103 protein-coding genes, 1 tRNA gene and 2 riboswitches (2 of these 106 cut by a window edge) are annotated in these 115,343 nt (G+C 68.5%); of the genes, 60 read left to right on the top strand and 44 right to left on the bottom strand.

The genetic code is table 11. From position 1 onward, the window contains the following. Positions 1-606: the 5' portion of a response regulator transcription factor gene (locus tag N4R40_RS10410; protein ID WP_261607309.1), read on the bottom strand. Its footprint begins 60 nt before the window's first position; only the first 606 of its 666 coding nucleotides appear in the window; the start codon lies at positions 604-606; its stop codon lies off the left edge, out of view. A gap of 31 nt (positions 607-637) precedes the next feature. Beyond that, positions 638-1,942: a class I SAM-dependent RNA methyltransferase gene (locus N4R40_RS10405; protein WP_261607308.1), complete on the bottom strand. Its 1,305-nt coding sequence runs from the start codon at positions 1,940-1,942 to the stop codon at positions 638-640. Positions 1,943-1,980: 38 nt separating this feature from the next. Between N4R40_RS10405 and N4R40_RS10400 the strand changes: the two genes are divergently transcribed. From N4R40_RS10400 to N4R40_RS10390, 3 genes are all read left to right on the top strand, one after another. Continuing rightward, positions 1,981-2,634, top strand: a complete 654-nt coding sequence (locus N4R40_RS10400) for a Maf family protein (RefSeq protein ID WP_261607307.1) — start codon at positions 1,981-1,983, stop codon at positions 2,632-2,634. An 81-nt stretch (positions 2,635-2,715) separates the two neighbouring features. Beyond that, entirely contained in the window at positions 2,716-4,512 is a 1,797-nt protein-coding gene (locus N4R40_RS10395) for an acetyl/propionyl/methylcrotonyl-CoA carboxylase subunit alpha (RefSeq protein ID WP_261607306.1), read from the top strand. A gap of 1 nt (position 4,513) precedes the next feature. Next, on the top strand, positions 4,514-4,951 hold the full coding sequence (locus N4R40_RS10390) for a hypothetical protein (protein ID WP_261607305.1): 438 nt from the start codon (positions 4,514-4,516) through the stop codon (positions 4,949-4,951). A gap of 74 nt (positions 4,952-5,025) precedes the next feature. On the opposite strand, the gene N4R40_RS10385 is transcribed toward N4R40_RS10390, so the two are convergent. Continuing rightward, positions 5,026-6,477, bottom strand: coding sequence for an NAD(P)H-quinone dehydrogenase (locus tag N4R40_RS10385; protein WP_261607304.1), 1,452 nt, complete (start codon positions 6,475-6,477; stop codon positions 5,026-5,028). A gap of 85 nt (positions 6,478-6,562) precedes the next feature. Between N4R40_RS10385 and N4R40_RS10380 the strand changes: the two genes are divergently transcribed. The 3 genes from N4R40_RS10380 to N4R40_RS10370 all read left to right on the top strand — a co-directional run bounded on the left by N4R40_RS10380 (position 6,563) and on the right by N4R40_RS10370 (position 9,964). Beyond that, entirely contained in the window at positions 6,563-7,396 is an 834-nt protein-coding gene (locus N4R40_RS10380) for a purine-nucleoside phosphorylase (RefSeq protein ID WP_261607303.1), read from the top strand. After that, on the top strand, positions 7,393-9,054 hold the full coding sequence (locus N4R40_RS10375) for a phospho-sugar mutase (protein ID WP_261607302.1): 1,662 nt from the start codon (positions 7,393-7,395) through the stop codon (positions 9,052-9,054). Before N4R40_RS10380 ends, N4R40_RS10375 begins: the two co-directional genes overlap by 4 nt. A 337-nt stretch (positions 9,055-9,391) precedes the next feature. Further along, positions 9,392-9,964, top strand: coding sequence for a GNAT family N-acetyltransferase (locus N4R40_RS10370; protein WP_261607301.1), 573 nt, complete (start codon positions 9,392-9,394; stop codon positions 9,962-9,964). A 196-nt stretch (positions 9,965-10,160) separates the two neighbouring features. Here the strand turns inward: N4R40_RS10370 and N4R40_RS10365 are convergent, their stop codons facing one another. After that, entirely contained in the window at positions 10,161-12,056 is a 1,896-nt protein-coding gene (locus N4R40_RS10365; RefSeq protein WP_261607435.1) for a BglG family transcription antiterminator, read from the bottom strand. Positions 12,057-12,189: 133 nt separating this feature from the next. Between N4R40_RS10365 and N4R40_RS10360 the strand changes: the two genes are divergently transcribed. From N4R40_RS10360 to N4R40_RS10325, 8 genes are all read left to right on the top strand, one after another. Next, a complete protein-coding gene (locus N4R40_RS10360) occupies positions 12,190-12,519 on the top strand; it encodes a PTS sugar transporter subunit IIB (protein ID WP_261607300.1) in 330 nt (109 codons plus the stop codon). Next, positions 12,516-12,791 (top strand): HPr family phosphocarrier protein, encoded by a 276-nt coding sequence (locus tag N4R40_RS10355; RefSeq protein WP_261607299.1) that lies wholly within the window; start codon positions 12,516-12,518, stop codon positions 12,789-12,791. The genes N4R40_RS10360 and N4R40_RS10355 overlap by 4 nt, the downstream gene beginning before the upstream one ends. Before the next feature lie 20 nt (positions 12,792-12,811). After that, positions 12,812-14,479 carry a phosphoenolpyruvate--protein phosphotransferase gene (gene ptsP, locus N4R40_RS10350; RefSeq protein ID WP_261607298.1) on the top strand — a complete coding sequence of 556 codons (1,668 nt, stop codon included), beginning with the start codon at positions 12,812-12,814 and terminating at the stop codon, positions 14,477-14,479. Positions 14,480-14,512: 33 nt separating this feature from the next. Further along, positions 14,513-16,186: a PTS mannitol transporter subunit IICB gene (locus N4R40_RS10345; RefSeq protein ID WP_261607297.1), complete on the top strand. Its 1,674-nt coding sequence runs from the start codon at positions 14,513-14,515 to the stop codon at positions 16,184-16,186. 99 nt (positions 16,187-16,285) lie between these two features. Beyond that, positions 16,286-16,726, top strand: a complete 441-nt coding sequence (locus tag N4R40_RS10340; RefSeq protein ID WP_261607296.1) for a PTS sugar transporter subunit IIA — start codon at positions 16,286-16,288, stop codon at positions 16,724-16,726. Beyond that, positions 16,723-17,877 (top strand): mannitol-1-phosphate 5-dehydrogenase, encoded by a 1,155-nt coding sequence (locus N4R40_RS10335; protein ID WP_261607295.1) that lies wholly within the window; start codon positions 16,723-16,725, stop codon positions 17,875-17,877. The genes N4R40_RS10340 and N4R40_RS10335 overlap by 4 nt, the downstream gene beginning before the upstream one ends. Before the next feature lie 34 nt (positions 17,878-17,911). Further along, positions 17,912-18,658, top strand: coding sequence for an alpha/beta hydrolase (locus tag N4R40_RS10330; RefSeq protein ID WP_261607294.1), 747 nt, complete (start codon positions 17,912-17,914; stop codon positions 18,656-18,658). 26 nt (positions 18,659-18,684) lie between these two features. Then, on the top strand, positions 18,685-20,022 hold the full coding sequence (locus N4R40_RS10325) for a flavin-containing monooxygenase (protein ID WP_261607293.1): 1,338 nt from the start codon (positions 18,685-18,687) through the stop codon (positions 20,020-20,022). A gap of 68 nt (positions 20,023-20,090) precedes the next feature. Here N4R40_RS10325 and N4R40_RS10320 read toward each other — a convergent pair whose 3' ends face one another. The 8 genes from N4R40_RS10320 to N4R40_RS10285 form a co-directional block, all read right to left on the bottom strand. Then, positions 20,091-21,206, bottom strand: coding sequence for an adenosine deaminase (locus N4R40_RS10320; protein WP_261607292.1), 1,116 nt, complete (start codon positions 21,204-21,206; stop codon positions 20,091-20,093). A gap of 31 nt (positions 21,207-21,237) precedes the next feature. Next, positions 21,238-22,530, bottom strand: coding sequence for a thymidine phosphorylase (locus N4R40_RS10315; RefSeq protein WP_261607291.1), 1,293 nt, complete (start codon positions 22,528-22,530; stop codon positions 21,238-21,240). Then, positions 22,527-22,925 (bottom strand): cytidine deaminase, encoded by a 399-nt coding sequence (locus N4R40_RS10310; RefSeq protein WP_261607290.1) that lies wholly within the window; start codon positions 22,923-22,925, stop codon positions 22,527-22,529. The genes N4R40_RS10315 and N4R40_RS10310 overlap by 4 nt, the downstream gene beginning before the upstream one ends. A 5-nt stretch (positions 22,926-22,930) precedes the next feature. Beyond that, a complete protein-coding gene (locus N4R40_RS10305; protein WP_261607289.1) occupies positions 22,931-24,214 on the bottom strand; it encodes an ABC transporter permease in 1,284 nt (427 codons plus the stop codon). Then, entirely contained in the window at positions 24,211-25,518 is a 1,308-nt protein-coding gene (locus tag N4R40_RS10300) for an ABC transporter permease (RefSeq protein WP_261607288.1), read from the bottom strand. The genes N4R40_RS10305 and N4R40_RS10300 overlap by 4 nt, the downstream gene beginning before the upstream one ends. After that, a complete protein-coding gene (locus N4R40_RS10295) occupies positions 25,515-27,029 on the bottom strand; it encodes an ABC transporter ATP-binding protein (RefSeq protein WP_261607287.1) in 1,515 nt (504 codons plus the stop codon). Before N4R40_RS10295 ends, N4R40_RS10300 begins: the two co-directional genes overlap by 4 nt. 89 nt (positions 27,030-27,118) lie before the next feature. Further along, positions 27,119-28,264 (bottom strand): BMP family lipoprotein, encoded by a 1,146-nt coding sequence (locus tag N4R40_RS10290; RefSeq protein ID WP_261607286.1) that lies wholly within the window; start codon positions 28,262-28,264, stop codon positions 27,119-27,121. A 174-nt stretch (positions 28,265-28,438) separates the two neighbouring features. Beyond that, complete coding sequence (locus N4R40_RS10285; protein ID WP_261607285.1) at positions 28,439-29,554, bottom strand: mannose-1-phosphate guanylyltransferase; 1,116 nt, start codon at positions 29,552-29,554, stop codon at positions 28,439-28,441. A 221-nt stretch (positions 29,555-29,775) separates the two neighbouring features. Between N4R40_RS10285 and sdhC the strand changes: the two genes are divergently transcribed. From sdhC to trpS, 7 genes are read left to right on the top strand one after another with little or no spacing between them, the layout of a single operon-like run. After that, positions 29,776-30,210, top strand: coding sequence for a succinate dehydrogenase, cytochrome b556 subunit (gene sdhC, locus N4R40_RS10280; RefSeq protein WP_261607284.1), 435 nt, complete (start codon positions 29,776-29,778; stop codon positions 30,208-30,210). Next, the gene (locus tag N4R40_RS10275; RefSeq protein ID WP_261607283.1) at positions 30,210-30,671 is read left to right on the top strand and encodes a succinate dehydrogenase hydrophobic membrane anchor subunit; all 462 of its coding nucleotides are present in this window, start codon (positions 30,210-30,212) and stop codon (positions 30,669-30,671) included. The genes sdhC and N4R40_RS10275 overlap by 1 nt, the downstream gene beginning before the upstream one ends. Before the next feature lie 47 nt (positions 30,672-30,718). Next, entirely contained in the window at positions 30,719-32,542 is a 1,824-nt protein-coding gene (gene sdhA, locus N4R40_RS10270; RefSeq protein ID WP_261607282.1) for a succinate dehydrogenase flavoprotein subunit, read from the top strand. Further along, positions 32,542-33,300 carry a succinate dehydrogenase iron-sulfur subunit gene (locus tag N4R40_RS10265; protein ID WP_261607281.1) on the top strand — a complete coding sequence of 253 codons (759 nt, stop codon included), beginning with the start codon at positions 32,542-32,544 and terminating at the stop codon, positions 33,298-33,300. Before sdhA ends, N4R40_RS10265 begins: the two co-directional genes overlap by 1 nt. A gap of 27 nt (positions 33,301-33,327) precedes the next feature. Beyond that, positions 33,328-34,515, top strand: a complete 1,188-nt coding sequence (locus N4R40_RS10260) for a YihY/virulence factor BrkB family protein (protein ID WP_261607280.1) — start codon at positions 33,328-33,330, stop codon at positions 34,513-34,515. 36 nt (positions 34,516-34,551) lie between these two features. Then, positions 34,552-35,385 (top strand): exodeoxyribonuclease III, encoded by an 834-nt coding sequence (locus N4R40_RS10255; protein ID WP_261607279.1) that lies wholly within the window; start codon positions 34,552-34,554, stop codon positions 35,383-35,385. Positions 35,386-35,432: 47 nt separating this feature from the next. Further along, positions 35,433-36,437 carry a tryptophan--tRNA ligase gene (gene trpS / locus N4R40_RS10250; RefSeq protein ID WP_261607278.1) on the top strand — a complete coding sequence of 335 codons (1,005 nt, stop codon included), beginning with the start codon at positions 35,433-35,435 and terminating at the stop codon, positions 36,435-36,437. 232 nt (positions 36,438-36,669) lie between these two features. Here trpS and N4R40_RS10245 read toward each other — a convergent pair whose 3' ends face one another. Next, the gene (locus tag N4R40_RS10245; protein WP_261607277.1) at positions 36,670-37,515 is read right to left on the bottom strand and encodes an endonuclease domain-containing protein; all 846 of its coding nucleotides are present in this window, start codon (positions 37,513-37,515) and stop codon (positions 36,670-36,672) included. A 334-nt stretch (positions 37,516-37,849) separates the two neighbouring features. Between N4R40_RS10245 and N4R40_RS10240 the strand changes: the two genes are divergently transcribed. Further along, complete coding sequence (locus N4R40_RS10240) at positions 37,850-38,713, top strand: Fpg/Nei family DNA glycosylase (RefSeq protein WP_261607276.1); 864 nt, start codon at positions 37,850-37,852, stop codon at positions 38,711-38,713. A gap of 115 nt (positions 38,714-38,828) precedes the next feature. Here N4R40_RS10240 and glpK read toward each other — a convergent pair whose 3' ends face one another. Beyond that, complete coding sequence (gene glpK, locus N4R40_RS10235) at positions 38,829-40,364, bottom strand: glycerol kinase GlpK (RefSeq protein ID WP_261607275.1); 1,536 nt, start codon at positions 40,362-40,364, stop codon at positions 38,829-38,831. A 33-nt stretch (positions 40,365-40,397) separates the two neighbouring features. Beyond that, a complete protein-coding gene (locus N4R40_RS10230; RefSeq protein ID WP_261607274.1) occupies positions 40,398-42,083 on the bottom strand; it encodes a glycerol-3-phosphate dehydrogenase/oxidase in 1,686 nt (561 codons plus the stop codon). A 74-nt stretch (positions 42,084-42,157) separates the two neighbouring features. Here N4R40_RS10230 and N4R40_RS10225 point away from each other — a divergent pair, with 74 nt between their 5' ends. From N4R40_RS10225 to N4R40_RS10200, 6 genes are all read left to right on the top strand, one after another. Continuing rightward, complete coding sequence (locus N4R40_RS10225) at positions 42,158-43,165, top strand: sugar-binding transcriptional regulator (RefSeq protein ID WP_261607273.1); 1,008 nt, start codon at positions 42,158-42,160, stop codon at positions 43,163-43,165. A gap of 36 nt (positions 43,166-43,201) precedes the next feature. Next, positions 43,202-43,379, top strand: a riboswitch (FMN riboswitch). 58 nt (positions 43,380-43,437) lie between these two features. Beyond that, positions 43,438-44,469, top strand: a complete 1,032-nt coding sequence (gene ribD, locus N4R40_RS10220) for a bifunctional diaminohydroxyphosphoribosylaminopyrimidine deaminase/5-amino-6-(5-phosphoribosylamino)uracil reductase RibD (RefSeq protein WP_261607272.1) — start codon at positions 43,438-43,440, stop codon at positions 44,467-44,469. After that, positions 44,470-45,102: a riboflavin synthase gene (locus N4R40_RS10215; RefSeq protein ID WP_261607271.1), complete on the top strand. Its 633-nt coding sequence runs from the start codon at positions 44,470-44,472 to the stop codon at positions 45,100-45,102. Continuing rightward, on the top strand, positions 45,099-46,364 hold the full coding sequence (gene ribA / locus N4R40_RS10210) for a GTP cyclohydrolase II (RefSeq protein WP_261607270.1): 1,266 nt from the start codon (positions 45,099-45,101) through the stop codon (positions 46,362-46,364). The genes N4R40_RS10215 and ribA overlap by 4 nt, the downstream gene beginning before the upstream one ends. Then, positions 46,361-46,834 carry a 6,7-dimethyl-8-ribityllumazine synthase gene (ribH, locus tag N4R40_RS10205; RefSeq protein ID WP_261607269.1) on the top strand — a complete coding sequence of 158 codons (474 nt, stop codon included), beginning with the start codon at positions 46,361-46,363 and terminating at the stop codon, positions 46,832-46,834. Before ribA ends, ribH begins: the two co-directional genes overlap by 4 nt. A gap of 171 nt (positions 46,835-47,005) precedes the next feature. Further along, a complete protein-coding gene (locus N4R40_RS10200; protein WP_261607268.1) occupies positions 47,006-47,356 on the top strand; it encodes a Fe-S protein in 351 nt (116 codons plus the stop codon). Positions 47,357-47,371: 15 nt separating this feature from the next. Here the strand turns inward: N4R40_RS10200 and N4R40_RS10195 are convergent, their stop codons facing one another. From N4R40_RS10195 to N4R40_RS10185, 3 genes are read right to left on the bottom strand one after another with little or no spacing between them, the layout of a single operon-like run. Then, complete coding sequence (locus N4R40_RS10195; RefSeq protein WP_261607267.1) at positions 47,372-48,193, bottom strand: ABC transporter permease; 822 nt, start codon at positions 48,191-48,193, stop codon at positions 47,372-47,374. Further along, complete coding sequence (locus N4R40_RS10190; protein ID WP_261607266.1) at positions 48,190-49,059, bottom strand: ABC transporter permease; 870 nt, start codon at positions 49,057-49,059, stop codon at positions 48,190-48,192. The genes N4R40_RS10195 and N4R40_RS10190 overlap by 4 nt, the downstream gene beginning before the upstream one ends. Further along, a complete protein-coding gene (locus N4R40_RS10185; RefSeq protein WP_261607265.1) occupies positions 49,056-49,997 on the bottom strand; it encodes an ABC transporter ATP-binding protein in 942 nt (313 codons plus the stop codon). Before N4R40_RS10185 ends, N4R40_RS10190 begins: the two co-directional genes overlap by 4 nt. 105 nt (positions 49,998-50,102) lie before the next feature. Between N4R40_RS10185 and N4R40_RS10180 the strand changes: the two genes are divergently transcribed. After that, a complete protein-coding gene (locus N4R40_RS10180; RefSeq protein WP_261607264.1) occupies positions 50,103-52,004 on the top strand; it encodes an ABC transporter ATP-binding protein in 1,902 nt (633 codons plus the stop codon). A 40-nt stretch (positions 52,005-52,044) separates the two neighbouring features. Here the strand turns inward: N4R40_RS10180 and N4R40_RS10175 are convergent, their stop codons facing one another. After that, the gene (locus tag N4R40_RS10175; protein ID WP_261607263.1) at positions 52,045-53,934 is read right to left on the bottom strand and encodes a phosphoenolpyruvate carboxykinase (GTP); all 1,890 of its coding nucleotides are present in this window, start codon (positions 53,932-53,934) and stop codon (positions 52,045-52,047) included. Positions 53,935-54,054: 120 nt separating this feature from the next. Here N4R40_RS10175 and N4R40_RS10170 point away from each other — a divergent pair, with 120 nt between their 5' ends. The 11 genes from N4R40_RS10170 to N4R40_RS10120 all read left to right on the top strand — a co-directional run bounded on the left by N4R40_RS10170 (position 54,055) and on the right by N4R40_RS10120 (position 64,619). Beyond that, a complete protein-coding gene (locus N4R40_RS10170) occupies positions 54,055-55,497 on the top strand; it encodes an XRE family transcriptional regulator (protein WP_261607262.1) in 1,443 nt (480 codons plus the stop codon). A 165-nt stretch (positions 55,498-55,662) separates the two neighbouring features. Then, entirely contained in the window at positions 55,663-57,411 is a 1,749-nt protein-coding gene (locus N4R40_RS10165) for a Na+/H+ antiporter (protein ID WP_261607261.1), read from the top strand. Between the two features lie 75 nt (positions 57,412-57,486). Beyond that, complete coding sequence (locus tag N4R40_RS10160; protein WP_261607260.1) at positions 57,487-58,284, top strand: transglutaminase-like domain-containing protein; 798 nt, start codon at positions 57,487-57,489, stop codon at positions 58,282-58,284. A 5-nt stretch (positions 58,285-58,289) separates the two neighbouring features. Next, positions 58,290-59,168 carry an ABC transporter ATP-binding protein gene (locus N4R40_RS10155; protein ID WP_261607259.1) on the top strand — a complete coding sequence of 293 codons (879 nt, stop codon included), beginning with the start codon at positions 58,290-58,292 and terminating at the stop codon, positions 59,166-59,168. Then, the gene (locus N4R40_RS10150) at positions 59,165-60,013 is read left to right on the top strand and encodes an ABC transporter permease (RefSeq protein ID WP_261607258.1); all 849 of its coding nucleotides are present in this window, start codon (positions 59,165-59,167) and stop codon (positions 60,011-60,013) included. Before N4R40_RS10155 ends, N4R40_RS10150 begins: the two co-directional genes overlap by 4 nt. Positions 60,014-60,058: 45 nt before the next feature. Then, positions 60,059-60,619, top strand: coding sequence for a hypothetical protein (locus N4R40_RS10145; RefSeq protein ID WP_261607257.1), 561 nt, complete (start codon positions 60,059-60,061; stop codon positions 60,617-60,619). Positions 60,620-60,767: 148 nt separating this feature from the next. After that, entirely contained in the window at positions 60,768-61,613 is an 846-nt protein-coding gene (locus tag N4R40_RS10140) for an ABC transporter substrate-binding protein (protein ID WP_261607256.1), read from the top strand. Positions 61,614-61,656: 43 nt separating this feature from the next. After that, on the top strand, positions 61,657-62,502 hold the full coding sequence (locus N4R40_RS10135; protein WP_261607255.1) for an amino acid ABC transporter permease: 846 nt from the start codon (positions 61,657-61,659) through the stop codon (positions 62,500-62,502). Further along, positions 62,499-63,233 (top strand): amino acid ABC transporter ATP-binding protein, encoded by a 735-nt coding sequence (locus tag N4R40_RS10130; RefSeq protein WP_261607254.1) that lies wholly within the window; start codon positions 62,499-62,501, stop codon positions 63,231-63,233. The genes N4R40_RS10135 and N4R40_RS10130 overlap by 4 nt, the downstream gene beginning before the upstream one ends. Positions 63,234-63,501: 268 nt before the next feature. Then, on the top strand, positions 63,502-63,972 hold the full coding sequence (locus N4R40_RS10125) for a MarR family winged helix-turn-helix transcriptional regulator (protein ID WP_261607253.1): 471 nt from the start codon (positions 63,502-63,504) through the stop codon (positions 63,970-63,972). Beyond that, positions 63,969-64,619: an NAD(P)H-dependent oxidoreductase gene (locus N4R40_RS10120; RefSeq protein WP_261607252.1), complete on the top strand. Its 651-nt coding sequence runs from the start codon at positions 63,969-63,971 to the stop codon at positions 64,617-64,619. The genes N4R40_RS10125 and N4R40_RS10120 overlap by 4 nt, the downstream gene beginning before the upstream one ends. A gap of 3 nt (positions 64,620-64,622) precedes the next feature. Here the strand turns inward: N4R40_RS10120 and N4R40_RS10115 are convergent, their stop codons facing one another. Together N4R40_RS10115 and glyA are read right to left on the bottom strand one after the other, a co-directional pair. Next, a complete protein-coding gene (locus tag N4R40_RS10115) occupies positions 64,623-65,504 on the bottom strand; it encodes a bifunctional methylenetetrahydrofolate dehydrogenase/methenyltetrahydrofolate cyclohydrolase (RefSeq protein WP_261607251.1) in 882 nt (293 codons plus the stop codon). Positions 65,505-65,651: 147 nt separating this feature from the next. Further along, the gene (gene glyA / locus N4R40_RS10110; RefSeq protein ID WP_261607250.1) at positions 65,652-66,926 is read right to left on the bottom strand and encodes a serine hydroxymethyltransferase; all 1,275 of its coding nucleotides are present in this window, start codon (positions 66,924-66,926) and stop codon (positions 65,652-65,654) included. A gap of 75 nt (positions 66,927-67,001) precedes the next feature. After that, a riboswitch (ZMP/ZTP riboswitch) is annotated at positions 67,002-67,086 on the bottom strand. 77 nt (positions 67,087-67,163) lie between these two features. Here glyA and N4R40_RS10105 point away from each other — a divergent pair. Genes N4R40_RS10105 through N4R40_RS10090 form a run of 4 tightly spaced genes read left to right on the top strand, consistent with a single transcriptional unit; the run spans position 67,164 to position 71,576 of the window. Next, positions 67,164-68,657 (top strand): beta-N-acetylhexosaminidase, encoded by a 1,494-nt coding sequence (locus N4R40_RS10105; RefSeq protein WP_261607249.1) that lies wholly within the window; start codon positions 67,164-67,166, stop codon positions 68,655-68,657. Beyond that, entirely contained in the window at positions 68,654-69,796 is a 1,143-nt protein-coding gene (nagA, locus tag N4R40_RS10100; RefSeq protein ID WP_261607248.1) for an N-acetylglucosamine-6-phosphate deacetylase, read from the top strand. Before N4R40_RS10105 ends, nagA begins: the two co-directional genes overlap by 4 nt. A 23-nt stretch (positions 69,797-69,819) precedes the next feature. Continuing rightward, positions 69,820-70,215 (top strand): YrdB family protein, encoded by a 396-nt coding sequence (locus N4R40_RS10095; RefSeq protein WP_261607247.1) that lies wholly within the window; start codon positions 69,820-69,822, stop codon positions 70,213-70,215. Further along, the gene (locus N4R40_RS10090; RefSeq protein WP_261607246.1) at positions 70,212-71,576 is read left to right on the top strand and encodes an FAD-binding oxidoreductase; all 1,365 of its coding nucleotides are present in this window, start codon (positions 70,212-70,214) and stop codon (positions 71,574-71,576) included. The genes N4R40_RS10095 and N4R40_RS10090 overlap by 4 nt, the downstream gene beginning before the upstream one ends. A gap of 236 nt (positions 71,577-71,812) precedes the next feature. On the opposite strand, the gene N4R40_RS10085 is transcribed toward N4R40_RS10090, so the two are convergent. The 3 genes from N4R40_RS10085 to N4R40_RS10075 all read right to left on the bottom strand — a co-directional run bounded on the left by N4R40_RS10085 (position 71,813) and on the right by N4R40_RS10075 (position 74,229). Further along, positions 71,813-72,592, bottom strand: a complete 780-nt coding sequence (locus N4R40_RS10085) for a glucosamine-6-phosphate deaminase (RefSeq protein WP_261607245.1) — start codon at positions 72,590-72,592, stop codon at positions 71,813-71,815. Continuing rightward, entirely contained in the window at positions 72,585-72,923 is a 339-nt protein-coding gene (locus N4R40_RS10080) for an ROK family protein (protein WP_407665883.1), read from the bottom strand. Before N4R40_RS10080 ends, N4R40_RS10085 begins: the two co-directional genes overlap by 8 nt. 130 nt (positions 72,924-73,053) lie before the next feature. Further along, positions 73,054-74,229, bottom strand: coding sequence for an ROK family transcriptional regulator (locus N4R40_RS10075; protein ID WP_261607243.1), 1,176 nt, complete (start codon positions 74,227-74,229; stop codon positions 73,054-73,056). Positions 74,230-74,423: 194 nt separating this feature from the next. Between N4R40_RS10075 and N4R40_RS10070 the strand changes: the two genes are divergently transcribed. Further along, a complete protein-coding gene (locus N4R40_RS10070; RefSeq protein WP_261607242.1) occupies positions 74,424-75,884 on the top strand; it encodes a L,D-transpeptidase in 1,461 nt (486 codons plus the stop codon). 173 nt (positions 75,885-76,057) lie between these two features. Here the strand turns inward: N4R40_RS10070 and N4R40_RS10065 are convergent, their stop codons facing one another. Then, the gene (locus N4R40_RS10065) at positions 76,058-78,274 is read right to left on the bottom strand and encodes an NADP-dependent isocitrate dehydrogenase (protein ID WP_261607241.1); all 2,217 of its coding nucleotides are present in this window, start codon (positions 78,272-78,274) and stop codon (positions 76,058-76,060) included. A gap of 183 nt (positions 78,275-78,457) precedes the next feature. Between N4R40_RS10065 and N4R40_RS10060 the strand changes: the two genes are divergently transcribed. Then, entirely contained in the window at positions 78,458-78,910 is a 453-nt protein-coding gene (locus tag N4R40_RS10060; RefSeq protein WP_261607240.1) for a GNAT family N-acetyltransferase, read from the top strand. A gap of 12 nt (positions 78,911-78,922) precedes the next feature. Here the strand turns inward: N4R40_RS10060 and N4R40_RS10055 are convergent, their stop codons facing one another. The 7 genes from N4R40_RS10055 to N4R40_RS10025 all read right to left on the bottom strand — a co-directional run bounded on the left by N4R40_RS10055 (position 78,923) and on the right by N4R40_RS10025 (position 88,655). Beyond that, positions 78,923-80,737 carry an ABC transporter ATP-binding protein gene (locus N4R40_RS10055; protein ID WP_261607239.1) on the bottom strand — a complete coding sequence of 605 codons (1,815 nt, stop codon included), beginning with the start codon at positions 80,735-80,737 and terminating at the stop codon, positions 78,923-78,925. After that, positions 80,734-82,584, bottom strand: a complete 1,851-nt coding sequence (locus N4R40_RS10050; RefSeq protein ID WP_261607238.1) for an ABC transporter ATP-binding protein — start codon at positions 82,582-82,584, stop codon at positions 80,734-80,736. The genes N4R40_RS10055 and N4R40_RS10050 overlap by 4 nt, the downstream gene beginning before the upstream one ends. A 296-nt stretch (positions 82,585-82,880) precedes the next feature. Beyond that, positions 82,881-83,381 (bottom strand): methylated-DNA--[protein]-cysteine S-methyltransferase, encoded by a 501-nt coding sequence (locus N4R40_RS10045; RefSeq protein ID WP_261607237.1) that lies wholly within the window; start codon positions 83,379-83,381, stop codon positions 82,881-82,883. Further along, positions 83,378-84,964, bottom strand: a complete 1,587-nt coding sequence (locus N4R40_RS10040) for a DNA-3-methyladenine glycosylase 2 family protein (RefSeq protein ID WP_261607434.1) — start codon at positions 84,962-84,964, stop codon at positions 83,378-83,380. The genes N4R40_RS10045 and N4R40_RS10040 overlap by 4 nt, the downstream gene beginning before the upstream one ends. Before the next feature lie 80 nt (positions 84,965-85,044). Further along, positions 85,045-86,652 carry a bifunctional phosphoribosylaminoimidazolecarboxamide formyltransferase/IMP cyclohydrolase gene (gene purH, locus N4R40_RS10035; protein ID WP_261607236.1) on the bottom strand — a complete coding sequence of 536 codons (1,608 nt, stop codon included), beginning with the start codon at positions 86,650-86,652 and terminating at the stop codon, positions 85,045-85,047. A 25-nt stretch (positions 86,653-86,677) separates the two neighbouring features. Beyond that, complete coding sequence (gene purN / locus N4R40_RS10030) at positions 86,678-87,268, bottom strand: phosphoribosylglycinamide formyltransferase (RefSeq protein WP_261607235.1); 591 nt, start codon at positions 87,266-87,268, stop codon at positions 86,678-86,680. 4 nt (positions 87,269-87,272) lie between these two features. Further along, the gene (locus N4R40_RS10025; protein WP_261607234.1) at positions 87,273-88,655 is read right to left on the bottom strand and encodes a cell division protein PerM; all 1,383 of its coding nucleotides are present in this window, start codon (positions 88,653-88,655) and stop codon (positions 87,273-87,275) included. Positions 88,656-88,755: 100 nt separating this feature from the next. Between N4R40_RS10025 and N4R40_RS10020 the strand changes: the two genes are divergently transcribed. From N4R40_RS10020 to N4R40_RS09995, 6 genes are all read left to right on the top strand, one after another. Continuing rightward, positions 88,756-90,222 (top strand): NCS2 family permease, encoded by a 1,467-nt coding sequence (locus N4R40_RS10020; protein WP_261607233.1) that lies wholly within the window; start codon positions 88,756-88,758, stop codon positions 90,220-90,222. A gap of 48 nt (positions 90,223-90,270) precedes the next feature. Beyond that, positions 90,271-91,203 carry a hypothetical protein gene (locus N4R40_RS10015; protein WP_261607232.1) on the top strand — a complete coding sequence of 311 codons (933 nt, stop codon included), beginning with the start codon at positions 90,271-90,273 and terminating at the stop codon, positions 91,201-91,203. Positions 91,204-91,283: 80 nt separating this feature from the next. Further along, positions 91,284-92,648: a hypothetical protein gene (locus tag N4R40_RS10010; protein WP_261607231.1), complete on the top strand. Its 1,365-nt coding sequence runs from the start codon at positions 91,284-91,286 to the stop codon at positions 92,646-92,648. After that, complete coding sequence (locus N4R40_RS10005; RefSeq protein WP_261607230.1) at positions 92,630-93,226, top strand: hypothetical protein; 597 nt, start codon at positions 92,630-92,632, stop codon at positions 93,224-93,226. The genes N4R40_RS10010 and N4R40_RS10005 overlap by 19 nt, the downstream gene beginning before the upstream one ends. Then, positions 93,223-93,807 (top strand): hypothetical protein, encoded by a 585-nt coding sequence (locus N4R40_RS10000; RefSeq protein ID WP_261607229.1) that lies wholly within the window; start codon positions 93,223-93,225, stop codon positions 93,805-93,807. The genes N4R40_RS10005 and N4R40_RS10000 overlap by 4 nt, the downstream gene beginning before the upstream one ends. Beyond that, complete coding sequence (locus N4R40_RS09995; protein WP_261607228.1) at positions 93,792-94,121, top strand: hypothetical protein; 330 nt, start codon at positions 93,792-93,794, stop codon at positions 94,119-94,121. Before N4R40_RS10000 ends, N4R40_RS09995 begins: the two co-directional genes overlap by 16 nt. Before the next feature lie 77 nt (positions 94,122-94,198). Here the strand turns inward: N4R40_RS09995 and sucD are convergent, their stop codons facing one another. Both sucD and sucC read right to left on the bottom strand, forming a co-directional pair. After that, positions 94,199-95,101: a succinate--CoA ligase subunit alpha gene (gene sucD, locus N4R40_RS09990; protein WP_261607227.1), complete on the bottom strand. Its 903-nt coding sequence runs from the start codon at positions 95,099-95,101 to the stop codon at positions 94,199-94,201. A 17-nt stretch (positions 95,102-95,118) separates the two neighbouring features. Next, complete coding sequence (gene sucC, locus N4R40_RS09985) at positions 95,119-96,285, bottom strand: ADP-forming succinate--CoA ligase subunit beta (RefSeq protein ID WP_261607226.1); 1,167 nt, start codon at positions 96,283-96,285, stop codon at positions 95,119-95,121. A 159-nt stretch (positions 96,286-96,444) separates the two neighbouring features. Between sucC and N4R40_RS09980 the strand changes: the two genes are divergently transcribed. Next, positions 96,445-97,122, top strand: a complete 678-nt coding sequence (locus tag N4R40_RS09980) for a TetR/AcrR family transcriptional regulator (RefSeq protein WP_261607225.1) — start codon at positions 96,445-96,447, stop codon at positions 97,120-97,122. Positions 97,123-97,193: 71 nt separating this feature from the next. Here the strand turns inward: N4R40_RS09980 and N4R40_RS09975 are convergent, their stop codons facing one another. Further along, positions 97,194-98,918, bottom strand: a complete 1,725-nt coding sequence (locus N4R40_RS09975; RefSeq protein WP_261607224.1) for an acyl-CoA dehydrogenase — start codon at positions 98,916-98,918, stop codon at positions 97,194-97,196. A 121-nt stretch (positions 98,919-99,039) separates the two neighbouring features. On the opposite strand from N4R40_RS09975, the gene N4R40_RS09970 reads away from it, so the two are divergent. The 3 genes from N4R40_RS09970 to N4R40_RS09960 all read left to right on the top strand — a co-directional run bounded on the left by N4R40_RS09970 (position 99,040) and on the right by N4R40_RS09960 (position 102,798). Then, on the top strand, positions 99,040-100,080 hold the full coding sequence (locus N4R40_RS09970; protein ID WP_261607223.1) for an ATP-dependent DNA ligase: 1,041 nt from the start codon (positions 99,040-99,042) through the stop codon (positions 100,078-100,080). A gap of 186 nt (positions 100,081-100,266) precedes the next feature. Then, positions 100,267-101,577 carry a threonine/serine exporter family protein gene (locus N4R40_RS09965; protein WP_261607222.1) on the top strand — a complete coding sequence of 437 codons (1,311 nt, stop codon included), beginning with the start codon at positions 100,267-100,269 and terminating at the stop codon, positions 101,575-101,577. Positions 101,578-101,631: 54 nt separating this feature from the next. Continuing rightward, the gene (locus N4R40_RS09960) at positions 101,632-102,798 is read left to right on the top strand and encodes an AI-2E family transporter (protein WP_261607221.1); all 1,167 of its coding nucleotides are present in this window, start codon (positions 101,632-101,634) and stop codon (positions 102,796-102,798) included. Here the strand turns inward: N4R40_RS09960 and ligD are convergent, their stop codons facing one another. The 3 genes from ligD to N4R40_RS09945 are packed head-to-tail and all read right to left on the bottom strand — an operon-like array spanning position 102,799 to position 107,348. Next, on the bottom strand, positions 102,799-103,809 hold the full coding sequence (ligD, locus tag N4R40_RS09955; RefSeq protein ID WP_261607220.1) for a non-homologous end-joining DNA ligase: 1,011 nt from the start codon (positions 103,807-103,809) through the stop codon (positions 102,799-102,801). 56 nt (positions 103,810-103,865) lie between these two features. Beyond that, positions 103,866-104,870, bottom strand: a complete 1,005-nt coding sequence (locus N4R40_RS09950) for an SseB family protein (RefSeq protein WP_261607219.1) — start codon at positions 104,868-104,870, stop codon at positions 103,866-103,868. 18 nt (positions 104,871-104,888) lie between these two features. Continuing rightward, positions 104,889-107,348, bottom strand: coding sequence for an ATP-dependent helicase (locus tag N4R40_RS09945; protein ID WP_261607218.1), 2,460 nt, complete (start codon positions 107,346-107,348; stop codon positions 104,889-104,891). A gap of 184 nt (positions 107,349-107,532) precedes the next feature. Between N4R40_RS09945 and N4R40_RS09940 the strand changes: the two genes are divergently transcribed. The 3 genes from N4R40_RS09940 (at position 107,533) to N4R40_RS09930 (ending at position 109,595) form a co-directional block, all read left to right on the top strand. Further along, positions 107,533-107,931 (top strand): YccF domain-containing protein, encoded by a 399-nt coding sequence (locus tag N4R40_RS09940; protein ID WP_261607217.1) that lies wholly within the window; start codon positions 107,533-107,535, stop codon positions 107,929-107,931. A gap of 28 nt (positions 107,932-107,959) precedes the next feature. Next, positions 107,960-109,333: a threonine/serine exporter family protein gene (locus N4R40_RS09935; RefSeq protein ID WP_261607216.1), complete on the top strand. Its 1,374-nt coding sequence runs from the start codon at positions 107,960-107,962 to the stop codon at positions 109,331-109,333. 76 nt (positions 109,334-109,409) lie between these two features. Then, positions 109,410-109,595, top strand: coding sequence for a multidrug transporter (locus tag N4R40_RS09930; protein ID WP_261607215.1), 186 nt, complete (start codon positions 109,410-109,412; stop codon positions 109,593-109,595). Here N4R40_RS09930 and N4R40_RS09925 read toward each other — a convergent pair whose 3' ends face one another. Both N4R40_RS09925 and N4R40_RS09920 read right to left on the bottom strand, forming a co-directional pair. After that, complete coding sequence (locus N4R40_RS09925) at positions 109,596-111,257, bottom strand: alpha-amylase family protein (protein WP_261607214.1); 1,662 nt, start codon at positions 111,255-111,257, stop codon at positions 109,596-109,598. Next, complete coding sequence (locus N4R40_RS09920) at positions 111,254-112,216, bottom strand: TIGR03885 family FMN-dependent LLM class oxidoreductase (RefSeq protein WP_261607213.1); 963 nt, start codon at positions 112,214-112,216, stop codon at positions 111,254-111,256. Before N4R40_RS09920 ends, N4R40_RS09925 begins: the two co-directional genes overlap by 4 nt. A gap of 189 nt (positions 112,217-112,405) precedes the next feature. On the opposite strand from N4R40_RS09920, the gene N4R40_RS09915 reads away from it, so the two are divergent. Next, positions 112,406-112,481, top strand: a tRNA-Met gene (locus N4R40_RS09915). A gap of 102 nt (positions 112,482-112,583) precedes the next feature. Here N4R40_RS09915 and N4R40_RS09910 read toward each other — a convergent pair. The 4 genes in view from N4R40_RS09910 to N4R40_RS09895 are tightly spaced (at most 54 nt apart) and all read right to left on the bottom strand, a layout consistent with a single transcriptional unit that may run on beyond the window. Continuing rightward, positions 112,584-112,916, bottom strand: coding sequence for a DUF6804 family protein (locus tag N4R40_RS09910; RefSeq protein WP_261607212.1), 333 nt, complete (start codon positions 112,914-112,916; stop codon positions 112,584-112,586). A gap of 1 nt (position 112,917) precedes the next feature. Further along, complete coding sequence (locus N4R40_RS09905; RefSeq protein ID WP_261607211.1) at positions 112,918-114,012, bottom strand: ABC transporter permease; 1,095 nt, start codon at positions 114,010-114,012, stop codon at positions 112,918-112,920. After that, positions 114,009-114,941: an ABC transporter ATP-binding protein gene (locus N4R40_RS09900; protein ID WP_261607210.1), complete on the bottom strand. Its 933-nt coding sequence runs from the start codon at positions 114,939-114,941 to the stop codon at positions 114,009-114,011. Before N4R40_RS09900 ends, N4R40_RS09905 begins: the two co-directional genes overlap by 4 nt. Positions 114,942-114,995: 54 nt before the next feature. Then, positions 114,996-115,343 carry the final stretch of a glycerophosphodiester phosphodiesterase family protein gene (locus N4R40_RS09895; RefSeq protein WP_261607209.1) on the bottom strand. Its footprint extends 672 nt past the window's final position, so only the last 348 of its 1,020 coding nucleotides appear in the window; its start codon lies beyond the right edge, outside the window — the gene reads right to left on this strand; it ends in the stop codon at positions 114,996-114,998.

Genomic DNA, 115,343 nt, shown 5'->3' with positions numbered 1-115,343 from the left:
GAGAAGATCCACCTTCGTCGGCGCCGGGCGGCCGACCTCGACGTACTTGACGCGGACGCGCGTGATGTTCTCTTTCGCGGTCGAATAGGCGATGCCGAGGCGGTCGGCAACGACTTTCAGCGGAAGACCTGCGGCGTACAGGCGCAGGACATCCCGCTCGCGAGCGGAGAGTTGCGCGTCGGCGAAGGCGCGATCGCCCTCGACGGCGCTCGCCCATTCGACGTTGTCGAGCGGCTCCCCCGCGGCGACGGTTGCGATCGCCGAAATCACATCGTCGATGCGCGAGGCCTTGCTGACGATCCCGGCCGCTCCCGCTGTGAGCGCTTCGCGGACAGCCGCGGGACGGTCGGCGACGCTGTGGATGATGACCTGAGAACCATCGCGGACGATACGCCCGACGTTCTCGGTGACCGTCGTGCCGTCGCCCAGCGTGAGATCCAGCACGACGACGTCGGCCGGCACCTCCCGGGAGAACGTGCGCCAGTCGAGATACCCCCGCACGGAGCTTCCGGAGTAGACCACGTGGTGGATGCCGGACCGCGCGCACGCGGCTTCGAGTCCCAGGCGCACCGACTCGTGATCGTCGATCAGTGCCACCCGTGTCATACGGCCAGCCTAACCAGGCTCGCCGGGGGCATTACCGCGAGAGGACGGCGACGGTCTCGATGTGGTGCGAGTTCGGGAACAGATCCAGCGCATCGATACGCTCGGGCCGGTAGCCGAATGACGCGAACGTCGCGATGTCGCGGGCAAGAGCGACCGGGTCACAAGCGACGTAGACGACGGATGCCGGGGCGATCCCTGCGATGTGCTCGACGACCTCGCGACCCGCCCCCGCCCGCGGGGGATCGAGCAGCACCACGCCGCGGCGCAGGCGACCGCGCTCGCGTGGGCTTGCGGCGGCGGCCTGCGCCGCGAGCCAGCGGTCCACCCGACCGGTCTCGGCGCGTGCGCCGACCCACTCGGCGAGGTTGTCGCCCGCGTGTTCGGTCGCCCGCGCGTCGGACTCCACCGAAGTGACTTGCGCGCTCGCTCCGGCCAACTCCGCCAGGGTCGCGGCGAACAGCCCGACCCCGCCGTACAGATCCCAGTGCTGCGCCTCGGGGTCGAGACGGTCATCTCCCGAGAACGCGTCGCGGACGATCGAGGTGAGCGCTTCCGCCGCCAGCCGATGCACCTGCCAGAAGCCACCGGCATCCACCCGGAAGGTGCGACCGCCGACGATCTCGCTCACGACCTCCTGAGCGGTCGGATCGACACGCGGGCGCGGCGGGCGGGGCGCCGAGCGCGCACCTCGGCCGCGCGCGGGGCGGGGCGCGCGAGGGACCTCGGGACGAAGGATCACCCGGACGCTGCCGTCCGTGGGCTGGACGAGGTCGATGCGTCCCGGTTCGAAGCCCTCGAGTCCGAGCGCGACTTCCTCGATCTCGCGGGTGGCCAGCGGCAGCTCGGCGACCTCGATCACGCGGTGGCTGCGCGCCGCGAACGGGCCGATGCGGCCGTCCTCGTCCACGTGCAGGCTCACCCGGGTCCGCCACCGTGTTCCGTCGGGAGTCTCATCGTCGAGGCCGCGCATCGTGACGGCGGGGACCTCGATCCCGCCGAACCGGCGGAGCGCGTCTTCGAGCACGCGCTGCTTGAGTTCTCGCTGGTGGCCCAGGGCGATGTGCCCGAAGTCGGCGCCGCCGGGGCGCTCATCGGGGGGCGCCCCGATGTCGGCGGCCTGCCAGACATGCGGCCGGCGATGCGGCGAGGCATCGAGCACCTCGATCGCCTCCGCACGCCAGAAGGAAGACTTCCCCACGTCGGTCAGGCGCACCCGCACGCGCTCTCCGGGAATCGCGTCGGGGACGAACACGACGCGGTTCTCGTGGCGGGCGACGAAGACGCCGCCATGGGCGACATCCGTGATGTCGAGGTCGAGGAGGTCTCCGGGCTGCATCCCTCCACGCTAGTGCGGCGACGCCTACGCTGGAGCCCATGCGCGTGTGCCTGGCCTCCACCTCCCCCGCCCGCCTCATGTTGCTCAGAGGCGCCGGCATCGACCCCCTCACGCGGGCCCCGCAGGTGGACGAAGAAGCGGTCATCGCCGCCGTGGAGGCCCACGAGGGGCGCATTCTTGCGCCGGACGCGCATGTCCTGCTCCTTGCCCGGCGGAAAGCTGCCGACGTCGCCGCGACGATCGCGGCGGAGGATCCGATGTTCGACGGGATCGTCATCGGCGGGGATTCGATGTTCGAGCTGGACGGCGAGATCCTCGGCAAGCCCCATCTGCCGGCTGTCGCCGCCGAGCGGTGGCGCGCCATGCGGGGGCGCACCGGCATCCTGCACTCCGGCCACAGCGTGTTCCGTCTGCGCCCGGGCGCGGAACCGAGCGAAGCGCACGCGGTCGCGGCGGCATCCGTCAGCTTCGTCGCCGACATCAGCGACACGGAGATCGACGCATACGTCGCCTCCGGCGAGCCCTTGCAGGTCGCGGGCGCGTTCACCGTCGACAGTCTCGGAGGCGCGTTCATCGACCGTGTCGAAGGCGATCCGTCGACCGTCGTCGGGATGTCGCTGTCGATCGTGCGGCGTCTCGCGGGCGAACTCGGCATCGTGTGGACCGATCTCTGGAACACCCCTGCGCGCTAGGAGGGTCTCGTACACGATTTCGCGGCGATCTTGTGCGAGTGATCCAAAGGGGAGCACCCCTCGCTGAGTAGGCTGGCACCCATGCCCCTCCCCTCCGATGCGTCCCGCGTGCGTACGCCGATCACCAAAGTGCTCATCGCGAACCGCGGAGAGATCGCCGTACGCGTGATCCGTGCGGCGCGCGATTCCGGCAAGGGATCGGTCGCCGTCTACGCCGACCAGGACCGCGATGCGATGCACACGGGCCTCGCCGATGAGGCCTACGCCCTCGACGGTTCCGCGAGCGCCGACACCTACCTCTCGATCGAGAAGATCCTCTCGGTCGCCCGGCGGTCGGGAGCGGATGCTGTCCACCCCGGCTACGGGTTCCTCGCGGAGAACGCCGACTTCGCCCGTGCCGTCATCGGTGCGGGCCTGGTCTGGATCGGCCCCTCGCCCGACGCGATCGACGCGCTCGGCGACAAGGTGACGGCGCGTCACGTCGCCGAGAAAGTCGGCGCGCCGCTGGCCCCCGGCACGCCCGGACCGGTGTCCGGCGCCGACGAGGTCATCGCCTTCGCCGAGGAACACGGACTGCCGATCGCGATCAAGGCCGCGTACGGCGGCGGCGGGCGCGGCCTCAAGGTCGCCCGCGAGTTCGACGAGATCGCGGAGCAGTTCGAATCCGCGACCCGTGAAGCCATCACGGCGTTCGGACGCGGCGAGTGCTTCGTCGAGAAGTACCTCGACAAGCCCCGCCACGTCGAAACCCAGTGTCTTGCGGATGCCGCGGGGAACGTCGTCGTGATCTCCACGCGCGATTGCTCGTTGCAGCGCCGCCACCAGAAGCTCGTCGAAGAGGCCCCGGCCCCGTTCCTGACCGACGAGCAGAACCGCACGCTGTACGAATCGTCCAAGGCGATCCTCCGCGAGGTCGGCTATGTCGGCGCGGGGACGTGCGAGTTCCTGATCGGCGCCGACGGCACGATCTCGTTCCTCGAGGTCAACACCCGCCTGCAGGTCGAGCACCCGGTATCCGAAGAAGTCACCGGCATCGATCTCGTCCGCGAGCAGTTCCGCCTCGCCGAGGGCGGGACCCTCGACTACGACGACCCCGAACCGGTCGGACACTCCATCGAGTTCCGCATCAACGGCGAAGACCCGGGACGGGGCTTCCTCCCGCAGCCCGGCCGCATCCACCAGTTCAAGACGTTCGGTGGTCCCGGCATCCGACTCGACTCGGGCGTCACCGCGGGCGACAGCGTGAGCGGCGCGTTCGACTCTCTCCTGGGCAAGATCATCGTGACCGGCCGCGACCGGGCCGAGGCTCTCGAACGCTCTCGCCGGGCGCTGGACGAGTTCGAGGTCGCCGGCATGCCGACCGTGCTCCCGTTCCACCGAAAGGTCGTCACCGACCCCGCCTTCACCGCGGAGGACGGGGAGTTCGGCGTCTTCACCCGTTGGATCGAAACGGAGTTCGTCAACGACATCCCGCCGTGGGACGGCGAACTCGAATCGCCGGAAGACCCGGAGCCGCGGCACACCGTCGTCGTGGAAGTATCCGGCAAGCGCCTGGAAGTGAGCCTGCCCGATCGCATCGTGCACGCGCCCCTCAAAGTCGGCCGACCCGCCGCCGTCCCCCCGTCGCGGCGATCGCACGCCGTCGCCGTCTCAGCCGGAGCCTCGGGTGATGCTGTCAAGGCTCCCATGCAGGCCACGATCGTCAAGCTCGCCGTCGAAGAGGGGCAGCAGGTCGTCAAGGGCGACCTCGTCGTCGTCCTCGAGGCGATGAAGATGGAGCAACCGCTGCAGGCACACAAGGACGGTGTCATCGGCGCGATCGATGCGGCACCCGGCACGACGGTGCCCGCCGGTCACCAACTACTCACGATCTCCTGACGTGAACCGCCGGCTCGCTGTCGCCGCGGGGGCCCTCCTCGCCCTCGGCCTCACGGCGTGCGCCGGGGGAGCGACCGAAGCCGACCGCTCGGCCTGGTCGGGATGGTTCACCGAAGTCAGCAGCGCGGGATCGGGCAACAGCGTCGGCGCGCAGTTGACCGATTCGAGCGCGGCGAGCGCCACCCGCATCGACTTCGCCGACCCAACGACATTCACGTCGGTCGAACTGCGGTGTATCGGCAGCGATCGCGCCGCTTTCACCCTGACCTATACCGGCGAGGACACGACGCTCACGCTGTCGCAGGACATCGTGTGCCACGGCGGGGACCTGCTCACCCCGATTGCGGTGCCCCCGCAGGTCGGTCCCCTGACGGCATTCGCCGCGGCGGCGTCGTCGGCGGAGGCCGAGGGGTACTGGGTCGCGACCCTTCAGCCCTGACTCGTTCCCCGCTGATCGAGTGCGCCGGCCAAGCCGGCGTGTATCGAGATCACTCAAGACACCCCGACAGGGCGTCAGGCGACGGTGTCTTCGTCCGTCGTGACCTGGTGCATCGCACGGGTCGCGTCGGTGATCGAACCGGTCAGCGACGGGTACACGGCGAAGACCCGCGAGATCTGATCGACCGTGAGGCGACGCTCGACGGCGATCGCGATGGGGTAGATCAACTCGGAGGCGCGGGGCGCGACGATCACGCCACCGATCACCGTGCCCGAGCCTTCCCGGGCGATGATCTTCACGAATCCGTCCTTGACGCCCATCATCTTCGCGCGCGGGTTGGCGGCCAGCGGCAGCTTGTGAACGTAGCCGTTGATCGCGCCGGACTCGAGGTCTCTCTCCTGGCGCCCGACGGTCGCGATCTCCGGAGCGGTGAAGATGTTGGCGGTGATCCGACGGCGTTCCAGCGGAATCACGGTGTCACCCAGCGCGTGGAAAACGGCTGTCCGGCCCTGCATCGAGGCAACGGATGCCAGGGGCACGAACGTCGTGCAGTCCCCCGCGGCGTAGATGTTCGGCACGGACGTGCGGGCGACCCGGTTGACCTGGATGTGCCCCGAGTCGGTGAGCTGGATGCCGGCCGCTTCCAGACCGATCCCGGCGGTGTTCGGAACCGAGCCGACCGCCATGAGGCAGTGGCTTCCCTCGACCGTGCGACCGTCGGAGAGGGTGACGACGACGCCCTCGCCCGAGCGCTCCACTCGATCGGCGCGCGAGCGCGAGAGCACGGTCATGCCGCCGCGTGTGAAGACCTTCTCGAGGACGGCCGCGGCATCCCGGTCTTCGCCCGGGAGAACCTGTTCACGGCTCGAGATGAGCGTGACCTTCGCTCCGAGATTCATGTACGCCGATGCGAACTCCGCGCCGGTCACGCCCGACCCGACGACGATGAGGTGCTCGGGAAGGGCCCGCATGTCGTACAACTGCGTCCACGTGAGGATCCGCTCCCCGTCCGGCCGTGCGCTCGGCAGCTCTCTCGGCGACGCGCCGACCGACACGATCAGGGTGTCCGCTTCGACGCGATCGAAGTCCGTTCCCCCGGGGCCCGTCGACACGACGATCGAGTTGCGATCCTCCAATCGACCGTGGCCGGAGATGATTCGGACGCCGGCCTCGACGAGCTGGGCGCGCATGTCGTCGGACTGCTGGCGGGCGAGCGAAAGCAGCCGCCGGTTGACGGCGGCGAGGTTGATCGCGATCTCGGGCTTCATCGGGCGGCCACTGTCGGACTTCGCGAACAGTTGCACCCCGAGATCCTCCGCCTCGGCGATCGCCACGGCAGCATCCGCCGTCGCGATGAGGCTCTTGGACGGGACGACGTCCGTCATGACGGCCGCGCCTCCCACCCCGGCACGCTCGACCAGGGTCACCTCGGCGCCGAGTTGTGCGGCAGCGAGTGCCGCTTCGTACCCGCCGGGGCCGCCGCCGAGGACGGCGACGCTCTGGTTACTCACGAAGCTGGGGGACATGCATCCATTCTCTCAGGCCGACCGCGCGCAAAATTGACGGGCGCCCGCCTGGCACGGGGAGCCTCCGGGTTCATAGAGTGGACCCATGTCCGACACGATCACCCATCCCCTCGACGACCCGGCCACCGATCCGTTCGCGGTCGCCGCCGATGCCGCAGCCGATATCGCTCGCCTGACCGGTGTGGAGCGGCACGATATCGCCCTCACCCTCGGGAGCGGATGGGGCAAAGCCGCCGACCTCCTGGGTGAGACCACCGCCACTCTCGCCGCGACCGACGTCACCGGTTTCAGCTCGCCCGCACTGGCCGGCCACGTAGGCTCGATCCGCAGCATCCTCACCCCCGCCGGCAAGCGGGTGCTCGTCATCGGTGCCCGAACGCACTATTACGAGGGCCATGGCGTGCGCCGCGTCGTCCACAGCGTGCGTACCGCCGCCGCGACCGGAGCGAAGACGATGGTGCTCACCAACGGCGCCGGTGGCATCAAGCCCGCCTGGACGCCGGGCCAGCCCGTGCTCATCAGCGACCACATCAACCTCACGGGAGATTCGCCGCTCGAGGGCGCGACCTTCGTCGACCTGACCGACCTCTACTCGGTGAGGCTTCGCGACCTCGCCCGCAGCATCGACCCGTCGCTCGACGAGGGCGTGTATTGCCAGTTCCGCGGGCCCCAGTACGAGACGCCGGCCGAAGTCCAGATGGCGAAGATCATCGGCGGTCACATCGTCGGCATGTCCACGGCGCTCGAGGCGATCGCCGCGCGACAGGCCGGCATGGAAATCCTCGGGTTCTCGCTCATCACGAACAAGGCCGCCGGCATCCAGACGACTCCCCTCAGTCATCACGAGGTCATCGAGGCGGGCCAGATGGCGGAGCCGGTGATCTCGGCGCTGCTCGCGCGCGTGATCGGCCAGCTGTGAGCACCGTCGCGGCCGCGCGTGCGTGGCTCGCGCAGGATCCCGACCCGGTGACCCGTGCGGAGCTCGCCGAGGTGATCGACCAGGCCGAGAGCGGAGATGCCGCCGCGATCGCCGATCTGGACGACCGCTTCGACGGGCGTCTGGCGTTCGGCACGGCGGGGCTGCGCGGACGCCTCGGAGCCGGCAGCAACCGGATGAACCGGGTGCTCGTCGGGCAGGCCGCGGCCGGATTCGCCGCGTACCTGCGAGAGAAGGCAGCCTCCGGTTCGGTGCCCACCGTCGTGATCGGCTACGACGGCAGACGCAACTCCGACGTGTTCGCGCGCGACAGCGCTGAGCTCTTCGCCGGCGCAGGCTTGCGCGCGGTGCTCCTGCCCCGACTTCTGCCGACGCCGGTGCTCGCGTTCGCGGTGCGCCACCTGGGCGCCGCGGCGGGCGTCATGGTCACGGCATCCCACAACCCCCCCGACGACAACGGATACAAGGTCTACCTCGGCGGTGCCGACGAAGGATCGCAGATCGTGTCTCCCGCCGACGGCGAGATCGCGGCGCATATCCAGCGGGTTGCGGATGCCGGCGACCTCGGCGCCCTTCCCCGCTCGGAGGCGTATGAGATCGCCGATGAATCGGTCATCGAGGCCTACATCGCCGCGACCGCGACCGTCGCTCCCGCCCCGGCCGGTGCCGCCGGGATGAACTGGGTCTATACCGCGATGCACGGCGTCGGCTACGAGACGCTCGTGCGGATCCTCGAGACAGCGGGCTACCCGCTGCCGGTCGTCGTGGAGGCCCAGATCGAGCCGGACGGCCGCTTCCCGACCGTCGCGTTCCCCAACCCGGAAGAGCCGGGCGCGATGGATCTCGCGTTCGAGACGGCGCGGGCGGCCGGAGCCGAATTCCTGCTCGCCAACGACCCGGATGCGGACCGTCTCGCCGTCGCCGTTCCCGATCCCGCAGCGGACGGGGGCTGGCGCCGACTCACCGGCAACGACGTGGGCCTGCTGCTCGGGTGGCGTGCCGCGGAGCGCGCGAGCGGCGGCTCGCTCGCGTGCTCGCTCGTGTCGTCGCCGGGACTGCAGACGGTCGCCGAGCATTACGGCCTCGACTTCCATGCCACACTCACCGGGTTCAAGTGGATTTCGCGGGCGCCCGGACTCGTCTACGGATTCGAGGAGGCGCTCGGATACCTCGTGAACCCGGGGACCGTGCGGGACAAGGACGGCATCTCGGCGGCGATCGCGATGCTGGGGATGATCGCCGAGGCGCGGGAACAGGGCGAGACCCTCGCGGATGTGATCGCGCGCTTCCACGACACCTTCGGTGCGTTCGCGAGCGGCCAGGTCTCGATCCGGCTGGACGATGTCGCTGTGATCGGGACGATCATGGCGACCCTGCGGGCGCAGGCTCCGGCATCCATCGGCGGCGTCGCTGTCGAGCGGATCGAGGATCTGCTGGACGGAGCCGACGGAACGCCGCCGAGCGATGTCCTGCGGCTGTGGCTGACGGATGGATCACGCGTGATCGTGCGACCGAGCGGCACCGAGCCCAAACTCAAGGTGTACCTGGACGTCCGCGGCGACACCCCGGCCGATGCCGCCGCACGCGTGGCGGCACTCGACGTCGGAGCCCGGGCACTGTTGGCCTCCGCCCAAGCCTGACCTGGGCAGGCCCCGCGGCTTCCCCGTTCCCGCCGTCCCCCGCTCCGTATTCAGTCCAGCCGGAGGGCGGTCTGTCTGGGAGCCGCGGGAACTCGGGACAGGCCCTCGCAGCCGCGCGTCTCCAGACTGAATACGGTCCGGGCCGAGCGGGTGCGGAGCAGGGCGGGGCGGGCGTGCGTCCCGCCCTGGCGCCGCGCGGGTGTACCGATTGCAGGACCACCGCGCGCCGGCACTTCCGCCGGCCGCGGTTTTCCGCGGGGGGCGATGCGGATGCCGCGGGTGAGTCCTGCACACGGTACGGCGGGCGGCTTCGCCGCGGCGGCATAGGCTCGGATGCGTGCTGCTGAACGAACCCGTCGCCCTCGAGAACACCCACGTGCGGCTCGAGCCGCTGAGTCACCGCCACGCGGCCGACCTGACCCATGCCCGCGAGGGGCTCGAATATGCGTGGTACACCTCGGTCCCCGCCGCCGTGCCGAATGAGATCGAGCACCGGTTGGCCGAACATGCCGCCGGACGGATGAATCCGTTCGCCGTCGTCCGCGACGGGCGCGCGGTCGGCATGACGACGTTCTGCGGCATCGACCAGGAGAGCCCGCACGTCGAGATCGGCTACACGTGGCTGTCGCCCACCGTGCAGCGCACGGCCGTCAACACCGCCGCGAAGCTCCTCCTCCTGACGCACGCGTTCGAGGACTGCGGTGTCATCGCCGTCGAACTGCGCACGCACTTCCACAACCTGCAGTCCCGCGCGGCGATCGCGCGGCTGGGTGCGCGGCAGGACGGCATCCTGCGCAATCACCGCCTCGGACCCGACGGAAGCCCGCGGGACACGGTGGTGTTCTCGATCCTCCCGCACGAGTGGCCCGGCGTCCGCCGCGGCCTGGAGGCTCGCCTGGCTCGCAGCTGAGCGGGCATCCCCCGCCGATGCACGACACCCGTAGCGCCGCGCATGAACGCCGCAGAATGTCGAGATCGCCGCATCTCCTGCGCCGGATCGGTGCGGAGATCGCGACATTCTGCGGAGATCGCGACGAACGACGGGGCCGGGGCGCTGCCGGAGGCAGACGCCAGACCCGAATGCGCGCCGATCGGCGGACGCCGACTCAGCCGTCGACGACAGCCACGAGCTCGTCGAGGAACGCCGTGAAGGTCGTTCCGCGGCGCAGGATGCGGTGGACGCTCTCGCGCTCGCTGAACACCTCCACGAGCTGTTCGAACACGGTCTGGAACGCCTCGCGGTCGGATTCGGAGAACGCGACCATCGCGACGACCTGCACGCGCCCTTCGCCCCACGGGATCGAGAATTCGGCCAGGGCGACCGCGATCGCGGTGCGCGTGGCGGTCATCCCGATGGCGTGCGGGACGGCGAGCGCATCGGTGAACGCGGTCGACGACAACCGCTCGCGCTCGAGCGTCCGGGCGACATAGTCGTCGTCGATGACGCCTTGGGCCACGAGCGCCGCCCCGAGGGTGCGGATGACCCCGTCGGCATCGGCATCGGCGGGCACGCCCGCGACGAAGGCGTCTTCGACGAAGTACCGCTCCAGCTCGGCACGCAGGCGGGTGAGCCGGCGCCCCCGGCGCACGCGACCTGCGGCGGCCTGCACCCGCTCGATGTCGTTCTCGGTCAGGAACGGTTGGATGCGGACGACCCGGTCGCCCGTGAGGGGCGCATCGATCGTGGTCAGCACGAGGTCGGTGTCCAAGGCATCCCAGTCGGGGTCCACGCGCGTCTCGACCCCGACGACATCGACCGCCTGGCCGAGTGAGCGGTCGATCGACGAGCGGAGAAGCTCGTGCAGTTCGTAGTATCCCGGGCAGACGATCGTCGCGGTCAGCACGGTGCTCGCGGCACGACGCCGCTCGAGCCGACCCCCGACGTGCATCGCGATGTAGGCGATCTCGTCCTCAGCCAGATCGATGCCGAGAAGTCCTCGGAGCCCATCCGCGATGAACACCGCGACCTCGAAGATCATCGGGTACGTCGATTTCAGCGAGCGGGTGAGCGGGTTCCGCGACCATGCCTGCTCCTGCGCGCGTTGGCGAAGGTTCTGCACGTGCAGGGCAAGGCGGAGCACGAAATCCTCGTCATCGATGTCGACGAGGAACTCGGCGGCGGCGCGCTGAACCACGTCGCGGACCGCTGCTTCGACGTCGGGTTCGATGCGGGACCGCATGACGGATGCCGTCTCTGCCGCACCGGGTGCGACAACGCGGCTGAGGATCAAGGCGGCGAGATGGCGACGGTCTCCCGCCCCGAGACGCACATCCAGGTGCTCCTGACACAGCCGGTCGAGCAGGTCACCCACATCCCGCGCGGCTTCCGGGCCGGTGAGCGATTCGGCGCCCAAGGCACGGTCGTGGGCGACACGATCCGCGGTGATCGCGATGTGCATCATGACGTCACCGATGCCGAACTCGTTGACGAAGTATCCGAGCGCGCCGAGCCCCGCCACGAGGTCATTCTTGAACGGACCGAACACCGCGGTCCCGATCGATCCCTCGCCGAGCGTCCGGCGGATCGCCGCCAGGTCGAACGCGCCATCCTCGGTCTCTTCGTGCGCGAGCCTGCTGAGGAGCCGCCGCTGGGCCATCTCGGTGCCACGGAGCTTCGCGAGGGATGCGGTGCGCTCGAGGGTCAGCTGTGTGCCGCCGAGCAGGGCGCGAACGCGCCCGAGGTCACCTTCGAGGGTCGCCGGGCTGACGTGGAACTGTTCCGCCGTCGCATAGACGTCGATGCCGGCTTCATCGGCCAGCAGCGCCCGTACGAGACGGTGCAGGCGTTCCCTCGGCGTGGTCGCATCGACCCCGGACCGCAGGGCCGCCATCGCATCCGTTCCCGCGCGATAGCCGAGCGGACTCGACTCCACGACGGTTCCACCGGGCACGCGCGCGTTGAGTGCCGTGACGTAACTGCGGATGCTGCGCGGAGTGACCCCGATCGCATCGGCGAGGGCGCCAGCCGTCATCCAGTCGCCGTCCCGGGTCAGCAGAGCCATGACACGGTCCTGCCGGGGTCTGCTCACCCACCCAGTCAACCACCTCGCCAGAAGAGTTTCCGGTCCCGCGGAAAGAGGCCTGGTTGTCTCCTCCCAGCCCTTTCACAAGAATGGCGGAGAAGGAGGCGGATCGATGAGGATCCTCGTGGTGTGCGGCGCGGGAGCGTCGAGCACATTTGTGGCGCAGCGCGTCCGGCATGCCGCTCAGGCGGCAGGGCGGGATATGAGCGCGATCGCCGGTACCGAGCAATCGTTGCCGATCGATCTGGATGCGGCCGATGTCGTGCTCGTCGGCCCCCATTTGGTGCAGGCGTTGCCGCGAATCGAAATGGATGCCGCTTTCCGCGGTGCGACGGTCGTCCTGCTGCCCGCGGACATCTTCACGGATCTTGATGGGACACGCACGCTCGCGCTCATCGACGACGCGCTCAACACGCCACAAAACCGAAGGGACCAGAAATGACCCAGGCCACCCGCACGATTCGGATCGGCTCTTCCAACGGGCTGCATGCGCGACCGGCGAAGCTGTTCGCCCAGGCGGTGAAGGATTCCGGCATCCCCGTGACGATCACGAAGGGATCGGGAAGCCCGGTCAATGCGGCGAGCATTCTGGGAGTCATTTCGCTCGGTGCGGAAAAGGGCGACTACGTCACCCTCGCTGCGGAAGGCCAGGGCGTGGAGGAACTCCTCGACACGCTTGCCGACCTGCTGTCCACCGACCACGACGAGAACTGAAACCGAGGAGAGAGACGAACATGAGCGAACTGCGCGGAGTCGGCATTGGACTGGGCGTCGCCCAGGGACCGGTGGCACGCATGGCCGAGCCCCTGCCCGCCCCCGAGGACACACCGAGCACCCGGAGCGCCGAGGAGGAGACGACCCGCGTCCGTGACGCCGTCGCCGCGGTGGCCCGCGAGCTCGAAGAGCGCGGATCTCATGCCGGTGGCCTGGCGCGCGACGTGCTGGAAGCCCAGGCCATGATGGCCGAAGACCCGAGCCTGGACGCCGAGATCGGCACGCGCATCGCGGCCGGCAAGACGGGTGAGTTCGCGGTGCACGATGCGTTCGCATCGTTCCGCGACACACTGTCCGCCATGGGCGGCTATCTCGGTGAGCGCGCCGCCGACCTCGACGACGTCGCCCAGCGTGTCATCGCGCGCCTGCGCGGCCTGCCCGCGCCCGGCGTGCCCGACCCGGGCCACCCGTTCATCCTGGTGGCGAAGGACCTCGCCCCGGCCGATACGGCCCTCCTCGACCTCGACAAGGTGCTCGCCCTCGTCACGACCGACGGCGGCCCGACGTCGCACACCGCGATCCTCGCCCGTGAGAAGTCGATCGTCGCGATCGTCGGCGCGGCCGCCGCGAAGGACCTCGTCGACGGCCAGACGGTCATCGTCGACGCGGCCAAGGGGGTCGTGACGATCGACCCGACCGACGACGAACTCGCTCAGGCGCAGCACCGTGCCGACGCGCGCGCGACAGCGACCTCCGCTCCTCTCACGCCGGGTGCCCTGGCCGACGGCACCAAGATCCCCCTGCTCGCCAACCTCGGCAAGCCCGCGGGCGCGGCGGAAGCCGTCGAGCTCGGCGCCGAGGGCGTGGGCCTGTTCCGCACCGAGTTCCTCTTCCTGAGCTCGACGAACGCCCCGACGGTCGACCAGCAGACGAAGGCCTACACCGAGCTGCTCGCAGCTTTCCCGGGGCAGAAGGTCGTGGTGCGGGCGCTGGATGCCGGCGCCGATAAGCCGCTGGCCTTCCTCAACGATGCGCACGAGGAGAACCCCGCACTGGGTCTCCGCGGCATCCGTTCCCTCCGTGCCAGCGAAGACATCTTGCGTGAGCAGCTCACAGCGCTCCAGCAAGCCGACAAGGCGACCGAGGCCGACCTGTGGGTCATGGCGCCGATGGTCGGCACGGTAGAGGAGACCGAGTACTTCACGACGCTGTGCCGCGAGTACGGCATCAAGACGGCCGGTGTCATGGTCGAGGTCCCCTCGGCGGCGCTCATGGCCGACAAAGTGCTCGCGATCGCCGACTTCGCCTCGATCGGGACGAACGACCTCACGCAGTACACGATGGCCGCTGACCGCCTGCTGGGCTCGGTCTCCAGCTTCCAGGACCCGTGGCACCCCGCCGTGTTGCAGCTCATCGGCATGACCGGTGCGGCCGGCAAGGCCCAGGGCAAGCCCGTCGGCATCTGCGGCGAGGCCGCCGCTGACCCGCTGCTCGCCGTCGTCCTGGTGGGCCTCGGCGCCACGAGCCTGTCCATGGCCCCCACGGCCCTGGCCGACGTCCGCGCAACTTTGCTGACGCACACGATCAAGGATGCCGAACGCATCGCCGCGGCCGCCCTGGCGGCCGACGACGCAGCCTCGGCCCGAGCAGCGGCCCAAGCAGCCGCAGACGACACCGCCGCGGCATAGGCCGCGGCCCACCCGAAGGAGAAACAGCAGACCATGACAACGGCGTCCACTACACCGGGGGGTGTCAACCGCGCACGCGTAGGCGTGCAGCGGTTCGGCACCTTCCTCTCGGGCATGATCATGCCCAACATCGCGGCGTTCATCGCCTGGGGCTTCATCACGATGCTCTTCATCACCGATGGATTCTTCGGTGCTCGAAGCCCCTTCGGCTGGCACTGGTACCCGGTGTCGGAAATCATCGGCGGTGGCGGCGACTCCGCCATCATCGGCTGGCAGGGCGCGATGACCGCGGTCGCCGAGGGCGACGGGGGCAACTTCTTCGCCTACGTGGGACTCGTCGGTCCGATGGTGACCTACCTGTTGCCGCTCCTCATCGCCAACACCGGTGGCCGCATGGTCTACGGCGAGCGCGGCGGGGTCGTCGCGACGATCGCGACCTTGGGCGTCATCGTCGGCACGAACATCCCGATGTTCCTCGGCGCGATGATCATGGGCCCGCTGGCCGCGTGGATCACGAAGCAGATGGACAAACTGTGGGACGGCAAGATCAAGCCGGGCTTCGAGATGTTGGTCAACAACTTCTCCGCCGGCATCCTCGGTATGTTCCTGGCGATCATCGGCTTCTTCGCGTTCGGTCCGGTCATGCTCGGCATCAGCGCGTTCCTCGGCGGAATCGTCGGCTGGCTCGTCGACTTCAACCTCCTGCCACTGCTGTCGATCATCGTCGAACCGGCGAAGGTGCTGTTCCTCAACAACGCGATCAACCACGGCGTCTTCACTCCGCTCGGTTTCGAGCAGGCGGCCGAGACCGGCAAGTCGATCCTGTTCCTCATCGAGGCCAACCCCGGTCCGGGTCTCGGTCTCCTCCTCGCCTTCACGTTCTTCGGTGTCGGCGCGGCGAAGGCTTCCGCTCCCGGCGCGATCATCATCCAGTTCTTCGGCGGCATCCACGAGATCTACTTCCCGTACGCGCTGAGCAAGCCGTTCACGATCCTCGCGCTCATCGCCGGTGGCGCCACGGGTGTCTCGACGAACATGCTCCTGAACGGCGGTCTGCAGTTCCCGGCCGCTCCCGGCAGCATCATCGCGGTCTCGGCCGCGGCGATCGGTGCCGGACCGCTGAACCTCGTCGTGGTGTACCTCTCGGTCATCCTGGCGGCGCTGGTGACGTTCCTGGTCACCGGTGTGATCCTCCGCGCATCGCGCAAGCGCGACCTCGAAGCCGATGCATCGGGCTCGTTCGAGGACGCGATCGCGAAGACCGAGGCGAACAAGGGCAAGAAGTCCGACACCCTGTCGAGCCTGCGCGCCGGCGCCACGGCGAACGCGGCGACGGGCGGCGACCACTCGTCGATCGGAGCTGACCTGGCCGCCGACGCGATCGCCACCGGCGCCGTCACGACCGACAAGCAGGTCCGCACAATCGTGTTCGCGTGCGACGCCGGGATGGGGTCCTCCGCGATGGGGGCGAGCGTGCTGCGCAACAAGATCAAGAAGGCGGGCGTCGAATCGGTCTCGGTCACCAACAAGGCGATCGCGAACCTGGACGGCAGCGAGGACCTGGTCATCACTCAGCAGCAGCTGACCGACCGGGCCCGCGCGAAGACCCCCGAGGCGTTGCACGTCTCGGTGGACAACTTCATGAACTCGCCCAAGTATGAAGAGGTCGTGGATCTGGTCAAGAACCAGAACGCCGACGGCGCCTGAGCGCCGGTGAACCGCCGCGGAGCCGGACGGCGCGATGCCCCGGCTCCGCGGCCCACATTTCTGTACAGACTTTCTGCACAGACACAAAGGAGACGCAACATGTCGAACGAAGTCCTGAATGTCGGACAGGTCCGCATCCATTCGGGATCGGTGACCCGCGAAGACGCCATGCGCGAGGCCGCCGACATTCTCGAATCCGCCGGAGCCGTGACGTCCGCCTACTTCGATGCCATGCAGCAGCGCGAGGTCACGGTATCCACGTACATGGGCAACGAGCTCGCGATCCCGCACGGCACCAACGAGACGAAGGACTCCATCCTCGACTCGGCGCTTTCCTTCGTGCGGTACGACGGCGGCGTCGACTGGGGCGGAGAGCCCGTGACGTTCGTCGTCGGGATCGCCGGAAAGGGCGACGAACACCTCGAGATCCTGTCGCAGATCGCTCTGATCTTCTCCGAAGACGACGAGGTCGCGCGTCTGAAGGAAGCCACCACCCCGGAGGAGCTGTTCGCACTCCTGTCGTCGGTGAACGACCGATGAAGGCCGTCCACTTCGGCGCCGGCAACATCGGACGCGGTTTCGTCGGGCTCCTCCTCCACGAAGGCGGCTACGAACTCGTGTTCTCCGACGTCGCCGCTCCCCTCGTGGATGCGGCGAACGCCGCGTCGAGCTACACCGTCCACGAGGTGGGCGAGGGCGGCACCGACAAAGTGGTCACTGGCTTCCGCGCGATCAACAGCCAAACCGACCCGCAGGCGGTCGTGGATGAGATCGCCGGCGCCAACGTCGTCACGACCGCGGTCGGCCCGACGATCCTGCGTTTCGTCGCGCCACACATTCTGGCCGGCATCGCCCTCCGCGACCCCTCCGCTCCCCCGCTGCAGGTCATGGCGTGCGAGAACGCGATCGGCGCGACCGACATCCTCCAGGACGAGATCAAGGCGCTCGCCGGGGATGCGTGGGACGGCCTGGCCTCCCGCGCCGTCTTCGCCAACACCGCCGTCGACCGGATCGTGCCGGCGCAGGCGCCGGGCGAGAGTGTCGACGTCACGGTCGAGCCGTTCTTCGAGTGGGCGATCGAGCGGCTGCCGTTCGGCGACCTTCTGCCGCACATTCCGGGCGCGCATTTCGTCGACGATCTCACCCCGTACATCGAGCGAAAGCTGTTCACGGTCAACACGGGTCACGCCACGACGGCGTACTTCGGCAGCCAGGCGGGCGTCGAGAAGATCTCGGATGCCCTCGCCGACCCCTCCATCGCCGCGAAGGTGAGAACCACCCTCGAGGAGACCTCCGCGCTTCTGGTGCAGAAGCACGGCCTCGATCCGGCGGACCTCGCCGCTTACCGCGCGACGATTCTCCGCCGCTTCGCCAATCCCGCCCTGCCCGACACGGTCGGCCGGGTCGGACGACAGCCTTTGCGCAAGCTCTCCCGTCACGAACGCTTCATCGGCCCCGCGGCCGAAGCTGCCGAGCGCGGATTGCCGGTGGGCGCACTCGTCGCGGCGATGGGTGCCGCGCTGGAGTTCGACGATTCCGCCGATGAGCAGTCGGTCGACCTCCAGCGCCGGTTGCGCGAAGAGGATGCCGCACAGTTCACCGCATCCGTCACAGGACTGGAGGCCGACCACCCCTTGTTCGCGCAGGTCGAGGACGTCGTGCGCGCACGCCAGGCGGACCTCAAGGTCTGACATGCGCGCGGGGCACGCGTCGTAGGCTGGATGTGTGCCCCCGAAACGCCGTCGCCGTGTTCTCCGCTGGATCTTCGGCATCCTGGGCGGGCTCGTCATCGCCGCGGTCGTCGGGATTCTGGTGTGGAGCCAGGTCGGTGTCATGGCGGCCGAGCCCGAACCGCTCGCGGCCGTCCGCACCGACGACCGGATCACGATCACGGATGACAGCGCGGGCATCGTGATGGCTCCGAGCGCCGGGGAGAGCGACGTGGGACTCGTCTTCATCCCGGGTGCGAAGGTCGATCCGTGGGGGTACGCCGCGACGCTCTCGGGCCTCGTCGCCGACGACGAGATGACCGTCGTGATCACGAAGCCCTGGCTGAATCTCGCGTTCTTCGACCTGCGTGGCCTGTCGAGCTTCACCGACCTCGCTCCGGGCGTCACCACGTGGATGGTCGGCGGTCACTCACTCGGCGGCGTGCGCTCGTGCCAGCTGGCTGCGGATGCCGATGCCCTCGTGCTCTTCGCCTCGTATTGTGCGACCGATGTGTCGAGCACCGATCTGCCGGTTCTCAGCCTCTCCGGGTCGGAAGACGGCCTGTCGACCCCCGAGAAAATCGCCGAGGCCCGGCATCTCCTCCCGGCAGATGCCGAGATGGTGGAGATTCCCGGCGCGAGCCACGCTTCGTTCGGCGCATACGGACCGCAGGCCGGCGACGGCACGCCGACCGCCACCGCGGCCGACGTGGATGCCATCATCACCGAGCAGATCGGTGATCTCGCCGCACAGCTCCGCTGATCCCGGCGCGTGGCAGGATCGGGACCATGCACGATCGTCGCCCCGCCATCATCGGCGCGGGACCGTCCGGATTGGCGGCCGCACGCGCGCTGCAGCGCGCCGGCATCCCGTTCACCGGCTTCGAGGCTTCGCGCGGTGTCGGCGGGCTGTGGGACATCGAGAATCCGCGCTCGACGATGTACGAGTCGGCACATCTCATCTCGTCACGCACGACGACGCAGTTCACCGAGTTCCCGATGCGGACGGATGCCGACTACCCGAGCCACCGTGTACTGATCGAGTACTTCCGGGACTTCGCCGACCATTTCGGACTCACCGCACAGTTCCGCTTCGACACCGCCGTCACCTCCGTCACCCCGGCGCCCGACGGTGACGGCTGGGACGTCACCGCGACGAACTCGGCGACCGGTGCGCAGGCGACGGAACGGTTCGGCTCGGTGATCTTTGCCAACGGCACGCTCGCGGAACCTGCGGTCCCCACATTCCGCGGCGAGTTCACCGGTGAGATCTTCCACACTTCTCAGTACACAAGCCCGCGCGAGCTCGATGACCGACGCGTGTTGATCATCGGGGCCGGCAACTCGGGCTGCGACATCGCCGTCGATGCCGTGCACCACGCCACATCGGTCGACATGAGCGTGCGCCGCGGGTACTACTTCGTGCCGCGCTACCTGTTCGGCAAGCCCTCCGACACGCTGAATCAGGGCACACCCCTGCCCGCGCGGATCAAACAATTCATCGACACGCGCGTGCTCCGCGCGTTCACCGGCGACCCTGTGCGGTTCGGCTTCCCGAAGCCTGACTACCGAATCTACGAGGCGCACCCCGTCGTCAACACCCTCGTGCTGAACCATCTCGGTCAGGGCGATCTGCGAATCCGAGCCGACGTGGATCGATTCGACGGTCGCACGGTCCACTTTCGCGACGGTTCGAGCTGTGACTACGACACCGTCCTGCTGGCGACGGGCTACACGCTCGACTATCCGTTCGTCGAACGCAGCGCACTGAACTGGACCGGGGCCGCACCGAAACTCTTCCTCAACATTTTCCCGCCGTCGTTCAACGGGCTGTATGTGATGGGCATGATCGAGGCCTCGGGCATCGGCTGGCAGGGCCGGGCCGAGCAGGCCGAACTGATCGCGGCGTACCTCGCGGCGGATTCGGACGCGCAGGCGCGATTCCGCGCGGGCGTCACGGATCGCCCCTGGCCGGATCTCACCGGCGGCTACCGCTATCTGGCGCTCGCGCGGATGGCCCACTACGTCAACAAGGATGCCTATCGTGCCGCCGTGCGCCGGGCGATCGCGTCGCTGCGCTCGGATGCCGGCATCCGCCCCGCGCGTCGCCGTCGGCGCACCCGCTGATTCGGGTCGCGTGTGGCCGCATCCGCGCACGGACAGCGACGACGCGCGACCCAAAACGGAGCAGCGGATCAGGCGCCGAAGCCCTCGCCGATCAGCTCGATGAGCTCCTCGCGCTCCTCGACCGAGAGGAAGGCTCCCGCCGCGGCGTTCAACTGGAACGCCTCGAGGTCCTCCAGGCGATAGTCGAACGTCTCCGCCAGCAACGCCAGTTCGCGCGTCAGCGACGTGCGGCTCATCGTGCGGTTGTCGACGTTCACCGTGACGGCGAAACCGAGCTGGTAGAGCAGGTCGAACGGGTGGTCTTCCAGGGACGTACCCCAGGCGGCGATCGCGCCGGTCTGCAGGTTCGACGACGGGGAGAGCTCCAGCGGAATCTCCCGGTCGCGCACCCAGCGGGCCAGGTCGCCGAACGTCACCAGCACCTCATCGCCCTTCTGCTGGATGACCTCGAGATCCTCGGCAATGCGCACGCCGTGGCCCAACCGCAGCGCACGCCCGTCGATGAGCGCGGAGCGGATCGAATCGAGTCCGGCCGCTTCCCCCGCATGCACGGTCGTCGGGAAGAACTGCGCGGCCAGGTAATCGAACGCCGCACGATGGTTCGCGGCCGGGAACCCGTCCTCGGGGCCGGCGATGTCGAACCCGACGGCGCCGCGGCCACGGAAAGCCACCGCAAGCTCCGCGATCTCGAGCGAGCGATCCGTGTGCCGCATCGCCGTGATCAGCTGGCCCACGCGGATGTCGCGATCGGTGCCCGAGACGGCATCCTCCCCCTCTTCGATGCCTTCCTGCACGGCTTCGACAGCTTCCTCGAGCGAGAGTCCGCCGGTCAGGTGCTGCTCGGGCGCCCAGCGCACCTCACCGTAGATCACACCGTCGGCGGCGAGGTCCTCGACGAATTCGCGCGCGACGCGGCGGAGGCCGTCGGCGCTCTGCATGACGGCGGTCGTGAGATCGAACGTCTTGAGGTACTCCACGAGCGAGCCCGAGTCGCTCTGGTCCTCGAACCAATCGGCGAGGTCGGCGGCATCCGTCTGCGGCACCTCGAGCCCGATGCCGTCGGCAAGCTCGATGATGGTCTGCGGACGAAGTGCCCCGTCCAGGTGATCGTGGAGCGACACCTTCGGCAGGGACCGGATCGAGACGCCGTCGAGCGTCGTGTCACCGTGCTGGTCGATGGCCATGTGAATCTCCTGGATGTTCGGGTTCGGGTAGTCAGGCGGTGATGCGCTCAAGGACGAGCGGGGTGGATGCCGGGGCCTCGGCCCCGATCTCCCAGGCGCCATCGAGGGCGTCCAAGGCCCGCGCGAAGCGGTTCTCATCATCGGCGAGCAGGGTGAACACCGGCTGTCCGGCGGCGATGCGATCGCCCGGCTTCACATGCAGATCGATCCCGGCAGCGTGGATCACGGGGTCCTCGGCACGGGCACGCCCGGCGCCGAGACGCCACGCGGCGATACCGAACGGAAGCGCGTCCATGCGCGAGACGACACCGTCCCGCGCGGCGACCACGGTGTGGGTCTCGCGGGGTGCGGGGAGGGCGGCATCCGGATCACCGTCTTGGGCACGGATCATTTCGCGCCAGGCATCCATCGCGCGGCCGTCCTGCAGGGCCTTTTCGACGTCGGCGTCCGGCTGGCCGGCGAGCGAGAGCATTTCGCGGGCGAGCGCGACGGTCAGCTCGATGATGTCGGCGGGGCCGCCACCGGCGAGCACCTCGACCGACTCGCGGACCTCGTTGGCGTTGCCGATCGCGAGGCCGAGCGGCGTGTTCATGTCGGTCAGCAGCGCCGTGGTCGCCACGCCCGAGTCGGTGCCGAGCGCGACCATCGTGCGCGCGAGCTCGCGTGCCTTGTCGACATCGCGCATGAACGCGCCCGAGCCGAACTTCACGTCGAGCACGAGCGCACCGGTGCCCTCGGCGATCTTCTTCGACATGATCGACGACGCGATCAGCGGAATGGCCTCGACCGTTCCGGTGACGTCGCGCAGCGCGTACAGCTTCTTGTCGGCGGGGGCGAGCCCCGAGCCGGCGGCGCAGATCACCGCGCCGACACCCTCGAGCTGCGCGAAGAGCTCCTCATTGCTGAGAGCCGCGCGCCAGCCCGGGATCGACTCGAGCTTGTCGAGCGTGCCGCCCGTGTGCCCGAGACCGCGCCCGGAGAGCTGCGGCACGGCGACGCCGAACGCCGCCACGAGGGGCGCGAGCGGCAAGGTGATCTTGTCGCCGACACCGCCCGTGGAGTGCTTGTCGACCGTGGGCTTGCCGAGTCGGGCGAAGCTCATCCGCTCACCGGAGGCGATCATCGCCTCCGTCAGCACGCGGATCTCGTCGCGCTCCATGCCGTTGAGCAGCACCGCCATCGCGAACGAGGCCATCTGCGCATCGGCGACGTAGCCCCGGGTGTAGGCGTCGACCATCCAGCGCAGCGCATCCTCGGGGACGGTGCCACCATCGCGCTTGGCGCGGATGACATCGACGGCGTCGAACGGCTCGACAGCGGTCATCGTGCAGCCTCCAGATCGCGCGGGCCGAACGCATCCGGCAGGACTTCGTCGATCGTCCGGATGCCGGAGACCGTCTCGAGCAGCATGCCCGGCAAAGCGAATTCGTAGAGCAGTTGACGGCAGCGTCCGCACGGCATGATCGTCTCGCCGTCGTTGTTGACGCAGACGAACGCGACCAGTTGGCCCCCGCCGGACATGTGCAGGTCGCCCACGAGCGCGCACTCAGCGCACAGCCCGACGCCGTACGAGGCGTTCTCGACGTTGCACCCCGAGACGATGCGGCCGTCGGCGACGAGGGCCGCAGCCCCCACCCGGTAGCGCGAGTAGGGCGCGTAGGCGCGTTCCATGGCCTGAACGGCGACGCTGCGCAATTCGTCCCAATCGATGTCGGTCACGGTGTCTATCCCTTGATGTACGGTTTTCCGGATGCCGCAGGCCCCCGGATCTGCCCCGCGAAGCCGGCGACCGCGAGGATCGTGACGACGTACGGAAGCATGAGCATGAATTCGCTGGGGATCGGGGTCTTCAGGATCGTCAGCAGGTTCTGCAGGTTCGTCGCGAAGCCGAACAGGAGCGCCGCGAGGGTGGCGCGGATCGGGTCCCACCGGCCGAAGATCACGGCGGCCAGAGCGATGAACCCGAGGCCGGCCGTCATTTCCTTGCCGAACTGCGGCACCGACACGAGCGTGAAGTAGGCGCCGCCGATACCGGCGATCGCGCCCGCGAGCATCACATTCCAGAACCGGGTGGCGTTCACCTTGATGCCCACGGTGTCCGCTGCCTGCGGGTGCTCGCCGACGGCGCGAAGCCGGAGTCCCCAGCGCGTGCGGTACAGCCCCCAGGCGACGATGGCGACCGTGACGAACATCAGGTACACGATGAAGGTCTGGTTGAACAGCACCGGCCCGATGATCGGGATGTCGCTCAGCACCGGGATCTCGATGCGGCCGAACCGCTCGGGACGGTTGAGGGTCGCCTCGTTGGGCACCAACAGCGCTCCATAGAGGAAGCCGGTGAGGCCGGTGACGAGCACGTTGAGCACGACACCGACGATGACCTGATCGACGAGGTACTTGATGGCGAACGCCGCGAGCACGAACGAGACGAGGACGCCGCCGATCATCGCGCCGATGAGGCCGATGAACGGGTTGCCGGTGATGCTCGACAGCAGTGCCGCGGAGAAGGCGCCCAGCAGGAGCTGTCCTTCGATGGCCACGTTCACGACGCCGGCCCGCTCGCCGATCACGCCACCGAGCGCGCCGAAGACCAGCGGCACCGACAGCGACACGGCGCCGAACAGCAGGTTCGACACCGGGACGAGGCCACCGGCGGCCGCCCAGACGAGGAACGCGAAGACGCCGAGGACGCTGAACGCGATCGTGAGCCACAGCGGGGTGCGACGGTAGGACCAGGCGACCCAGGTCGCCCAGAGGGCGAGGAGGGCGAGAATCGTCCAGACCGCCCAGCTCGTCGGTCCCGTCGGGACCTCCACGTCCGGCAGCGCGATCGCCGAGGTCGGGTCGCCCAGACGGAACGTGGAGATACCTCCGCGCGGCGCGAAGACGAACAGTGCGCCGAGGAGCACCAGGACGATGCCGAAGACGATCGGCACCTTGAAGTGACGCTCCTTGACGACGGTGAGCTGAATCGTGCCGTCATCGGCGACGAGCGTGGGAGTGGTCATGCCGCCACCGCCTTCTTCGCGGCCTTGGCCCGCGCCTTGGCCGCCTTCTCGAGGTCGGTCTTCGGGAGGAAGAACACCGCGCGCAGCAACGGCGGCGCGGCGATGAACAGCACGATGAGCGACTGGACCACGAGCACGATGTCGACGGGAATCCCCTGCGCCTGCATCGAGAACGATCCCGCTTTCAGAGCGCCGAACAGGATGCCGGCGGCGAACGTGCCCCACGCGCGGCTCCGGCCGAGGAGCGCCACGGTGATCGCGTCGAAGCCGATGCCCGCGTCGATCGTCGCACCGAACCCGGTGGTCACGTTGCCTTGAATCTGGTTCATGGCGGCCAGGCCCGCGAGACCCCCGGCGAACAGCATCGCGTAGAGGTACAGGCGCTCGACGTTGATGCCCGCCGCGCGTGCCGCGTGCGGGTTCTCCCCCACGGCGCGCAGGCGCAGTCCCAGGCTCGAGCGTTCGATGAGCCACCACACGAACAGGGTCGCCAGGACGACGACCACGAACCCCCAGTCGAGCGCGGGGAACAGTGGCCCGAGCAGATCGGGGAACTGCGCCGACGCGGGTGTGGGCTTCGTCTGCGGCTGGTTGCTCCCGGCCATCTGCAACAAGCCGGGGCTCCGCAGCATCCAGAGCAAGAGGTAGAACGCGACGTAGTTGAGCATGATCGTGAGGATCACCTCGTGCGCGCCCGTCTTCGCCTTCAGCAGGCCCACGATGCCGCCCCACAGCGCGCCGCCGAGGATGCCGGCCATCAGGGTGAGCGGAAGGTGGATCCACATCGGCAGATCGAGGTTGAACGCGAACAGCCCCGCGAACATCGCGCCGATGAGCATCTGTCCGCGTGCACCGATGTTGAACAGGCCCACCCGGAAGGCGAGCGCGACGCCGAGGCCCGCGGCGATCAGCGGGGCCGCGAACCCGAGCGAGTTGGTCAGCGGCCGGATCTGGGCCGCGAAGTCGGCGCCGCGCGGGTTGAACACCGCGCCGCGGAAGAGCGCTTCGTAGCCGCTGTACACGGCGTTCCACACGGCGGCGAACGTATCGCCGGGGCGCGAGAAGAAGTAGCCCGCGGCAGCCTGCACGTCGTCGTTCGTGATGGCGATGAGCACACCGCCGACGATCATCGCGAGGACGATCGCGAGGAAGGTCGTGACCGCGCTCCCGCGGAGCATGTCCTTCAGGATGACGTTGGACCGCGGCGGCGGCGGAATCTCTCCGCCGGTCAACAGACCGCTGGTGGGCGGGAGCTGTTCAGCGGGGCGCGCCGCGTCCGCGGCGCCGGGCGTCACGCCGCTCATGCGGCCACCTCCGGATCGGTTGCGCCGGCCATCATGAGGCCGAGGATGTCACGGGGCGTATCGCCCGGCACGATTCCCACGATCGTCCCTCGGTACATCACCGCGATGCGATCGGCGAGAGCGGTGACCTCATCGAGTTCGGTCGAGACGACGACGACGGGGATGCCGGCATCCCGCGTTTCGATGATGCGTTTGTGGATGAATTCGATCGAGCCGACGTCGACACCGCGCGTCGGCTGCGCGGCCACGAGCAACCGGAGCTCACGACTCATCTCACGCGCGATCACGAGTTTCTGCTGGTTACCGCCGGAGAGCGTGCCGGCCGGGGTCTGCGTACCCTGGGTGCGGATGTCGTACTCTTCGATGCGCGCCCGCGCGAAGTCCTCCAGCGCGGCTCGACGGATGGTCCCCATCCGTGAGAACTCCGGGTCGGTCGACCGGTCGAGAACGAGATTCTCCGCGACCGAGAAGCCACCGACGAGTCCGTCTTCTGTGCGGTCTTCCGGGACGAAACCGACGCCGGATTCGAGGATGCCGCGCACGCTCTTACCGACGAGTTCATCGCCGTCGAGGCGGATCGACCCCTCGGTGCGAGCCGCGAGACCGACGATGGCCTCGACGAGCTCGGTCTGTCCGTTCCCCTGTACACCGGCCACGGCGAGCACTTCGCCCGGACGCACGTCGAAGGCGACACCGTCCACGACGATCGCGCCGCCCGCGGTCAGGACGCGCAGATCACGCACCTGCAGGCCGCCCTCACGGATGACGGGAGGGTTCTTGTGCACCGTCAGCTCGACCGCACGTCCCACCATGAGAGAGGCGAGTTCGGCATTGGATGCGGTGGGAGAGGCTTCGCCGACGACCGCGCCGAGGCGGATGACCGTGATGCGGTCGGCGACTTCACGCACCTCACGGAGCTTGTGGGTGATGAAGACGATCGAGGTGCCCTCGTCGCGGAGCTGGCGCATGATCGCCATCAACTCATCGGTCTCCTGCGGCGTGAGCACCGCGGTGGGCTCGTCGAACACGAGAACCTTCGCGTCGCGCGAGAGCGCCTTGATGATCTCGACCCGTTGCTGGACGCCGACCGGCAGGTCACCCACGAGGGCATCCGGATCGATCTGGAACCCGAAGCGATCGGCGACGGCACGCACGTGCTCGCGCGCGGCGGCGAGATCGAGTCGGCCGAGACCCTTCGTCTCCTCATGGCCGAGCATGACGTTCTCCGCCACGGTGAAGACGGGGATCAGCATGAAGTGCTGGTGCACCATGCCGATGCCTGCCGCCATCGCGTCGCCCGGTCCGCGGAAGTGCTGGACGACGTCGTCGAGCACGATCTCGCCCTCGTCAGCACGGTAAAGGCCGTACAGGACGTTCATCAACGTGGACTTACCTGCACCGTTCTCACCGAGAAGAGCATGGATCTCTCCCGGCTGGACGACCAGATCGATGTGATCGTTGGCGACGAGTGTGCCGAACCTCTTCGTGATCCCGCGGAGCTCGAGCTTCATACTGGCCAATCTATCGAGAACGGACGTCTATCCACAGCAGAAACGGGGCCGAGAGGACTGTTCCTCTCGGCCCCGTCATCGAGCCGTGCTTACGGGGAGTTGTCCGACTCCACCGTGATGTCGCCGGCGATGATCGACGCCTGCAGAGCCGCGATCTCGTCGAGCAGGCCATCGGGCAGCTGCGACTCGAAGTCGTGGAAGCTCGAGAGCTTGACGCCCTCGTTCTCCAGCGTTCCGATGTACGGCGCCGGGTCGAACTCGCCCGCCGCCGCGGCGATGGTCGCGTCGTAGACGGCCACGTCGATCGCCTTCATGATCGAGACCAGCGTGACGTCCGTGACACTCGTGTCGGCGACCGCGAGGTCGCTGTCGACACCGAGCATGAGCGTGCTCTTGCCGCTGTCGGCGATGGCTGCTGCCGCGCTCTTGTAGATCGGGCCGCCCACGGGGAGGATGACGTCGACGCCCTGGTCGAGAACCGACTGCGCGGTCTGCTTGGCGGTGTCGTTCGCGTCGAAGGCACCGGTGAAGGCACCCTCCTGCGAGGCGATGTCCCAGCCGAAGACCTCGACCGCGGCACCCTTGTCCTCGTTGTACTTCTCGACACCGAGCTGGTAGCCGTCCATGAACACGGCGACCGACGGGATCTGCATGCCGCCGAAGGTGCCGACCTTGTTCACGCCCGCCTCAGCCGACCACGCCGCCGCGGCGTAACCGCCGAGGTACGCGGCCTCGGCCGTGTTGAAGACGAGGGGCTTGATGTTCGGAGCGTCGGGCGCGCCGTCGTAGACCGGGTTGCCGTCTGCGTCGACGGTCGTGCCGTCGGCGTAGTCGTCGATGATCGCGAAGTCGATGTCAGGGTTCGCATTGGCGGCCTCGGCGGTCGCGGCGGCGAGCTTGAAGCCCACCGCGACGATCAGGGTGCAGCCCTCAGCGACGGCGGTCTCCATGTTCGGCGCGTAGTCGTTGTCGTTGGTCGACTCGAACTCGAGCGGCGCGACATCCAACTCGGCCGCAGCCTTGTCCATGCCGTTCTTCGCGGACTCGTTGAACGACTTGTCGTTCCAACCGCCGGCGTCGGAGATCAGGCAAGGCAGGAAGCCGTCCACGACAGTGCCGGCGTCGCCGGTGCTGGTGGGGGTGGCCTCAGGCGCCGAGCCGCAACCGGCGAGGGCGAAAATGAGTCCCGCGGCGGCGGTGATGCCGGCGAGCTTCTTGGTGGTCGAGATGGTCAATGCAGCCTCCACATTGATATGACCGCGGATTTCGCGGACGCACCTGTCGAAGTTACCCAGTGTGACCATCGATTTGCACCCTGCACCCACCCGCGCGGGCCAATGGTTACAAAGACGCAATGAAGCCGTCACGTGGGCGGCATCTTGCGCAATCGGGCGGGAGCCTCCCGGTGTCTACAGGACGTCGCTGCGGCCGGTCAGCTTCAAGGCGTCGACGACGCCCTTGACGCGCTGCGCATGCTCGCTCGTGGTCACCAGGAGAGCATCGGGAGTGTCGACGACCACGATGTCCTTCACGCCGATCAGGCTGATGACGCGGTTCGTGTGGCTGACGACGATGCCGCTGGCGGCGTCGGAGAGGATGCGGGCATTCTCGCCGAGGATCGCGAGGTCGTTCTTGCGTCCGTGCGAGTTGAGCTTGGCGAGACTCGCGAAGTCGCCCACGTCATCCCAATCGAAGTGTCCGGGCACGACGGCGAGGCGTCCGCGCTCGGCGGCCGGTTCGGCGACGACGTAATCGATCGCGATCTTCGGCAACGTCGGCCAGATGCGATCCACCGCGGGGCCGCGGAGGTCCCGGTCGTCCCATGCCTCGGCGAGCGCGATCAGTCCCGCGTGCAGGGAGGGGTTGGATGCCTCGATCTCGGCGAGCAGCACATCGGCGCGCGAAATGAACATGCCGGCGTTCCACAGATAGTCGCGGTCGGCGACATACCGCTTCGCGGTCTCGAGGTCGGGCTTCTCCACGAACCGCTCGACGAGCGACGCGTCGCGTGCGCCGTCGACGATCAACTCGGACCCGCGTTTGATGTACCCGAAGCCGACGGCAGGCTCGGACGGCGCGATGCCGATCGTGCAGACGTAGCCCTCGCGGGCGACCTCCACGGCATCCCGCACGGCGAACTCGAACACCCGCGTGCCGCGGATGACATGGTCGGCCGCGAAGGACCCGATGATCACGTCCGGTTCACGGCGGTGCAGGATCGCGGCCGCGAGGCCGATCGCGGCCGCCGAGTCGCGAGGCTCGGACTCCAAGAACACGTTCAGATCTGCGATGTCGGGAAGTTGTTCCTCGACGGCGGCGCGGTGCGCACGGCCGGTGACCACGGCGATCCGGTCGGGGCCGGTCAAGGGCTCGAGGCGGTCCCACGTGTCGCGCAGCAGCGAATGACCCGAGCCGGTGAGGTCGTGCAGGAACTTGGGCGCATCGGCGCGCGAAAGCGGCCACAGCCGACTGCCCACTCCCCCCGCGGGGATGACGGCGTAGAAATTGGGGATCGGCTGCGACATGCCTCGAGAGTACCGTCCGCGCCGGAATTCCCCCCGGAAGACGGGAGCGCGGGCCGTGTTGTCTCGACATCGAGAGAACTTAGGTCGGCCTCACTCGCTCGGTGTCCTGGACGGCACGTAGGATGATCAATGCGCCCGTGTGCGACGCCGAGGGTCGAAAACGCCCCGGGGATTCGTCCCCCGCCGTATCGAGGTGTCCCATCACACCCAGGGAGGACGAAGTGTCTGCACCAGCACGCGTCACGCCGGAGGTCTCCGAGACCACGTCCAAGACCCCGCGCGGCACGCTGTACCGCGGCCGAGAGGGCATGTGGTCGTGGGTTCTGCACCGCATCACCGGCATCGCCATCTTCTTCTTCCTGCTGGTGCATGTGCTCGATACCGCACTCATCCGCCTCTCCCCCGAGGCCTATGACGCGGTCATCGGCACATACAAGAACCCGATCATGGGCATCGGCGAGGTTGCCCTCGTCGCCGCGATCGCCTATCACGCCTACAACGGCCTGCGCATCATCGCGGTCGACCTGTGGCCGTGGGCCACACGTCACCAGCGCCAGCTGTGGTGGGGAGTGCTCGGCATCTGGGCCGTGACGCTCGCCGGCTTCGTGCCGCGTCACCTCATCAACGTTTTCTCGAACACCGGAGGGGGACACTGATGACCGCCGACACTCTGGCCGCACCCCGCTCCCCGCAGAGCCGCGACCCGCACATCCGCAAGAAGGGCCCCAACCTCGAAAAGTGGGGCTGGCTGTACATGCGCATCTCCGGCGTCGTGCTGGTCGTGCTTATCTTCGGGCACTTGTTCTCCAACCTCATGGTGGGCGACGGCATCCACGCGCTCGACTGGGGCTTCGTGGCCGGCAAGCTCGCGAACCCGTTCTGGCAGGTGTGGGACATCCTCATGCTGTGGCTGGCGCTCATCCATGGCGCCAACGGCATGCGCACGATCGTCAACGACTACGTGACCGGCGAGACGGTGCGCAAGACCCTCGTCTGGGCGATCTTCGTGGCCGCGGGCCTGCTGATCGTGCTCGGCACGCTCGTCGTGTTCGCATTCGACCCGTGCAACGGCGTGACGACAGACAGTGCGTTCTGGGAGGCCTGCCAGGCTCTGTGAGCCCGGTACGGCGACGAGACGAAAAGTAGACGAAGAGGCATCCTGACGTGAGCACTTACCCCGACGCCGTCCTCAAGGACGGCGTGTACTACCACGAGTTCGACGTCGTCATCGTCGGCGCCGGCGGCGCGGGCATGCGCGCCGCCATCGAAGCCGGACCCGGCGCGAAGACCGCCGTGATCACGAAGCTCTACCCCACGCGCTCGCACACCGGTGCCGCGCAGGGCGGCATGGCGGCGGCGCTCGCGAACGTCGAAGAGGACTCCTGGGAGTGGCACACCTTCGACACCGTCAAGGGTGGCGATTACCTCGTCGACCAGGATGCTGCGGAGATCCTCGCGAAGGAAGCCATCGACGCGGTCATCGACCTCGAGAACATGGGCCTGCCGTTCAACCGCACACCCGAGGGCAAGATCGACCAGCGTCGCTTCGGCGGGCACACCGCCGACCACGGCAAGACTCCCGTGCGCCGTGCGTGCTACGCCGCCGACCGCACCGGCCACATGATCCTGCAGACGCTGTTCCAGAACTGCGTGCGGCTCGGCATCAACTTCTTCAACGAGTTCTACGCCCTCGACCTGATCACGGTGAAGGATGCCGAGGGCAACACCCAGATCGCCGGAGTCGTCGCGTACGAACTCGCCACGGGCGACCTGCACGTCTTCCACTCGAAGGCCGTCATCTTCGCGACCGGTGGCTTCGGCAAGATCTACAAGACGACCTCCAACGCGCACACCCTCACGGGCGACGGCGTCGGGATCATCTGGCGCAAGGGTCTGCCGCTGGAGGACATCGAGTTCTTCCAGTTCCATCCGACCGGCCTGGCCGGGCTCGGCATCCTGCTGACCGAAGGTGCCCGCGGTGAGGGCGCCATCCTCCGCAACGCCTCGGGCGAACGGTTCATGGAACGCTACGCCCCGACGATCAAGGACCTCGCTCCGCGTGACATCGTCGCCCGCTGCATGGTCAAGGAGGTCCTCGAGGGCCGCGGCGCCGGCCCCAACAAGGACTACGTCTACCTCGACTGCACGCACCTCGGAGCCGAGGTCCTCGAGACCAAGCTCCCTGACATCACCGAGTTCGCCCGCACCTATCTCGGTGTCGACCCGGTGACCGAACCCGTCCCGGTCATGCCGACCGCGCACTACGCGATGGGCGGCATCCCGACCAACACCGACGGCGAAGTCCTGCAGAACAACGACCGGGTCGTCCCCGGCCTCTACGCCGCCGGCGAATGCGCCTGCGTCTCGGTGCACGGAGCCAACCGCCTCGGCACCAACTCGCTGCTGGATATCAACGTGTTCGGCAAGCGATCGGGTCGCAAAGCGGTCGAGTACGTTCAGACGGCCGATTTCGTGCCCCTCCCCGAGGACCCCGCCAAGGAGGTGCGCGAGCTCATCGAGGGCCTGCGCAACAACCCCGGCGGCGAGCGCATCGCCGTGCTCCGCAAGACGCTGCAGGAAGAGATGGACAAGAACGCCCAGGTCTTCCGCACGGAAGAGACACTGACCAACGTCATGGGCACGATCCACGACCTGCGTCAGCGTTACAAGAACATCCACGTCGACGACAAGGGCAAGCGGTTCAACACCGATCTGCTCGAAGCCGTCGAACTCGGCTTCCTGCTCGACCTCGCCGAGATCGTCGCCTACGCCGCGCGAAACCGCAAGGAAAGCCGCGGCGGCCACATGCGCGAGGACTACGAGGCGCGCGACGACGAGAACTACATGCAGCACACGATGGCGTATCTCACCGGCGACCCGCACTCGCCGGACCCCGAGGACCACATCACCCTCGACTGGAAGCCGGTCGTGTTCACCAAGAACGACAAGGGCGAGCTCAACTACCCGCCGATGGAGAGGAAGTACTGATGACCCTCGTCGCTGAAGAGGCTGCCGTCACGACGGACTCCGGCATCCAGTCGTACCTGATCACGTTCATCGTGCGCCGCTTCGACCCGGAGGTCGACGACGAGCCCCGCTGGGTCGACTACGACGTCGAGCTCTACCCCACCGACCGGGTGCTCGATGCGCTGCACAAGATCAAGTGGGAGGTCGACGGTTCGCTGTCGTTCCGCCGCTCGTGCGCGCACGGCATCTGCGGCTCCGACGCGATGCGCATCAACGGGCGCAACCGCCTCGCCTGCAAGACGCTGATCAAGGACCTCGACATTTCTAAGCCGATCTACGTCGAAGCGATCAAGGGTCTGCCGCTTGAGAAGGACCTCATCGTCGACATGGAGCCGTTCTTCGCGTCGTACCGCGAAGTGCAGCCGTTCCTCATCGCGAACTCGAAGCCCGAAGCGGGCAAGGAACGCATCCAGTCGATCGTCGACCGCGAGGTCTTCGATGACACGACCAAGTGCATTCTCTGCGCGGCATGCACGTCGTCGTGCCCTGTCTTCTGGACAGACGGCCAGTACTTCGGCCCGGCCGCGATCGTCAATGCGCACCGTTTCATCTTCGACTCGCGCGACGACGCGGGCGATGTGCGCCTGGACATCCTCAACGACAAGGAAGGCGTGTGGCGCTGCCGCACGACCTTCAACTGCACCGAGGCCTGCCCTCGCGGTATCGAGGTGACCAAGGCGATCGCCGAAGTCAAGCAGGCGGTCCTGCGCGGGCGCTGATCTCCTCGCGCTCGATAGTGTGTGAGCGTGGGTGATCGCGACGAGCAGGCCGAAGCGTACTGGCGGGCGCGCTGGGAGCAATCGGACCTGCGTGAACGCTGGGACGCCCCGATCGAGCGCGCCACCGAACTGACCCGCAAGACGCTCGCCTGGTTCCCGATCCGGGTGTGGCGGCACTTCCTGCAGCACAACGGATTCCTGCTGGCTGCCGCGATCAGCTACCAGTCGCTGTTCGCGATCTTCGCCGCTCTGTACTTCGCTTTCGCGATCGTCGGCGTGTGGCTGGGGGGCAGCCAGCAGACCATCAACGCACTGATCGAGATCGTCAACACCTACGTTCCCGGGCTCATCAGCGAACACGGCCTGGTGCACCCCGAGGACGTCGCCGATGTCGCGCAGTCGAGTTCGGGAGCGCTCGCCATCACCGGTGCGATCGCTTTCGTCGTCGCGATCTGGACCGCGATCGGATTCGTCACCTTCACGCGCCGCGCCGTGCGTGACACGTTCGGGCTCCCCTTCGACAGGCGTGGCTACATCATTCTGAAGGCGCGAGATTTCCTCGCCGCCGCGATGTTCGGTGTCGCCCTCATTCTCGGCGCCATCCTCGGTGGCGTCGCGGCCGGGGCGATCGACCTGCTGTTCCGGCTGCTCGGGTGGACAGACCTGTCGGGGTGGGTCACCGTCGCCGGCCGGGGCGCATCGGTCGTCGTCGCGTTCGCCATCAACTCGGCCGCGCTCGCGGGTCTCCTGCGCTTCCTCACCGGCATCTCCGTTCCGTGGATGCGGGTCTGGCCCGGAGCGCTCCTCGGCGGCGGTGCGCTGGCGATCCTGCAGCTCGGGGTCGGCATCCTCTTTCTCTACACACCCTCCAACCCGCTGTTGGCGACCTTCTCGGTCCTGATCGGATTCCTGTTGTGGTTCCGACTGGCGGGCATCGTGATCCTCGTGGCCGCATCCTGGGTGGCTGTGTCGGCGCACGACGATGACGTCCCCCTCGTGCAGATGTCGGAAGAGGAGAAACGCCGCGCCGAACACGCCGCGCTCCTCGTCGCCGCCCAGGTCCGCGTCCGCGATGCCCATCTGGCCCGTGAGTCCGCCCCGTGGTGGCAGTCCTGGGCGACGCACCGAGAAGTGCGACGCGCCGAAGACCAGCTCGCCCTTGTCGAGGCCTTTGCCCCCGCTCCGGAGAAGCCCCGCGGGCTCCTCCTGGAGTGACCGCTCGTGTCGGTGGCGATGGTTAGTGTGGAATACATGCCCCGCTCGGTACGAATCGCCTCCGTCAACGTCAACGGCATTCGGGCCGCATCCCGCAATGGGATGTCCGCGTGGCTCGACTCTGCCGATGTCGATGTCCTGACGCTGCAAGAGGTGCGCGGTGAGGCCGTACACCTGGCCGACGCCCTTCCCGGTTGGCACGTCGTCAACGATGAAGCTCTGGCGAAGGGCCGCGCGGGCGTCGCTATCGCCGCACGCGAACCGCTCGACATCTGGCGGGTCGACCTGAGCGACGACACCCTCGATTCGAAGGGACGCTGGATCGAGGCCGACATCGACATCGCCGGCGAGCGCGTGACCATCGTGAGTGCCTACGTCTTCACCGGCGAGGACGGCACCGAGAAGCAAGTGGCGAAGTACGCGTTCCTCGACGCGATGGAGGCCCGGATGCCGCAGCTCGGCGAGCTCGCGCTGATCACCGGCGACCTGAACGTCGGACACCGCGAGCTCGACATCCGCAACTGGAAGGGCAACGTCAAGAAGGCCGGCTTCCTCCCGCGCGAGCGTGCCTACTTCGACCGCTTCGTCGGCCCCGCCGGCGAGACTGTCGCCTGCGTCGACGGGACGACAGGAACTGGTCTCGGCTGGGTGGATGTCGGGCGCCGGTGGGCGGGCGAGGTCGACGGGCCGTACTCCTGGTGGTCGAACCGCGGCAAGGCGTTCGACACCGACACGGGCTGGCGGATCGACTACCACCTGGCCTCCCCCGCTCTCGCCGAGCGCGTCGTGGACTATCGGGTGGTGCGCGCGCCGTCGTGGGACACCCGGTGGAGCGACCACGCTCCCGTCGTCGCCGACTACGCGTTCTGACCGGGCGGGCGGGCGAGCGGCCGGCATCCGGTCAATAGACTGAACAGGTGAGCAAACCCCGCCTGTACTCCGGAATGCAGCCCTCCGCCGACTCCCTCCAGATCGGCAACTACATCGGGGCACTCATGCAGTGGCGTGAGCTGCAGGATTCGTACGAGGCCTTCTTCTCGGTCGTCGATCTGCACGCCCTGACTCAGCCGAACGACCCGGCCGAGCTCCGCGCCAAGACCCGTCGCACGGCAGCGCAGTACATCGCCGCCGGCATCGAGCCGTCACGGTCGACTCTCTATGTGCAGTCACACGTGCGCGCGCACGCCGAGCTCGCCTGGATCCTGTCGACGATCACGGGATTCGGCGAAGCGTCGCGGATGACGCAGTTCAAGGACAAGTCCGCCCGCTACGGCACCGATGCGACGAGCGTCGGGCTCTTCACCTACCCGGTACTGATGGCGGCCGACATCCTGCTGTACCAGACCGATATCGTCCCGGTGGGTGACGACCAGAAGCAGCATGTCGAGCTGACCCGCGACCTCGCGGAGCGCTTCAACTCGCGCTACGGGCAGACGTTCACTGTGCCTATGCCGGTGATCCAGAAGGACACTGCGCGCATCTACGATCTGCAGAACCCGACCGCGAAGATGAGCAAATCCGCCGAATCGGACGCCGGAGTGCTGTGGCTGCTCGATGACCCGGCCGCCTCGGCGAAGAAGGTCATGCGCGCCGTGACCGACTCCGACGGCACCGTGCGGTACGACCGCGAAACCAAACCGGGCGTCTCGAATCTCCTGGTGATCTACGCCGCCCTCACCGGCCGCCAGATCCCGGCGATCGAGGACGAGTACGCCGGCCGCGGGTACGGCGACTTCAAGAAGGGCCTGGCCGAAGTGGTGGTCGAGGAGTTCGGACCGGTCCGCGCCCGCGCGCTCGAACTGCTGGATGACCCCGCCGAGCTCGATCGCGTTCTGGCCGCGAACGCGGCGCGTGCCGACGAGGTCGCGGGCGCGACCCTCGCCTCGGTCTACGACAAGATCGGTCTCCTCCGCCGCCTGTAGCCCCGGCATCCCCGCGCGGAGTGCGCCGCGCACACCCTCCGCCACGGACCGCGCCACCCGCACGTCAAAAGCGGGCACGTCACTCACCGCGTACCCAATGCAGGATCGTTCTCACCGGATGACTGAAGGATTGCCGGAACGACGACGTGGCACCCGCCACCGACTGCGAGCGGTCCTGCAATCGGTACATGTTCTTGGCTAGCACGGGCTGAACCTGAAGCTGTCCTCGCCGTCAGACTGGCCGGCGGGAGAGGACGAGGCCCCGTAACGCGGCCAATACCTCGTCGGGACGGTACATGATCTTCGCTGCGGTCAGCCGCAACGTGCTGTAACCGAGCGCGGCCAGCGCAAGATCACGCTCCCGGTCACGCACCTGTTGCTGCCAGCTCGCGTGGAACTCCTTGCTGTCGCACTCGACGACGAGCCACCCGTCCAGTAGCAGGTCGACCCGCCCGATCCCGTCGAAGGAGACTTGCAGCCGAATGTCGCATCCGAGCACGCGGGCCATCAGGCGCACGAGCGACTCGGGACCCGATTCCGCTCGACCATCGACCAAGGTTTCCAGCACACGGAATCGTGCGGGGAGGGCGGCGAAGACTTCCCGCAACTGCAGATGGGTAATGAGTCCGAGATGCAGCGCACTGTCGAGGGTCGCGACGGCGGCGCGCGGCGTCTGGCAGCAGACCGCGTGGACGAGCGCGTCAAGGATACCGACAGCACACGAGAGACCGGGGTGCTCCAACGGCTGCGTCCAGTGGATGACGGGCCCGCTCCGACTGCCGGGGTCGAGCCGCTCTTTGCGGTTGCTCGGCGACCGCAACCTGCCATCCCGAGGGTTGATGTGGACATGGAGTCGACGGTTCTCCAGCACGAACACTCCGAACAGCGCGAGAAGCGACAGGCAGGTGAGACGCCCGCCGACGCGCAACGCGCGCACGAAGATGTCTTCCGAGCCCTCGGGTAGGTAGCGATCTCGTCGGACATGGATGAGCCCGCCAGACCGCACAGCGGCTTGGATCGAGCGGCGCGTCTGTCCCTGCGCCAGGATCTCGGCGCGAGTCATATAGTCGGGAGTCATGTCGGCGAGTGTGACGAGATTGAGCACGCCGTGGACCCGCACGCACCGGATCTGAGGACAGACCCCCAGATGGGGCCGCTGGGGAGGAATCGTCGCGCCTGCCCTCGCCCACCTGTACCGAATGCAGGACCGGTGATGACGCGGTGCGGGCGCTCACGCGTCATTCCAGCGTTCCTGCCGCTCATCGGTGAGAGTGATCCTGCATTGGGTACGCGAGACGGTTACGCGACGCAATACGTCACACGGGTGTCAGTCGGGGCGTCGTCGGAGTGCGGCCGAGTGGCGGGGCGGCGGCGGGCTGACGGGAGCGGGATTGGCGTGGCAGGATGAGGCCATGCCGGAGATGCCGGAAGTCCAAGGCCTCGTCGACTTCCTCGCCGCGCGGGCGACCGGGCTGACGGTGATCAAGGCCACCGTGGCGAACATCGCTGCACTCAAGACCTACGACCCACCGCTCGACACACTCGTCGGCGCGACGGTCACCTCAGCCGCACGGCACGGCAAGTTCGTCGATCTGACGACGGATGCCGGGGTCCATCTGGTCTTCCACCTGGCCAAAGCGGGCTGGCTCCGCTGGTACGACCAGTTGCCGGGAACCGTGATCCGCCCGGGAAAGACGCCGATCGCCCTGCGGGTCGCGTTCGGGGACGGATCCGGGTTCGATCTGACCGAGGCCGGCACGAAGAAGTCGCTCGCGGTCTACGCGGCGCGGGATCCGCAGGATGTCCCGGGCATCGCGCGGCTCGGTCCCGATCCCCTCGACGACACCTTCACCCGGGACACCCTGGCGGAGCTCCTCTCCGGTCGCCGCACCCAGATCAAAGGGGTCCTGCGCGACCAGTCGGTCATCGCCGGAATCGGCAACGCCTACTCGGACGAGATCCTCCACGCCGCGCGGATGTCGCCCTACGCACTGGCGGCGAGCGTGGATGCCGCAGACATCGACCGCCTCCACTCCGCGCTCGATCGCACTCTGCGGGATGCGGTCGCCGCGGCATCCGGCAAGCCACCGGCCGAGCTGAAAGACGCCAAACGGCGCGGGATGGCCGTGCACGCTCGGCGCGGCGAGGCCTGCCCGGTCTGCGGAGATGAGGTGCGGTCGGTCTTCTTCGCCGACAATTCGCTCGAGTACTGCCCGACATGTCAGACCGGCGGGAAGTTGTTGGCCGACCGGAGGCTCAGTCGACTGTTGAAGTGATCGGGGTGATCTCGATACACCGCGCCTGCGGCGCGGCACTCGATCAGCGAAGGGGAGAGAGACCCTGCGGCGCGGCACTCGATCAGCGACGATCGCACCGAGCGGGAGGCGCGGGTCAGTCGGTCGTGCCCATCAGGATGCGTGCGTCCTCGTCGACCCAGTCGATCGACTTGCCGACCGCCTTCTTCCACTGCCGGTAGCGCCGGGCGGCCTCGGTGGCATCCATCTGCGGCTCGAAGCGCACATCCTCCTGCCAGTGCGAGCGAAGCTCTTCGCGGTCCTTCCACAACCCCACTGCAAGACCGGCCGCGTACGCCGCGCCGAGCGCCGTGGTCTCCACCACCTTCGGCCGCACGACCGGAATGCCGAGGATATCGGCTTGGAATTGCATGAGGACTTCGTTGCGGGTCATTCCGCCGTCGACGCGCAGTTCATCGAGCGCGCGCCCGGCATCGGCGACGACCGCCTCGATCACGTCGCGGGTCTGGAACGCGGTCGACTCGAGCGCCGCGCGCGCGATGTGCGCTTTCGTGACGTATCGGGTGAGTCCGAGGAGCGCTCCCCGCGCGTCGGGGCGCCAGTACGGCGCGAACAGCCCGGAGAACGCGGGCACGAAGTACGCACCGCCGTTGTCGCTGACCGACGCGGCGAGCGGCCCGATCTCTTCCGACTCGCTGATGATCCCGAGGTTGTCACGCAACCACTGCACGAGCGAACCGGTGACGGCGATCGACCCCTCGAGGGCGTAGTGGGTGGGTTCGTCGCCGATCCGGTAGGCGACCGTCGTGATCAGCCCCGCCCGCGAGCGGACGATCTCGGTCCCCGTGCTCACGAGCAGGAAGTTCCCCGTGCCGTACGTGTTCTTCGACTCGCCGGCATCGAACGCGGTCTGCCCGAACGTGGCCGCCTGCTGGTCGCCCAGGATGCCGGCGATCGGCACCCCTTGGAGCACCGACGGTTCGCGGACCTCTCCGACGACCTCAGCCGAGGAGCGAATCTCCGGCAACATCGCCCGGGGAATCCGCCAGACGTCCAGAAGCTCGTCGGCCCAGTCGAGCGTGCGCAGGTCCATCAGCAGGGTGCGGCTGGCGTTGGTCACGTCCGTGACATGGATGCCGCCATCCGGCCCGCCGGTGAGGTTCCACACGACCCAGGCGTCCGGTGTTCCGAAGAGGAGCTCACCCGCCTCGGCGCGCGCGCGGGCCCCGTCGACGTGATCGAGGATCCACGCCACTTTCGACGCCGAGAAATAGGATGCCACCGGCAAACCCGTCTGAGCCGCGAACGCATCGACGCCGTGCTCGGCGATGATGCGATCAATCGCCGGCTGCGTGCGCGTGTCCTGCCAGACAATCGCGTTGTGCACGGGTTCTCCCGTGCGGCGGTCCCACACGACGACGGTCTCGCGTTGATTGGTGACACCGACCGCCGCGACGTCGGCCGCCGCGATGCCCGCCTCGGACAGCGCCGTCTCGAGCACGTCGCGCGTGCGCGCCCAGATCTCGGTGGGGTCGTGCTCGACCCATCCCGCGCGGGGGAAGATCTGCTCGTGCTCGCGCTGCGCGCTCGCGACGATCGCCCCGCGCGCGTCGAAGACGATCGCGCGCGTCGAGGTGGTGCCCTGATCGAGCGCGATCACATGCTGTGCCACGTCTTCTCCCCTTCGAGGTCCGTCCCTTCCACGCTACCGTGCCGCGATCGGAGCGCCGGCCGGGTCGGCCGCGTGCACCGCGACCAGAGCAGCGTCGACCTCGGCGGTCTGAGCGGCGGCATCCCATCCGAGGACCGGGGCGATGACGGCGGCGATTTCGGCGGCCGCTGCCGGCGTCGCCGCGCCGGTGAACGCGATCGCAGTGCGGCGCAACAGCACATCCGCGAGGTGCACGACATGCTCGGTGGAGGCGAGGTACGCCAGCTCGCCGCTGCTGTACGTCGGCAACGTGGTCAGCGCCGCGTCGTCGTCACCCAGGGCATCGATGATCTCGGAGGCGACCGTGCCGTATCGATCCAGGAGCGTCGCCGCGCGTTCGAAGCCGATCCCCGAAGAGTGCGCCGTGATCCACTGGCGACGCGCACGTTCGGACTGCGGGTAGCCCGCGCCGCCGCCGATCGGCACCCCCTTGGTGCTCCGCAGGCGCGGCTGCGCGAGCAGTTCGAGTACACGGTCGGTCAGGTGCGCCGCGGAAGCCCGGAACGTCGTCCACTTGCCGCCGACCAGGCTGAGCACGGTGGCCGAAGCGACGCCGGGAAGCGGCTCGGCCTCGATGCGATAGTCGCGGGAGACGAACCCCGGCGCGACGTCGCCGTGCCCGGGTAGCGGGCGTACACCGGAGAACCGGTACACGATCTGCGACCGCTCGACCGAGATGGTGGGGAACACGTGCGAGATGAGGTCGAAGAAGTAGTCGACTTCGGCCTCTGTGCACACGATCGGGTCGGCCATGTCGTGTTCGAGGTCGGTCGTGCCGACGAGGACCTTGCCCTTGAGCGGGTAGATCAGCACGATACGCCCGTCGGAGTGCTCGAAGAACAGCTCGCGCCCGCCGGTCGCCCCGAGCAGTTCCTCGTTGTCGAGGACAACGTGCGATCCCTTCGTCCCGCCCATGTAGCGAGTCGCATCGCCGAGCGCCTCGTTGGTGAGGTCGGTCCAGGGTCCGGAGGCGTTGACGACGACGGATGCCGTGAACGAGAACTCCTCGCCGTCCTCACCCCGCAGCACGACACGGCCGTCGTCGGTGCCGACGGCCGCGGTGTAATTCGCGGCGCGCACGCGGTCGCCTCCGGCGCGAAGACCATCGCGGAGCACATCGATCGCCAGGCGCTCGGGGTCGTGCAGAGAGGCATCCCAATAGGTTGCGGTGTACTTCACACAGGGATTGAGCTGAGGCAGTTCCTGCAGCGACCGCTTACGTCCGCGGAACGTGTGCCGCGCCACGCGACCGCCACCGCGCGAGAACGAGTCGTAGATGACCAGACCGATCTTGATGAGCGCCGCTCCCCGCTCCCGCGGCTTGCCGCCGCCGTGCCGGAGGAAACGCAACGGCGCCGAGAGGACGCCGGAGAAGGTCGAGTAGATCGGGATCGTCGTCTGCAACGGGCGCACATAGTGCGGCGCGATCTTCAATAGGCCGTTGCGTTCGGTGACCGCCTCGTGGACCAGGCGGAACTCGCCGTTCTCGAGGTAGCGGATGCCGCCGTGGATCATGTGGCTCGAGGCCGCCGACGCACCCGAGACGAAGTCGTTCTTCTCGACGAGCGCGACGTCCACGCCTTGCAGGGCGAGGTCGCGCAGGGTCGCCACACCGTTGATGCCGCCACCGATGATCAGCACATCGGCGTAGGGGCGCTCGCGCAAGCGTGAGGAGGTCATGAAGACACCTTTCGTGAGATTCGCACTTTCATCCTCACATCGTGCGCATGATGGTGCAGTAGCCTTGCACATATGTGCACGAAGAGTTCATCGGCGCGATCGTGACGTCTGCATCGGACGAAACACGGCACGCCGAGGTGGTGCAGGACGCCTTGACCGCCGCGCATCTCTATTACGTGCAGGGGCACACGATGGCGGCGATCGCCGCTGAACTGCACACCTCCCGGTCGACGGTCTCCCGACTGCTGTCGTACGCGCGCAGCGAGGGGATCGTCGATATCCGCATCCGCTCCCCCCTCGACGCACCGCGTCTCATCGAGGATGCTCTGCGCCGCCGCTACGGCATCGTCGCCCACGTCGCCCCGGTCTCCGAGCACGCGAGCGAGGCCGAGCGACTCGACCGCACCGCCACGACGGCCGCGCATGTCCTGAGCGGGCTCGTCCGCTCGTCGCAGGTCATCGGCGTCGCGTGGGGCTCGACGACCGCGGCGGTCAGCACGCACCTGATCCCCGCGCGCACGCACGGCAGCGTCATCGTGCAACTCAACGGCTCGGGCAACACCCGCACGACCGGGTTGCTGTACGCGAGTGAGATCCTGCAACGGTTCGCGAGAGCCTACGGCGCCGCCGTCCAGCAGTTTCCGGTGCCGGCGTTCTTCGACGATCCGGACACCCGCCGCGCGTTCTGGCGCGAGTCGAGCACGCGCCGGATTCTCGATCTGCAAGATCGGATGAACCTCGTCGTCTTCAGCGTCGGGACGGCGGAGTCCGGCATCCCGAGCCACGTGTACGCCGCGGGATACCTCGATGCCGCGGAACAGGCGCAGCTGGAGACGACGGGCGTGGTCGGCGACGTCGGGACGGTGTTCTATCGCGCCGACGGCTCGACGGACGGCATCCCCCTCAATGATCGTGCGACGGGGCCGGACTTCGCGACGCTCCGGCGCGTGCCTCACCGCGTGTGTGTCATCTCCGGCACCGCGAAACTCCGCGGGCTCCGCGGTGCGCTCGCAGCCGACCTCGTCACCGAACTCGTCACCGACGAGGCAACGGCGCGGGCACTTCTCGACGACACGGAATGAAACCGCCGGCGCGGCGTTGAGTAGGATCAGAGAAGATAACGTGCTCCGGGGTCGGTGAGAATCCGAACCGGCGGTGATAGTCCGCGAACCCTTCGTCCCCCGGCTCAGGCCGAGGCGTAGGGCCGATCCGGTGGAATTCCGGGACCGACGGTGATGCGACAGAGGCCCTCACTGGGGACGCCTGCCGCTAGTCCGGATGGAAGGCAGCACGCAGCGTCGTTCGCGACGTCTGCGGTGTCGACCGTGCCCGGAGCCTCACAGGAGGAACACCGATGGCCACGACAGACCGCGAACGCGAGGCGATGCGCCGTGCGCTCACGCTCGCGCGGAACGGTCCCCGCGGCCTCAATCCGCAGGTAGGAGCCGTTCTCCTCTCCCCCGCCGGCGATGTCCTTGCCGAAGGGTGGCATCGCGGTGCGGGCACGCCGCACGCCGAAGTCGACGCCCTGTCGCAGCTGACCCCGGAGGCCGTTCGCGGGGCGACGGCGGTCGTCACTCTCGAGCCGTGCAACCACTCCGGTCGCACCGGCCCGTGCGCCGACGCCCTGATCGCGGCGGGCGTCACCCGCGTCGTGTACGCCGTCACCGATCCCGGTCGCGCATCGGCCGGCGGCGGTGCACATCTGCGCACCGCGGGCGTCGACGTCGAGTCCGGTGTGCTCGAAGAAGAAGGCCGGGCACTCCTGAACTCCTGGCTCACCGTGCAGCAGCTCGGCCGCCCGCACGTCACCGTCAAGTGGGCGCAATCGCTCGACGGACGCGGCGCTGCCGACGATGGCTCGAGTCAGTGGATCACCGGCCCGCAGGCGCGCGCCGATGTCCACGCTCGCCGCAGTGCGGCCGACGCGATCATCGTCGGCACCGGAACTCTCCTGGCCGATGATCCTGCCCTCACCGCCCGGCAGCCGGACGGGAGCCTCTACGAGCGTCAGCCCCGCCCCGTCATCATCGGCACGCGCGCGACTCCGCAGGAGGCGCAGGTACGCCGGCATCCCCTCCCCTTCATCCAGGACGAGGGTGACGACCTCCCCGATTTGCTCGACCGGCTCCGCGAACTCGGCATCCACCGCGTCTTCATCGAAGGCGGACCGAGCGTCGCGAGCTCCTTCGTCCGCGCGAACCTCGTCGACGAGGTGCTGATCTACCTGGCACCGACCCTCCTCGGCGGTTCCCGTGTCGCCCTGGCCGACATCGGCGTCGAGACGATCGCGCAGCAGCGCCGCCTCGCCGTCTCCTCCGTCACCTCGCTCGGCGACGACCTTCTGGTCCTCGCCCACCCGACCCACACCGAACAGGAGAACTGAGTGTTCACCGGAATCATCGAAGAACAGGGCACCGTGACCGCGGTGACGCCGTCCGGCGACGGCGTGCGATTGACCGTCCACGCGCCCCTCGCGGTTTCGGACGCCGCTCACGGCGATTCGATCGCCGTGAGCGGCGTGTGCTTGACCGTGATCGACCAGGGCGAGGACTGGTTCACCGCCGATGTCATGCGCCAGACGCTCGACATGTCAGCTGTCGGCGCCGCGCAGCCCGGCACCCGCGTCAACATCGAGCGTGCGATGGCCGCGCACGGCCGGCTCGGCGGACACATCGTCCAGGGCCACGTCGACGGCGTCGGCACGGTGCGTGACATCCGCCCCGGAGCGCAGTGGCGCGTCATCCGCATCGGGATGCCGAAGGACCTCGCTCCGCTCGTCGTCGACAAGGGATCGATCACGGTCGACGGAGTGTCGTTGACCGTCTCCGCCACCAGCGCTGCGGACGAGCCGCAGCAGTGGCTCGAGGTGTCCCTCATCCCCGAGACACTCGAGGTCACGACCCTGGGTGGCCTCGTCGTCGGCGACACCGTCAACCTCGAGACCGACATTCTGGCGCGCCACGTGCAGCGCCTGCTCTCCTTCCCCGCTCCCACAACCGACGGAGACTCCCGATGACCCTGTCCACTATCCCGGAGGCACTCGACGCCCTCCGCGCCGGCAAGCCGGTCATCGTCGCCGATGATGAGAACCGCGAGAACGAGGGCGACATCATCCTGTCGGCCGAGCTCGCGACGCCCGAGTGGCTCGCGTGGACGATCCGCTGGTCCAGCGGCTTCCTGTGCGCGCCCATGCCGGCGGATTGGGCTGATCGCCTCGACCTGCCACCCATGGTGGCCGTCAACGAGGACAGCCGCGGCACGGCCTACACCGTGAGTGTGGATGCCGCCGACCGCGTCTCGACCGGCATCAGTGCGGCCGACCGTTCGCACACACTCAACGTGCTCGCCGACCCTGCTTCCGTGCCGACCTCGGTCATCCGCCCGGGGCACATCCTGCCGCTCCGCGCCGTCGACGGCGGCGTGCGAGAGCGCGCCGGTCACACCGAAGCCGGCGTCGATCTGATGAAGCTCGCGGGCCTCCACCCCGTGGCCGCGATCGGCGAGGTCGTCGCCGAGGACGGGTCGATGATGCGACTGCCGGGCCTGCTGGAGATGGGGGCGCGCGAAGGCATCCCGGTGATCACCATCGAGCAGTTGATCGCTCACCTCGACAGCACCGACGGCACACCGGTGGTCCATCCGCAGAAGCGCCGCGTGAGCCTGCGCGCCGAGGCCGAGGTGCCGACGTCGCACGGAAGCTTCCGCTTTCTCGCGTACAAAGATCGACTCAGCGGTACCGATCACATCGCGGTCGTCTCCGGCGACCTGACCGACGACGCACCGCTCGTGCGCGTGCACTCCGAATGCCTGACCGGTGAAGCGTTCGGCTCGCTCAAGTGCGAATGCGGACCGCAGCTCGACGCGGCACTGGACATCATCGAGCAGGACGGCGGGGTCGTCATCTACATGCGCGGCCACGAGGGTCGCGGGATCGGCCTCATCAACAAGCTGCGCGCCTACAGCCTGCAGGAGCGCGGCCTCGACACGGTCGACGCGAACCTCGCTCTGGGCCTCCCGGCCGATGCACGCGACTACAGCGCCGCAGCCGGCATCCTCGACGATCTCGGGGTCGAGAAGGTCCGCCTCCTCACCAACAACACCGACAAGGTCGTGCAGCTGCGCGGGCTCGGCATCGACGTCGTCGCCCAGGTTCCGCTGCTGGTCGGCGTCGGGGCCAACAATCACCAGTACCTCGTCACGAAGCGCGACCGCATGGGGCACATCCTCGACGACGCGCAGCTGGAACGCGCGCGGACCACCACGGAGGAGACCGCATGAGCGGGCACGGAGCACCTGAGACCCAGCCCGTCGACGCGTCAGGACTGACCGTCGTGATTGTCGCCGGGATGTGGCACGACGTCATCAGCGACGGTCTGATCGCCGGCGCTGAGCGCGTGCTCGCGGCATCCGGAGCGTCGTGGCGCGTCGAGCGCGTCGCCGGCTCGTTCGAGTTGCCCGTCGTGAGCAAAGCGGTGCTGGATGCCGGGGCCGACGCGGTCGTGGCACTCGGCGTCATCATCCGCGGTGGCACGCCCCACTTCGAGTACGTCTCGGCCGCGGCGACCGACGGCCTCACGCGCGTGGCGCTGGACACCGGCAAACCTGTCGGCTTCGGGCTGCTGACCCTGGACGACGAACAGCAGGGCATCGACCGCGCGGGCTTGCCCGGCTCGAAGGAAGACAAGGGCGCCGAGGCGGCCGATGCGGCCCTCCGCACCGCGGCGCTGCTGCGCGACGTGCGCGCCTGACCCGGTCGCCGGTCATGGCCGTCGCTTTCTGACGACCCGACGCGAATCGCCGTCCAGTGCAGCGGCGCGCGACAGTGCGCGTCGGGACGAGAACAGGACGCGGGAGCGCTCGTGTGTGGTTGCTGGCGCCGATCAGCTGAACTCGATCGATCCTTCAGGTACGCTGATGGCATGGAAATCCTCCGGCATGCCGTTGTCCTCGTCCACCTCGTCGGCTTCGCCGTGCTCTTCGGCGCGTGGGTCGTGGAGGCGATCGGACAGCGCCGGTTCACGCGCATCATGAGCTGGGGCATGGTCATCGCCGCCGTCGCGGGGATCGCCCTGGCCGCGCCGTGGGGAATCTCGTACGAGCTGAACTACGTCAAACTCGGCACGAAGCTCGTGATCCTGCTCGTCATCGGTGCCCTGCTCGGGATCGGCACCGCCCGCCAGCGCAAGAACGGCTCGGTGGCCCCGGCCCTGTTCTGGTCCGTCGGCATCCTGACCTTCGTCAACGCCGCACTCGCCGTCCTCTGGCGCTGAGCCCGGGCGCGGCCCTCAGTCGAGGAACAGCGCGCGCAGCCGCTTGGTCGTGAAGACGAGTCCGACGGCAATCATGACGACGTAGTACAGCACGTGCCACAGCATGCCCGTCGACAGGATGCCGGTCGTGAGGCCGCGGATGAGTTCGACGCCGTGCCAGAGCGGCAGAGCCATGATCACGTTCTGCACCCAGATCGGGTAGACCGAAATCGGGAACAGCGTCGCCGAGAACAAGAACATGGGCAGCATCACGAAGCTGATCCAGTCCATCTGCTGGAACGTCTTCATGTAGCTCGTGACGGCCATGCCGAGGCTGGCGAAGCCGAACGCGATCAGCAACACCGCGGGCAGAGCAAGGACCGCCGTCGGCGCGAGATTCAAGCCCAGGATCTGCATGATGATCATGAAGCCGGTGGCATAGGCCAGCCCGCGAAGGAGCGCGTAGAGGATTTCACCGAGCGCGACATCGAGCGGACCGAGTGAGGTCGACAGCATCCCCTCATAGAGCTTGCCGTAGTTGAGTTTGAAGAAGACGTTCCAGGTCGAGTCGTAGATCGCTCCGTTCATCGCCGACACCGCCAGGAGCGCCGGCGCGATGAAGGCCGCGTACGGCACGTCGACACCGGGGGCGGCCTCGACATGGCCGATCAGGGCACCGAGCCCGATCCCCATCGATGCGAGATAGAACACCGGCTCGAAAAAACCCGAGACCACGACCGCCCAACTCGACGACCGCGCCGCGATGAGTCCGCGCTGCACGACCGCACCGGGATTCCCGGCCCACAGCGCGCGCACCCCGCCGCGACGGACGAGCGGCTCTGCCGTCGTCGCGCTCATGCGCCGAGCCGCCGATCGAACGTGCGCCGGGCCAGGAGGAACGCCCCGACGGCGAGCAGCAGCAGGTATCCGAGATGGACGGCGATCATCGGCGGATCGACCGGCTTGCCGTAGGTCGCCAGTCGCCCGAGTTCGGAGGCATGCCAGAGCGGCGAGACCCAGCCGATCCATTCGAGCCATCCCGGCAAGTTCGAGAGCGGATAGAACGTCCCCGAGAACAGGAACATCGGCACGAACACGAACCGCTCGACAAGCGCCAGCTGACCTTTGTCCTGAGTGATCGTTGCCGCATATGCCATGTAGGGAATGCCGAACGCAAGCCCTGCCAGCAGGCCCAACGGAATCGTCAACCATCCGGTCGCTGGATCCACGGCCCCGAAAATCCAGAGGAACAGGTAGTACGCGGCCGAGACGAACAGGATGCGCGCCGACGCTCCCGCGACGACCCCGCCCGCGATCTGGCCCGGAGACAGCGCCGACGCACTGAACCCGAAGAAGTACCGCCGCCACTTGAACCCGGCGATCACCGGATAGGAGAACTCCTCGGACGCCACCGACATGGCCGCCGTCATCAGGAGCGCCGGCGCCACGAACACGAGATACGGCACCTGGACGCCGCCCTCGGAGATCGGGGCGTCGATGAGGGCGGCAAGCCCGAGCGCGAGGCCGAGCAGGTAGAGGATCGGCTGCCCGAGTGCGCCGACGATGATCGTCCACCCGTACGCGCGCATCGCGCGGACCATGTGCTCGGCCACGTACCAGGTTCCGAAAAGGCGAGGCTTCCGCCCCCACGCCATCGCCTCGGCGCGCAGGTCATCGAGCGCCTCATCGGTGGACACGGACCTCGAGAGGGGCAGATCGCTCATTCGATCAGCGACCGTCCCGTGAGGCGGAGGAAGACATCCTCCAGCGAGGAGCGTCGCACGAGCGAGGTGACGGGATGAAGGCTCCGCTCCGCCAGGGCCGCGAGGGCCGCGTCGCCGTCGTGAGTGTAGATGAGGATGCGGTCCGGAAGCACATCGACCCGTTCCCCGACGCCCTCGAGATGCGGGGCGACTTCGGCGTTGCGGTCCGAGCCGAAACGGACCTCCAGCACCTCACGACTGGAGTGCTCCCGAATGAGGGATGCCGGAGTCCCCTCGGCCATGATCTTGCCGTGATCGACGACGACCAGACGGTCACACAGCTGCTCTGCTTCATCCATGTAATGCGTCGTGAGGACGAGCGTCGTGCCGCGCTCCTTGAGGCGGAACAAGCGGTCCCACAGAATGTGACGCGCTTGCGGATCGAGGCCTGTCGTCGGCTCATCGAGCAGCAGGATACGCGGATCGTTGATGAGTCCGCGCGCGATCGTGAGGCGCCGTTTCATTCCCCCGGAGAGCTCGTCGACCTTGCTCTTCGCCTTGTCTTGGAGTTGGGCGAACGCGAGCAACTCGTCGGCCTTCTGGTGGCACACCTTGGCGGGCAACCCGAAGTAGCGGCCGTAGATGTAGAGGTTCTCGCGCGCATTGAGCTCGCCATCCAGATTGTCCTGCTGCGGCACGACGCCGAGGCGCGAGCGGATCTCGGGACCGTATCGATCAGGATCGAGGCCGAGGATCTTCAGACTCCCCCCGGTGCGGGTGGAGACGGCGCCGATCATCTTCATCGTCGTCGACTTGCCGGCACCGTTCGGCCCGAGAAGCCCGAAAGACTCCCCCGGCGCGACCTCGAAACTCAACCCGTCGACCGCAACGAAATCGGGCTTCCCCTTGACCCTGTAGGTCTTGACGAGGTCGGTCGCGGCGATCACGGGAGCGGGCACGGAGAAAGCCTAACGACGTGCGTCGACACCGTGGGGTCGCCCGGAGGCTCGGCATACGCCGGACAGACGACAATAGAAGCAACCCTCTCCCTGCAGGAAGCCGACATGTCCTCTGCCACCGCATCACCGCGCCGCCGCGGCCGCCGCTCCGGATCCGAGAGCGGACCGCGCGCGAGCCTGACGCAACTCCTTCCCTACGTCTTCGAGCACAAACCCGTCGTGGCGCTCATCGTGGTTCTCAGCATCGCCGGCGCCGCCGCGACGCTTGCCCAACCACTCTTGGTCGGACAGGTGATCGAGCGCGTGCAGAACGAGCAGGCTCTCGGCCTGTTGATCTGGGGCATCGTCGCGCTCGTCGTCGGCGGCTCGCTCATCTCCGGGTACCAGCATTACCTGCTTCAGCGCACCGGCACAGCCGTCGTCTACTCGTCCCGCCGCAAGCTGATCGCCCGGATCCTGCACCTTCCGATCAGCGAGTTCGACGCGCGCCGCACCGGCGACCTGGTCTCGCGGGTCGGCACCGACACGACGCTGCTCTACGCCGTGCTGACGCAGGGCCTCGCCGACTCGGTGGGCAATGCGCTGCTGTTCGTCGGCGCGATCATCGCGATGGCGTTCCTCGACCCGATCCTGCTGCTCGCGATCGTCGTCGTCATCGGCATCTCCGTCGCGGCGGTCGTGCTGCTGAGTGGCCGCATTCGCGAGGCCACCCGGGAGCAGCAGGAGAAGGTCGGCGAACTGGCGTCCGGGGTCGAGCGGGCCATCGGCTCGATCCGCACCGTGCGCGCGGCCGGGGCGACCGAACGCGAAGCCGACACCGTCACCGACGTCGCGACCGACGTGTACGGCGTCGGCGTGAAGATCGCGAAGGTGTCGGCGCTGGTCGTGCCGATCGCCGGCATCGCGCTACAGGTGTCTCTCCTGGTCGTCCTGGGGCTCGGCGGATTCCGCGTCGCCTCCGGCGCGATCGGGGTCGCGAGTCTCATCACGTTCGTGATGTTCCTCTTCCTCTTGGTGGCACCGCTCGGTTCGTTCTTCGGCGCGATCACGTCGGTCAATCAGGCGCTCGGCGCGCTGGGCCGCATCCAGGAAGTACTCGACCTGCCGACCGAGACGGAACGCGATGCCGAGATCGCGGCCTCCGCGGGCATCGCTGGCGCCGACTCGGTCGACGACGCGACGGCGATCGAGTTCCGCAACGTCCGTTTCGCCTATCCCGAGGCCGTCGTCGCCGCACGCCGCCGCGGCGAGACGGAAGCCGCAGCGCTCCTTGCCGAAGTCCATGCGGACGGCGCCGGCGAGGTCGCCACGGGGGCCGACCGTACCGGCGAAGTGCTGCGCGGGGTGTCGTTCCGAGTGCCGCGCGGGGCGCGCGTCGCGCTCGTCGGCCCGTCCGGCGCGGGCAAGTCCACGACTCTCGCGCTCATCGAGCGCTTCTACGACCCGACCGGCGGCGAGATCCTCCTCGACGGCGTCGATGTGCGCACGATCGATCGTGCGGAGCTGCGCGCGCAGCTCGGCTATGTCGAGCAGGATGCCCCGACCCTCGCCGGGACGATCGCCGAGAACCTGCGGCTCGCGTCACCGGCCGCATCCGACGAGGACTGCGAGCGCGTGTTGCGCGCGGTGAACCTCGGCGACGTCCTCGAGCGCAATCCGCTCGGCATCGCCGCCCCCGTCGGCGAGGCCGGCGTCATGCTCTCCGGCGGCGAGCGCCAGCGCCTCGCGATCGCCCGCGCACTGCTGGCCGCCCCGCCCATCCTGCTCTTGGACGAATCGACGTCATCCTTGGACGGCCTCAACGAGCAACGGATGCGGGAGGCCATCGACGCCGTCGCCACGGGCCGCACGCTGGTTGTGATCGCCCACCGACTCTCGACCGTGGTCGACAGCGACCTGATCGTCGTCCTCGACCAGGGTGAGGTCGTCGGTCAGGGCACCCACGCCGAACTCATCGAGTCCACACCGCTCTATCGCGACCTGGCGGCGCACCAGCTCCTGGTCTGATCCCCTGCCCCGGTCACGACGAGCGCGGACTGCGCGCGCGTCAGGACTGGGCGCGCTTGAGGCGGTAGCGCAATGCCGCGAGCTCAGAGTAGAGCGCGGCCGGCACCTTGCCGTCGAAGATCCCGTAGAACTCCTCGGTGAGGTCGGCTTCGTGCAGCCACAACTCCGGGTCGACCGCGAAGAGCTCCGCGAGATCTGCAGCCGGCACGTCGATACCGTCGAGATTGAGGTCTTCCGTGCGCGGCAAGCGCCCGATCGGGCTGTCGACGGCGGGCACGCTGCCGTCGACGCGCCGGATGATCCAGTCGATGACGCGCGCGTTGTCCCCGAAGCCGGGCCACAGGAACCGACCGTCGGCCCCCTTGCGGAACCAGTTCACCTGGAACACGCGCGGCGCGCGGTCGAAACGCAGCTTCTGGCCGACCTCGAGCCAGTGCGCGAAGTAGTCGGCCATGTTGTAGCCGCAGAACGGAAGCATCGCGAACGGGTCGCGCCGGAGTTCTCCGACCGTCCCCTCGGCGGCGGCCGTGCGTTCCGAGGAGATGTTCGACCCGAGGAAGACCCCGTGGGTCCAGTCGGTCGCCTCCAAGACGAGCGGCACGTTCGTGGCCCGCCGACCGCCGAAGAGAATGGCATCCAACGGCACTCCCTCGGCCGCATCCCAGTCCGGTGCGATCTGCGGGCACTGTGCCGCGGCGACGGTGAAGCGCGAGTTGGGGTGCGCAGCGGGACGACCGGATGCCGGCGTCCAGGGGTTACCCTCCCAGTCGGTGAGTTCGGCGGGGATCTCGTCGGTCAGCCCCTCCCACCAGACATCGCCATCGGGGCGCAACGCGACGTTCGTGAAGATCGTATTGCCCCACAGCGTCTCGATAGCGGCGACGTTGGTGGACTGGCCCGTGCCGGGTGCGACGCCGAAGAACCCGGCTTCCGGATTGATGGCGTGCAGACGTCCGTCCTCGCCGGGGCGGAGCCACGCGATGTCGTCCCCGAGGGTTTCCACACGCCACCCGGGGATCGTGGGGCGCAGCATCGCCAGGTTGGTCTTGCCGCACGCGGACGGGAACGCGGCAGCCAGGTGGTACGCCTTCCCCTTCGGATCGATCACCCGGATGAGAAGCATGTGCTCGGCGAGCCAGCCCTCATCGCGGCCGATCACGGACGCGATTCGCAGGGCGAAGCACTTCTTCGCGAGGATCGCGTTGCCGCCGTATCCCGATCCGAACGAGAAGACTTCGAGCGTGTCGGGGAAATGCACGATGTACTTCTCGTCGTTGCACGGCCAGGCCGCATCCTGCTCGCCCGGCGCGAGCGGCGCACCGACGGAGTGGACGGTCTTGACCCAGGGCTTACCCGCGGCGATCTGCTCGAGCACCTCGGTGCCCACACGCGTCATGATGCCGATCGACGTGACGGCATAGGCCGAGTCGGTGACCTGCACGCCGATGTGCGAGAGCGGGCCGCCGACGGCGCCCATCGAGAACGGCACGACGTACATCGTGCGGCCGCGCATCGAGCCGCGGAAGAGCGGCGTGAGGGTGTCACGGATCTCGGCCGGAGCGACCCAGTTGTTCGTGGGACCGGCATCCGCTTCGTTCTCGGAGGCGATGAACGTTCGGGCCTCGGTGCGGGCAACATCGCTCGGGTGCGAGCGGGCCAGGTACGAGCCGGGGCGCCACTCGGGGTTCAGCTTGATGAGCTTGCCCTCCTCGACCTGTTCACGCAGAAGAGTCTCGTTCTCGGCGCGCGAGCCGTCGATCCAGTGGATGCGGGCAGGCTGCGTGAGCGCGGCGATCTCAGCGACCCATGTCTCGAGTTCCGCCATCGCCGCTCCGACGATGTGGGGCTGCTCGCCGTACCGCGGTGCCGGCGCACGGTGGTCGGCCGGGACGGTCGGGGTCGGGCGGGTGAAGATGTCGGCGATGGCCATCTCGATCTCCTTCGTGCGCGGCGTCGGCGCGGGCTGATACCTCGATTCTCGATCGCTAGACCGCACATTTATCGACCGATTGACCTGCAAGAATCGCCATTCTTTCCCTATGATCAAGGAATGACTCCGACCGCTGTGGAACTGTCGACGCTCGGTCACCGCATCCGCCACCGACGTCTCGCGCACGGCTACACGCTGGACGAGCTCGGCGCGATCGTCGGCGTCGCGGGCAGTCAGCTGAGCTTGATCGAGAACGGCAAACGCGAACCGAAGCTCTCGCTGCTGCAGGCCGTCGCGGTCGCGACGGGCACGACTGTCACCGACCTCCTCTCCCCCGAGCCGCCGAACCGACGCGCGGCGCTCGAGCTCGAGCTCGCGCGCGCGCAGTCCAGCACGGCGTTCCGCCGCCTCGGCATCGCGCCTATCAAGGCGGGCAAGACCATGACCGACGACACGATCGAGAGCGTTCTGGGCCTCCACCGCGAGCTTCAGCGCCGCGAGCGTGAGGCGATCGCCACACCGGAAGAAGCACGGCGCGCCAACACCGAGCAGCGACTGCGCATGCGCGCGCAACGCAACTACCTGCCCGAGATCGAGAAGCTCGCCGAAAAGCAGCTCAAGGCCGCAGGGCACGTGTCGGGCGCCCTCAAGCACCGCACGGTAGGGATCATGGCCGAGCAGCTCGGCTTCGAGCTCCTCTACGTGGGCGACCTGCCCCATTCGGCGCGCTCCGTCACGGATCTCGAGAATGGCCGGATCTACTTGCCGCCGGCGTCGATTCCGGGCGGGCACGGTTTACGCTCGATGGCGTTGCAGGCGATGGCACACCGGCTCCTGGGGCACCAGCCGCCCACCGATTACGCCGAGTTCCTCTGGCAGCGCCTCGAGATCAATTATTTCGCGGCGTGCTGCCTCATGCCCGAGACGGCGTCGATCGCGTTCCTCGACCAGGCGAAGAAGGGCCGCAACCTGGCGGTGGAGGACTTCCGCGACGCCTTCGGCGTCACTCACGAGGCCGCCGCGATGCGCTTGACGAATCTGCTGACCGAGCACTTCGACATTCCGCTGCACTTCTTGCGCGTCGACGGATCCGGTGCGATCAATCGTGTCTACGAGAACGACGGGCTGCCGCTTCCGGAAGATGTGACCGGAGCCGTGGAAGGGCAGATCGCGTGCCGCCGCTTCCTCGCGCGCTCGGCCTTCGAAGAGCACAACCGCACGACCGAGCACTACCAGTACACCGACACCCCCGCCGGGACGTTCTGGTGCTCGACCCAGACCGGCACGACCTCCGACGGCGAGTTCTCGGTCACGGTCGGGGTGCCCTTCGACGACGCGCGGTGGTTCCGCGGTCGGGAGACGCCGAAGCGTGCGGTGTCGCTCTGCCCCGACGAATCATGCTGCCGGCGCCCGCCCGCCGACGTGACGGCCCGCTGGGAAGGGAAGGCGTGGCCGAGCGCCCGCGTCCACCAGCAGATGTTCTCGCCGTTGCCCCGCGGCGCATTCCCCGGTGTGGATGACGGCGAGGTCTACGCCTTCCTGGAGCGCCACGCCGCGGAGTAGTGACCGCACGCCGTCGTACCGTACGCAGGATCGCTCTCGGTGCACCGTGCGCGGGCCGTTGCTCCGGCGAACGGTACAGTCCGCCCGCGAGACCGGGAATGCCGGGGCGTGTGTGCGCGCTGTGCCTGGGGCGCAGACTGGTCTCATCTGCGCGAGGAGGAAGCCATGCAAGGTCTCGAAGTCACCGTGTTGCTGGGCCTCGCCATCCTCGTCGGTACCGTGCTTGCGCCGCGCCTGCGGATCGCGACGCCGCTGCTCCTGGTCGTGATCGGCCTGCTGCTGGGTTTCGTCCCCCCGCTGCGCGAAATCCAGCTGCCGCCCGAAACCGTGTTGCTCCTGTTCCTGCCGGTCATGCTGTTCTGGGAGAGCCTGACGACGTCGCTGCGTGCGATCCGCCGGTCGTTGCGCTACATCATCCCGATGAGCACGCTACTGGTGGTCGCCTCGGCCTTCGCTGTGGCGTGGATCGCGACGCTGTTCGGGATGCCGTGGCAGACCGGTCTGCTCCTCGGCGCGGCCGTCGCACCGCCGGATGCCACCGCGGTCGCCGCGCTCGGGCGCCTGCTCCCGCAGCGTATGTTCATGAAGCTCAAGGCGGAGAGCCTGACGAACGACGGCACCGCGCTCGTCCTCTATGCCATCGCGCTCTCCCTTGCCCTCGGTGACAGCGTGACGGCATGGTCGGTCACCGCCACCGTGCTCGTCTCCTACCTCGGTGGCGCCGCGGCGGGCATCGCCGTGGCGGCGCTGACCTTCGTCGCGCTGCGGCGTACGCGGCACGCTCTCGTCATCAACATCACCCTGTTGCTCGTGCCCTTCACCGCGTTCCTCGCCGCCGAGATGATCCAGGCCTCCGGTGTTCTCGCCGTCGTCTTCGCCGGCCTCATCATCGCGTGGATGCTGCCACGCATCACGACGGCCGCATCGCGCCGCCAGTCGAGCGCTGCCTGGCCGTTCGGCGTCTACCTGCTCAACGGTGCGCTCTTCGTGTTGATCGGACTGGAGGTGCAGTACGTCGTCCACGACATCCCCGCCCGTCAGATCGGCGCACTCATGCTCGTGACCGTCGCCGCGTGGGCTGCCCTCCTCGTGGTGCGGTACCTGTTCCAGTTGCTCTTCGCACCGTTCACGCGTCCTTCGGGCGGGCCGCGATCCGGATACCAACGTGGCCGGGTCGTGAGTACGGTTGCCGGTTTCCGCGGAGCGATCTCACTCGCGATCGCCCTCTCGGTGCCGCCGGCGGTGGGCGGCGCGGGCGACCTCGCCGGGAGGGATGCCGTGGTCTTCGTGACTGCCGGTGTCATCCTGCTGAGTTTGCTCGTCCAGGGACCGCTTCTCCCGGCCGTCGTGCGGTGGGCGCGCCTGCGCGATGACGGTGTCGCCGAGGACGAGTACGAGCTCGCTCAGCGCACGATCTCGGGCGCGGCACTCGCGGCGATCGATGACCTTGCGGCCGAGCACGGAATCAGTGACGGCGTACGAGATCGTGCACGTCACGAGGGGTACGAACTGCTCGAGCTGTCCAACGCACGGGCGTATGCGCGGCAGAGCGCGAACGACAACGACCGCATCGCCGAGCTCGAGGACGTCCTCGACGATCCGGCGGCGCCCGACACCGGTCCCCTGCCCGCAGCGGGGACGGCCCGCCATGTCGTGACGCCCGCCGACGGCGACGCATCGGCATCGTCGCTGCAGATGCTCGCGACGAGCTCGGGGATCGACCTGACGCAACGGTCGCCGATCACCCGATTCGAGGAGGCCTCGCGACTCAAACTCGCTCTCCTGCAGCGCAAGCGCGATGTGCTGCTGCGAATGCGACGCGAAGGCACGATCGACGACCTGGTCGAGCGTCGCGTAGAGACCCACCTCGACTTCGAAGAACTCCGTCTGCGCGGTGTCGAACACCCCGACTGATCCCGGAGAGGCCGGGCGCGCGGAACTTCACGTGAACGTCACCCAACGACCGCTCACGCATGCCACTCTGGAATGATGCAGCGCACCGTCACCAGTCGCATCGTTCTGAACGTCACCGAGACCGCCGATCTGGTCTTCGCCATCGCGGTCAGCCGCGCGTATACGCCGACCACGGAGACGCTCACCGCCACCGTCGCCGGCGTCCCGGTCCAGGTGCGCGAGATCGACGACATCCACGGCGGCCGGTTACATCGCCTGACCGCGCAGCCGGGCGAGCTCGTCGTCGAGTACTCCGCGACGATCGATGGCACCGGCGCCACCCTCGACACGGACGAAGCCGCGCCCCTCGTCTATGTCCGCCCGAGCCGCTATTGCGAGTCGGATTCACTGGCACCGACAGCGGCGGCCGAGTTCGCCGGCATCGAGGAGCCGGCAGCGCTCCTCACCTCCGTATCCTCCTGGGTCGGCACCCACCTCAGCTATGTGAGCGGATCGTCGCTCCCGACCGACGGCGCGACCCGCACCCTGATGAACCGTCAGGGCGTGTGCCGCGACTACGCGCACCTGTGCGTCGCGCTCCTGCGAGCCTCCGGCGTACCGGCACGGCTCGTCGCCGTCTACGCGCCGGGCTTGGTCCCCATGGACTTCCATGCGGTCGCCGAAGCGTGGATCGACGAAGAGTGGCGGGTCGTGGATGCCACCACCCTCGCGCCGCGCCAGACGCTCGTGCGCATCTCGACGGGGCGGGATGCCGCCGACACCGCCTTCCTGAACGTCTTGAGCGGCCGCGCCGACCTCGTCTCGACCGAAATCACGGCGGTCGCCGACGCGCTTCCGACGGATGATCTCGATCAGCTCGTCTCGATCGGCTGACCGACGTGAGCGCGCGCGTCGCCGTCGAGGTCGAGGATCTCACCCGGCATTACGGGTCTTTCGTCGCGGTCGACGGGATCTCATTCGACATCGCCGAAGGCGAGACCTTCGCACTCCTGGGACCGAACGGCGCCGGTAAATCGACGACGATCGAGATCCTCGAGGGCTACCGGGACCGCACTTCCGGTCGAGTCGCGGTGCTCGGCGTCGACCCCGAGCACGGACACCTCGACTGGAAAGCGCGCCTGGGGATCGTGTTGCAGAGCTCGGGCGAGTCCGGGCTCGTCACGGTGCGCGAGCAGCTGTCCCACTTCGCGGGCTATTATCCGAATCCGCGGGATGTCGACGAAGTCATCGCCGCGATCGGCCTCCAGGGCCGGGAGAAGGTGCAGATCAGACGACTCTCCGGCGGTCAACGCCGACGGGTCGACGTGGGCCTCGGGATCATCGGGAACCCCGCGCTGCTGTTCTTGGACGAGCCGACCACGGGTTTCGACCCCGAAGCTCGGCGACAGTTCTGGGAACTCATCCGCTCGCTCAAGGCGGAGGGCACCAGCATCCTGCTGACGACGCACTATCTCGATGAGGCGGCGCAGCTCGCCGACCGCGCGGGCGTCATCGCCGGCGGGCGGATCGTCGCGCTCGGTGGCATCGATGAGATCGGCGGAGCCGCGGCGCGCGTCCCGATCGTGCGCTGGAAGGATGCGGCGGGCACGGTCCACGAGGAACGCACCGACGCTCCCGGGGTCCGCGTGGCCGCGCTCATCGCCGAATACGGCGAACTCGACGCGCTGGAGGTCGTCCGCCCCAGTCTGGAAGACGTCTATCTCGATCTCATCGCCGAACACGAGCGCGAAGAATCGACCGCGGAGCTGCGCGCATGACCGTCGAGACGCCTCCCCTCGCCTGGGTCACCCCGCTCCCCACCGGACGCACGCTACGGCTCGGCCTGGAGCGGGTGCGCTACGAAGTCGTCGGATACTTCCGTCAGACCGACACGGTCTTCTTCACCTTCCTTTTCCCCGTGCTCATGCTCACGATCTTCTCCACCGCCTTCAGCAGTCAGACGTTCGGCCCTCCCGGTGAAGAGCTGACCGCCGCGGCGTACTATCTGCCGGCGATGGTGGCTGCCGGCATCCTGCTCTCCGGGCTACAGAACCTGGGTGTCGACATCGCGATGGAACGCAGCGACGGCACGCTCAAGCGCCTCGGCGGAACACCCCTGCCCGTCGTCAGCTACTTCATCGGCAAGCTGGGGCAGGTGTTCGTCACCGCGACGCTCCAGGCGGCCCTCATCATCGCGATCTCCGCGCTCGTGTTCCAGGTGCCACTGCCGACCGATGGGGAGTCCTGGCTGACGTTCGGCTGGGTCTTCGTGCTCGGAGTCACCACGTCGGCGGTTCTCGGCATCGCGATCTCCGCGCTCCCCCGCAGCGGGCGGTCGGCGACCGCGGTGATCATCCCGATCGCGCTCGTGCTGCAGTTCATCTCCGGCGTGTACCTGGCGTTCTCGATCCTGCCGAGCTGGTTGCAGTCGGTCGCGAATGTGTTCCCCCTGCGGTGGATGGCCAGCGGCATGCGCGCCGCGTTCTTGCCGGCATCCTTCGAATCCGGCGAACCCGGAGGAACGTGGGCCCTCATGACCGGCGCGCTGGTGATGATCGCCTGGCTCGTGCTCGGATTGATCGTCTGCCGGCTGACCTTCCGCTGGATCCGCAAGGACGGATGAGTCCCGAGCTACCCCGCGGCACGCGTGGCATGACACAGTGAATCCATGAAGACCTGGATCGTGCGATTCGCCTCCCTGTACGTGTTCAATCTCGTGGTGCTGTTCGCCGTCGGGTTGCTGCTCCCGAACGTCAGCGTCGGGTGGGCGGCGCTCTGGGCATCCGTGATCCTGACGGCGGCGACCCTGTGGCTCAAGCCCGTGGTCTCGAAGATATTCACCGGCGCCGCGCGCAAGTCCGCAGGTCAGCGCACCCGTCTGGGCGAAAAGCTCGTGCAGTACGGAATCGTCTTCCTCGTGGAACTCATCATCTGGGTTCTCGTGGTGATCTTCTCCGGCGTGCGCGTCGGCGGCTTCTTCTGGGGCTGGGTGATTCCGCCGATCCTGCTCGCGATCGCGTGGATCATCTACGACCTGGCCGATGACCGCATCCACCGCACGGCCGGTGAGCTGTACGACAAGGCGGATGCCGGCATCCGCGGCACTCGTGGAACCACCGCGGCGGCCCCCGCCGCTCCGACCGCCGCCGGCCGGGAGGGCGCGGCCGAGCTGCGCGACGGCCTGACCGCCGAGCAGCGCAGGATGCTCGATGAGCTCGGCAAGAGCTGACACGGCGCGGCGCCGTGTGACGACCACGTAACAAAGCGTCGCCGGAGCGCGACCGTGTGCGCCGGAGCCGGGATGATAAAGAACGACTCCCGTGCCCGTTCGTTCTCAGCCGCGCGCGGTCCCGCATCCCACTTTCGAAGGATCTTCCATGACGCGTCCTGCCTTGCGCACCGTACTCGCCGCGACTGCCGCGGTCACCGCTCTGCTGCTCGCCGGCTGCGGCTCCGGATCGGCGGCGCCGTCCGAATCGGCCGACGCGGATGCCGATTATCTGACTCCGGGCACGCTGACTATCGCGACGGGTGACATCGCGTACGAGCCCTACGTGATCGGCGACGACCCCGCCTCCGGTGAAGGCTTCGAAGCGGCGATCGCCTACGCGATCGCCGAGAAGCTCGGCTTCGCCGCGGAGGACGTCGAGTGGGTGCGGACGAGCTTCGAAGCCGCGATCGCGCCCGGACCGAAGAGCTTCGACTTCAACATCCAGCAGTACACGATCACGGACGAGCGCAAGCAAGCCGTCGACTTCTCGTCGCCCTACTACTCCGCGAGCCAGGCCGTCGTCGGCATCACCGGTGGCCCGACGGACGGCGTCGACTCGATCGACGGGCTGAAGGGTCTGTCGCTCGGCGCGATGGCAGGCTCCACGAGTGCGCAGACGATCGAAGAGGTCATCCAGCCGAGCGCGGAGCCCCGACTGTACGCATCGAACGAGGATGCCGTCGCGGCGTTCAACGCGAACCAGTTCGACGCGTTCGTGATCGACCTGCCGACCGCGTTCCTCGCGACGTCGATGTACATCGAGAACTCCTACATCGTCGGGGAGCTCCCCGCCGGGGGCGTCGCCGACGAATGGGGCGTCGTCCTGGCGAAGGATTCGCCCCTGACCGACCGCGTCAGCGCGGCGATCGACGAGCTCCGCGAGGACGGCACGCTCGAAGCGATCACCGACGAGTGGCTGGGAGCGGGCCTGGGCGTCACGCTGCTGAAGTGACCTGGGCGCACGCCGGCATCGCCCGGTCGAGTACCGTCGATTCGTGACCGTGCACACCCCGAGCGAGCTCGAACTCGGCCGACAGGCGTACCGCGCCGGGCGGGCGAGGCGATCGGTGCTCGTCGCGATCGCCTCGACGATCGCATTCGCGGTGATCGTCTGGGCGACCGTCATCAACACCCCCGGCTGGGCCGCGGTGCAGCGTTCGTTCTTCGATCCCACGATCGCCCTCGCCTCGCTCCCCCGCATCTGGGACGGGTTTCTGCTCAACCTCACCGTGCTCGGCCTGTCGGTGATCACGGTCGGCATCTGCGCGCTCGCGATCGCCCTCCTGCGCACCCTCCGCGGGCCGGTGTTCTTTCCCGTCCGAGTGCTCGCGGCGGCATACACCGACATCTTCCGCGGGCTGCCGTTCATCATCGTGCTCTACCTGTTCGGTTTCGGCGTGCCGACCCTCATCGGCGAGCGCATCCATCCGGTCGTGCTCGGCACGATCGCGGTCACTCTCACCTACTCGGCGTACGTGTCGGAAGTGATCCGGGCGGGCATCGAGGCGGTGCATCCCTCGCAGACCCTCGCCGCCCGCGCACTGGGACTCGGCTACACGCGGACGATGCGCACGGTCGTGTTGCCGCAGGCCCTGCGCAAAATGACGCCGCCGCTCATGAACGACTTCGTCGCAATGCAGAAAGACGTCGGACTCATCTCGATCCTCGGGGCCGTCGATGCCGTGCTGGCGGCGAAGATCGAGTCGTCGCAGACCTATAATTTCACGCCGTACGTGGTCGCCGGCATCCTGTTCATCCTGCTGGCGATCCCGACGGTCCGCCTCACCGACTGGTACACCGCGAAGCTGCGGGCACGCGAGCAGGCGGGGGCGATCCTGTGACCGCACTCCTGCAGGCGACGGATCTCTGGAAGTCGTTCGGCGACCAGGAAGTGCTCCGCGGAGTGTCGCTGGCCCTCGAGACGCACGAAGTCGTCGCGCTGATCGGCGCCTCCGGGTCGGGCAAATCTACGCTGTTGCGCTGCCTGGGGCTCCTCGAACCGATCGATGACGGCCAGATCTTCCTCGATGGGGCCGACATCTCCGACCCACGGGTCGACGGCAACCGGGTGCGCGCACGGTTCGGCGCCGTCTTCCAGAGTTACAACCTGTTTCCGCACCTCTCGGTGCTCGACAATGTGACCCTCGCATCGCGCGTCGTACACCGAATGCCGCGTCGCGCCGCCGAGGACCGCGCGATGGGGTTGCTCGAGCGCATCGGGCTGGCACCACTCGCCCGCGAACACCCCGACCGGCTCTCGGGCGGACAGCAGCAGCGGGCCGCGATCGTGCGCGCGATCGCGACCGATCCGGAAGTCCTGCTCCTCGACGAGATCACGTCGGCGCTCGACCCGGAACTCGTCGGTGAAGTGCTCGAATTGGTGCGCGAGCTCGCCGCGGAGGGCGCGACCATCCTGATGGCAACCCACGAGATGGCATTCGCTCGCGATGTCGCCGACCGTGTCGTGTTCCTCGATGAGGGCATCGTCCGGGAACAGGGCACGCCGAGCGAGGTGTTCGGTGCGCCGCGCGAGGTGCGCACCCGCGCGTTCCTGTCCCGCTTCACGGCCTGATCCCCCGCGGGTGCGGCGCCTTCGCCCACCGAGGCGGCGTCAGCCTGCGTTGCCGCTTCTTCGCGTCCGCCTGTACCCCACGCAGGACCACCGCCCGGCGGGACGCCGCCGGGTGCCGGAAAAACGCGCCGCGCGGGCGCGCGCGGCCGCGCCCGTCCTGCATTGGGTACAGGACCCCGCGCTGTCGTCGGCCGGCTGGGCGGCAGCCGCGGGACATCCGCTGTGTCAACCTGTTGACACCCAGGAGGTCAACTGGTTTACTCAGGGGATGACGACCCGCATCACCTTCACGTTGCACGAACTGGTCGCCGCCCTCGACGGCTACGCCGACCGCGTGTTGGGCGAGCGGTTCGGCGTGAGCTTCAACCATTTCGTCTTCTTGGCCGTCCTCGCCGATGTCGAGCCCTCCGATATGACCACGCTCGCACGCTGCCTCGGCATCTCGAAGGCTGCGGTGAGCAAACGCGTTCCCGCGCTGGTGGAGGGCGGCTGGATCACCGGCGCCCCGGGGGCGGGACGCAGCATCCTGCTCCAGCTCACCGAGCGCGGCGCCACGCTCGTCCGCGAGGCGGGAGACGTGCTCGAGGGAGAGTTCACCGCCCTCCTCGGCCACCCCGCCCTCGCCGAGGACCCCGTCGATGTGCCCCGTCTCGACCGTCAGCTGTCCGCTCTCGCCCACATCGTCCGCGCCACACCCGTTTCCGCTGCGGGAACCCCCCAAGGAGCCGCATCCTCATGACCTCGCCCGCGCACATCCTGGTCGTCATCGGGTCGCCGATCGCCGACAGCCTGAACCACGCGCTGGCCGCCGCCTACGTCGACGCCGCGCGCACCGATGGCGCCGAGATCCGCGTCGTCGACCTCTCGCGCGACTCGGTTCCGCAGCATCCTGTGGTTCGGGGCGAACTGCGGATGCCGCGCACTTCGGAAGACGTGCCGCTTCCCGATGAAGCCGTGACCTATGTCGCCGGGGTCGAGTGGGCGGATCATCTCGTGTTCTTCTTCCCGCAGTGGTGGGGCACGTATCCCGCCGCGATGAAGGCGTACATCGACCGCGTGTTCCTGTCGGGCTTCGCGTTCCGCTACCGCGAGAGGGGCAGTCTGTGGGACAAGCTTCTCACCGGGCGCACCGCCCGCATCGTCATGACGATGGACTCCCCCCGTGCGTGGAACGCATGGATGTACCGCGACGCCGCAATCCGCACACTGCGCACAGCGACGCTGGAGTACTGCGGCGTCCGGGTCCGAGGAGTGACGCGCCTCGCCGCGGTGCGCCACAGCTCCGCGACAACACGCGAGACATGGCTCAGCCGCATGGCGACCTTCGGTGCGAAAGACGCCCGGGGCGTCACCGCCCTGGTGCGGGACACGCTCGTCCCCGCCTGACCGTCAGCGCGCGGCGCGCTCCGCCGCCTCGACCACGTTGGTCAGCAGAAGCGCGACGGTCATCGGTCCCACGCCCCCCGGGTTGGGCGAGAGATAGCCGGCGACCTCGGCGACGTCGGGGTGGACGTCACCTCGGACGACGGACTTCCCCGTGTCCGGGTCGAGCTCTCGGGTGACCCCGACATCGAGGACAGCGGCGCCGGGCTTGACGTCCTCGGCGCGGATGAGGTGAGCGACGCCCGCCGCCGCGACGATGACATCCGCCTGCCGCAGATACTGGCCGGCATCCACCGTTCCGGTGTGCGTGAGGGTGACGGTCGCGTTCAGCTCACGCCGGGTCAACAACAGCCCGATCGAGCGACCGATCGTCACCCCGCGACCGACGACGACGACGTGCTTGCCCTTCAGGTCGTAGTCGTTACGCAGGAGCAGCTCGATCACGCCGCGCGGCGTGCACGGCAGAGGAGTGTCGATCGGGCCGTTGACGTTCAACACCAGGCGCCCGAGGTTGGTCGGGTGGAGGCCGTCGGCATCCTTCGCCGGGTCGATCCGCTCGAGGATCGCGTCGGTGTCGATGTGCTTCGGCAGCGGCAACTGCACGATGTAGCCGTGGCAGGTGGGGTCGGCGTTGAGTTCGTCGATCAGCGCTTCGACCTGCGCCTGCGTCGCGTCGGCCGGCAGCTCGCGCTGGATCGAGTTCATCCCGAGCGCCTCGGACTGCGTGTGCTTCATCCCGACGTAGAGCTGGGATGCCGGGTCGGCACCGACCAGGACCGTCGCGATGCCCGGGACGATTCCGCGCGCCTTCAGCGCCGCGACCCGCTCCGCGAGCTCGGCCTTGATCTCGGCCGCGGCGGCCTTCCCATCCAATGTGACAGCAGTCATGCTCTCTCCTCGTTCGTGTTCTCCACCCGGCTCCCCGGACCGCGAGACACCCTTTATGCCCCGAGACACTGAATGCCCGCGCGTGTCTCGGTGCACCAGACGTGTCTCGCGGACGCGCAGACTGCCCGCGCGGGGGGGGATGCCGGGTTACTGGTGGAGGTTGGGGTACAGGGGGAAGGCCTCGGCCAGGGTGGCAACACGGGCGCGGAGGGCCTCGACATCGGCGCCGGGCAGGAGCGCCAGCGCGATGATGTCGGCCACCTCGGTGAACTCGGCATCGCCGAAGCCCCGGGTCGCGAGCGCCGGCGTGCCGATGCGCAGACCCGAGGTCACCATCGGCGGACGCGGGTCGTTGGGGACCGCGTTGCGGTTGACCGTGATGCGGATCTCGTGCAGCAGGTCTTCGGCCTGCTTGCCGTCGATCGCGGCGTCGCGGAGGTCCACGAGCACGAGGTGCACATCGGTGCCGCCGGAGCGGACGGAGATGCCGGCATCCTTCACGTCCTGCTGGCCGAGGCGGTCGGCGAGCAGGGCCGCGCCGCGGACGACGCGCTCCTGACGCTCCTTGAACTCGGGCGTCGCCGCGAGCTTGAACGCGGTCGCCTTCGCCGCGATGACGTGCATGAGCGGTCCGCCCTGCTGACCCGGGAAGACCGCCGTGTTGATCTTCTTGGCAAGATCGGCGTCGTTCGTCAGGATGAAGCCCGAGCGCGGGCCGCCGATCGTCTTGTGCACGGTCGACGAGACGACGTGCGCGTGCGGGACGGGCGAGGGGTGGATGCCGGCGGCCACGAGCCCGGCGAAGTGCGCCATGTCGACCCACAGGAGGGCGCCGACCTCGTCGGCGATCTCGCGGAAACGCGCGAAGTCGAGCTGGCGGGGGTACGCCGACCATCCGGCGATGATGACCTTGGGCTGGTGCTCGCGCGCGAGGCGGGCGACCTCGTCCATATCGATGATCGAGGTCTCGGGGTCGACGCCGTACGCGACGATGTTGTAGAGCCGGCCGGAGAAGTTGATCTTCATGCCGTGCGTCAGGTGCCCGCCGTGATCGAGCGAGAGACCGAGCAGCGTGTCACCGGGACGGGCGATCGCGTGGAGGACCGCGGCGTTCGCCGTGGCGCCCGAGTGCGGCTGGACGTTGGCGAACTCGGCACCGAAGAGGGCCTTCGCACGCGAGATCGCGAGCTCCTCGGCGACGTCGACCTCTTCGCAGCCACCGTAATAGCGACGGCCGGGGTAGCCTTCGGCGTACTTGTTGGTCAGCACGGAGCCCTGCGACTGCAGCACCGAGACGGGCACGAAGTTCTCGGAGGCGATCATCTCGAGATAGCCGCGCTGGCGATCGAGCTCGCGCTCGAGCACGGCGGCGATCTCGGGGTCGACCTCGGAGAGCGGGGCGTTGAAGTAGGAGTCGGTCATGGGATCCTCCGGTGGTTGAGTGCCGCCACCCGATGGCGATCACACAGGTGATCAGGGCGACGGTATATCGAAACCACGGCCGACCCAGGCGAACGGTCGAAATGCCATGTCGATCGCTCCCTGGTGGTGGCCCACCTCAACGCCAGTCGCGACGTTGTCGAGCATATCGGATGCCCGCTCGATAAGCTCTCGTGCACCCTTTTGTTAGGACCCTGTACTTGACATGATGGAGGGATCATGGCCCCGCCGCACCTCATCCCCACGCCCACCTCGATGACCGCGGTGCCGAGCTCACCGTTCCGGTTGGGTGCGGGGGCCGCGATCTCCGGTGACCCCGACGCCGTCGCGGCGTTGCAGGCGCATCTGGATGCCCTTCCCGACGCACCCTCCGCCGGCCCCATCACCCTGACGGTCGAGGCAGGCGGAGCGGCCGGGTCCTACCGACTCGAGGTGGATGCGGCATCCGTCACGGTCGCGGGCGCGGATCCGGCTGGCCTGTTCGCGGGCATCCAGACCCTCAGCCAACTCGTGCAGAGCGGGCCGGACGGATGGTCGATCCCCGCCGTCCGCATCGACGACGAGCCCCGGTTCGCCTATCGCGGAGTCATGCTCGACGTCGCGCGGCACTTCCACGATGTCGACACGGTCAAGGCCTACATCGACCGGGCGTCGTCGCTGAAGTTCAACGTCCTGCATCTGCACCTCAGTGACGATCAGGGCTGGCGCCTGGAGATCCTCTCCCGACCCGACCTGACCGCACGCGCCGCGGCGAGCTCTGTGGGCGGGGACGCCGGCGGCTTCTACACGCAGGACGACTATCGCGAGATCGTCGCGTACGCCGCCGCTCACCACATGATCGTCGTGCCCGAGATCGATGTCCCCGGTCACACGCACGCGGTCAGCCTCGCCTACCCCGAACTCAGCGAGCAGCCCGTTCTCTCGGAGCACGTCCACGAGGTCGTCGCTCTCTTCGGCGGCGACCTTCCCGAGAACGGGACAGGCTACGACGGGATGGCCGTCGGCTTCTCGTCGCTGAAGATCCATGAAGAGGCGACGTATGACTTCCTGCGCGATGTCTTCCGCGAGGTCGCGGGACTCACCCCCGGCCCGTACCTCCACTTCGGCGGGGATGAAGCCCTCGGCACCGGCCCGGCGGACCTCGCCGCATTCGTCGCGCGCGCCTCGGCGCTCGTCGCCGAAACCGGCAAGATCCCCGTCGCCTGGCACGAGGCCGGCGCGGCAGACCGCCTCGCCGCCGGGACGATCGGGCAGTACTGGGGCTTCGTGTCGCCGACGGACGGCATGGACGACAAGGCGCGTCGGTTCGTCGCCGGCGGCGGCCGGATCATCCTGTCGCCGGCTGATGCGATCTACCTCGACATGAAGTTCAGCGCCTCGAGCCCGCTCGGACTCACCTGGGCGAACGGTCCGACGAGCCTGCGCCGCGCATACGAATGGGGCCCGGCGGCGGTGATCGACGGCATCGGTGATGCGGAGATCCTCGGGGTCGAAGCCCCGCTGTGGACTGAAACGATCCGCGACCTCGCCGCGATCGACGCGATGGCGTTTCCGCGGATCGCGGCGGCAGCCGAGGCGGCGTGGTCCGCCCCGTTCGCGTCGACGCCGGAACGCACCTGGGAGTCCTTCCGCACGCGGGTCGCAGGCCTCGAGCCGCTGTGGACCCGACTCGGCATCCGGTTCACCCCGGTCCAGGCGGGAGATCCGTCATGACGATCGTCATCCACTCCGCGCGCCTCGTGGATGAGGGGCAGGTCACCCAAGATGCCTGGGTGGCGTTCGCCGAGGGGATCGTCAGTGCGCGGGGAACCGGCCCGGTCTGGCGCGAGATCGCGCCAGCGGAGATCGTCGACGCGGCGGGGGCGCTCCTGAGCCCGGGCCTCATCGACATCCACGGTCACGGCGGTGGCGGCGCGGCCTACGACGACGGTCTCGACGCGATCCGCACCGCGCGTGCCGTGCACCTCGCGCACGGCACGACACGCGCCGTCCTTTCCCTCGTCACCGCCTCGGTCGACGATCTCGCCGCACGGGTGGCCGGGATCGCCGATCTCGCCGAGCGGGACGCCACGATCCTCGGTTCGCATCTCGAAGGACCGTTCCTCGACGCGGCCCATAAGGGCGCGCACACCGAGTCCTTGCTTCGCGCTCCGGATGCCGCATCCGTCGACCGGCTGATCGAGGCCGGTCGCGGGACCGTCCGCCACGTGACCCTCGCTCCGGAGCTCCCCGGAGGGCTTGCCGCCGTCGCCCAGTTCGTCGCCGGCGGGGTTGCGGTTGCGGTCGGCCACACGAACGCGACCCGCGATCAGGCCGCCGCCGCCTTCGCCGCAGGCGCGACGCTGCTGACGCACGCCTTCAATGCGATGCCCGGCATCCATCACCGCGCTCCCGGCCCGATCCTCGCCGCGATGCAGGATCCGCGGGTCACTCTGGAGCTGATCGCCGACGGCATCCACGTGCACCCCGATGTCATCGCGCTCGCCTTCGCGGGAGCGTCCGGCCGGATCGCGCTCATCACCGACGCGATGGCCGCGGCGGGCGCGCCCGAGGGTCACTACCTGTTGGGCGGGCTCGCGGTCACGGTCCGGGATGGCACCGCGCGATTGGATGCGGATGGGGCGATCGCCGGTTCGACGCTCACGCAGGATGCGGCGTTGCGCCTCTCGGTCGAGTGCGGAATCGCCCTGCCGGATGCGTTCGCCGCCGCCACGGGTGTGCCCGCGCGCGCGCTGGGTCTGGACGATCGCCACGGCTCCTTGCGCGTCGGCGCGGTCGCCGACGCTGTCCTCTGGGATGACGGGTTGCGCGTCCGCGACGTCTGGGTGGACGGCATCCGGCACGTCGGTTGACGTACGCCGCGTAAACTGGGCGCATGGCCGATCTCCCCACCGTTCGCCCCGAGAAACCGGCCGAACCGCTCCCGGCGGGCACGCGCCCGCCGCTCGATGCCGTCGCGGTCGCCGCATTCCTGTGCGAGCTGTTCGCTTTCGGCACGCTCGCGGTCTGGGGCTTCACCGCCTGGCCGTTCCCGTGGAACATCGTCGTCGGCATCGCCGCACCGATCATCGCGATTCTGCTCTGGGCGCTGTTCGTCTCGCCGCGCGCCGTCTTCGCCGTGCATCCGTTCGTGCGGGCGCTCGTCGAACTCCTCGTGTACGCGTCGGCCACGATCGTCTGGTGGACGAGCGGATCACCCTGGATCGGTTTGGCCTTCGCCGTCGTCGCCGTCACGGTGGGCCTCATCGCGGGACGCCGCCGCCTCGCATGACATCCGATGTCGTCGCCCTCTTGCGCGCTGCGCTGGGCGACCGCGTCGACACCTCTCCCGCCTCACGGAACCACGCGCGCGCCGACAAGTCGGGTCACGCCGCCGACGGCACGCCGCTCGCCGTCGTGCACGCGGCCTCGGTGCACGACGTGCAGGAGACCCTGCGGATCGCCTCGGCGACCGGTACCCCCGTCGTCACGCGCGGAGCGGCGACCGGCCTCGCCGGCGGCGCGAACACGGGTGCGGGCGAGATCGCCCTATCGCTGCGGGCGATGGACCGCATCCTGGAGGTGCGACCGGATGATCTCCTCGCCGTCGTGGAACCGGGCATCCTCAACGCCGACCTCGATCGCGCCCTCACCGCGCAGGGCCTGTGGTGGCCACCGGACCCCGCCAGCCGTGAGATCTCGACCGTCGGCGGCAACATCGCCACCGGCGCCGGCGGGTTGCTGTGCGCCAAATACGGGGTGGTGCGCGACTGCGTCCTCGCTCTCGATGTCGTCCTCGCCGACGGGCGACTCCTCCAGCTCGGCCACCGGAGCGTGAAGGGTGTCACCGGGCTCGACCTCACGGCGCTGATGATCGGGTCCGAGGGCACGCTCGGGGTGATCGTCGGCGCAACGCTGAAACTGCGTCGACGCATCGCCGGCGAGACGCGCACGCTCACTGCCACGTTCCCGGGCGTGCGCGACGCGGCAGTCGCGTCGGCCGCTGTGACCGCCTCGGACGTGCAGCCGGCGATCATGGAGCTGATGGATGCCGCGTCCCTCGCGGCCGTCCACGCCCACCTCGCGCTCCCCCTGCCCGCTCGCGGGCAGGCGCAATTGACGATCCAGACCGACGGCCCGTCCGCGGCTGCCGACGCCGACGCGATAGCCGCTGTGCTCGCGGCCGCCGGCGGGACGGTGCGCGTCGCGGCCGACGGCACCGAAGCGGAGCAGCTGTGGCGCGTGCGGCGCTCGATGCATCCCGCGATGGAGACGCTCGGGACGACGCTCATCGAGGATGTATCGGTGCCGCGGAGCGCCCTGCCGGCGATGTTCGACGAGATCACCCGCGTCGAGGAGGCGTACGGGCTCACCATCCCGACCGTCTGCCATGCCGGCGATGGCAACCTGCATCCGAACTTCGTCTTCGCCGGTTCCGTTGTGCCGGATGCCGTGTGGGCCGCCGCCGACGAGATCTTCCGGGCCGCGCTCCGCCTCGGCGGAACGCTGACCGGCGAGCACGGCATCGGCGTGCTCAAGAGCCGGTGGCTACGCGACGAGCTGGGCGACGATCAATGGGAGCTGCAGCGGCAGATCGCCCGCGTCTTCGATCCGGCCGGCATCCTCAACCCGGGCAAGGTCTTCGCGACCTGAGGAAGACACGAGCCGATGCGCGCCCGGCCGTGGGCAGCGCCGCCGGCATCCCGTCGCTGCGCGTGGATGCCGCAGAGTCCTTCATCCGGCGCGTTCTGCACCTTGCGGCGCGAATACCGGTGATTCCAGCCGGATGAGGAACGCTTGGCATCCGTCATCCGGCGCACATCCCGTCCCGCGTGGCGGATACCCGCCATCTCGGCCGGATGAGGTGCTCTGCCGGCCAGCGCCGCGCCTCAGAGTCCCTGCCAGGCCGGCTTGTTGGCGAACGCGTAGCGGTAATAGTCCGCGTGCTCGAGCTGCGATGCGGCGGCTTCGTCGATCACGACCGTGACGTGCTCGTGCAGCTGGATGGCGGAGCCCGGCAGCGACGAGCTGATCGGCCCTTCCACGGCCCCCGCCACAGCCCGGGCCTTGCCCTCGCCGAACGCAAGGAGGAACAGGTGCCGCGCCGACAGGATCGTCCCGAGTCCCTGCGTGATGCAGTGCATCGGCACGTCGTCGACCGAGTCGAAGAAGCGCGCGTTGTCCTCGCGCGTCTGCTCGATGAGCGTCTTCACCCGGGTCCGTGACGCGAACGACGAGCCGGGCTCGTTGAAGCCGATGTGGCCGGACGTGCCGATCCCCAGGATCTGCAGATCGATGCCGCCGGCCGCCGCGATCGCCCGCTCGTAGTCATCGCCGGCGTGCGAGATGGTCTCGAGTGCACCGTTGGGTGTCTGGATGCGGTCGGGGTCGAGGCCGAGCGGCTCCACGACCTCCTTCGTGATGACGGATCGGTAGCTCTCGGGGTGATGCGGATCGATACCGACGTACTCGTCGAGCGCGAAGCCCCGCACCTGCGAGACGTCGACGCCGGTCAGGCGCGAGCGAAGCGCCTCGTACACCGGCATCGGCGTCGAGCCGGTTGCGAGACCGAGCACCGCGTCGGGACGCGCCGAGACGAGCTTCACGATCTCGTCGGCGACCAGGACACCGGCAGCCGCTGCGGACGGGACGATGATGACTTCAGCCATGAGCGACGGTCTCCTGTTCGTGAGTGGCGGTGCCGATGAGAGCCGCGCCCAGCGCTGCCGCGGGAGATCCCGGCGGCAGCAGTTCGATCCGGTCCGCCAAGTGCAGCGAGCGCACGAACGGGGATGCCGCCGCGCTCGCCTCGAGTTCGGTCAGCACACGGCTCAGCATACGGTCGCCGAGCGCGCTGATGCCTCCCCCCAACACGACCGATTCCACGTCGGTGGACAGCACGATGATCCGCACCGCGGCGGCGACACCGAACACGAACCCGTCCCGCAGCGCGATGGCGACTCGGTCGCCGGCATCCGCCGCGTCGAGCCGTCGACCCAGTGGAGCAGCCGGCGAGAACGACAGCCGAAGCGCCGAGGAGCGCGATTGCTCCGAGCTTCTTGTTCATGGTGTCTCCCTTTTTCTCTCTTGGTGGTTCCCGGGGGTGACCATCCGGGGGAATGGATGGGTGTCAGGACACCCCGAGCTGTCCGGACAAGACCATGACAGCAGCGCCGCGGAGGACGATGTCCTCGCCTTGCTCCGTCATTCGCACCTGCACGCCGTCGTGGAACTCGGCGAGCGTGCGGGTGCGCAGGGTCAGGGCGGTCGCCTGTGCGAGCGGTCCCTCGAGAAGTGCATCGGGGCCGGAGAGGATGATCTCCGAGAGGTCGAGGGCGCCCACGATCGGCGCGAGGGCGATGCCCAGCCGCGCGCCGGCGTCGCGCAGCACCGCATCGCGATCGACCCCAGGTTCGCTCAGTCGCGCCGCGAGAGAGGGCGCCGACAGCCAGGCTTCCAGGCATCCGACCTTTCCGCAGACGCAGACCGGCCCCCCGTCGGTGCCGACGGTGACGTGGCCGATCTCGCCCGCGGCGAAGCGACTTCCGCGGAGCGGCTGACCGCCGGTGAGCAGGCCGGAGCCCACACCGCGACCGACACGCACGAGGAGCACGTCATCATCGGCGCCGCCGAACGTGTACTCGGCGAGGACCGCCGCGTTGGCATCGTTGGCCACGAGCACGGGAAGCCCGAGCTCCGCGTGCAACACGCCCTCGAGGTCGACTCCCGTCCAGCCGAAGTTCGGAGCGGTGAGGACCACACCGCGGTCGTTGACGACACCGGGGCTTCCGACGCCGATGCCGAGGACGGGGGCGTGCGCATCGCCGACGAGCGTGCGCGCCAACGCCGTGACGACCGAGAGGATGTCGGCGGAGTCCGCCGGCACCGGGACATCGTGGCGCGCGACGATCTCGCCGTCGAGCGTGAGGATGGCGCCGAGGAAGCGCTCGCTGCCGGAGAGGTCGAGGCCCACGATGCGGTGACCGTCGCGGTCGAGGTCGACGAGGATCGCGGGCTTGCCCGGGCCGGCGGCCTCGCGGGTCCCCCGCTCGATCACGTAGCCGTCGATGATGAGCTCGGCGACGAGGTCCGAGATGGTCACGCGGGTCAGGCCGGTCTCGCGAGCGAGATCGGCGCGGCTCATCGCTCCCTGGTGGAACAGGGTCTGCAGAACGAGCGAGCGGTTGTGTGCGCGAGCATGCTCGGGCAGCACCTTGCGTGCGTGACGCAGCGAACGGCCGACGCCGAAGGAGCGACCGGCAAGAGGGGCGACGGCGGCGGCGCGGGGAGTTTCGACCTCGGACATGTTTGTTAGTAGACCTTACGAACCATGCGGAGACAAGCGGTTTCCCCAATTTGCGAGGAGCGTATACAAAACCGTTACATTCGCGGGATCTCACGACAGAGGTCACGGCGCAGGGCAGAATTCGCTCCGATCTCGCGTTCAGTCACCATCGCGTACCATGGAGGGGCGCAAATGCGCCAATCCGGGGGTGAAGAGTGACCGATCTGGCCACAACAAATGAGGCTGACGACACGGCGCCGACAGTGGCGACCGATGTGGCATCGGCATCTGCCACGCAGGACGCCACCCCCGTCGAGTGGGCCCCCGCAGAACCGGCGGCACCGAAGAAGCGTCGCCTGTGGCTCTGGATCGGGGTTCCCGCGCTCGTCGTCGCCGGCGGCGCGGCCGCAGCATCCCTGGTTCTCATCGCCCCGGGGACGTCCGTCGCCGGTGTCCCGGTCGGGTTCATGACCGAAGGCGCCGCCACCGACGCCATCCAGCAGCGCCTGGCAGAGACGACCGTGACTCTCGGTGAGGGTGGCCCCACGGTCACCGGCGCAGAGCTCGGCGCGAGCGTGGATGCGGCGGCCCTCGCCGCGAGCACGTTCGCCGATCGGCCGCTCTGGAACGTTTCGCAGTGGTTCGGCGATCCGGTCGAGACGGACATCGTCCTGGAGCCGGCCGCGGCCGCAACCGTGCTCCGCGACGCCCTCCCGGCCGCCTACAGCGACCCCACTCCCGCTGCCGTCGTCTTCAGCGACGGCCAGTTCACCGTCACGCCGGCGGTCGACGGCACCGGCATCGACGTGGACGCCGTCTCTTCAGCCCTCGCCGCCGGCTTCTCCACGGGAGCGCTCGACTCCGTTGTCGCCACCGAGCCGGCATCCGTGGCCGCGGCAGCCACGACCGAGGCCGCGCAGGGAGTCGCCGACAATGCGAACGCCCTCCTCGCCACGGTCGGCTTCTACGTCGGCGATGAGCGCACGGTTCCGGTCGATGCGGCTACTGCCGCAAGCTGGATGACCATCACCTCGGACGAGACCGGCGTGTTCTCGATCACGGCGGATGCCGCCAAGATCCAGCCCGTCGTCGACACGCTGCCCGCCGCCGTGAACCGCGATCCGATCAACGGCACCGCCATCGTCAACTCCGACGACACGGTGTTGTCCACGAGCGTCGCCGGTCAGGACGGCCGCGTCCTGGGCGACACATCGTCGGTCGCCAGCGACTTCGCCGCTCAGTTGGCCGCGGGCAACGGCGTGTACACGCTGCCCGTGGAAGTCACCGCCGCCACGACCACGACCCTCGCGCGCCTGCTCGAAGTCGATGTGGGAGAACAGCGCCTCTACCTGAAGGAAAACGGCGTCGTCGTCGATTCATGGTTGATCTCGAGCGGACGCGTCGGCGCCGACACCGAGTACGGTCGCTACCGGATCGGCTGGAAGACGCCGGTGCAGACGATGCGCGGGACGGCGCTGGACTCCGGCGTGGTGTACGAGCAGCCCGATGTGCGCTGGGCCATGTATTTCAACGGCGACCAGGCATTCCACGGCGTCTACTGGCACAGCAGCTGGGGCACCCGCAAGAGCGCGGGCTGCGTCGGCATGCCGAACTCGCGCGCCGAGCAGATCTACGCGTGGGCACCGCAGGGTACCGACGTCTGGATCCACGACTGATCCTCGCTCCCTGACGCGCCTGGCGCCGAGTGCACTGGCTCTCACCCACCGCGCTGGTCGCGCGACGTGAGCAACACGCGCATTCGCGGATAACCGGCGCACTCGGCGACCACGGAACCGCGCAAGGAAGAAGGACCGGATGCCGCGGCATCCGGTCCTTCTTCACCTCACCCTCAGAGAGCGTCGATGATGGCGTTCAGCGTGGCGGAGGGACGCATGACGGCCTCGACCTTGGCGGCGTCGGGGTGGTAATAGCCACCGATCTCGACCGCGTCACCCTGGACGGCGAGCAGCTCGTCGACGATGCGCTGCTCGTTCGCCGCGAGCTCTGCGGCGATCGGTGCGAACACGGCGGCAAGCTCGGCATCCGCCGTCTGTCCCGCGAGCTCCTGCGCCCAGTACAACCCGAGGTAGAAGTGGCTCCCGCGGTTGTCGATCGTGCCGAGCGAACGCCCCGGCGACCTGTCGTTCTCGAGGAACGTGCCGGTCGCGGCATCCAACGTGTCGGCGAGGATCTTGGCCTTGGCATTGCCGGTGTACACCGACAGGTGCTCGAGCGACGCGGCCAGCGCGAAGAACTCACCGAGCGAGTCCCAGCGCAGGTAGTCCTCTTCGAGGAGCTGCTGCACGTGCTTGGGTGCCGAGCCACCCGCACCGGTCTCGAAGAGTCCGCCGCCGGCGAGCAGCGGGACGATCGAGAGCATCTTGGCGCTCGTGCCGACCTCGAGGATCGGGAAGAGGTCGGTGAGGTAGTCGCGCAGGACGTTGCCGGTGACCGAGATGGTGTCTTCGCCCTTGCGCATGCGCGCGAGCGAGTACCGCGTGGCCTCTGCCGGCGGCAGGATCACAATCGTGATGTCGTGGGTTTCGAGCGTCGCCAGCGCCTGGTGGACCTTGGCGATGAGCTGTGCGTCGTGCGCGCGGTTGACGTCGAGCCAGAACACGGCGGGGACTCCGGTGGCCCGTGCGCGCGTGACCGCGAGGCGCACCCAGTCGATGACCGCGATGTGCTTGGTCTGCGTCGCGCGCCAGATGTCGCCGGCGTTCACCTCGTGCTCGATCAGCACGGTGCCGACACTGTCGAGCACGTGCACGGTACCCGCCGAGGCGATCTCGTAGGTCTTGTCGTGGCTGCCGTACTCCTCGGCCGCTTGAGCCATCAGACCGACGTTGGGAACGCTGCCGATCGTCGCGGGGTCGAGCGGGCCGTTCGCGTTGACGTCATCGAGGACCGCCTGGTAGACGCTCGCATATGAGGAGTCCGGGATCACGGCGATCGTGTCGTCTTCGCCGCCGTCCTTGCCCCACAGCTTGCCGCCGTTACGGACGAGGGCGGGCATCGACGCATCCACGATGACGTCGCTCGGGACGTGCAGGTTCGTGATGCCCTTGTCGCTGTTCACGTACGACAGCCGCGGACCGCTCTCGAGGCCGGCGGTGAACGCGGCGGCGATCTCGGCGCCGCCCTCGAGCTCGGCGAGGCCCGCAAGGATCGCGCCGAGTCCGTTGTTGCCGTCGAGGCCCGCTGCCCGCAACTGATCGCCGTAGGTGTCGAAGACATCGGCGAAGAAGACGCGCACGACGTGTCCGAAGATGATCGGGTCGCTGACCTTCATCATCGTGGCTTTGAGGTGCACCGAGTAGAGGACATCCTCTGCCTTGGCCTGGGCGAGGGTGTCCGCGAGGAATGCGTCGAGGGCGGATGCCGAGAGGAACGTCGCGTCGATGATCTCGCGCGGGAGGACCTTGAGTCCCTCCTTCAGCACGGTCACGGTGCCGTCGGTGGCCGTGTGCCGAATGGAGAGCACGTCGTCGTGCGCCGCGACCCAGCTCTTCTCATTGCTCTTGAAATCGTCGTGCCCCATCGTGGCGACGCGCGTCTTCGACCCGGCCGGGAACGCCTTGTTGCGGTGCGGATGCTTGCGTGCGTAGTTCTTGACCGACAGCGGCGCGCGGCGGTCGCTGTTGCCCTCGCGGAGAACGGGGTTCACGGCCGAGCCCTTGATGCGGTCGTAACGCGCGCGGATGTCCTTCTCGTCGAGCGTCGACGCGTCATCCGGGTAGTCCGGGATGTCGTAGCCCTGCGACTGAAGCTCCGCGATCGCGGCCTTCAGCTGCGGGATGGATGCCGAGATGTTCGGCAACTTGATGATGTTCGCCTCGGAGAGAGTCGCGAGGCCACCGAGTTCGGCGAGCGCATCGCCGACCTGCTGCTCGGGCGTCAGGCGCTGGGGGAAGGCGGCGAGAATGCGGCCCGCGAGCGAGATGTCACGGATATCGACTTCGACGCCGGCCTGGCCGGCGACGGCCCGGACGATCGGCAGAAACGAAGCGGTCGCGAGTGCCGGAGCCTCGTCGGTATGGGTGTAGATGATGGTGGATTCAGACACGTCTGATCTCTCTCCTCGAGCGGCGCGGTTCGCGATCCAGCCTACCCCACCGACCGAAAGTATCTTGATATCGAGATATCTAGCGGGGGTCTCGACTCCCGCTCCGTGCGACCGGCGACCAGAACGGCAGCGGGTCGGCGGCCGCGCGTTTCCTATGCGGCGATCGACCGCTACCCTGGGGTCATGACCGAGCTGCGCCTCGTGGAACTGTCCGCCTCGACGATCGTCGCGGTGAACACCATGTCCCTCAAGCCCGGGCAGGAGCAATATCTTGCCCCGACGAGCTACGCCGTCGCCGGCGCTGTCGTCAATCCGACGACAGCGTGGCAACGGGTCGTGCTGGACGGCGACGAAGTCGTCGGCTTCGTCAGCGCGAACTTCGATCCCGAGGCGCCCCAGGAGCACTTCCGCTCCGTACTGTGGCGCATCAACGTGGATGCCGACGATCAGGGCCGTGGTGTCGGCCGCTTCGCGGTCGACGGGCTCCTGGAAGAAGCGCGCGAACGCGGCATCGACCATGTCGACGTGATCTACGAAGCAGGCGAAGAGGGCCCCGAGGCTTTCTTCCGTCGCGTGGGATTCACCCCGACGGGAGAGACGGAGTTCGGCGAGGTCGTCGCCGAAATCCGCCTCTAGAAGGCCCTCGGGTCAGACCAGCGATTCCCGCCAGGCCGCGTGGAGACGCGCGAACTTGCCCGTGCCGGCGATGAGTGTCGCCGGAGTGTCATCTTCGATGATCTCGCCGTGCTCCATCACGAGCACACGATCTGCGATCGCGACGGTCGACAAGCGATGCGCGATGATGATCGCCGTCCGGTCTGCCAGCAGGGTCTGCAAGGCCTCTTGGATCTGACGTTCGCTCGGAATGTCGAGTGAGGCAGTGGCCTCATCGAGGATCAGCACCGCCGGGTCCGCCAGGAACGCGCGCGCGAAGGAGATGAGCTGACGCTGCCCCGCCGACACCCGTCCCCCGCGCTTGTTGACGTCTGTCGCGTAGCCGTCCGGCAACCGCTGGATGAAGTCGTCCGCGCCTACGGCCCGCGCGGCGGCCTTGATCTCGTCGAGGGTCGCATCGGGCTTGCCGAGCGCGATGTTGTCGGCGACCGTGCCGCTGAACAGATACGCCTCCTGCGTCACCATCACGATCGCACGACGCAGATCCTTGGGATGCAGCGACCGGAGGTCGACGCCGTCGAGCGTCACCTGACCGCTCGACGGGTCGTAGAACCGCGACACGAGCTTGGCGAGCGTCGTCTTTCCGGCACCCGTCGTGCCGACCAGCGCGATCGTCTGCCCCGCCGGAATGTCGAGCGAGAAGTGGGGCAGGATCGTCCGGTCGCTCGCGTACCCGAAGACCACGTCACGGAACTCGACGTGACCGCGCGCCTTCCAGAGATCGATCGGGCGCGTCGGATCAGGCACCGTGGGCTGCTCCTCGAGCACGCCCGACACCTTCTCGAGCGCAGCCGTTGCCGACTGGTACGAGTTCAGGAAGAACGCGACCTCCTGCAACGGCGAGAAGAAGTTGCGGACGTACAGCACCGCAGCCAGCAACGTTCCGATCGCGAGCGAGCCGCCACCGACCCGCAGTCCACCCCAGAGGAGCACGCCCGCCACCGCGAACGCGGAGACGACCATCATGCCCGGCTCGAACGTGCCGAACAGCCGCAGCGAGCGCATGTTGACGTCGCGGTACTGACCCGACAGATCGCCGAACTCATCGTCGTTGCGCTCTTCCTTGCGGAAGGCCTTGACGGCGCGGATGCCGGTCATCGACTCGACGAACTTCACGATCACCTTCGCGCTGACGACCCGCGATTCGCGGTACGCCCGCTGGGAGTTGCGGTAGAACCAGCGCATCAGGAAGAACAGCGGCACGCCGGCGACGGCCAGCACGATCCCCGACCGCCAGTCGATGAGCAACAGCGCGACCAGGGTGAACCCGCCGTAGAGGATGCCGGAGACGAGCTCGTTGAGCCCGCCGTCGAGGAGCTCCCGGATCGAATCGAGGTCGCTCGTCTGGCGCGAGATGATCCGCCCCGAGGTGTACGACTCGTGGAATTCGAGACTGAGGCGCTGCGTGTGGAGGAAGATCCTCTTCCGGAGGTCCAGCATGACCGCCTGCGTCAGCCGCGCGGCGACGACGGCATACCACCCGATGAGGGCCGCGCCGCCGATCCCCGACACGAGGTAGACCGCGACGATCACGATCGTCGGCATCCAATTCGCCTCGTCGACCACCTGCGGCAGGGCCGTGTTGATGCCGTACGCGATCAGGGCAGGCCCGGCCACACGGAGCGCGGTCGAGATGACCAAGACGACCCCGGCGAGCGCCAGTTGCATTTTCAGCGGCGTGACGAGTGAGCCGAGCAGGTGCAGCGAGCGGCGGCGGATCGCGCGTGACTCGTCGCGTGTGTAGTCGGAGCGGTCTTCGCCGCTGGTTCCGGTGACAGTCGTGCTCACAGGTCCACCCCCTCGGTCTCGGTTTCGGTCGGTCCGTGAGCTTGCCGTTCCGCGTCTTCCAAGCTCGAGATCACGTGGCGGTAGTGCTCACTCGTGCGCAGGAGGTCGCTGTGCGTGCCGACTGCCGAGACGCGGCCGCCCTCGAGGAGCGCCACCCGGTCGGCGAGCATGACGGTCGACGGCCGGTGTGCCACGACGAGCGTCGTTGTGGCGGCCATCACCCGGCGGAGCGCATCCTCCACGAGCGCTTCGGTCTCGACGTCCAGCGCCGACAGCGGATCGTCGAGCACGAGGACAGCCGGGCGCGCGGCGACCGCACGCGCGAGCGCGAGCCGCTGGCGCTGGCCGCCGGACAGGCTGAGCCCTTCTTCACCGATGACCGTGTCGACGCCCTTCGGGAGGTCCTCGACGAAGCCGGCCTGTGCGACGTCGAGCGCTTCGCGCAGCACCGCCTCGGCTTCGGGGCTGCCGGCGGCGAGGTCTTCACGACCGAGCAGGACGTTCTCCCGCACGGTCTGGGAGAACAGCGTCGCATCCTCGAAGGCCATGCCGACGTGGGTGCGGAGTTCGCGGAGCGTCAAATCGCGCACATCGACGCCGTCGAGGGTGACCCGGCCCGCCGTCACGTCATAGAGGCGTGCGGGCAACGTGGTCAGCGTGGTCTTTCCCGCGCCGGTGAGGCCGACGAGGGCCATCGTCTCTCCGGGCTCGAGCGCGAGATCGATTCCGTCGAGGAGGTCGCGCTCGCTGGGGGCGGCATCCTGATATCGGAAGTGCGCACCCTCGAAGGTGAGCGCACCGCGAGCCTGCGGAACCGTGACCGGTGCGGCGGGGTCGACGATCGTGTTCTCCTCGTCGAACACCTCGTAGATGCGGTCCGTTGCGGTGCGGGCATCCAAGAGGAAGGAGAACAGGAATCCGATCGATTCCATCGGCCAGCGCAAGACCGTGGCCATCGCGAAGAAGGCGACGAGCTCGGCGACACTGAGCTGCCCGAACTGGGCCAGCACGATGCCCACGCCCAGACACAGCGCGAACGCGATGTCGGGCAGGAGCACGAGCCAGAACCAGATCCAACCGACCGCCCGCGCCTTGCTCAGTTCGGTCTCGCGGAGCGTCTCCGCCTGCCGCGTGAACTTCTTCAGTGCGTGCCCGCCGCGACCGAAGGCCTTGAGGACACGGATGCCGTGGACACTCTCCTCGACCGCCGTCGCCAAGTCGCCGGCCTGGTCTTGGCTCTGCCGCGTGAGGCTGCCGTAGCTGCTCTCGAAGCGATAGCCCGCGTACCACAGCGGAGCGCAGACCAGGAGGAAGGTCACCCCCAGCGCCCAGTGCCAACGGAACAGCAGGGCCGCGCCGACGACGATCGTGAGGATGTTGACGACGAGCAGCACGACGCCGAACGCAAGCCAGCGACGCAGCATGCTGATGTCCTGCATCATGCGACTCAGCAACTGGCCGGACTGCCACCGGTCGTGGAATGAGACCGGCAGGCGCTGCAGTCGCTCGTAGAAGCTCGTGCGCAGCGTGTACTCGACGGCGGTCGACGGCGCCAGGACGAACCAGCGGCGAAGCCACACCATCAGCGCTTCGAGGAGACCGAGGACGAGGACCGCGACGGCGCCCCAGATCAGCTGCATCTGGTCCCCCGACGTGATGGGGCCCTGCACGAGGACCTCGAGCACGAGCGGGATCGACAACGCCAGCAGAGCGGCGGCGAGCGCGCTCGCGGCGCCCATGATCAGTCTCGGCAGGACCGGCTTGGCGAACGGATAGAGGCGCGCGAGCGCGCGCACAGTGGACAGCCGCGGCTGTTTCTCGAGGGGTGTCTCGGCAGAAGAGGTCATGATCCTTGGCGGGGTGGTGGTGCGGATGCCGGGGACGGCGAAGGAAGGCGGGCGCGGCGGTGCCCGAACGAAGCTGTGGGGGAACGCGTGAAGCGGCGGGTCGAGCCGCCGCGGACAGGTCGGAACTATCCCTGACGCGTCCGGAGCCCACGCGGAAGGACAGCAGCCGGCTTCGTGGCAATGACGATGGCCTGATACATAGCTACCTCCTCGGTGCGGCGGACACAGTGCCGAGGTTTCCGATCGGGAAACACCACAGCCCTCCAGACTATGTGCGAGGCTTCACCGCGTGCAAGTCACCCGCGCAGGATTCCCGCGGCTTCGCGTGCCAGGAGTGATCGCTTCACGTCGGTGCCCCAGGCGAATCCGCCGAGAGACCCGTCCCCACGGAGCACGCGATGGCAGGGCACGAACAGTGCCGGGGCATTGCGGGCACAGATCGACGCTGCTGCCCGCACTGCGGTGGGCCGGCCGAGTTCGGCCGCGAACTCGCTGTAGCTGAGGGGATGGCCGGGCGTGATGCGACGCAGGGCCGCCCAGCCCTCCAGCTGGAACGCCGTGCCCTGCGCCGCGACCGCGACGGTGTCGATCGCCGCGAGGTCGCCCGCGTAGTACGCGTGCACGGCAGCGGCGGCATCCGTGTCGCTCTCGCGGACATCAGCAGGCGGAGCCGGCACTCGGCCGAGGACGGCGCGCTGGTCGCCGGTCCAGCCGCTCGCGAGCACGCGCTGGCGCGCATCGACGAGCAGGGTGAAGGGACCGTCGGGGGTGTCGAGGGTCTGGATGGTCGCGGTCATGAGAGTTCCTTGTCGGCCGGGAGGGGTTCCGTCGTATGGCCGGTGGGGCTGGTGAGTGCAGGAGTGGCCCCTGCGGTCCCCTTCGCGCCACGGGCCCTACGACTCGACGCGGGTCCGGGCGCGGCGCGCCAGAGATGTGCCATGAGGTAGCTCCGCCAGGGAGCCACGCGGGCCGACCACGCCTCGAACCCCCGCGGATCGGCGGGGATCCCGGCTGCTGCCGCACCGGCCCGGACGGCGACATCGCCGGGCAGGCACACATCGGTGTCACCCAGCACGCGCATCCGGACGTAGTCGGCGGTCCACGGCCCGATCCCGGGCATGGCCATCAGGGCCGCACGCTGGGCGGGACCGTCGTCGCCCGATGTCAGCGTCAACGACCCGTCGGCGAGCGCGGCGGCAGCCCCCGTGATGGCACGAATGCGGGCCCCAGGTCCACGGAGGACCTCGTGACCGTGGGCGGCGATCGCGGCCATCGTGGGGAAGAGCCGGTCGGTACCCGCGTGCGCGGTCACCCGCTCCCCCAGCGCGTCGGTCAGCGCAGTGAGGGCCGTCGTCGCGGCGGCAACAGTGACCTGCTGGCCGATCATGGCCCGGATCAGCATCTCGTGCGGGTCGGCAGCGCCGGGGACGCGGATGCCGGGGATCCGAGCGACCAGTGGCTCGAGCGCAGGGTGTGCCGCAAGAGCCGCATCGACGGCCAGAGGGTCGGCGTCGAGGTCGAAGAGTCGCCGCGCACGGGCGACGAGCACGGGCAGGTCTCGCATTTCGGACAGGTGCGCGCGCAAGTGCGCGCGGCCGACACCGTCGATGCGGAGCTCGAACCACGCGTGTCCTCCGGGAAGGCGGAGGGTGCGCGCGAACGCATCGCCGCGTGCCGTTTCCGCTCCGCGGACGGCGCGTGCCGCCATCCATGCGAACAGTCCCGGGGCGTCCAGCGGCCCGCGATACGGCAGCACGAGGTCTATCGCCGCGCGCACCCCGTCCGGGCCCGCTGAGTTCTCGGCTGCACCGCGAAGCGTACGGGCGGGGCGTCGGGCACGCAGGTCGAGGGGCGGCATCCCGAACACCTCGCGGATCGTCTCGTTGCACTGACGGATGCTGGAAAAGCCCGCCGAGAACGCGACGTCGGCGACAGGCAGATCGGTGGAGACCAGAAGCAACCGTGCCGTGTGCGCCCGCTGGGCGCGTGCGAGCGCGAGCGGTCCCGCGCCGAGTTCTGCCGTCAGCAGCCGGGTGAGATGGCGCGACGAGTACCCGAGCCGCTGAGCGAGGCCCGGAACGCCCTCGCGCTCGATCACCCCGTCGGCGATCAGTCGCATCGCGCGGGCCGCGACGTCACCGCGCAGATTCCACTCGGGGGATCCGGGTGCAGCCTCCGGCAGGCACCGCTTGCAGGCCCGATACCCGGCTTCGTGCGCGGCGGCCGACGTGGGATAGAAGGTGACGTTGGCCGGTTTCGGGGTGCGCGCCGGGCAGCTCGGCCGGCAGTAGATCCCGGTCGAGCGCACGGCGGTGACGAATTGACCGTCGAAGCGCACATCGCGCGCATCGATCGCCCGATAGCGCTCGTCGAAGGTCATGGCGGGGATCACTCCCCCAGCCTGACACGCCGCCGACATCCTCTCTAGCGGAAATCGGACACCACAGCCCTGCGTGCGGGTCAGTGGAAGAAGTGGCGCTCTCCGGTGAAGAACATCGTCACGCCGGCCTCGCGGGCGGCGTCGATGACCTCCTGGTCGCGCACCGAACCGCCCGGCTGGATGATCGTGGTGATTCCGGCGTCGATGAGCACCTGCGCTCCGTCGGCGAAGGGGAAGAAAGCATCGGATGCTGCCACCGACCCCGCCGCGCGGGCTCCCGCGCGCTCGACGGCCAGGCGGCACGAGTCGACGCGGTTGACCTGCCCCATGCCGATGCCGACAGTCGCCGAGGCCTGCGCGAGGACGATCGCGTTGGACTTGACCGCGCGGCAGGCTTTCCACGCGAACGCGAGGTTCGTCTTCTCACTGTCGTCGGGCATCTCGCCGGTGACGAGCTCCCAGCCGTCGACGAGCGACTCGATCTCGGCGGGGAAACGGTCGGCATCCTGCAGCAGCAGGCCGCCCGAGACGAGCCGGACGTCCATGCGCTCCTGCTGCCAGTCGGCGGGCAGGCGCAAGACGCGAAGGTTCTTCTTCAGGCGGAAGACCTCGAGGGCTTCGGGCTCGAAGTCCGGTGCGACGATGACCTCGGTGAAGATGTCGCGGAGGTTTTCGGCCATCTTGAGGGTCACCGTACGGTTGGCCGCGATCACGCCGCCGAAGGCCGAGACCGGGTCGCACTCGTGCGCACGGAGGTGGGCCGAGGCGATCGGATCGAGGGCATGGGCGGATGCCGTCGCGATGCCGCACGGGTTGGCGTGCTTGATGATCGCGACCGCCGGCTTGACCATGTCGAACGCGGCGCGGAGGGCAGCATCGGCGTCGACGTAGTTGTTGTACGACATCTCTTTGCCCTGCAGCTGCGTCGCCTGTGCGATGCCGTGACCGCCGACGCGCGAATAGATCGCGGCGCGCTGGTGCGAGTTCTCGCCGTAGCGGAGGGTTTCGAGCCGCTCGGCCTTGATCGTGAGGTGCTGCGGCAGCTCGCCGTCGAGGCTCAGGGTCTCTTCCGCGAACCAGGCCGCCACGGCGCGGTCGTAGTCGGCCGTGTGCGCGAAGGCGCGTGCCGCGAGCTCGCGGCGCTGCCCGAGGGATGTGCCACCCTGACCGATGGCCTCGATGATCGTGTCGTACGAGGCGGGCGAGACGACGATCGCGACGTTGGCGTAGTTCTTCGCGGATGCCCGCACCATCGCCGGCCCGCCGATGTCGATCTGTTCGACGACAGCATCGCCGGTCGCGCCGGAGGCGACGGTCTCGATGAACGGGTAGAGGTTCACCACGACGAGTTCGAACGGCAGGATGCCGAGATCGTCCAGTTGCGCCTCGTGGTCCTCCAGGCGAAGGTCGGCGAGCAGGCCCGCGTGCACACTCGGGTGCAGGGTCTTCACACGGCCGCCGAGGGATTCCGGGAATCCGGTGATCTCGGAGACATCGGCCACCGTGAGTCCGGCGTCGCGCAGCAGCGCAGCCGATCCACCGGTCGAGACGATTTCGACGCCGGCCGCGGCGAGCGCCTGGGCGAGCGGCAGCAGTCCGGACTTGTCGCTGACCGAGATCAGTGCGCGGCGCACGGGCACGATGTCGCGCGGACGGTAGAGGGCGGGGTCGATGGACGGACCGGCCATGCGGAGCTCCTGTGTTCGGGGATGTTCAGGTGGTGAAAGATGCGAGGTCGAGGTCGCCGGCACCGATGCGGCGGACCACATCGATCAGCAGCCGTCGCTCGACCGGTTTGATGCGTTCGTGCAGCGTGTGCTCGGTGTCATCGCCCCGCACGGCAACACGCTCCTGCGCGAGGATCGGGCCCGTATCGACGCCCGTGTCGACCACGATGACGCTCGCACCGGTCTCGGAAACGCCGGCGGCGAGGGCGTCACGGACGCCGTGCGCCCCGGGGAATTCCGGAAGATACGCCGGATGCGTGTTGATCAGGCGCGGTGCCCACGCGTCGACGACGCCCGCCGGGAGCAGGCGCATGAGGCCGCTCAGGACGACCAGGTCCGGTGACCAGACCTCGAGGTGACGCTGGAGCTCCTCGCCCCAGGCCGCGCGGTTCTCGAACTGCTCGAACGGCACGAGGAACGTCGGGATGCCGAACGCCTCGGCGTGTGCGAACCCGTCGGCCTCGCGGTCGGCGCCGACCACGACGATGCGCGCGGGGAAATCGGGCTCGTCAGCAGCCTCGAGAAGGGCCCGGAGATTGGAGCCTGTACCCGAGATGAGAACGGCGACCGTGAGCACCCGTTCAGTCTACCGGCGGGCGCGGCCTCGGTTCGGCGCGCGCGTCGTCGCCGAAATCGAGCTCGAGAGGGATGGTGTCCCCGGCATCCGCCGTCGGGGGGATGTCGCCCGCGGACGGGGTGTCTGTCGCCGGGACATCGTGGTCGAACGGGATGGCCGCCGGGACGAACGCCCGCTCGGCCGGCACGTAGGTCTCCCACTCGGTCTGCGGCGTGTGTCGCGCGGGGGTGAGCAGCGCGATCGCGACGCCGACGCCGATCTCCAGCCCGACAGCGAGGGCGACCGGACCCGGGTCGGGGCCGACGACCGCGAGGCGCCCGGGACCGACGGAGCCGGACGCCACGACCGACAGCAGGGCAGCCGCGGCACCACCGAGGACCGTGATTGCGGCGAGGACCGCGAGCCGCGGCGCCGCGCCGACGTTGCCCAGTCGTGCCCGCGCGGCCCACCCGGCCAGGAACCCGACGGCGATCACGGCGAGGATCGTGAGGAGCATCCAGAAGCTGAAGGTTTCGGGCACGATTCCGAGGATCGGGATGCCGGGGATCACGCCCAGGCTCGTCCCGGCGGGTGACACGTTCGTGCCGACGCCGATCGCAAAACCGGGCCCGGCGGCGAAGGCCATGCCCCACACCGCGAGGTTCGGCAGATAGGCCAGCTGACCGAGGGTGAAGACGATCGCGCCGACGACGTCGACGTGAGCGGCTTCGTAGAGGGCGACGACCTCGCCGCCCCGGATCACGAGTCCGACGACCACGAGCAGCGCGCCGACACCGAGCAGGCCCGCGATCGCGACCCCGAGTCCGGTCGCGGCTGCAGCGGCCTCCCCGTGCTGGCCGAGGCGCGGGCGCACGGCGTCGACGGGACCGTCGTCGCCCACGCGCCAGGCGACGACGACCGCGGCGATCAGCGCGGGCACGACGAAGACCAGCGCGGGAGCCAGGACCGCCTGCCACGTGAAGATCGCCGCGACGGGGTTGCCGGAGCTCAGCCGCACGAGCACGGCGATCGCGGCGAAGACGAAAGCGCCCGACGCGACGCCGAACAGGCCTGCACCCGCGCGGGCGGCGCGGGCTCCCGATCGCGCACCCGCAAGCGCGCTGAACCCTGCGAATGCCAGGGGGGCGAGCGAGAGCGCGAACTGCGCGGCATCCTCGGGGATGCCGGTCACCGCCAGGTACTCCGCCGGGAGCGTGACGTGCAGCGGCACGAGGTGGCCCAGCTGCCAGAGTCGCGCAGCGGCAGGCCAGAGTGCACCCCAATCCACTCCCCCGCTGAAGCCGATGACCCACAGCACGGTCAGCGGCGCGAGCGCAGCGACGAGTCCGACGGCAGCGGTGATGACGGCGTCGAAAGCGGCGAGGAGGGTGACGAGGAGGCGATTCATGCGGGTTCGACCCTACCGACCACCGGCTCGGGTCACGGTCGGCCACGCCCCGGTCTCCGGCATCCGCCCATACCCGCTACGTTTCTCCAGGAGGATACTCATGAGCGCACCCACGTCGGCCGATCAGGCTGAAGGCACCACACCCGCACGCGGTCTCGACCGCTTCTTCGAGATCACGAAGCGCGGATCGACGATCGCCACCGAGATCCGAGGAGGGCTCGTCACCTTCATCACGATGGCCTACATCGTGATCCTGAACCCGATCATCCTCTCCGGCGGCACCGACGTTGTCGGCGACAACCTCGCGTTCACCCAGGTCGCCGCTGTGACCGCGCTGACCGCGGGCGTCATGACGATTCTGTTCGGACTGGTCACCCGCCTCCCGTTCGCGTTCGCGGCAGGCCTCGGCATCAACTCGTTCCTCGCGGTATCCGTCGTCGGCCAGGTGACCTGGCCTGAGGCGATGGGTCTCGTCGTCATCAACGGTCTGCTGATCGTGCTGCTGGCCGTCACGGGCCTGCGCCGCATGATCTTCGAGGCCGTCCCGCTCGAGTTGAAGACGGCGATCACGGTCGGTATCGGTCTGTTCATCGCGTTCATCGGATTCGTCGACTCGGGCTTCGTCACGTCGACCGGTCAGAGCTCACCCCCCGTCGGCCTCGGTGCGTCCGGGTCGATCGCGACGGTCCCGACGCTGTTGTTCGTCGTCACGCTGTTGCTCTGCGGCGTCCTGATGGCGCTGAAGATCAAGGGCGGACTGCTCATCGGCCTCCTCTCGGGCACGGTGCTCGCGATCATCGTCGAAGCGATCTGGAACCTCGGCCCGAAGTTCGGGGCAGACGGCACCGTCAATCCGGGTGGCTGGAGCCTCTCCGTGCCCGAGCTGCCCGCGTCGTGGGTGAGCCTGCCGGACCTCAGCCTGGTCGGCCAGTTCGACCTCTTCGGCAGCTTCGGCCGCATCGGTGCCCTCGCGGCGACCATGCTGATCTTCACGCTCCTGTTCACGAACTTCTTCGACGCGATGGGCACGTTCACGGGCCTGTCCCGCGAAGCGGGACTCGCGGATGAGAAGGGGAACTTCCCGCGACTCAAGTCGGCGCTCGTCGTCGAGGGCATCGGCGCCGTCGCCGGTGGCGCGACGTCGGCGTCGTCGAACACGGTGTTCATCGAATCGGCATCCGGGATCGGCGAGGGAGCCCGCACGGGGCTCGCGAACCTCGTCACCGGCGTGTTGTTCCTGCTCGCGATGTTCCTGACCCCACTGACCTCGATCGTGCCGACCGAGATCGCCGCAGCGGCCCTCGTGATCGTCGGTGCGCTGATGATGTCGCAGATCCGCCACATCGATCTGACCGAGTTGTCGGCGCTCATCCCGGTGTTCCTCACCGTCACGGTCATGCCGCTCACGTACTCGATCGCCAACGGCATCGGCGCGGGCTTCATCAGCTGGGTCGTCATCCGTTCGCTCTCCGGCAAGGGCAAGAAGATCAGCCCGCTGTTGTGGGTCGTCGCCGCCGGATTCGTCGTCTACTTCGCGCGCGGCCCGATCGAGGTCCTTCTCGGCTGAACGCTCCGGGATGACGGCGTCGCGTCGCGCGGTCGATAGGCTCTTCCGGTGACCAGAAGAAGAGATCCCGACGTCGCCGCCGAGTGGATCCGTGGGGCGTTCGGCTGGATAGTCATCGCCCTCGTGGCGATCCTCGTGATTCCGCTCGCGATCATCGCGGGCATCGGCGTCGCGCAGGGCACGGTTCCCTCGTCGGATGCCGGGGGCATCTTCGGCGCGGGGCCTGGGTATCCCGTCTTCCCGCCCCCGTACTGGCTTCTGTGGATCCCCGCGCTCGGCGCATTGGCGCTCAGTATTGCGACGTGGCGATACCCCGGCCAGTTCATGGACTCTCTCTTCAGCGCCCGCTGGGACCTCGGCATCGTCTCGTTCTTCGGCGCGTCGACCACGCTTGCGGCGTCGGTCATGTTCGGTGCTCCCTATCTGTGGATCGTGCTCGGCGCCGTCGTGCCGTGGGTGCTGGCACTCTTGGTGGTGCTCTCCCGGGGTGTCTGGGATGCAGTGTCGGATGCGGCGGCAGCCTTCCGGCCGACGAAGAAAGCAGATACTCGTCGTCCGCGTGAGGAGCAGAAGGATCGCGCATCGATCCCCGCACTTCAGATCACGGCGGACGGAGACACCTGGAAGCGGTCACGCCAGCACCTCACCCTCCAGGACGGCGACCCGCGGAAACTCTCCGTGGACATCTTCGACAGCGCCACCAACGACCTCGGACTGGCACGCGCGCTCGTGCGCGCGATCGACGGCGAAGACGCCATACCCCCGCGCTCGACGCCGTTCACCGCCGGACCAGGAACGGCCGTGCGCACGGTCCGCACCCTCGCGGGGCGAGGAACGCCCACGGTCACCGCGACCTGGCACTGGGATGACGGAAAGCGCGCTGTGCTGATGACCGTCGAGGGCGTGGAGCCGGACCGGTTCGCCGCCGTCGAGGCCGAGCTCGACCGCCTGGCGGGCGGCATCCGGATCGGCTCTGCTTGACTCCGCCGCAACATGGGGAGTCCTCCCCATCGCGCCGCCCTGCACGCTCCGCCTAGCATCGTCGAGGAAGGGAGCAGCCGATGGAACTGCCCACGACGATCGCACCGATTCCGGGCGATCCCACCACGATCCGCACGCGGGCCTCGCGCTACGCACGGACCGCTGATGCGATCCTCGACTCCGTGTCGGGTTTGCGCACCGCGATCGCGGAAACGCGCAACCACCGCAGCGATGCGTTGGATGTCCTCGCGGAGAACGCCACGGCGGTCGCCGACAAACTGGCCACCCTCGAGAACCGCTACCGCGTGGCGTCCGACGCCCTCGGAGACTTCGCCACCGACCTCGAAACGGCACAGGCGCAGGCTGCGCCCATCGTCGAGGAGCAGAGCGACGCCCAGGCGCAATTGACCTACGCGAACGGCCGCATCCGCGAGTTCGAACGTCAGCGCCTGTCGATCACTGATCCGACCGAGATGATCGATCTCAATCAGCAGCTCATCCGCATGCACTCGCGGGCGAGCACACACCAGGGAACACTGTCGTCAGCGCAGACCCGGTTCAACACGATCCTGGAGACTCTCCGTCAGTCCGGCAGGAATGCCGCCTCTCGATTCGAGACGGCCACCAACGGCGACGGCCTCAACGACTCGTTCCTCGACAACGTGCTCGGCTGGGTGCAGGAGAACGCCGAGATCCTGAAGGCGATCCGACAGGCACTCCAGGTGATCACCGCGGTTCTGTCCGTGCTGAGCTTCGTCTTCCCGGTGCTCGCCCCGTTCGCCCTGGCCGCGGGCCTCCTCACCGCGGGGCTCAGTCTGCTCCTCGCGGCCGCCGGTGAGATCTCCTGGGTGGACTTCGCCCTCGACGTCCTCGCGGTCGCGACCCTCGGCGTCGGCGCGATCGCCTCGCGCGGCGTGGGCCAGGTCGTGAACCTCATGCGCGCCAACCGGCTCGCCGTCGTCAGCAACGCCCTGCCGCAGGCGAGCGCCCGGGGCTTCGCCGCCGCGTCGCGGTTGGTCACCAACCAGTTCGACAACGTCCTGAGCGGCGCGCTCACGACCGTGAAGACCCCGATCCCCGGACTCTCCCTCGGGCAGAATTCACCGGCATTCCTGCGCCGCGCCGTCGAGCTGATCACCGCGAAGGGCGGATCCAACGCCGACTTCCTGCGCCTGCTGCAGAATCCGACCGTCACGGGCAGCAACGCCACGATCGAGGCTCTCACTGCTCTCGGCCAGACGCACCGCTTCACACAACAGCTTGCGACCGGTACCAACCTGGTCTTCCAGCAGGCTGATGCGACCCTCGGTGAGCGACTGCCGGCCCTCTTGGATGCTCTGCCCGACGGGCTGACCGACAACGTCGTGGGCGACGCACTGAACGGCGCCTCGGACTGGTACAACGACAACGTCCACCAGGCGAGCACGTGGCGGGTGGGCTCGTGACGGCCGCCGTGATCGCTCACCGGCCGCGCTATGTCGTGCCGCCCGGGTGGGCGTCCATTCCGGTCAGCGCCGAAAACAGTGAGACCGCTCGGAAAGTGTTCCAGGATGCGTGGCAGAGCGGTCCGCGCGACAGCATCGGGCCGTTCATCCACCGCCTCGAAGCGTGGCTCGCATCGGTCCTGGACGACGCACGAGACGCCGACTGTTTCGCGGTCATCCTGCCGTTGGGCGTGCCGTGGCAGGTCCCGGTCTCCACCGCGATCTCCCTGAGCCTCGTACCGGCGGCGTCCGCAACCCTGCCCCCGGGTGGCGAGGTGCGCGAGACGGATGCCGGGCCGGCGCGCCGAGTGGTCACGGAGCCGTCGACCGAGGGAGCGGATGCCGAGGAGCTGTCGCTCCTGCGCACGATCGAGTACACGTGGGTCGCCCCGGGCGAGGACGCTCTCCTTATCGGATTCGCCTCGATCTCCGGTCAGCCCGTACCGGAGTTCACGCCGGTGACCGATGCCCTGTCCCTGCTGGTCGAGACGATGCTCGAGGCACTCGACTGGCCGCCCGCGAGCGAGGAGCGCTCATGACACTTCAGGTGAACGCCGACCCCGCCCGCTGGATGTACATCCCCGCGAGGTTCCCCTGGCAGGGCTACGCCCAGCTGGAGGATTGGAGCTCGACCCTCGTGGCGACGCTGTCCGACCTCCACGGCTACGACACCGACCAGCAGGATCTCTTCCGCGCCTACGCGGAAGGTCTGTCCCGCGGAGTCGAGACCGGTGAGCACCGCTATGGGTATCTCACGCAGCCCCACGTGGAGGTCGCGATCTCCAGCTTCTACGAGTGGCACCGGCTCGACGTCGATGACGACGAACTGCTCGGGCTCCTCGACGATCGTGCCGTGCGTCCCCCCACCGTCGAACCGTTCGAGAGCGACGCACTCGGCGTCGGCGCGGTGAGTGTGCGTCACGTCGCCGACCCGGACGGCACCGTGAGCGCGGTGGCGCACTGGGTGTGGCGGTTGCCCGACCGCGACATCATCATGGTGATCGGCGACGCAGACATCCCGCGCTTCCTGCGGTTGCGCCCCGTATACGACGAACTGGCCCGTGCGATCGCGATCGTGCCGGGCGATGAGGGAAGGAGCTCGATATGGCCGGCAGCCTGAGACTCGACACCGAGCAGGTCCAGCAGGTGGCGAACGACATGCATCGTGTCACCCGCACGCTCGAGAACGCGGCAGCCGACGCGTCGAGCCTCGCGTCGGTCATCCCGGTGAGCGAGCTCTCGCGCGCTGTGGAGGACTTCGCGGGCGGCTGGGACGACAACCGGAGAAACCTGATCAAGGAGGTCTCCGCGCTCCGCGAGCAGGCCGCCGCGGTCGCGCAGGCGTTCGACGACGTCGATTCCCAGCTCGTCGACGCGCTGACCCGACCGCCCGAGGCGGCCGCCCCGGCGACGCACGGCCCGACCGCCGTCTGACATCCGATCCGTCCGGTCCGGACAACGACGAAGGGGTGGATGCTCTCGGCATCCACCCCTTCGTCGTTGGCAGCGCGTTACAGCGCGGCGATGACCTCGCGCATGAGAGCGGCGGTCTCGGACGGCGTCTTGCCGACCTTGACGCCAGCAGCCTCGAGGGCCTCCTTCTTCGCCTGCGCCGTGCCTGCGGAGCCCGACACGATGGCGCCGGCGTGGCCCATGGTCTTGCCCTCGGGGGCGGTGAAGCCGGCGACGTAGCCGACGACGGGCTTGGTCACGTGCGCCTTGATGTAGTCCGCCGCGCGCTCTTCGGCGTCGCCGCCGATCTCGCCGATCATGACGATCGCCTTCGTCTCGGGGTCGGCCTCGAACGCGGCGAGCGCGTCGATGTGGGTCGTTCCGATGACGGGGTCGCCGCCGATGCCGATCGCGGTCGAGAAGCCCAGGTCACGCAGCTCGAACATCATCTGGTACGTGAGAGTGCCCGACTTCGACACGAGACCGATCGGTCCTTTGCCGGTGATGTTGGCGGGCGTGATGCCCACGAGCGCTTCACCGGGCGTGATGATGCCGGGGCAGTTCGGACCGATGATGCGGGTCTTGTTGCCCTTGCTCTGCGCGTACGCCCAGGCCTCTGCCGTGTCACCGACGGGCACACCCTCGGTGATGACGACGAGCAGCGGGATCTCGGTGTCGATGGCTTCGATCATCGCGTCCTTCGTGAACGCCGGCGGCACGAACGCGATCGACACGTCGGCGCCGGTCGCGGCGATGGCCTCGGCCACCGATGCGAAGACGGGGAGCTCGACGGCGTTGCCGTCCTTGTCCGTGTGCGAGACCGTGGTGCCGGCCTTGCGCGCGTTGACGCCGCCGACGACCTGGGTGCCGGCCTTCAGCATCAGCGCCGTGTGCTTGGTGCCCTCGCCGCCGGTGATGCCCTGGACGATGACTTTGGAGTCCTTGTTGAGGTAGATAGACATTTCTCTGCTTCCGATTCTCAGGCGTTCGCCAGCTCGGCGGCCTTGTCGGCGCCCTCGTCCATACCGGCGGCGAGGGTCACGAGCGGGTTGTTGGCGGCGGCGAGGATCGCGCGGCCCTCGTCGACCTGATTGCCGTCGAGGCGCACGACGAGGGGCTTGGATGCCGCGTCACCGAGGATCTCGAGCGCCTTGACGATGCCCTCCGCCACGGCGACGCACGACGTGATGCCGCCGAAGACGTTGACGAACACGCTCTTCACCTGCGCATCGCCGAGGATGACGTCCAGGCCCGCGGCCATGACGGTCGCCGAGGCGCCGCCACCGATGTCGAGGAAGTTGGCGGGCTTGACGCCGCCGTGGTTCTCACCGGCGTAGGCGACGACGTCGAGCGTCGACATGACCAGGCCCGCACCGTTGCCGATGATCCCGACCTGGCCGTCGAGCTTGACGTAGTTGAGGCCGGATGCCTTGGCCTTCGCTTCGAGCGGGTCGGCCGCATCCTTGTCTTCGAGCTCTTCGTGCTCGGGGTGACGCACCTCGGACGCGTTGTCGTCGAGGGTGACCTTGCCGTCGAGCGCGATGATGTTGCCGCTCGCGTCGAGGATGAGCGGGTTGACCTCGACGAGCGTCGCGCCCTCACCCTTGTAGACGTCGTAGAGCTTGACGAAGACGTCGGCGACCTTCGGCGCCAGCTCGTCATCGAAACCGCCGGCCTTGGCGATCTCGAGCGCCTTCGCGCTGTCGATGCCGGTCAGCGGGTTGACCTCGATCTTGGCGAGGGCCTCGGGGCGCTCGACCGCGAGCTCCTCGATCTCCATGCCGCCCTCGACCGAGCACAGCGACAGGTAGGAGCGGTTCGATCGGTCGAGCAGTACCGAGAAGTAGAACTCCTTCTCGATCTGGGCGCCCGCGGCGACCATGACCCGCTTGACGACGTGTCCCTTGATGTCGAGGCCGAGGATCGCCTGCGCTGCTTCAAAGGCTTCGTCCGCGGTCTTGGCGACCTTCACTCCGCCGGCCTTGCCGCGGCCTCCGGTCTTGACCTGGGCCTTGACGACGACCACACCGCCGATTTTCTCGGCTGCGGCCTTCGCCTCCTCAGGGGTGTCGGCGATGATGCCGGCAAGCACCGGCACCTCGTACTTCTCGAACAGGTCTCGTGCCTGGTACTCGTAGAGATCCACGTGCAATCCTTCGCTGGGCGACTGTGGTTTCGGTGCCGAAAGTCTCTCGATGTCGAGAGATCGACCAGTATGTCAGCCTAGTACGCGAACCTGAATGCCCGTGCCCGCCTGCGCTCGCCCGGAGGTGCGGGGCGCGGCATGCGCGTTAGGCTCTCCCCCATGAGTGAGCCCGCTCCGACGACCGCCCGCAACACCGTTGTTGCCGCTGCGCTCGACCTGTTCGCCGCCCAGGGATTCGAAGCGACCTCGGTCGAGCAGATCGCACAGGCGGCGGGGGTGTCACGGTCTACGTTCTTCCGCCAGTTCGGCGGCAAGGACGATGTCGTCTTCAGCGATCACGACGTCTTGTTGTCCCAGTTGCGGACGTTCCTCGCCGAAGCCGACGCGACCGCGACGACCAATCCGTGGGCGACGGCGTGTGCGGCATCCGTCGAGGTCTTCCGCCACTTCGCCGCCGAACCCGAACTCGCTCGCCGCCGCTACGCGGTCGTGCGTCAGGTGCCGGCGCTCCGCGAACGCGAGATCGTGACGGTCTTCCAGTACGAGCGCCTGTTCGACGAATATCTGCGGGCGGCATTGCCCGGGCTCGACCCGATCGACGCGGTCGCTTTCTCCGCCGCCGTGACGGCGGTGCACAACCACGTGTTGCGTCGACTGCTCCGCGGGACGGACGACATCTCCGAGTCGGTCCTCACCGAAGCGTATGAAGGACTTCTGCACCGCTTCGGCGTGCACCCCGATGGCGAAGATGCCCGCACCGACGACGTCGTCGTCGCGGTCTTCCCGCGCCGGATGCCGGCCGCCGAGGTCGCCCGCCGCCTCCGCGACTCCTTCTAACGCTTTCTCCCCCTCCGCTTTCCCCTCCCCCTGGCGGCGCGCTCGGCGGGGCACAAGGGCCCCGGCGCGGGTCAGGCGATCTCGCCGGAGGCCACGGTCTCGGCCAGGGCGTGCACGCGCGGCAGGTGGTGGGCGCCGTAGAAGTCCGCGGCGGTCAGGCGGGCGGCATCCTGCGCGTCGGAGGTGGCGTGCGCGAGCACGGCCGCCACCGCGAGGGCGTGCATCCACGCGCCCGCGAGCGTGCCGAGCAGCATGAGATACGGCACGCTGACGGCGTGCGCGTCGCGCGGAGAACCTGCGAAGCCGAGGACATCGTCCGTCGCGCGGCGAGCAGCCGCGACGGCGCGATCGAGCCGCTCGGCCATGCGCGCCGCGACCGGCTCGTCGCTTCTGCGCAGCCCGTCCGCCGTCTCCGCGATCTGCGCGAAGAGCGCCTCCGCCGTCGCGCCACCATCGCGAAGGACTTTTCGCCCGATCAGATCGTTGGACTGGATGGCCGTCGTGCCCTCGTAGATCGGCATGATCCGCGCGTCGCGATAGTGCTGCGCGACACCGGTCTCCTCGATGAAGCCCATGCCGCCGTGCACCTGGATCGCGTCGCTCGTGAGGGCCACGGCATCCTCCGTCGCCCATCCCTTGAGAACCGGGACGAAGAACTCGGCGAGAGGAGTGACGGCCGGATCGGCGTCGGCACGGTCGAACAGGTCGGCGACGTAGACGCCGAGAGCGCGCATCGCGAAGATACGGCTCGACATCGACAGCAGCATCCGCCGTACGTCCGGATGCTCGGCGATCGGCGCGCCGGCACCACGACCCTGCACACGGCCCTGCGTCCGCGACTGCGCGTAGGCGACGGCCTGCTGATACGCGCGATCGGCGATGCCGGTCGCCTGGAAACCCATACCGATGCGTGCGGAGTTCATCATGACGAACATGCCGGCGAGACCGCCCCCGACCTCGCCGACGAGGTAGCCGGTTGCATCCTCGTAGGACAGCACGCATGTGGGGCTGCCATGGATGCCGAGCTTGTGCTCGAGCGCGACGGTCTCGACCGCGTTCCGCGCGCCGAGCGAGCCATCTGCGCCGACGAGCAGGCGGGGGGCGACGAACAGCGACAACCCCTTCGCACCCTCGGGAGCTCCGGGGGTACGCGCGAGCACCAGGTGGACGATGTTCTCGGCGATGTCGTGGTCACCCCACGTGATGAAGATCTTCTGACCGCGGATCGCCCAGGTTCCGTCGTCCTGCGGCGTCGCCATCGTGCGGATGCCGCCGAGATCGGTGCCGGCATCGGGCTCGGTCAGGTTCATCGTCCCGGTCCACTCGCCCGAGACGAGCTTGCTCAGGTACGTCTCGCGGATGTCGTCGGATGCCGCGGCGTCAAGCGCGTGGATCTGTCCGGCGGTCAGCAGCCAGCACAGTGCGAAGGCGGCGTTGGAGGCGTTCCAGATCTCGCCGAGCCCGGCCCGGACGGCGCCCGGCAGTCCGTCACCACCTGCCGAGACCGGGGCCTCGGCCGTCACCCAGCCGGCGTCGACGAACGCACGGTACGCCTCGGCGAAGCCCTCCGGCATCCGCACCCGGCCGTCCTCGAGCCGCGCGCCGACACGATCGCCGACGGCTTGAAGCGGCGCGAGGACCGATGCGGCGAACTCCCCCGCGCCGGCGATCACATCGGTGGCATCCTCAGCGGTGAGTTCGCCGTCGGTCGCGCGCGCGACGACGTCGGCGCCGAACACCTCGCGATAGAGGAAGGTGTAATCCTCGACGGGCGGCTGATACGGGATGGTGACCATGATGTGTTCCTCGCGAGACAATCCAGATGAGACTGAGGACCATCATACGTGCCACTCAGTCTCAAACGCTGCTGAACAGACACCCCTCGCTGTGCGCGGCTCGGCGCGGCAGGATGGGGAGATGCCGTATGAGATCCCCACACCGATGCTCGCGAAAGCCGTCGCCGGGATCCCCGACCCTGCGAAGATGCCCGGCGGCCTGAGCTTCGAACCGAAGTGGGACGGGTTCCGCGCAATCGTCTCGTGGGACGGCGCCGAGGTCGTGATCGGATCGCGGGGCGCGAAGCCGCTCACGCGTTACTTCCCCGAACTCGTCGATGCCTTCGCTGAGCTTCTGCCTGAACCGTGTCTGCTCGACGGGGAGATCGTCGTCGCCACGGGCGAGCCGGCCCGTCTGCAGTGGGACGCACTGTCGCAGCGCATCCACCCCGCCGCCTCGCGAGTGGCGCTCCTTTCGGCCCAGACGCCCGCGATGTTCATCGCGTTCGATCTCCTCGCCCGCGGCGACCGCGACCTCCAGTCGGAGCCGTTCTCGGTGCGCCGCGCCGAGCTTGAATCCTTGATCGCTGCGGTTCCACCGGGGCCCATCCACCTCACCCGGACGACGACGGATGCCGCCCTCGCCGCACGCTGGCTCGCCGAATTCGAGGGTGCCGGGCTCGACGGTGTCGTCGCCAAACCACTCGATCAGCCTTATGCCCCGGGCGCGCGCACGATGCTGAAGATCAAGCACGCTCGGACGGCGGATGTCGTCGCGATCGGCTACCGCATCCATAAGAGCGGGCAAGGGGTCGGGTCGCTGCTGGTCGGTCTCTACGGTGCGGACGGTGAGCTCCACGGGGTCGGCGGAGTCGCCGCCTTCACCGACGCGCGCCGCCGGGATCTCATCGACGAACTGGCGCCGCTGGTTGCCCGGGGCGACGACGGTGATCCGCTGACCGGGGCCTCCGATCGTTCGCGGTTCACGGCATCCAGCGACGTGTCGTTCGTGCGCCTGCGGCCCGAACGGGTCCTCGAGGTGCGCTACGACCAGCTCGAAGGCCACCGTTTCCGCCACACGGTGCAGTTCGAGCGGTGGCGAGAAGACCGCGATCCGCGCTCGTGCACGTACGAGCAGCTGGAGACGGTCGCCGCCTACGATCTCGCGGACGTCCTGGGCTGACGCGGCCGAAAACGGGTTCGGGCCCGCAGCGGCGCCGGACACCGGCGGCCGGCCCTGCGGGCCCGGAAGTCCCGTACCGGCGACCTCATGGCCCCGAGGTTACAAGAGCCCGGCGGCCGAGGCAATGGGTCCGGCCGTGAATAACCGTCGTTCGCGAGATCCCGTTTCCGGTGCCAGGATCGAGGCATGACAGGCCTCCCCGGCGACGCCGACCCGGTGCCCACGCACACTGAGGAACTGCGGCTGGAGCCGGTGCAGTTCATCGCCCGCACCGACGTCGTCATGCGGCTCGGCGCTCTCATGCTCTCCTCCGGGGCATCCTCGGCGCGTGTCCGCGACAGCATGGAGCGCACGGCGCACGCCGTCGGCATCGACGATCTCCACTGCCGCGTCGGGATGAACGACATCGTCGCGACCGCGAGCCGCGGACAGATGTTCCGCACCCGGGTCGCCGAGGTCCGGCGCCCCGGCGTCGATGCGACCAAGATCACCGAGCTCAAACGCCTGACGAACACTCTCGAGCCCGGCACCTCCCCCCGCGACGTACAGCAGCGCCTCGACGCGATCGATCGCCTGCCGCACCGGTACCCGGAAGCCCTCCGGGTAGTGGCCGCCGCGCTCGCGTGCGCCGCCTTCGCCCTGTTGAACAACGGCGGCTGGCAGGAGTTCGTCGCCGTCGGCGTCGCCGCGGCCGCGGGCCAATGGGTACGGATGCTGATCCACCGGTTCCGCACGAACGAGTTCCTCATCGTCTTCGTGTCGGCGGTGACGGCCCTGCTGGTCTATCTCGCCGTCGCCGAGCTGTTCACGCTGATCGGACTGCCCGGGGCCCAGCACGATGCCGCCCTCACGAGCGCCGTGCTCTATCTCGTGCCTGGGTTCGCGCTCGTCACGGGGGCGCTGGATCTCGCACGCCTCGATCTGAACGCGGGTATCGCCCGGGTCGTCTATGCCGCGCTCATCCTGCTCGCCACCGGCACCGCGGTGTGGGGCATTGCCGCCGTCTTCCAGACGACGGTGACGCAGACGGCATCCCCTCAGTTCGACGAACCCCTGCTCTCGCTCATGCGGCTCGCGGCGGGTTTCGTGGGCGTCCTCGGCTTCGCGCTGCTGTTCTCGACGCCGTGGACGATCGCGTTGGCCGCGGCGGCGCTCGGCGCCATCGCGAATGTCGGGCGCCTGTACCTCGTGGATGCCGGAGTGATCGCTCCTGCGGCCGCCGCGCTCGCCGCGCTGGCGGTGGGCCTCGGCGCCTACCTCGTGTCCGACCGCCTTCGTGCCGCGAGGGTCACGATCACCGTGCCGGCCGTCCTCATCATGGTGCCGGGCGCGGCCTCGTACCGATCGATCGCCGGGGTCATCGACGGCGACACGGTCGCTGCTATCCAGAACGGATTCACGGCCGTGTTCGTCGTCGTGGCGCTCGCGATCGGGTTGACCGTCGCGCGCGTGCTGACCGAACGCGAGTGGTCACGCCCCGTGCTGAATGCGGCCTGACCGCGGCTTGTCAACCCATCCGGCGTCGTCCCGAGAGTCGGATACGGTCGACGCATGGGACTGTTCCGCCGTGATTCGACCCCGCTGCCCGTGACGGGTCATCTGACCGTCGACTCCGGCTCAGAGCGCGCTCCTGGGCGTCTCTGGTCGGACGGCTTCGGGTCTCTCGCGATCCGCTGCCTCCAGCTGATTCTCGTCGTGACGGTGGCGGGCGCGGTGATCTTCGGCATCCAGCTGATCACGGTCGTCACGATCCCCCTCGTCCTCGCCCTGATCCTGGCGTCGGCCTTCGCGCCGGTCATGCGATGGATGCGGGGGCACGGCGTCCCGTCGATCGTCGCGACGCTCGTGACGCTCCTCGCCATTGTGGCGCTCCTCGGCGGCGTCGGCTGGCTCATCGTCTGGGCCGTCCAGAACCAGTGGGACGATCTGGCCACGCAGGCTCAACAGGGCTTCCAGGATGTCGTCGCGTGGATCAACACCCTGCCGTTCGCGCCCTCTCCCACCCAGTTGGACGAGTGGATGGGTGCCCTCACCGACTTCGTCACGAGCGCGCAGTTCGGCTCGGGAGCTCTCGCGGGTGTCGGCGCGGTCGCCAACTTCGTAACCGGGTTCGTCCTGCTCGTGACGGTGCTGTTCTTCTTCCTCAAGGACGGCCCGCAGATGTGGGCGTTCCTCCTCCGCCCCTTCCGCGGCGCGGAGTACGAGCGGGCGCGCCGGATCGGCGACAAGACCGTGTCGACCCTCGGGTCGTACATTCGCGGCACGGCGGCCGTCGCAGCCGTCGACGCGATCGGCATCCTCATCGGACTCCTCATCCTGCAGGTGCCGCTCGCCCTGCCGCTTGCCGCACTGGTCTTCATCCTCGCGTTCATTCCGATCGTCGGGGCGACGGTCGCCGGCATCCTCGCGGCCCTCGTCGCCCTCGTCGCCAACGGATGGGTCGTCGCGCTCCTCGTGGTCGGTGTCGTCGTGCTCGTCAACCAGCTCGAGGGCAACTTCCTCCAGCCATTCCTCATGGGGCGCTCGATGAAGTTGCACGCCTTCGTCGTCCTGGTCGCGTTGACCGTCGGCGCGGTCGTCGGCGGCATCGTCGGGGCAGTTCTCGCCGTGCCGATCACGGCCGTCGCGTGGGGCATCGTGCAGGTGTGGGACGGGCCGAACATGCCCGCCCGCTGGGCGCGTCCCAAGCATCCCGGCGACGCCGCCCTGCAGGACTGATCAGGTCTTCTTCGCGCGGCTCGGCTGAACGCGCGGCGGCTCACCCGGCATCTTCGGGAACTCCGGCGGGAACGGCAGCTCTCCGAGCCCTGCGTCGAGGTCGCGTTGCCACCACGCCAGGAGCGTGTCGATGCGGCCCGGCGACGTCTGCAGATCCCGCCACGGGTCGCCGAGGTCGATCAGGCGCTGCGGAACGGTCCGTACGGTGAACGCGGCCGGGTCCACGCCGGCCGCCAACTCGTCCCACGTGATCGGCGTGGCGACCGTGGCTGTCGGCAACGCGCGCGGACTGTAGGCACCGGCCATCGTCCGATCGCGGTTCGCCTGGTTGAAGTCGATGAAGATGCGCTCACCCCGCTCCTCTTTCCACCACGCGGTGGTGACCCTGTCGGGCAGACGACGCTCGAGCTCCCGCCCCGCGGCGATGACGGCGTGACGCACATCGAGGAACTCGTGCGTGGGCGCGATCGGGCAGAACACGTGGATGCCGCGGTTCCCGCTCGTCTTCAGCCACGGTTCGAGACCCGCTTCGCGGAGCACCTCGCGCAGGGCCGGCGCGACGGCCGCGGCATCGGCGAAATCGGTCCCCGGTTGCGGGTCCAGGTCGATGCGGAGCTCGACCGGATTGTCGGTGTCGTCCGCCAGCGAGGCCCACGGGTGGAAGACGACCGTGTTCATCTGCACGGCCCAGACGATCGCCGCCGCCTCATCGAGGACGACCTGCGGATGCGTCCGACCGCTGTTGTAGGTGCACATCACCTCGTGCACGTAGTCGGGAGCTCCGCGCGGTGGGTTCTTCGAGAAGAACGCCTCACCGTCGACCGAGTCCGGGAATCGCTCGAGTGACACCGGCCGATGTCCGTTGGCCCGCAGGAACGGCTCGGCCACCGCGATCGTGTACTCGGCGAGCTCGCGTTTGGTGATCCCGAGGGCCGGCCAGATCACCCGGTTGGGGCTCGACAGCGACACATCGCGGTCGCCGACCTGCAGGGACACACGTTCCGATGCCATGCCCCGACCCTAGGCGCCTTCCTCGCGCCCGCGATAGGCCCCAGGCCCGACCGCGGTCAGTCGGCCAGGGCGAGCACGGGCGCGAGCTGAACGCGGTCCAGCGCGATCCACGGACCGCCCGGGTCGACCACGATGCCCGTCAGGCCGGCATCCGCGGTGAGCGCCTTGCCCAGCTGAGCGCCCGTCAGCGGCAGCGGCCGATCGCCGCGACGCATCGCGAGCACCTCGAGCGGGTGCGAGAAGACTTCAAGCCGGCGCTGACCGTCGGTCGTGCGTGACTCGGCGAGGCCGAGCCGGGCGCCGTCCTCCGAGTTGCCACCCGCGACCCAGAGCTTCACACGCGTGAGCGCATCAACCACGTCGAGGGCCGTCAGTTCGTGCCGCGGTGCGCTCAGGAGAGACTTGAGCGTGAGCTCGGGGTCGGCTTCGTCGAGTGCCTTCTGGATGAGAGGTGTCGGCAGCACGATCCGCGAACCGGCCACGGCATGGTCGAGGATCATGCCCGAGTAGGGGCCGGACAGCGCATTGCGCAGGATGTTCACGGCGGGCTGGCTGATCGCCGAGGTCGCCGAATCGCCGTCCGCGCGGATGCTGGCCTGCAACGCGGCTCCCCCGCTGAAGGCGAGCAGGAACCGATTCTCGCCGATCGTCGAGACGGCGAGGGTGAGCGGCTCCCCGGCCGCGAGAAGACTGCGCGCATCGCCACGCACGCGGACATACAGGTGCCCCTGCAGCACCTGGCGCATCACGTTCATGACGTCGAGCTTCTTGGGCTTCTCGGGCAGCGCATCGAGCGCGGCCTTGAGCACCGCATTGTCCACAAGTCCCGGGATTGTCTCGGTCGGAGTCGGCGCTTCGGCAGCCGCCGCCCGGCGCTTCACCGGTGCCGGCTGACCGAACGTCGACACCGAGATCCCGACTTCGGGGACGTACTCATCCGGAACCGAGTCCGGTAGCGCGTCTCCGACCGACGCGACGGCGGATGCATCTTCGACCGGTTCGGCCGGAGCGGCAGGGGTCGGTGCGGCATCCTTCTTCGGGCGACGGGAGAACAGAGCCATTGTGCGAGCCTAACGCGGTCAGAGTTTGCTGATCGGTGCGATCTTGATGAGGAGCTTTTTGGGTCCGGCCGAGTCGAACCGGACATGCGCGATGCGTTTGGCCCCCTCTCCGGTCACCATATCGACGCGTCCCTCACCGAAGTCTTCGTGCCGGATGCGGTCTCCCGCCGCGAGTTCGAGGTCGCTGTTGTCGCGCACTTTCGCCGGGATGCGGTTCGCGAACTTCGAGATGTCGCTCGCCGGACGATCGCGCTGAGGCAACGGGACGAGCTCGTCGCCGTAGCGGTTGCCGCCGGAACCGGAGCCCCCGAACCCTCCGCCGGGCCGCCGGGCGTTGAGCGCCCGCGACTGCATGCCACCCCGCGAGTTGACATCGCCGGGCGACTGACGCCAGTCGATCAGATCGTGCGGAATCTCCTGCAGGAACCGGCTCGGCATCGCGACGGTGACCTCGCCGAACTGCGCGCGGGTCATCGCGAGCGAGAGATGCAGACGCTTGCGCGCCCGGGTGATGCCGACGTAGAACAATCGCCGCTCCTCCTGCGGGCCGCCCGGCTCACCGGCGGAGATCCGGTGCGGGAGGAGGTCTTCTTCGACCCCGGTGAGGAAGACAGCGTCGTACTCGAGGCCCTTCGCCGTGTGCAGGGTCATGAGCGAGACCGAGCCGGTTGCGTCGTCGAGGTCGTCGGCATCCGACACCAGCGCGACTTCGGTCAGGAAATCGAGCAGCGTGCCGTCGGGGTTGTTGCGCGCGAACTCGCGAGTCACGGCGACGAGCTCGTCGAGGTTCTCGACGCGGGCCTCGTCCTGCGGATCCTTCGAGATGCGCAGCGCATCGAGATACCCGCTCTTGCCGAGCAGGACGTTCAGCCCGTCGGTCACGGCCGTCGGGGGTGCGACCTCACCCGAGGCGGGGAGCATGATCGCGGTCGCCTCGACCAGGACAGCGTCGAGATGCGCGATCGCCTTCTGGATCTTGGGACCGACGCCGAGCGCGGACGCGTTGGCCAAGGCGTCGCGGAAGGAGATGCCCTCCTCCGCGGCGAACCGCGCAATCGCCGTTTCCGTCACATCGCCGATGCCGCGCCGCGGCTTGTTCAGGATGCGGCGAACCGCCAGCTCGTCGGCGGGGTTGGCGACCGCGACGAGATAGGCCAGGGCATCCTTGATCTCGGCCCGATCGTAGAACTTCGTGCCGCCCATGATCTTGTAGGGCACGGCCGAGCGGATGAAGATCTCCTCCAGCGCTCGCGACTGCGAGTTGGTGCGATAGAAGACCGCCATTCCGGCATAGTCGACGCCGGCCTTGCGGAGCGTCTCGACCTCGTCGGCGACGAACTGGGCCTCGTCGTGTTGCGAGTACCCGGTGAAGCCGACGATCTTCTCGCCCGCTCCCACATCGGTCCAGAGCTTCTTGTCTTTCCGGTCGAAGTTGTTGCCGATCACGGCGTTCGCGGCGCTCAGGATGGTCTGGGTCGAGCGGTAATTCTGCTCGAGAAGCACGACCTTGGCGCCGGGATAGTCGCGTTCGAACTCGGAGATATTGCGGATGTCCGCCCCGCGGAACGCATAGATCGACTGGTCGGAGTCGCCGACGACCGTGAGCGATGCGCCGCTGAGCTCGGGCGAAGCGGCCGGCGGTGCGTCGAAGATCATCATGCCGCCGCTTTCGAAGCGGTCGGCTGCAGCACCGCTCGGCGGGCGGGTGAGCTCGTGGATCAACGCGTATTGCGCGTGGTTGGTGTCCTGGTATTCGTCGACCAGGATGTGCCGGAAGCGCCGGCGGTACACGTCCGCGACGTGCGGGAACGCGCGGAAGAGGTAGACCGTCTGCGCGATCAGGTCGTCGAAATCGAACGCGTTGGCCTTCTGCAGCGCGCGCTGATAGTCACCGAAGATCTCGACGAACAGCCGCTCCGCGGGGTCGGACATGTTCGCCGATCGCCCGTACGACTCTGCATCGGCGAGTTCGTTCTTGAGCTTCGAGATGCGCGACTGGACGGAGGCCGGGGTCAGGCCGAAGGCATCCGCCTCATGTTCCTTCACGAGACGCTTGATGAGCGCGCGCGAGTCGCCGGAGTCGTAGATCGTGAAGCTCTTCGTGAACCCGAACTGCTCGGCTTCACGGCGGAGAATGCGCACGCACGCCGAGTGGAAGGTCGAGATCCACATGCCCTGCGCCGTGTCGCCGACGAGCTGCTGTACGCGCTCGCGCATCTCGCCCGCGGCTTTGTTCGTGAACGTGATCGCGAGGATCTGGCTCGGCCAGGCCTCGCGCGTCCGCAGGAGCGAGGCGATGCGGCGGGTCAGCACGCTCGTTTTGCCGGAGCCGGCGCCCGCGACGATCAGCAACGCCGCGCCACGGTAGGTGACGGCCTCGCGCTGCGGCGCGTTGAGGCCGGCGAGGAGGTCCTCGTCGGGGCGGCCCGTGCCGGGGGTGGACGATCCGACGACGACGGGTGTGATGGGGTCAGGCATATCCTGACAATTCTAGGTCGCCCCTCCGACACCTCACTCCCGCGGGAACCCCTCCGGCGGAACCCTGCTGAGTCGCATGGCCCGTGGTGCGGATGTCAACAGCTGTGACTCGTGAGACGCCCGCCGGGCGCTTCGCCATACGACCGGTAGCGGTTGCCAGGCAGGCAGGCACCACAATGGGACGATGCGCACACTGCTCAACATCATCTGGCTGATCCTCGCCGGGTTCTGGCTCTTCCTCGGGTACGTCCTCGCGGGTGTGGTGCTGTGCATCCCGATCATCACGATCCCCTGGGCGATCGCCTCCTTCCGCACCGCCGGGTACGTCCTCTGGCCGTTCGGACGCACGATCGTCGCCAAGCCCACTGCCGGTGTCGCGTCGTTCCTCGGCAACGTGATCTGGGTCATCTTCGCCGGGTGGTGGCTGGCGCTTGCGCACCTGACGAGCGGCATCGCGCTGTGCCTCACGATCATCGGCATCCCGATGGCGATCGCCGACTTCAAGATGATCCCGATCTCCCTCATGCCCCTCGGCAAGGACATCGTCTCCACGCGCGACGGCGCCTTCGACCGCACCCCCTGACGCGCCATCGGACAGGGGCGGGTGACCGGTGGACAGTTCAGCGATCTCAACGGTCGCCGCGATCGTGGTGCTCTCGGTCGGGCTGATCGTGCTGGTGGCGACACGTCGCCGTGGCCGAAAGGACATTGCCGAAAGCGCGAAGTTCGCCGTCATCACCGGGTCGGTCCCGGTCAGCAAGACCGCAGACCCGGATGCGGCGGCGATGGTCGCGGCATCCGAGGCCATCGGCATCGCGATGATCGATGCCGGGTATTCCGTCGAGACCGTGCAACTCGCGCTCGCCGAGATCGCCCGCACGAACGGGCTGCCCGCGAGTGACGTGCTGGTGTTCCCGAACGGATTGATGGTCTCCGCCAAGGGCGGCGGCCAGCGCAGTACCGGAGCGGTCAGCAGCGGGAACGACGGGCTGCTGTTCTCACAGATCGACGAGGTGCAACGCGCCGTCGATGCCGCACGCACGGGGATCATGGACCCCACATCGACGATTGCCCGGATCGAGCAGATCCGGGCGATGGCACCGACCTACAGCTGGCCGCTCCGTGTCGTGGGGTACGCATTCCTCAGCTCCGCGCTCGCGGTCCTCCTGGGGGCCACCTGGATCGGCGTCGCGCTCGCGAGCGTGCTCGGGCTTGTGACCGGTGCCGCCCTCCTCGTCAGCGATCGCCTCCCCCGCCGCTATACCGCGCTGATCACCGTCGCTGTGGCATTCACGGTGTCCGTCGCGATCTTCGCTCTGCTCCGTGCCGGATGGGGTGCCGGCATCCTCGCCGCCCTGATCGCGCCTCTGGTCGTTCTTCTGCCGGGAACCCTCCTCACGACGGCGACACTCGAGCTGGCCACCGGCCAGATGATCTCGGGCGCAGGCAGGCTCGCCGCCGGTGCGATGCAGCTCGTGCTGCTCGGGGCGGGCATCGTCACCGGGGCCGCCGTCGTGGGTGTGCCGGACTTCGACTTCGCGGAGAACCCGGCGGCACTCGGCCCTTTCGCGCCGTGGATCGCGGTCGCCGTGTTCGGCATCGGAATCTCCTTCCACCGCAGCGCTCCGCGCCGGAGCATCGGTTGGATCCTTTTGGTGCTCTACATCGCCTATTCCGCGCAGGTCATCGGCGACCTGGCCGTCGGCGGGATCCTCTCCGCATTCGTCGGCGCCCTGGTCATCACCCCGATCACCGCGCTCGTCGCTCGCCAGCCGTCCGGTCCCGCGGCCCTCGTCAGCTTCACCCCGGCATTCTGGTTGCTCGTCCCGGGCGCCATCGGACTCGTCGGCGTGGCCGATCTGCTCGGCGGCGACGCGGCCGGTGCCAACTCGCTTCTGACCACACTGTCGACGATGGTGGCGATCTCCCTGGGGGTGCTGGCCGGGTCGAGTTTCTCGAATCGGATGCGGCGACCCGCCCTCTGATCGCCGCACCTAGCACGCCGCGAACGCCCGCGCCAGCGGCTACGCCTGCGTGCCACTCGTCACTAGCGTGATGGTCATGAGCGAGAACGCCAATGACATGTCCGACGAGGAGAAGCGCCGCGATCAGCTGCTGCGTGCGGCCGGATCGACCGAAGAGGATGCCGCCCCGCGCATCGTGGTGAGCGAGCATGACGGCGTGAAGCGCATCGACATCGCTCCCGACGCCGTCGTCCGACCGGGCCCCGCCGACGCAGACGCCTGATCAGGCGATCCTGGTGTCGCCGGGCGGGCAGACCCGAAGCCAGCGGAATCCGTAGGGAGCGAGTTCGAGATCGCACCGTCCGCCCGGCTCCAGGCTGATGCGATCCGGTCCGTGGAGGTCGAGGAGGACCGTGCCGTCGTCCACTGTCCCGAGGTCGAGACGAAGAGTGACCGGTACCGGCGTGAAATTGTGCGCCGCGAGCATCGTTCCGATCTCCGAGGACACCGTGTGGGCGAGGACTCCTTCGGCATCGTGATCGAGGATCGACAGCTCTCCCCATCCGATCTCGGCGGACGCGCGATACCGCGTCGCGAGGTGGCGAATGAACTGCAAGAGCGATCCGTCTTCGTTGCGCTGCTTCTGCACGTTGACGTGCTCGGGCGAGTACCCGTCACCGGGAATCGGCGCGACGAGTCGACCGGGGGCCGCGTGTGAGAACCCGCCGTTCTTGGCGTTGCTCCACTGCATGGGCGTGCGCACCGACCCGCGTCCACTGATGTCGGGGTTCTCCCCCATGCCGATCTCTTCGCCGTAGAACAGCACCGGCGTACCGGGCAACGAGAACATGAGGCTATAGACCATTCGGATGCGGCGCGGATCGCCGTCCAACATAGGGGGTAGCCGCCGAGTGATGCCCCGGCCGTAGACGCGCTGCGACTCGTCCGGCGCAAACGTCTCGAAGACCTCTTCGCGCTCGGCATCCGTCAGTTTGTCGAGCGTCAGTTCGTCGTGGTTACGGACGAAGTTCGCCCATCCCGCCTCATCCGGAATCTCGGGACGCGCCTGGAGTGCCGTGATGAGGGGTGCCGGATCGTTGCGCGCGAGCGACAGGTACAGCGCCTGCATCGAGACGAAGTCGAACTGCAGGTCGAGTTCTCCCCCGCCCTCGCTCCCGAAGTAGTCCCGTTGCTCGGCGAAGGGCAGGTTGACTTCGCCGAGGAGTGCGGCATCCCCACGACGACGCTGCAGGAACCGTTTGATGTCGCGGAGCAATTCGTGGGGGTCTCCGAGGTCGACGCCGTCCGGCGGCTCGATCAGGAATGGGACGGCGTCGATGCGAAACCCCGAGACACCCAGCGCGAGCCAGAATCCGATCGTCTTGGCGATTTCGTCGCGAACGCGTGGGTTCTCGACGTTGAGATCGGGCTGATGCGCGTAGAAGCAGTGCTGGAAGTACTGCTCGGTGCGCTCGTCGTACTCCCAGACGCTCGTCTCTTCGCCCGGAAAAACGGGCGCCTGCTCGCGTGCGGGCACGTCGTCGCGCCACACATAGAAGTCCCGATACTCCGACGTACGGCTCCGCCGGGCAGAAACGAACCACGGATGCTTGTCGGAGGTGTGGTTGACGACGAGGTCGATGATCACGCGCATCCCGCGGTCGTTCGCGGTGCGGAGCACCTCGACGAAGTCACCGTGGTTGCCGAGCCGGGGGTCGATCCCGTAGAAGTCCGTGATGTCGTAGCCGTCGTCACGGTCGGGTGACGGGTAGAACGGCATGAGCCACAGGCACGTCACGCCCAGATCGGCGAGGTAGTCGATGCGGCGCGCGAGGCCCGCAAAATCACCGATCCCGTCGTCGTTGTCGTCCATGTAGGTCTCGACGTCCAGGCAATAGATGACAGCGGACTTCCACCACAGGTCGCTGGTATCGGTGATCTTCACAGTGCCCTCCTCAGAGCCGGAAGCAGGTCGCGCTCGGCGCGGGAGAGAAAACTCCGCTGATCGGTCGTGACGTCATGCAGGTAGACACGGTCGAAGCCCAGCCCCACGAGCTCCGCGATCTGATCGGCGAGCGCGGAGGGGTCCGCCGAGACCAGCGTGCCCGCGCGAAGCTCTGCGTCGCTGGGACGGCCCGCGAGCGTATCGAAGTCCTCGGGCTGCTCGATGTCCCATAGCGATGCATCGATGGCGGCATGGCGCCACTGCGAGCGCACCGTGCGGAGGGCGGCTTCTTCAGTGTCGTCCAATGCCAGGTGCACCTGGAGTACGCGCGGGCCCGTTCCACCGGCGCCCGCATACGCACCCAGCACATGTGCGAGCCGCTCCCGAGGTTGCGCCACCGTGGCCAATCCGTCGGCCCAGCCGGCCACCCAGCTGGCGGTCTCGGCTGTGACGGCAGCGCCGAGCAACGGCGGCGGCGTCTCCGGCAGACTCCATACTCTGGCCCGGTGCACCTCGATCTCACCGTGCCTCGTCACCTCTTTCCCGGCGAGCAGTTCCCTGATGACGTCGACGGATGCCGCCAGGCGGGCATTGCGTCGGTCCTTCGGCGGCCAGGGGTCACCCGTGATGTGCTCGTTGACGGCTTCGCCGCTGCCGAGCGCGGCCCAGAAGCGTCCGGGAAACATCTCCTCGAGCGTCGCGATCGCCTGCGCGCTGATGACCGGGTGGTAACGCTGCCCCGGCGCGGTGACCACACCGAGGGAGAAGGATGTGGCTGCCAGGGCTGCGCCGAGCCAGCTCCAGGCGAAACCGGATTCGCCTTGATCGACGCCCCACGGGGCCAGGTGGTCGGAGCACATGGCACCGTCGAACCCAGCGGCTTCCGCCTGAACCACAGATTGCAGGAGGGCGCTCGGAGGTAGCTGCTCGTGCGAGGAGTGATATCCGATGAAGACCATGACCAGAGTTTCTCTGCACGCGCGCGAACCCGCCACAGGGTTGCGTCCTCGGCGACATCCCTCTATATGGTCACGACGCGCCGACCACCGGCCGTCACGGGGCGACACATCCCGCAACCCCAGGACATACTCCTTCTCCGTGTCGGCGCAGCGAGCTAGCGTGGAGGCGTTCCCGAACGTTCGGGACATCGCGGCGATCCGGGTGGTCCCGGGCACCGGTTCATACCCGGTCGCGCTGCGGGTTCGACTCCCGCCGTCGCGTCCACTTTCTGAGATATGGGCCCCGCTTGCACACGACTATCCGCCCGAAGCGGCGACGATCGGCGCGCTGTCCGACAAACTCGCCGACGCGATGAGGGCTGACGGATCAGGAGCGAGGGCTCTTGATGAATGCCCCCGCCACGAGAAAGAACACGGCGGCCGCCGGTTGGATGCCGTTCCACAGTGCTTCGTCGAGCGACAGCGGGAAGACGGGGTTCCAGACGACGGCGATGGCCCCGAACAACGGAATCCACCACCACTGCTTCGCCTGACCCGCGAACCACGCGACGATCAGCGCGAGGATCGACACCGCGTACCGGACGAACGTGTCCCAATCGAGCGTGAACAGCACGGGCGCGAGGAACAGCACGATCGCCGCGAGGATGCCGGGGGCGAGCGCGTTGCGCTGGAAGACCGGCGTCTGGTTGTCCGTGCCCACGTCAGGCGATCCGGGTTCCGGGCGGCAACGTGCGCGCCGGGGTGCGGGTGCGCGCCCATGCCCACCAGAGGAGTCCCCCGGCCAGCAGCACCTGCACGCCGAGGCCCACGAACCAGCTCGGCACGGTGTTCGCGATCGTCTCCTCGTAGTCCGGCCCAGTGTAGTTGCCGTCGGTGTAGTAGTCGGGATCGCACTCGTCCCAGCCGGACTGTTCCGACATCGGGATCTGGGCGGAGCGCACGCTGTACTTCAGCCACCCGAACATGTCGACCGGGTAGCCGTGGGTGTCGAAGCGGGTCGGCACGGCGTCGGCGAGGATGACGAAGGGGTTGGCAGCGAGCATCCACCAGACGTAGTCGTAGCGCGGCATGCGCGACGTACTCTCCTGCCACTCGCCGCACACCATCTGGTCCGGGTCGCCCCAGCAGTCCTCCGACCCATCGCGGCAGACCGGGTTTCCGGTGTCGGGATCGTACTCCGCGGACCGGTAGCTCGTGGTGTACTCCGTCGAAATCGCGGCGCCGATCAGACCGAACCCGATGACGGATCCCGCGACCAGCGCCATCACGACGAGGTACGTCGCCGCCACCGAGAACAGGGGACGGGCGAGGATCCCGGACAGCGCGACGCCGATCGCCGAGATCACCCCGGTTTCGACGATGAGCACGACGAGCGAGATGATGACCGCGAGCGGATCGACGTCACCGGCGAACGTGGCGACGATCAGGAACGGCGCCGCCACGGCCGTGAAGGCGAGACCCGTGATCCAGGCGGCGACGAACTTGCCGAACAGGATCTCGCCGGTCGTGGCGAGAGTGACCTGGACGGGCGCGAGGGTCGCGGCATCGCGGTCGCCGTTGATCGAGTTGCCCGAGAGGGTCGGCGAGACGAGCACCACGAGCAGCAGGGTGATGTAGACGACGATCGAGTACACACCCGGGCCGCCCGCACCCCACCCGCCGTAGGAGAGGAACGCGAGCGCCGTCACGCCGAGGAGCAGCAGGGCGAAGATCCCCAACAGCACGTACCAGGCGACCGTGCGCACGCGCTGCGTGAGCTCGAGTCGGGCGATCGTCCAGAGGCGCGAGAAGCTCATCGCGTCCCTCCTTCGAGGTCGAGGAAGGTGTGTTCGAGCAAGCCGGTCGCGGCGGAGAACTCCGCAACCGGGAGTCCCGCGTGCACGAGGGCGGCCAGCCCGCCCGCGGCAACGGCATCCGAATCGAACGCGACGAGCAGATCGCGCCGGTCGATCGGGATCAGCGCGGCGTCGAGTCCGAGGGCCTGCGCCACGGGCACGACGGCGGCGCGCGCGTCGAGATCGGCGATGCGGATGCGCCAGGTGCGTTGGCGCCCCGCGGCCGCGGCAACGCGGTCGGCGCTGACGGTCTCGCCCTGCACGAGGAAGACGGCGTCGTCGATGACCTCTTCGAGCTCGGAGAGGATGTGGCTGGAAATGAGGATCGTCCGGCCTTCGGCGGCCAGTCGGCGCAAGAGCGTGCGCAGTTCGATGCGGGCCTGCGGGTCGAGACCTGAGGCCGGCTCGTCCAACAGCAACACGCGGGGGTTGTGCACGAGTGCGCGGGCAAGCCCCAGCCGCTGCTTCTGTCCTCGCGACAGCACGCGGGCGGGGGCGTCGGCGAGATCGAGGAGACCCACCTCGTCGATCAGGCGCGCGGCACCGGCCGTCGCCTGATCGCGATCGAGGTCGTACAGGCGTCCGGTCGTGACGAGCGTCTCGCGCACCGTCAGTGATCCCCACGCGCCGAGCGCATCCGGCATCCACCCGAGCAGCGCACGTGCGGCGGCGGGATCGGCCACCGGGTCGACGCCGCCGATCCGCAACTCGCCCGCGTCGGGCGCGAGGAGGGAGGCGAGCATGAGAAGCAGCGTCGTCTTCCCCGAGCCGTTGGGCCCGACGAGACCCGTCACCGCGCCCTCCCGCGCGTCGAGGGTCACATTGCGGACGGCGTGGACGTGTCCGAACGAGCGGCGCACGCCGCGGGCGACGATGCCGCTCTCTGTCATGCCTTCACCCTACGGGTGCCGGGCGCCCGGACCCAGGGACGACTCGGTGAACTGTCAGTCGCGGGCGCCGTGGAAGAACGCGACACCCAGATCCGCGTGGTCGACGAAGAATCCGTCGACGCCCGCGTCGACCAGGAACTGCCACTCCGCCTCATAGTCGCCGAACGCAGCCTTGTCGCGACCGCGACGGAACTGCGCCACCAGGAAGGTGTTCTCGGGCCGGCAGGTCCACGTGAAGACACGAAGGCCTCGCGCGTGCGCATCGGCGACGACGGATGCCGGTTCACCCACACGACCGAGGCGGTCCGGCGCCAGGATGCTCCTCTTGTCGAGGCTGATCCCATCGACTCGACCCACGAGGCCGTCGAGCCCCTCCGGCGTCATGACCGATCGGTAGGTCGG

The organism is Microbacterium memoriense, from assembly GCF_025398275.1.
Lineage (GTDB): Bacteria > Actinomycetota > Actinomycetes > Actinomycetales > Microbacteriaceae > Microbacterium > Microbacterium memoriense.
The sequence above is the reverse complement of the archived record's forward strand: the minus strand, read 5'-3'. Positions and strand labels throughout refer to the sequence as shown.

Bases quoted from the DNA above. Each gene is read 5' to 3' on its own strand.
- N4R40_RS10405 (WP_261607308.1), bottom strand. From the start codon at position 1,942: ATGCAGCCCGGAGACCTCCTCGACCTCGACATCACGGATGTCGCCCAT.
- N4R40_RS10400 (WP_261607307.1), top strand. From the start codon at position 1,981: ATGCGCGTGTGCCTGGCCTCCACCTCCCCCGCCCGCCTCATGTTGCTC.
- N4R40_RS10395 (WP_261607306.1), top strand. From the start codon at position 2,716: ATGCCCCTCCCCTCCGATGCGTCCCGCGTGCGTACGCCGATCACCAAA.
- N4R40_RS10385 (WP_261607304.1), bottom strand. From the start codon at position 6,477: ATGTCCCCCAGCTTCGTGAGTAACCAGAGCGTCGCCGTCCTCGGCGGC.
- N4R40_RS10380 (WP_261607303.1), top strand. From the start codon at position 6,563: ATGTCCGACACGATCACCCATCCCCTCGACGACCCGGCCACCGATCCG.
- N4R40_RS10365 (WP_261607435.1), bottom strand. From the start codon at position 12,056: ATGGCTCTGCTGACCCGGGACGGCGACTGGATGACGGCTGGCGCCCTC.
- N4R40_RS10360 (WP_261607300.1), top strand. From the start codon at position 12,190: ATGAGGATCCTCGTGGTGTGCGGCGCGGGAGCGTCGAGCACATTTGTG.
- N4R40_RS10355 (WP_261607299.1), top strand. From the start codon at position 12,516: ATGACCCAGGCCACCCGCACGATTCGGATCGGCTCTTCCAACGGGCTG.
- ptsP (WP_261607298.1), top strand. From the start codon at position 12,812: ATGAGCGAACTGCGCGGAGTCGGCATTGGACTGGGCGTCGCCCAGGGA.
- N4R40_RS10345 (WP_261607297.1), top strand. From the start codon at position 14,513: ATGACAACGGCGTCCACTACACCGGGGGGTGTCAACCGCGCACGCGTA.
- N4R40_RS10340 (WP_261607296.1), top strand. From the start codon at position 16,286: ATGTCGAACGAAGTCCTGAATGTCGGACAGGTCCGCATCCATTCGGGA.
- N4R40_RS10335 (WP_261607295.1), top strand. From the start codon at position 16,723: ATGAAGGCCGTCCACTTCGGCGCCGGCAACATCGGACGCGGTTTCGTC.
- N4R40_RS10325 (WP_261607293.1), top strand. From the start codon at position 18,685: ATGCACGATCGTCGCCCCGCCATCATCGGCGCGGGACCGTCCGGATTG.
- N4R40_RS10320 (WP_261607292.1), bottom strand. From the start codon at position 21,206: ATGGCCATCGACCAGCACGGTGACACGACGCTCGACGGCGTCTCGATC.
- N4R40_RS10315 (WP_261607291.1), bottom strand. From the start codon at position 22,530: ATGACCGCTGTCGAGCCGTTCGACGCCGTCGATGTCATCCGCGCCAAG.
- N4R40_RS10305 (WP_261607289.1), bottom strand. From the start codon at position 24,214: ATGACCACTCCCACGCTCGTCGCCGATGACGGCACGATTCAGCTCACC.
- N4R40_RS10300 (WP_261607288.1), bottom strand. From the start codon at position 25,518: ATGAGCGGCGTGACGCCCGGCGCCGCGGACGCGGCGCGCCCCGCTGAA.
- N4R40_RS10295 (WP_261607287.1), bottom strand. From the start codon at position 27,029: ATGAAGCTCGAGCTCCGCGGGATCACGAAGAGGTTCGGCACACTCGTC.
- N4R40_RS10285 (WP_261607285.1), bottom strand. From the start codon at position 29,554: ATGTCGCAGCCGATCCCCAATTTCTACGCCGTCATCCCCGCGGGGGGA.
- N4R40_RS10275 (WP_261607283.1), top strand. From the start codon at position 30,210: ATGACCGCCGACACTCTGGCCGCACCCCGCTCCCCGCAGAGCCGCGAC.
- N4R40_RS10265 (WP_261607281.1), top strand. From the start codon at position 32,542: ATGACCCTCGTCGCTGAAGAGGCTGCCGTCACGACGGACTCCGGCATC.
- N4R40_RS10255 (WP_261607279.1), top strand. From the start codon at position 34,552: ATGCCCCGCTCGGTACGAATCGCCTCCGTCAACGTCAACGGCATTCGG.
- N4R40_RS10245 (WP_261607277.1), bottom strand. From the start codon at position 37,515: ATGACTCCCGACTATATGACTCGCGCCGAGATCCTGGCGCAGGGACAG.
- N4R40_RS10240 (WP_261607276.1), top strand. From the start codon at position 37,850: ATGCCGGAGATGCCGGAAGTCCAAGGCCTCGTCGACTTCCTCGCCGCG.
- N4R40_RS10230 (WP_261607274.1), bottom strand. From the start codon at position 42,083: ATGACCTCCTCACGCTTGCGCGAGCGCCCCTACGCCGATGTGCTGATC.
- ribD (WP_261607272.1), top strand. From the start codon at position 43,438: ATGGCCACGACAGACCGCGAACGCGAGGCGATGCGCCGTGCGCTCACG.
- ribA (WP_261607270.1), top strand. From the start codon at position 45,099: ATGACCCTGTCCACTATCCCGGAGGCACTCGACGCCCTCCGCGCCGGC.
- ribH (WP_261607269.1), top strand. From the start codon at position 46,361: ATGAGCGGGCACGGAGCACCTGAGACCCAGCCCGTCGACGCGTCAGGA.
- N4R40_RS10200 (WP_261607268.1), top strand. From the start codon at position 47,006: ATGGAAATCCTCCGGCATGCCGTTGTCCTCGTCCACCTCGTCGGCTTC.
- N4R40_RS10195 (WP_261607267.1), bottom strand. From the start codon at position 48,193: ATGAGCGCGACGACGGCAGAGCCGCTCGTCCGTCGCGGCGGGGTGCGC.
- N4R40_RS10190 (WP_261607266.1), bottom strand. From the start codon at position 49,059: ATGAGCGATCTGCCCCTCTCGAGGTCCGTGTCCACCGATGAGGCGCTC.
- N4R40_RS10180 (WP_261607264.1), top strand. From the start codon at position 50,103: ATGTCCTCTGCCACCGCATCACCGCGCCGCCGCGGCCGCCGCTCCGGA.
- N4R40_RS10175 (WP_261607263.1), bottom strand. From the start codon at position 53,934: ATGGCCATCGCCGACATCTTCACCCGCCCGACCCCGACCGTCCCGGCC.
- N4R40_RS10170 (WP_261607262.1), top strand. From the start codon at position 54,055: ATGACTCCGACCGCTGTGGAACTGTCGACGCTCGGTCACCGCATCCGC.
- N4R40_RS10165 (WP_261607261.1), top strand. From the start codon at position 55,663: ATGCAAGGTCTCGAAGTCACCGTGTTGCTGGGCCTCGCCATCCTCGTC.
- N4R40_RS10160 (WP_261607260.1), top strand. From the start codon at position 57,487: ATGCAGCGCACCGTCACCAGTCGCATCGTTCTGAACGTCACCGAGACC.
- N4R40_RS10150 (WP_261607258.1), top strand. From the start codon at position 59,165: ATGACCGTCGAGACGCCTCCCCTCGCCTGGGTCACCCCGCTCCCCACC.
- N4R40_RS10145 (WP_261607257.1), top strand. From the start codon at position 60,059: ATGAAGACCTGGATCGTGCGATTCGCCTCCCTGTACGTGTTCAATCTC.
- N4R40_RS10140 (WP_261607256.1), top strand. From the start codon at position 60,768: ATGACGCGTCCTGCCTTGCGCACCGTACTCGCCGCGACTGCCGCGGTC.
- N4R40_RS10125 (WP_261607253.1), top strand. From the start codon at position 63,502: ATGACGACCCGCATCACCTTCACGTTGCACGAACTGGTCGCCGCCCTC.
- N4R40_RS10120 (WP_261607252.1), top strand. From the start codon at position 63,969: ATGACCTCGCCCGCGCACATCCTGGTCGTCATCGGGTCGCCGATCGCC.
- N4R40_RS10115 (WP_261607251.1), bottom strand. From the start codon at position 65,504: ATGACTGCTGTCACATTGGATGGGAAGGCCGCCGCGGCCGAGATCAAG.
- glyA (WP_261607250.1), bottom strand. From the start codon at position 66,926: ATGACCGACTCCTACTTCAACGCCCCGCTCTCCGAGGTCGACCCCGAG.
- N4R40_RS10105 (WP_261607249.1), top strand. From the start codon at position 67,164: ATGGCCCCGCCGCACCTCATCCCCACGCCCACCTCGATGACCGCGGTG.
- nagA (WP_261607248.1), top strand. From the start codon at position 68,654: ATGACGATCGTCATCCACTCCGCGCGCCTCGTGGATGAGGGGCAGGTC.
- N4R40_RS10095 (WP_261607247.1), top strand. From the start codon at position 69,820: ATGGCCGATCTCCCCACCGTTCGCCCCGAGAAACCGGCCGAACCGCTC.
- N4R40_RS10090 (WP_261607246.1), top strand. From the start codon at position 70,212: ATGACATCCGATGTCGTCGCCCTCTTGCGCGCTGCGCTGGGCGACCGC.
- N4R40_RS10085 (WP_261607245.1), bottom strand. From the start codon at position 72,592: ATGGCTGAAGTCATCATCGTCCCGTCCGCAGCGGCTGCCGGTGTCCTG.
- N4R40_RS10075 (WP_261607243.1), bottom strand. From the start codon at position 74,229: ATGTCCGAGGTCGAAACTCCCCGCGCCGCCGCCGTCGCCCCTCTTGCC.
- N4R40_RS10060 (WP_261607240.1), top strand. From the start codon at position 78,458: ATGACCGAGCTGCGCCTCGTGGAACTGTCCGCCTCGACGATCGTCGCG.
- N4R40_RS10050 (WP_261607238.1), bottom strand. From the start codon at position 82,584: ATGACCTCTTCTGCCGAGACACCCCTCGAGAAACAGCCGCGGCTGTCC.
- N4R40_RS10045 (WP_261607237.1), bottom strand. From the start codon at position 83,381: ATGACCGCGACCATCCAGACCCTCGACACCCCCGACGGTCCCTTCACC.
- N4R40_RS10040 (WP_261607434.1), bottom strand. From the start codon at position 84,964: ATGACCTTCGACGAGCGCTATCGGGCGATCGATGCGCGCGATGTGCGC.
- purH (WP_261607236.1), bottom strand. From the start codon at position 86,652: ATGGCCGGTCCGTCCATCGACCCCGCCCTCTACCGTCCGCGCGACATC.
- N4R40_RS10025 (WP_261607234.1), bottom strand. From the start codon at position 88,655: ATGAATCGCCTCCTCGTCACCCTCCTCGCCGCTTTCGACGCCGTCATC.
- N4R40_RS10020 (WP_261607233.1), top strand. From the start codon at position 88,756: ATGAGCGCACCCACGTCGGCCGATCAGGCTGAAGGCACCACACCCGCA.
- N4R40_RS10010 (WP_261607231.1), top strand. From the start codon at position 91,284: ATGGAACTGCCCACGACGATCGCACCGATTCCGGGCGATCCCACCACG.
- N4R40_RS10000 (WP_261607229.1), top strand. From the start codon at position 93,223: ATGACACTTCAGGTGAACGCCGACCCCGCCCGCTGGATGTACATCCCC.
- N4R40_RS09995 (WP_261607228.1), top strand. From the start codon at position 93,792: ATGGCCGGCAGCCTGAGACTCGACACCGAGCAGGTCCAGCAGGTGGCG.
- sucD (WP_261607227.1), bottom strand. From the start codon at position 95,101: ATGTCTATCTACCTCAACAAGGACTCCAAAGTCATCGTCCAGGGCATC.
- N4R40_RS09980 (WP_261607225.1), top strand. From the start codon at position 96,445: ATGAGTGAGCCCGCTCCGACGACCGCCCGCAACACCGTTGTTGCCGCT.
- N4R40_RS09975 (WP_261607224.1), bottom strand. From the start codon at position 98,918: ATGGTCACCATCCCGTATCAGCCGCCCGTCGAGGATTACACCTTCCTC.
- N4R40_RS09970 (WP_261607223.1), top strand. From the start codon at position 99,040: ATGCCGTATGAGATCCCCACACCGATGCTCGCGAAAGCCGTCGCCGGG.
- N4R40_RS09965 (WP_261607222.1), top strand. From the start codon at position 100,267: ATGACAGGCCTCCCCGGCGACGCCGACCCGGTGCCCACGCACACTGAG.
- N4R40_RS09960 (WP_261607221.1), top strand. From the start codon at position 101,632: ATGGGACTGTTCCGCCGTGATTCGACCCCGCTGCCCGTGACGGGTCAT.
- ligD (WP_261607220.1), bottom strand. From the start codon at position 103,809: ATGGCATCGGAACGTGTGTCCCTGCAGGTCGGCGACCGCGATGTGTCG.
- N4R40_RS09950 (WP_261607219.1), bottom strand. From the start codon at position 104,870: ATGGCTCTGTTCTCCCGTCGCCCGAAGAAGGATGCCGCACCGACCCCT.
- N4R40_RS09945 (WP_261607218.1), bottom strand. From the start codon at position 107,348: ATGCCTGACCCCATCACACCCGTCGTCGTCGGATCGTCCACCCCCGGC.
- N4R40_RS09940 (WP_261607217.1), top strand. From the start codon at position 107,533: ATGCGCACACTGCTCAACATCATCTGGCTGATCCTCGCCGGGTTCTGG.
- N4R40_RS09930 (WP_261607215.1), top strand. From the start codon at position 109,410: ATGAGCGAGAACGCCAATGACATGTCCGACGAGGAGAAGCGCCGCGAT.
- N4R40_RS09920 (WP_261607213.1), bottom strand. From the start codon at position 112,216: ATGGTCTTCATCGGATATCACTCCTCGCACGAGCAGCTACCTCCGAGC.
- N4R40_RS09905 (WP_261607211.1), bottom strand. From the start codon at position 114,012: ATGAGCTTCTCGCGCCTCTGGACGATCGCCCGACTCGAGCTCACGCAG.
- N4R40_RS09900 (WP_261607210.1), bottom strand. From the start codon at position 114,941: ATGACAGAGAGCGGCATCGTCGCCCGCGGCGTGCGCCGCTCGTTCGGA.